The organism is Quadrisphaera setariae (assembly GCF_008041935.1).
In the GTDB taxonomy this organism is placed as follows: Bacteria; Actinomycetota; Actinomycetes; order Actinomycetales; family Quadrisphaeraceae; genus Quadrisphaera; species Quadrisphaera setariae.
Genome location: NZ_VKAC01000001.1, coordinates 455,490 through 570,832 on the forward strand (window position 1 = coordinate 455,490; position 115,343 = coordinate 570,832).

At 76.0% G+C, this 115,343-nt stretch carries 91 protein-coding genes and 1 riboswitch (2 of these 92 cut by a window edge); of the genes, 55 read left to right on the forward strand and 36 right to left on the reverse strand.

Going from position 1 to position 115,343, the window contains the following annotated elements; translation table 11 throughout:
* The 7 genes from FMM08_RS02070 to FMM08_RS02100 form a co-directional block, all read right to left on the reverse strand.
* A protein-coding gene (locus FMM08_RS02070) for a carbohydrate ABC transporter permease (protein WP_147924878.1) crosses the window boundary here: on the reverse strand, positions 1-635 show its 5' portion. Its footprint begins 127 nt before the window's first position; 635 of the gene's 762 nt are visible here — the first part of the coding sequence; its start codon is at positions 633-635; the stop codon falls past the left edge of the window.
* Positions 636-721: 86 nt separating this feature from the next.
* Entirely contained in the window at positions 722-1,738 is a 1,017-nt protein-coding gene (locus tag FMM08_RS02075; RefSeq protein ID WP_147924640.1) for a carbohydrate ABC transporter permease, read from the reverse strand.
* Between the two features lies 1 nt (position 1,739).
* Positions 1,740-3,026, reverse strand: coding sequence for a sugar ABC transporter substrate-binding protein (locus tag FMM08_RS02080; protein ID WP_222710295.1), 1,287 nt, complete (start codon positions 3,024-3,026; stop codon positions 1,740-1,742).
* 92 nt (positions 3,027-3,118) lie between these two features.
* On the reverse strand, positions 3,119-5,113 hold the full coding sequence (locus FMM08_RS02085) for a glycoside hydrolase family 127 protein (RefSeq protein WP_222710296.1): 1,995 nt from the start codon (positions 5,111-5,113) through the stop codon (positions 3,119-3,121).
* 224 nt (positions 5,114-5,337) lie between these two features.
* Positions 5,338-6,378 carry a LacI family DNA-binding transcriptional regulator gene (locus FMM08_RS02090; RefSeq protein ID WP_222710297.1) on the reverse strand — a complete coding sequence of 347 codons (1,041 nt, stop codon included), beginning with the start codon at positions 6,376-6,378 and terminating at the stop codon, positions 5,338-5,340.
* Between the two features lie 82 nt (positions 6,379-6,460).
* Positions 6,461-9,022: a putative bifunctional diguanylate cyclase/phosphodiesterase gene (locus FMM08_RS02095; RefSeq protein ID WP_147924641.1), complete on the reverse strand. Its 2,562-nt coding sequence runs from the start codon at positions 9,020-9,022 to the stop codon at positions 6,461-6,463.
* 96 nt (positions 9,023-9,118) lie between these two features.
* Complete coding sequence (locus tag FMM08_RS02100) at positions 9,119-10,867, reverse strand: S8 family serine peptidase (RefSeq protein ID WP_187279473.1); 1,749 nt, start codon at positions 10,865-10,867, stop codon at positions 9,119-9,121.
* 324 nt (positions 10,868-11,191) lie between these two features.
* Here FMM08_RS02100 and FMM08_RS02105 point away from each other — a divergent pair, with 324 nt between their 5' ends.
* The 7 genes from FMM08_RS02105 to FMM08_RS02135 all read left to right on the forward strand — a co-directional run bounded on the left by FMM08_RS02105 (position 11,192) and on the right by FMM08_RS02135 (position 21,496).
* Positions 11,192-12,313 (forward strand): class II histone deacetylase, encoded by a 1,122-nt coding sequence (locus FMM08_RS02105; protein ID WP_147924643.1) that lies wholly within the window; start codon positions 11,192-11,194, stop codon positions 12,311-12,313.
* Between the two features lie 47 nt (positions 12,314-12,360).
* A complete protein-coding gene (locus FMM08_RS02110) occupies positions 12,361-13,695 on the forward strand; it encodes an APC family permease (protein ID WP_147924882.1) in 1,335 nt (444 codons plus the stop codon).
* A gap of 79 nt (positions 13,696-13,774) precedes the next feature.
* A complete protein-coding gene (locus FMM08_RS02115; RefSeq protein WP_147924644.1) occupies positions 13,775-16,132 on the forward strand; it encodes a putative bifunctional diguanylate cyclase/phosphodiesterase in 2,358 nt (785 codons plus the stop codon).
* A 38-nt stretch (positions 16,133-16,170) separates the two neighbouring features.
* Complete coding sequence (locus FMM08_RS02120) at positions 16,171-17,211, forward strand: GGDEF domain-containing protein (protein ID WP_147924645.1); 1,041 nt, start codon at positions 16,171-16,173, stop codon at positions 17,209-17,211.
* A gap of 56 nt (positions 17,212-17,267) precedes the next feature.
* Positions 17,268-17,957: a TetR/AcrR family transcriptional regulator gene (locus tag FMM08_RS02125; RefSeq protein WP_147924646.1), complete on the forward strand. Its 690-nt coding sequence runs from the start codon at positions 17,268-17,270 to the stop codon at positions 17,955-17,957.
* Between the two features lies 1 nt (position 17,958).
* Complete coding sequence (locus FMM08_RS02130; protein ID WP_147924647.1) at positions 17,959-20,490, forward strand: MMPL family transporter; 2,532 nt, start codon at positions 17,959-17,961, stop codon at positions 20,488-20,490.
* Positions 20,491-20,620: 130 nt separating this feature from the next.
* Positions 20,621-21,496 (forward strand): EAL domain-containing protein, encoded by an 876-nt coding sequence (locus tag FMM08_RS02135; protein ID WP_147924648.1) that lies wholly within the window; start codon positions 20,621-20,623, stop codon positions 21,494-21,496.
* 24 nt (positions 21,497-21,520) lie between these two features.
* Here FMM08_RS02135 and FMM08_RS23530 read toward each other — a convergent pair whose 3' ends face one another.
* Positions 21,521-21,991: a DUF4383 domain-containing protein gene (locus FMM08_RS23530; protein WP_255471950.1), complete on the reverse strand. Its 471-nt coding sequence runs from the start codon at positions 21,989-21,991 to the stop codon at positions 21,521-21,523.
* A gap of 491 nt (positions 21,992-22,482) precedes the next feature.
* Here FMM08_RS23530 and FMM08_RS02145 point away from each other — a divergent pair, with 491 nt between their 5' ends.
* Positions 22,483-22,866 carry a hypothetical protein gene (locus FMM08_RS02145; protein WP_147924649.1) on the forward strand — a complete coding sequence of 128 codons (384 nt, stop codon included), beginning with the start codon at positions 22,483-22,485 and terminating at the stop codon, positions 22,864-22,866.
* Between the two features lie 38 nt (positions 22,867-22,904).
* Here FMM08_RS02145 and FMM08_RS02150 read toward each other — a convergent pair whose 3' ends face one another.
* The gene (locus FMM08_RS02150; RefSeq protein WP_147924650.1) at positions 22,905-25,499 is read right to left on the reverse strand and encodes a cell wall-binding repeat-containing protein; all 2,595 of its coding nucleotides are present in this window, start codon (positions 25,497-25,499) and stop codon (positions 22,905-22,907) included.
* Between the two features lie 292 nt (positions 25,500-25,791).
* Here FMM08_RS02150 and FMM08_RS02155 point away from each other — a divergent pair, with 292 nt between their 5' ends.
* Entirely contained in the window at positions 25,792-26,277 is a 486-nt protein-coding gene (locus FMM08_RS02155; RefSeq protein WP_147924884.1) for a glutathione peroxidase, read from the forward strand.
* Positions 26,278-26,307: 30 nt separating this feature from the next.
* Here FMM08_RS02155 and FMM08_RS02160 read toward each other — a convergent pair whose 3' ends face one another.
* The 4 genes from FMM08_RS02160 to FMM08_RS02175 form a co-directional block, all read right to left on the reverse strand.
* A complete protein-coding gene (locus tag FMM08_RS02160; protein ID WP_222710299.1) occupies positions 26,308-27,687 on the reverse strand; it encodes an ADP-ribosylglycohydrolase family protein in 1,380 nt (459 codons plus the stop codon).
* A 149-nt stretch (positions 27,688-27,836) separates the two neighbouring features.
* On the reverse strand, positions 27,837-28,637 hold the full coding sequence (locus FMM08_RS02165; protein ID WP_222710300.1) for a sulfite exporter TauE/SafE family protein: 801 nt from the start codon (positions 28,635-28,637) through the stop codon (positions 27,837-27,839).
* Between the two features lie 70 nt (positions 28,638-28,707).
* Positions 28,708-31,296, reverse strand: a complete 2,589-nt coding sequence (locus tag FMM08_RS02170; protein ID WP_147924651.1) for a cell wall-binding repeat-containing protein — start codon at positions 31,294-31,296, stop codon at positions 28,708-28,710.
* A 120-nt stretch (positions 31,297-31,416) separates the two neighbouring features.
* Positions 31,417-31,890, reverse strand: coding sequence for a hypothetical protein (locus FMM08_RS02175; RefSeq protein ID WP_147924652.1), 474 nt, complete (start codon positions 31,888-31,890; stop codon positions 31,417-31,419).
* Between the two features lie 158 nt (positions 31,891-32,048).
* Between FMM08_RS02175 and FMM08_RS02180 the strand changes: the two genes are divergently transcribed.
* The 3 genes from FMM08_RS02180 (at position 32,049) to FMM08_RS02190 (ending at position 35,706) form a co-directional block, all read left to right on the forward strand.
* The gene (locus FMM08_RS02180; RefSeq protein WP_147924653.1) at positions 32,049-33,281 is read left to right on the forward strand and encodes a glycosyltransferase; all 1,233 of its coding nucleotides are present in this window, start codon (positions 32,049-32,051) and stop codon (positions 33,279-33,281) included.
* A gap of 2 nt (positions 33,282-33,283) precedes the next feature.
* Positions 33,284-34,342 (forward strand): glycosyltransferase, encoded by a 1,059-nt coding sequence (locus FMM08_RS02185; RefSeq protein ID WP_255471979.1) that lies wholly within the window; start codon positions 33,284-33,286, stop codon positions 34,340-34,342.
* Between the two features lie 68 nt (positions 34,343-34,410).
* Entirely contained in the window at positions 34,411-35,706 is a 1,296-nt protein-coding gene (locus FMM08_RS02190; protein WP_147924655.1) for a lipopolysaccharide biosynthesis protein, read from the forward strand.
* 235 nt (positions 35,707-35,941) lie between these two features.
* Here FMM08_RS02190 and FMM08_RS23265 read toward each other — a convergent pair whose 3' ends face one another.
* Complete coding sequence (locus tag FMM08_RS23265) at positions 35,942-37,249, reverse strand: PRC-barrel domain-containing protein (RefSeq protein WP_222710301.1); 1,308 nt, start codon at positions 37,247-37,249, stop codon at positions 35,942-35,944.
* Between the two features lie 135 nt (positions 37,250-37,384).
* On the opposite strand from FMM08_RS23265, the gene FMM08_RS02200 reads away from it, so the two are divergent.
* From FMM08_RS02200 to FMM08_RS02215, 4 genes are all read left to right on the forward strand, one after another.
* Positions 37,385-38,632, forward strand: a complete 1,248-nt coding sequence (locus FMM08_RS02200; RefSeq protein WP_147924656.1) for a glycoside hydrolase family 3 N-terminal domain-containing protein — start codon at positions 37,385-37,387, stop codon at positions 38,630-38,632.
* A 23-nt stretch (positions 38,633-38,655) separates the two neighbouring features.
* On the forward strand, positions 38,656-40,731 hold the full coding sequence (locus FMM08_RS02205; RefSeq protein ID WP_147924657.1) for a DUF6541 family protein: 2,076 nt from the start codon (positions 38,656-38,658) through the stop codon (positions 40,729-40,731).
* Between the two features lie 45 nt (positions 40,732-40,776).
* On the forward strand, positions 40,777-41,934 hold the full coding sequence (locus FMM08_RS02210) for a hypothetical protein (RefSeq protein ID WP_147924658.1): 1,158 nt from the start codon (positions 40,777-40,779) through the stop codon (positions 41,932-41,934).
* A 66-nt stretch (positions 41,935-42,000) separates the two neighbouring features.
* On the forward strand, positions 42,001-44,196 hold the full coding sequence (locus FMM08_RS02215; RefSeq protein WP_147924659.1) for a DUF6541 family protein: 2,196 nt from the start codon (positions 42,001-42,003) through the stop codon (positions 44,194-44,196).
* A 95-nt stretch (positions 44,197-44,291) separates the two neighbouring features.
* Here FMM08_RS02215 and FMM08_RS02220 read toward each other — a convergent pair whose 3' ends face one another.
* Both FMM08_RS02220 and FMM08_RS02225 read right to left on the reverse strand, forming a co-directional pair.
* On the reverse strand, positions 44,292-45,653 hold the full coding sequence (locus FMM08_RS02220) for a DUF1501 domain-containing protein (RefSeq protein ID WP_255471952.1): 1,362 nt from the start codon (positions 45,651-45,653) through the stop codon (positions 44,292-44,294).
* A complete protein-coding gene (locus tag FMM08_RS02225; RefSeq protein WP_187279475.1) occupies positions 45,653-47,131 on the reverse strand; it encodes a DUF1800 domain-containing protein in 1,479 nt (492 codons plus the stop codon). The genes FMM08_RS02220 and FMM08_RS02225 overlap by 1 nt, the downstream gene beginning before the upstream one ends.
* 155 nt (positions 47,132-47,286) lie before the next feature.
* On the opposite strand from FMM08_RS02225, the gene FMM08_RS02230 reads away from it, so the two are divergent.
* From FMM08_RS02230 to FMM08_RS02270, 10 genes are all read left to right on the forward strand, one after another.
* Positions 47,287-48,345, forward strand: coding sequence for a cell wall-binding repeat-containing protein (locus FMM08_RS02230; RefSeq protein WP_187279476.1), 1,059 nt, complete (start codon positions 47,287-47,289; stop codon positions 48,343-48,345).
* A 168-nt stretch (positions 48,346-48,513) separates the two neighbouring features.
* On the forward strand, positions 48,514-49,686 hold the full coding sequence (locus tag FMM08_RS02235; protein WP_147924662.1) for a serine hydrolase domain-containing protein: 1,173 nt from the start codon (positions 48,514-48,516) through the stop codon (positions 49,684-49,686).
* Positions 49,683-50,051, forward strand: a complete 369-nt coding sequence (locus FMM08_RS02240; protein ID WP_147924663.1) for a hypothetical protein — start codon at positions 49,683-49,685, stop codon at positions 50,049-50,051. Before FMM08_RS02235 ends, FMM08_RS02240 begins: the two co-directional genes overlap by 4 nt.
* Positions 50,052-50,065: 14 nt before the next feature.
* On the forward strand, positions 50,066-50,683 hold the full coding sequence (locus tag FMM08_RS02245) for an ArsR family transcriptional regulator (protein ID WP_147924664.1): 618 nt from the start codon (positions 50,066-50,068) through the stop codon (positions 50,681-50,683).
* A 102-nt stretch (positions 50,684-50,785) separates the two neighbouring features.
* A complete protein-coding gene (locus FMM08_RS22790) occupies positions 50,786-51,763 on the forward strand; it encodes a glycosyltransferase (protein WP_187279477.1) in 978 nt (325 codons plus the stop codon).
* The gene (locus FMM08_RS22795; protein ID WP_187279478.1) at positions 51,760-52,668 is read left to right on the forward strand and encodes a glycosyltransferase; all 909 of its coding nucleotides are present in this window, start codon (positions 51,760-51,762) and stop codon (positions 52,666-52,668) included. The genes FMM08_RS22790 and FMM08_RS22795 overlap by 4 nt, the downstream gene beginning before the upstream one ends.
* A gap of 86 nt (positions 52,669-52,754) precedes the next feature.
* Positions 52,755-53,948 carry a UDP-galactopyranose mutase gene (glf, locus tag FMM08_RS02255; protein ID WP_147924665.1) on the forward strand — a complete coding sequence of 398 codons (1,194 nt, stop codon included), beginning with the start codon at positions 52,755-52,757 and terminating at the stop codon, positions 53,946-53,948.
* The gene (locus FMM08_RS02260; RefSeq protein ID WP_222710302.1) at positions 53,945-56,020 is read left to right on the forward strand and encodes a glycosyltransferase; all 2,076 of its coding nucleotides are present in this window, start codon (positions 53,945-53,947) and stop codon (positions 56,018-56,020) included. Before glf ends, FMM08_RS02260 begins: the two co-directional genes overlap by 4 nt.
* The gene (locus FMM08_RS02265) at positions 56,017-56,892 is read left to right on the forward strand and encodes an ABC transporter permease (protein ID WP_147924666.1); all 876 of its coding nucleotides are present in this window, start codon (positions 56,017-56,019) and stop codon (positions 56,890-56,892) included. The genes FMM08_RS02260 and FMM08_RS02265 overlap by 4 nt, the downstream gene beginning before the upstream one ends.
* Before the next feature lie 25 nt (positions 56,893-56,917).
* Entirely contained in the window at positions 56,918-57,685 is a 768-nt protein-coding gene (locus tag FMM08_RS02270) for an ABC transporter ATP-binding protein (RefSeq protein WP_439653539.1), read from the forward strand.
* Between the two features lie 116 nt (positions 57,686-57,801).
* Here FMM08_RS02270 and FMM08_RS02275 read toward each other — a convergent pair whose 3' ends face one another.
* Complete coding sequence (locus tag FMM08_RS02275) at positions 57,802-61,143, reverse strand: arabinosyltransferase domain-containing protein (protein WP_187279479.1); 3,342 nt, start codon at positions 61,141-61,143, stop codon at positions 57,802-57,804.
* Between the two features lie 145 nt (positions 61,144-61,288).
* Here FMM08_RS02275 and FMM08_RS22800 point away from each other — a divergent pair, with 145 nt between their 5' ends.
* Entirely contained in the window at positions 61,289-62,587 is a 1,299-nt protein-coding gene (locus FMM08_RS22800) for a hypothetical protein (protein WP_187279480.1), read from the forward strand.
* Positions 62,588-62,596: 9 nt separating this feature from the next.
* A complete protein-coding gene (locus FMM08_RS02280) occupies positions 62,597-63,802 on the forward strand; it encodes a glycosyltransferase family 4 protein (RefSeq protein WP_222710303.1) in 1,206 nt (401 codons plus the stop codon).
* A 4-nt stretch (positions 63,803-63,806) separates the two neighbouring features.
* Here FMM08_RS02280 and FMM08_RS02285 read toward each other — a convergent pair whose 3' ends face one another.
* Complete coding sequence (locus tag FMM08_RS02285) at positions 63,807-64,742, reverse strand: decaprenyl-phosphate phosphoribosyltransferase (protein ID WP_147924670.1); 936 nt, start codon at positions 64,740-64,742, stop codon at positions 63,807-63,809.
* A complete protein-coding gene (locus FMM08_RS02290) occupies positions 64,739-65,281 on the reverse strand; it encodes a phosphatase PAP2 family protein (RefSeq protein ID WP_187279481.1) in 543 nt (180 codons plus the stop codon). Before FMM08_RS02290 ends, FMM08_RS02285 begins: the two co-directional genes overlap by 4 nt.
* Before the next feature lie 150 nt (positions 65,282-65,431).
* Here FMM08_RS02290 and FMM08_RS02295 point away from each other — a divergent pair, with 150 nt between their 5' ends.
* Both FMM08_RS02295 and FMM08_RS02300 read left to right on the forward strand, forming a co-directional pair.
* Positions 65,432-67,435 carry a SpoIID/LytB domain-containing protein gene (locus FMM08_RS02295; RefSeq protein ID WP_187279482.1) on the forward strand — a complete coding sequence of 668 codons (2,004 nt, stop codon included), beginning with the start codon at positions 65,432-65,434 and terminating at the stop codon, positions 67,433-67,435.
* A gap of 136 nt (positions 67,436-67,571) precedes the next feature.
* Complete coding sequence (locus FMM08_RS02300; protein WP_147924673.1) at positions 67,572-69,713, forward strand: peptidoglycan recognition protein family protein; 2,142 nt, start codon at positions 67,572-67,574, stop codon at positions 69,711-69,713.
* Positions 69,714-69,784: 71 nt separating this feature from the next.
* Here FMM08_RS02300 and FMM08_RS02305 read toward each other — a convergent pair whose 3' ends face one another.
* Positions 69,785-70,786 (reverse strand): GDP-mannose 4,6-dehydratase, encoded by a 1,002-nt coding sequence (locus tag FMM08_RS02305; protein ID WP_147924674.1) that lies wholly within the window; start codon positions 70,784-70,786, stop codon positions 69,785-69,787.
* Complete coding sequence (locus FMM08_RS02310; protein WP_147924675.1) at positions 70,783-71,772, reverse strand: GDP-mannose 4,6-dehydratase; 990 nt, start codon at positions 71,770-71,772, stop codon at positions 70,783-70,785. The genes FMM08_RS02305 and FMM08_RS02310 overlap by 4 nt, the downstream gene beginning before the upstream one ends.
* A gap of 63 nt (positions 71,773-71,835) precedes the next feature.
* Positions 71,836-71,901: riboswitch (guanidine-III (ykkC-III) riboswitch) on the forward strand.
* Positions 71,902-71,920: 19 nt separating this feature from the next.
* Here FMM08_RS02310 and FMM08_RS02315 point away from each other — a divergent pair.
* Positions 71,921-72,235, forward strand: a complete 315-nt coding sequence (locus FMM08_RS02315; protein ID WP_147924676.1) for a DMT family transporter — start codon at positions 71,921-71,923, stop codon at positions 72,233-72,235.
* Here the strand turns inward: FMM08_RS02315 and FMM08_RS02320 are convergent.
* On the reverse strand, positions 72,219-72,902 hold the full coding sequence (locus FMM08_RS02320) for a TIGR03089 family protein (RefSeq protein WP_147924677.1): 684 nt from the start codon (positions 72,900-72,902) through the stop codon (positions 72,219-72,221). The two genes, FMM08_RS02315 and FMM08_RS02320, sit on opposite strands and share 17 nt — an antisense overlap.
* Before the next feature lie 58 nt (positions 72,903-72,960).
* Here FMM08_RS02320 and FMM08_RS02325 point away from each other — a divergent pair, with 58 nt between their 5' ends.
* The 3 genes from FMM08_RS02325 (at position 72,961) to FMM08_RS02335 (ending at position 76,713) form a co-directional block, all read left to right on the forward strand.
* On the forward strand, positions 72,961-73,986 hold the full coding sequence (locus FMM08_RS02325) for a DNA-3-methyladenine glycosylase family protein (RefSeq protein ID WP_222710304.1): 1,026 nt from the start codon (positions 72,961-72,963) through the stop codon (positions 73,984-73,986).
* 242 nt (positions 73,987-74,228) lie between these two features.
* The gene (locus FMM08_RS02330; RefSeq protein WP_147924678.1) at positions 74,229-74,609 is read left to right on the forward strand and encodes a hypothetical protein; all 381 of its coding nucleotides are present in this window, start codon (positions 74,229-74,231) and stop codon (positions 74,607-74,609) included.
* A 13-nt stretch (positions 74,610-74,622) separates the two neighbouring features.
* Complete coding sequence (locus tag FMM08_RS02335) at positions 74,623-76,713, forward strand: signal peptidase I (protein ID WP_147924679.1); 2,091 nt, start codon at positions 74,623-74,625, stop codon at positions 76,711-76,713.
* Between the two features lie 15 nt (positions 76,714-76,728).
* Here FMM08_RS02335 and FMM08_RS02340 read toward each other — a convergent pair whose 3' ends face one another.
* A complete protein-coding gene (locus FMM08_RS02340; protein WP_147924680.1) occupies positions 76,729-77,658 on the reverse strand; it encodes an SDR family NAD(P)-dependent oxidoreductase in 930 nt (309 codons plus the stop codon).
* Between the two features lie 41 nt (positions 77,659-77,699).
* Here FMM08_RS02340 and cofD point away from each other — a divergent pair, with 41 nt between their 5' ends.
* The 6 genes from cofD to FMM08_RS02380 all read left to right on the forward strand — a co-directional run bounded on the left by cofD (position 77,700) and on the right by FMM08_RS02380 (position 86,522).
* Positions 77,700-78,749 carry a 2-phospho-L-lactate transferase gene (gene cofD, locus FMM08_RS02345; RefSeq protein WP_222710347.1) on the forward strand — a complete coding sequence of 350 codons (1,050 nt, stop codon included), beginning with the start codon at positions 77,700-77,702 and terminating at the stop codon, positions 78,747-78,749.
* The gene (locus FMM08_RS02350; RefSeq protein WP_147924681.1) at positions 78,746-79,159 is read left to right on the forward strand and encodes a Fe-S oxidoreductase; all 414 of its coding nucleotides are present in this window, start codon (positions 78,746-78,748) and stop codon (positions 79,157-79,159) included. The genes cofD and FMM08_RS02350 overlap by 4 nt, the downstream gene beginning before the upstream one ends.
* The gene (gene cofE / locus FMM08_RS02355; RefSeq protein WP_222710305.1) at positions 79,156-80,286 is read left to right on the forward strand and encodes a coenzyme F420-0:L-glutamate ligase; all 1,131 of its coding nucleotides are present in this window, start codon (positions 79,156-79,158) and stop codon (positions 80,284-80,286) included. The genes FMM08_RS02350 and cofE overlap by 4 nt, the downstream gene beginning before the upstream one ends.
* 646 nt (positions 80,287-80,932) lie before the next feature.
* The gene (locus tag FMM08_RS24215) at positions 80,933-81,187 is read left to right on the forward strand and encodes a WhiB family transcriptional regulator (RefSeq protein ID WP_186719591.1); all 255 of its coding nucleotides are present in this window, start codon (positions 80,933-80,935) and stop codon (positions 81,185-81,187) included.
* A gap of 158 nt (positions 81,188-81,345) precedes the next feature.
* Positions 81,346-84,804, forward strand: coding sequence for a glycosyltransferase (locus FMM08_RS02375; protein WP_147924683.1), 3,459 nt, complete (start codon positions 81,346-81,348; stop codon positions 84,802-84,804).
* Positions 84,801-86,522, forward strand: a complete 1,722-nt coding sequence (locus tag FMM08_RS02380; RefSeq protein ID WP_147924684.1) for a DUF5719 family protein — start codon at positions 84,801-84,803, stop codon at positions 86,520-86,522. Before FMM08_RS02375 ends, FMM08_RS02380 begins: the two co-directional genes overlap by 4 nt.
* Here FMM08_RS02380 and FMM08_RS02385 read toward each other — a convergent pair.
* Together FMM08_RS02385 and FMM08_RS02390 are read right to left on the reverse strand one after the other, a co-directional pair.
* Positions 86,509-87,435, reverse strand: a complete 927-nt coding sequence (locus FMM08_RS02385) for a cytochrome c oxidase assembly protein (RefSeq protein ID WP_147924685.1) — start codon at positions 87,433-87,435, stop codon at positions 86,509-86,511. The genes FMM08_RS02380 and FMM08_RS02385 overlap by 14 nt on opposite strands.
* Before the next feature lie 75 nt (positions 87,436-87,510).
* Positions 87,511-87,948, reverse strand: coding sequence for a metallopeptidase family protein (locus FMM08_RS02390; protein WP_255471954.1), 438 nt, complete (start codon positions 87,946-87,948; stop codon positions 87,511-87,513).
* 129 nt (positions 87,949-88,077) lie between these two features.
* On the opposite strand from FMM08_RS02390, the gene FMM08_RS02395 reads away from it, so the two are divergent.
* A complete protein-coding gene (locus FMM08_RS02395; protein ID WP_147924686.1) occupies positions 88,078-88,446 on the forward strand; it encodes a DUF3499 domain-containing protein in 369 nt (122 codons plus the stop codon).
* A gap of 83 nt (positions 88,447-88,529) precedes the next feature.
* Here the strand turns inward: FMM08_RS02395 and FMM08_RS23535 are convergent, their stop codons facing one another.
* Positions 88,530-88,865, reverse strand: coding sequence for a hypothetical protein (locus FMM08_RS23535; RefSeq protein ID WP_255471956.1), 336 nt, complete (start codon positions 88,863-88,865; stop codon positions 88,530-88,532).
* 178 nt (positions 88,866-89,043) lie between these two features.
* Between FMM08_RS23535 and FMM08_RS02400 the strand changes: the two genes are divergently transcribed.
* The 3 genes from FMM08_RS02400 (at position 89,044) to FMM08_RS02410 (ending at position 91,906) form a co-directional block, all read left to right on the forward strand.
* Positions 89,044-90,477 (forward strand): phosphomannomutase/phosphoglucomutase, encoded by a 1,434-nt coding sequence (locus FMM08_RS02400; protein ID WP_255471957.1) that lies wholly within the window; start codon positions 89,044-89,046, stop codon positions 90,475-90,477.
* Positions 90,477-90,692, forward strand: a complete 216-nt coding sequence (locus FMM08_RS02405) for a Trm112 family protein (protein WP_147924688.1) — start codon at positions 90,477-90,479, stop codon at positions 90,690-90,692. The genes FMM08_RS02400 and FMM08_RS02405 overlap by 1 nt, the downstream gene beginning before the upstream one ends.
* 77 nt (positions 90,693-90,769) lie before the next feature.
* Positions 90,770-91,906, forward strand: coding sequence for an SIS domain-containing protein (locus FMM08_RS02410; RefSeq protein WP_147924689.1), 1,137 nt, complete (start codon positions 90,770-90,772; stop codon positions 91,904-91,906).
* Between the two features lie 67 nt (positions 91,907-91,973).
* Here the strand turns inward: FMM08_RS02410 and FMM08_RS02415 are convergent, their stop codons facing one another.
* Positions 91,974-93,563, reverse strand: a complete 1,590-nt coding sequence (locus FMM08_RS02415) for a methyl-accepting chemotaxis protein (RefSeq protein WP_147924690.1) — start codon at positions 93,561-93,563, stop codon at positions 91,974-91,976.
* 311 nt (positions 93,564-93,874) lie between these two features.
* On the opposite strand from FMM08_RS02415, the gene ahcY reads away from it, so the two are divergent.
* Positions 93,875-95,320 (forward strand): adenosylhomocysteinase, encoded by a 1,446-nt coding sequence (ahcY, locus tag FMM08_RS02420; RefSeq protein ID WP_147924691.1) that lies wholly within the window; start codon positions 93,875-93,877, stop codon positions 95,318-95,320.
* 78 nt (positions 95,321-95,398) lie between these two features.
* Here the strand turns inward: ahcY and FMM08_RS02425 are convergent, their stop codons facing one another.
* Positions 95,399-96,229, reverse strand: a complete 831-nt coding sequence (locus FMM08_RS02425) for an RDD family protein (protein ID WP_222710306.1) — start codon at positions 96,227-96,229, stop codon at positions 95,399-95,401.
* 77 nt (positions 96,230-96,306) lie between these two features.
* Here FMM08_RS02425 and FMM08_RS02430 point away from each other — a divergent pair, with 77 nt between their 5' ends.
* Positions 96,307-97,302: a stage II sporulation protein M gene (locus FMM08_RS02430; protein WP_147924692.1), complete on the forward strand. Its 996-nt coding sequence runs from the start codon at positions 96,307-96,309 to the stop codon at positions 97,300-97,302.
* 18 nt (positions 97,303-97,320) lie between these two features.
* Here FMM08_RS02430 and FMM08_RS02435 read toward each other — a convergent pair whose 3' ends face one another.
* From FMM08_RS02435 to FMM08_RS22805, 6 genes are read right to left on the reverse strand one after another with little or no spacing between them, the layout of a single operon-like run.
* Complete coding sequence (locus FMM08_RS02435) at positions 97,321-97,932, reverse strand: TetR/AcrR family transcriptional regulator (RefSeq protein WP_187279483.1); 612 nt, start codon at positions 97,930-97,932, stop codon at positions 97,321-97,323.
* 33 nt (positions 97,933-97,965) lie between these two features.
* Positions 97,966-99,360 carry a DUF58 domain-containing protein gene (locus FMM08_RS02440; protein ID WP_147924694.1) on the reverse strand — a complete coding sequence of 465 codons (1,395 nt, stop codon included), beginning with the start codon at positions 99,358-99,360 and terminating at the stop codon, positions 97,966-97,968.
* A gap of 46 nt (positions 99,361-99,406) precedes the next feature.
* Positions 99,407-100,456, reverse strand: coding sequence for an AAA family ATPase (locus FMM08_RS02445; RefSeq protein WP_147924695.1), 1,050 nt, complete (start codon positions 100,454-100,456; stop codon positions 99,407-99,409).
* Positions 100,453-101,928, reverse strand: a complete 1,476-nt coding sequence (locus FMM08_RS02450) for a DUF4350 domain-containing protein (RefSeq protein WP_147924696.1) — start codon at positions 101,926-101,928, stop codon at positions 100,453-100,455. The genes FMM08_RS02445 and FMM08_RS02450 overlap by 4 nt, the downstream gene beginning before the upstream one ends.
* Positions 101,925-102,590, reverse strand: coding sequence for a DUF4129 domain-containing protein (locus FMM08_RS02455; RefSeq protein WP_187279484.1), 666 nt, complete (start codon positions 102,588-102,590; stop codon positions 101,925-101,927). Before FMM08_RS02455 ends, FMM08_RS02450 begins: the two co-directional genes overlap by 4 nt.
* Entirely contained in the window at positions 102,587-103,699 is a 1,113-nt protein-coding gene (locus FMM08_RS22805) for a glycerophosphoryl diester phosphodiesterase membrane domain-containing protein (protein ID WP_187279485.1), read from the reverse strand. Before FMM08_RS22805 ends, FMM08_RS02455 begins: the two co-directional genes overlap by 4 nt.
* Before the next feature lie 102 nt (positions 103,700-103,801).
* Here FMM08_RS22805 and mtrA point away from each other — a divergent pair, with 102 nt between their 5' ends.
* The 8 genes from mtrA to FMM08_RS02495 all read left to right on the forward strand — a co-directional run bounded on the left by mtrA (position 103,802) and on the right by FMM08_RS02495 (position 112,874).
* Complete coding sequence (mtrA, locus tag FMM08_RS02460) at positions 103,802-104,479, forward strand: MtrAB system response regulator MtrA (protein WP_147924698.1); 678 nt, start codon at positions 103,802-103,804, stop codon at positions 104,477-104,479.
* 32 nt (positions 104,480-104,511) lie between these two features.
* On the forward strand, positions 104,512-106,206 hold the full coding sequence (locus FMM08_RS02465) for an ATP-binding protein (protein ID WP_147924699.1): 1,695 nt from the start codon (positions 104,512-104,514) through the stop codon (positions 106,204-106,206).
* Complete coding sequence (locus FMM08_RS02470; protein WP_147924700.1) at positions 106,199-108,049, forward strand: LpqB family beta-propeller domain-containing protein; 1,851 nt, start codon at positions 106,199-106,201, stop codon at positions 108,047-108,049. The genes FMM08_RS02465 and FMM08_RS02470 overlap by 8 nt, the downstream gene beginning before the upstream one ends.
* Positions 108,050-108,173: 124 nt before the next feature.
* On the forward strand, positions 108,174-109,109 hold the full coding sequence (locus FMM08_RS02475) for a ComF family protein (RefSeq protein ID WP_222710307.1): 936 nt from the start codon (positions 108,174-108,176) through the stop codon (positions 109,107-109,109).
* A gap of 274 nt (positions 109,110-109,383) precedes the next feature.
* On the forward strand, positions 109,384-110,181 hold the full coding sequence (hpf, locus tag FMM08_RS02480; protein ID WP_147924701.1) for a ribosome hibernation-promoting factor, HPF/YfiA family: 798 nt from the start codon (positions 109,384-109,386) through the stop codon (positions 110,179-110,181).
* 237 nt (positions 110,182-110,418) lie between these two features.
* Positions 110,419-111,180 carry a response regulator gene (locus FMM08_RS02485; protein WP_255471958.1) on the forward strand — a complete coding sequence of 254 codons (762 nt, stop codon included), beginning with the start codon at positions 110,419-110,421 and terminating at the stop codon, positions 111,178-111,180.
* 45 nt (positions 111,181-111,225) lie between these two features.
* Complete coding sequence (locus tag FMM08_RS02490) at positions 111,226-112,488, forward strand: winged helix-turn-helix domain-containing protein (RefSeq protein WP_222710309.1); 1,263 nt, start codon at positions 111,226-111,228, stop codon at positions 112,486-112,488.
* Positions 112,489-112,517: 29 nt separating this feature from the next.
* Complete coding sequence (locus tag FMM08_RS02495) at positions 112,518-112,874, forward strand: hypothetical protein (RefSeq protein ID WP_147924702.1); 357 nt, start codon at positions 112,518-112,520, stop codon at positions 112,872-112,874.
* A gap of 54 nt (positions 112,875-112,928) precedes the next feature.
* Here FMM08_RS02495 and FMM08_RS02500 read toward each other — a convergent pair whose 3' ends face one another.
* Both FMM08_RS02500 and FMM08_RS02505 read right to left on the reverse strand, forming a co-directional pair.
* The gene (locus FMM08_RS02500; RefSeq protein ID WP_147924703.1) at positions 112,929-113,327 is read right to left on the reverse strand and encodes a hypothetical protein; all 399 of its coding nucleotides are present in this window, start codon (positions 113,325-113,327) and stop codon (positions 112,929-112,931) included.
* Positions 113,328-113,380: 53 nt separating this feature from the next.
* A complete protein-coding gene (locus FMM08_RS02505; RefSeq protein WP_147924704.1) occupies positions 113,381-114,616 on the reverse strand; it encodes a GNAT family N-acetyltransferase in 1,236 nt (411 codons plus the stop codon).
* A 123-nt stretch (positions 114,617-114,739) separates the two neighbouring features.
* Between FMM08_RS02505 and secA the strand changes: the two genes are divergently transcribed.
* A protein-coding gene (secA, locus tag FMM08_RS02510) for a preprotein translocase subunit SecA (protein WP_147924896.1) crosses the window boundary here: on the forward strand, positions 114,740-115,343 show its start. The gene runs 2,096 nt beyond the window's last position; only the first 604 of its 2,700 coding nucleotides appear in the window; the start codon lies at positions 114,740-114,742; its stop codon lies off the right edge, out of view.

Below are 115,343 nucleotides of genomic sequence, written 5' to 3' on the forward strand. Positions count from 1 at the left end.
TTGCCGATGTAGCGGTAGATGCCCATGGTGATCGGCTGCAGCTTCGAGCCGGACGCGAGCGTCGAGGCGAAGATGAAGTCCGACCACGCCCACAGGAACGCGAACAGCGACACCGTCACGGTGGCGTTGCGGCTGACCGGCAGGACGACGGACACGAAGGTGCGCCAGGTGCTGGCGCCGTCGACGCGGGCGGCAGCCATGAGCTCGTCGGGGATCCCGCTCATGAACGCCGTGTAGATGAGCACGCCGAACGGCACCGCGATGGTCGAGTCGGCCAGCACCAGCCCGGGGATCGTGTTGAGCACGCCCAGCTTGATGAAGGCGGCGTAGAACCCGATCGCCATGATGATGCCGGGGATCATCTGGGCCACGAGCAGCGCGAAGTTCAGCACCCCCCCTCCGCGGGGGCGCAGCTTGGCCAGCGCGTACCCGGCGGGGGCGGCGAGCACCAGCGTCAGCGCCACGGTGGCCACGCCGATGAGCAGGCTGGTGCCGAGGTAGGGCAGCTGGTCGCGCAGCACGGCCCGGTAGCCGTCGAGGGTCCCGTGCAGCGGGAACAGCGCCGGAGGGGTGCGGCGCATGTCCTGGGTGCGGGTGAAGGAGACGTTCACCATCCAGTAGACGGGGAAGAGCATCACCGCGGTGAGGACCAGGCCGAGCGCCGTCTTGGCGCCGCGCCGGGTGGCGGGGGACAGCGTGCTCCCGCGGCTGGTGGTGGTGCTCACGAGTTCTCCTGCCGGTGCTGGGCGCGGATGTAGACCAGGCCGGCCACGAGCGCCATGAGGATGAGCAGGGTGCTGATCGCGGACCCGGTGCCGAAGCGGGGGAGGACGTTGCCGAAGCTCTCCTGGTAGGACCAGGTGGCGAAGGTCTGCGAGGAGTCGCCAGGCCCGCCCCGGGTCATGATCCAGATGATGTCGAAGACCTTGAGCGTGTAGACGAGGCCCAGGAGCAGCGTGATGGCGCTGACCGGGCGCAGCAGCGGGAACGTGATGCGCCAGAACTTCTGCCAGGCGCCGGCGCCGTCCAGCGAGGCGGCCTCGTAGATGTCACCGGGGATCGACTGCAGCCCGCTGTAGACGATGACGAGGTTGAACGGGATGCCGATCCAGATGTTCGCCACGATCACCGAGACCAGCGCCCACTGCGGCGACGTCAGCCAGTTCACCGGGCTGACGCCCACCAGGGAGAGGGCGTAGTTGACGACGCCGGAGTCGCTGTTGAGCATCCACGCCCACGTGGAGGCCGAGACGATGAGCGGCAGCAGCCAGGGCACGAGGAACAGCGCCCTCAGCGTGGTGGAGAGCTTGAAGTTCTGGAAGAAGAACACCGCCAGCGCCATCCCGAGGGCGAACTGCACGCCGATCGAGACGAACGTGAAGACCAGCGTGTGTCCCAGGGCCGGCCAGAAGGTCGGGTCCTGGAAGACCTTGACGTAGTTGGCGAAGTCGTTGAACTGCGCGCCGCCCTGCACGAACGACCTGACGGTGTAGTCCCGCAGGGACAGGTCGAAGTTGCGGTACAGCGGCACCGCGTAGAACGCGACCAGGTAGACCACCACGGGGGCGGCGAACGCCCACGCGGTGAGCTGGCTGACCGACGCGGGCGAACGACGCCTGCCGCCCGCCCGGGGACGGGACCCGCCGGAGCGGGTCCCGTCCTGCGACGCCCGGCCGGACGGCTGAGCGCCGGCCCCCTGGCGGGAGCCCGCGCCCCCGCCCTGCTCGAGCGTCCTCATGTCAGCTGGTCGCCGAGGCTGCGGCGGTCTGCGCGTCCGACATCGCCTGCTGCGGGGTTTTCGAGCCGGACAGCGCGGCCTGCACCGCGTCCCACAGCTGCTCGGAGATCTTGGGGTACTTGGTGCCGAGGTTGTCGCTGGTGCGGCCCTTGGCGCCCTGCACGGCCTCGACCCACGGCTTGAGCTCGGGGTCGGCCGCCTGCTTCTCCTGCACGGCCTGGGTCGCGCCGATGTACGACAGCGTCGTGTCGGTGGCCAGGGCGTTGTCGGGGCTGGTCAGGCAGCTGATGAGCTTGCTGGTGGTGGCGTACCGCGCCGTGTCGGTCTGCACGGGCGCGGCGGCGAACTCGCCACCGGTGGGGGCGGGAGCCACACCGCCGTTCTCGGCGGGGATCGGGATGACGCCCCACTCGAAGCCGGTCTTCTTGGCGTTGCCCAGCTGCCAGGTGCCGTTCTCGGAGAAGGCGTAGTCGCCGGTGGCGAACTCCTGCCAGCTGGTGGTCTGGGTGTTGTTGAGCACCGAGTTGGGGGCGTAGCCCTTGTCCAGCCAGTCCTTCCACAGGCTCAGCGCCGCGACGCCCTGGCTCGAGTCGAGCTTGGTCAGGTCGGCGCCGGAGCCCCAGAACCACGGCAGGAACTGGAAGGAGCCCTCCTCGGTGCCGATGGCGGAGAAGGTGATGCCCTTCTTGCCGGCGGCCTTCACCTTCTCCAGCGCCGCGGTCAGGCTGGCCCAGTCCTTGACGCTGGCCGGGTCGACCCCGGCGGCGTCCAGGACGGCCTTGTTGTAGTAGAGCGACAGCGTGTTCGCCCCGATCGGCACGCCGTACGTCTTGCCGTCCACCTCGCCCGCGGCGATGAGGTTCTTCTCGAAGGCGGAGGTGTCCAGGCCGAGGGTCTGGGTGTCGGTGAGCGCGCCGGCGTCGGCCAGCGTGGAGATGACGGGGTTGTCGATGAGGATGACGTCGGGCGAGGTGCCCTGCTGGGCAGCGAGCAGCGCCTTGTTGGTGAGGTCCGTGGTGTCGTACCCGGTGCGCTTGACGGTGACGCCGTTGTCGGTGCCGCACTTCTGCAGCAGCTTGACCCAGTCCGAGGAGTCGTCGAACTGGGGGTACGGGTCCCAGACGGTGTAGGTGCCGCTCGCGGCGGCTCCGGATCCGGAGGCACCGGCGTCGCTGGTGCCGGTGGAGCCGCCGCCGCAGGCCGACAGGGCCAGGGTGGTCACGGCGGCCAGGGCGACGGCCACGGAGGTCCGGCGCGCCCTGCGGGTGGGGGAGGTCTGCGTCTTCACGGTGTTTCCTCTCTGAAACAAGGTGGTGCGGTGCTGGTCGAGCAGGGCGCTCGCAGCGTTCGTGGGGCCGGGTGGCGCAGCGGCGAGCTGGGTCAGCCGGCGGAGGTGTCGGACAGGGGGAGCCAGACCCGCATCGCTCCCGGTGAGCGGTTGGCCCACCGGTGGTACGGGACGAGCCGCACGACGTGCACGTCGGTGTCGTGGGACCGTGGGGCGCTGCTGTACAGCGCGGTCTCATGGGGGTGCTGGACCTCGACCTCGGCCTCGACCAGCACAGGGGCCAGGGCGGCAGCGGGGCCGGAGGAGCGCGCCGCGCCGATGACCCGCCGCAGGCGCACGTCCTCGAGGACGGTGCCCTCGGGCAGGTCGGCCTGCTCCAAGGCGTAGACCACCGGGCCGCGCGCCAGGGCGACGCAGCCGCGCACGGCGTCCACCCGGGGGTGGGGGGTGAGCTGGCGGACGGTGACCCCGACGTTCAGGACCACCTCGTGCTGCCCCGCCCAGGAGCGCCGCAGCCGCACGTACCCGTCGGCGGCCTCGGCGTCGACGGGGGCGCCGTCCACGCTGACCGACCAGTCCCGCGCCCAGGCGGGCACCCGCAGGGCGAGCTCCCACGCGTCGTCGTCCTCGGTGGTGACCACCACGCGGGTGGTGCCGGCCCAGGGCTGGTCGGACTCGACCTCCAGGTGCGCGTGCGCGCCGCTGGGGAGCGCGGCGTCGACGACGGCGCTGGCGTGGTGCTGCAGCTGGACTCCGGCGGGAGACCGGGTGAGCAGGTAGTCGTGCGCGGACGTCAGCAGCCGGGCGATGTTGGGCGGGCAGCACGCGCAGGTGAACCACGCCAGGCGCTGGGTGGGGGCGTCCTCGTGCTCGCCGCCGTGGCCGGTGCGCAGGTGCAGCGGGTTGGAGTAGAAGAACTCGGTGCCGCTCAGCGACGTGGACGCGGCCAGCGCGTTGTGCAGCACGTGCTCCATCGCGTCGGCGTAGTGCGCTTCGCCGGTGGCCAGCAGCAGGCGCCACGCCAGGTGGAAGGTGGCGATGGCCGCGCACGACTCCGCGTAGGCGCGGTCCGGCGGGAGCTCGTAGGCGTCACCGATGGACTCGTCCCGGTGGCGGGACCCGTGGGCGCCGGTGACGTACGTCTTGGTGGAGTCCAGGTCGTCCCAGACGCGCACGGCGGCGGCGAGCAGCTCGGCGTCCCCGGTCTCGACGGCGACGTCGACGGCGCCGGTCAGCAGGTACAGCTGGCGCACGGCGTGTCCGGTGGCCTCGTGGGCCTCGCGCACCGGCACGGCGTCCTGGAAGTAGGCGGAGCCGAACCTGTCCTCCCCGAGCCAGCCGTGGCCGCGGACCTCGAGCTGGCGCGCAGCGGTGGCCAGGTAGGGGGCGTGCCCGGTGAGGCGGTACAGCTCCACGAGGGCGGTCTCGACCTCGGGGTGGCCCTCGACGTACCCGGGGCGGCCGGTGCCGTCGGGGCCGAAGAGGGCGACGACGAGGTCGGCCAGCGCCCGTGCGGTGTCGAGCGCTCCGGGCAGCGAGCCGGTGCGGGCGGCGGCCACGGCGGCCTGCAGCAGGTGGCCGGCGGTGTAGAGCTCGTGGCCCCACTGCGGGTCGCTCCACCGCTCGACGGCGGGGTCTCCCTGGACGCGGCTGTTGACGTAGCCGTCGGGCTCCTGCACCCGGCGCACCAGGTCGACGAGGGCCTGGGCCCGCGCCAGCAGCGGGTGGTCGGCGGGCAGGCGCGTCGACGCCCAGGCGACCGCCTCGACGGCCTTGTAGACGTCCGTGTCGGTGAAGAACATGCCGGTCAGGGGCGCGTCGCTCTCGCCGACGAGGCGGGCGAGGTTGCTGCGCGCCTCGCCCTGCTCGACCCGGTCGAGCACGTGGGGGAGCGTCGAGGTCAGCGTCAGCTGCTGCCAGTCGTGCAGCCAGCCGGCGGTCAGCTCCGCGGCGTCGTGCGGCAGGGGCTGCAGCTGCGACAGCGCCGCCGGCGTCGGGGCCACCGGGCCCGCGCCACCTGCTCCTGCGGCGCCCGCTCCTGAGGGGGCCTGAGCGGCCGTGGCGGGGCGCTCCACCAGATCCGTCACCGTCGACGTCCTCTCTGCGCCTCCCGCCACCAGGCCGGGAGGTCCGTCTGCCGCCGGAGGTGCCGGCGGCGGTGAGGAAAGGTTTCCTCGCGAACGGAGGTGGCGTCAAGGGTTTCCTCGAACGAGTTGCCCCATCCGCTCATCGCTGCTGCTCAGAGGCGCGGAAAGGTTTCCTCACGCGTGGCGTGCGGGATGCGCCTCGGCGCGGGGGGAGGAGGGTGCCGTCAGGAAGCGGGGTCGGCGGACGGGTCCGTGGACCCGCGCACCACCAGCGTGCACGGGTGGGAGCGCACACCCGCGCCCACGCTCACGCCGCTGTCCACGCCGTCGATGACGGCGAAGAGGTCGCGCACCGCCGAGGCGCCCAGCACGTCGAGCTCCATGTCGACGCTCGTCAGGTGCGGGTCGGTCTCCAGGGCGAACGCGTTCCAGTTGTCGAAGCCGGTGACCGCGACGTCGTCGGGGACGCTGCGCCCGGCCGCCTGCAGCGCCATGACCACGCCGTAGGCGATCTGGTCGGACCCGCACAGCACGGCGTCGACGTCGGGGTGGTCCTCCAGCAGCCGCTCGGCGGCCTGGCGGCCCCACCGCTGCGACCAGGGGCCCTCGAGGACCTCGCCCACCAGCTCCACCCCGAGCGCCGCGCTGCGCTCGCGCGCGCCCGTCGCGCGCTCGGTGACCGCGCGCACCCCGGCGGGCCCGGTGATGTGGGCGATGCGCCGCCGCCCCAGGGAGTGCAGGTGCTCCAGCGCGAGGGCCGAGCCGCCGCGGTCGTCAGGGACGTGGCACACGTCGCGCGGGTCGCCGGTCTCGCCGTGGAGGTAGACGACCGGCAGGGACACGTCGTCGCCCAGCCGCGGCGTGGGGGAGTTGTTGTCTCCCAGCACCAGCAGCCCGTCGACCTTGCGCGCCTGGTAGAGCCGCGCGAGCTGGCGCAGCCGGTCGGGGTCCCCCTGGGCGTCGGCCGTCACCATCGACAGCTCCACGCGGTTCAGGGCCGACTCGGCGCCCAGCATCGCCGGCACCGCCCAGCGGCGGGACAGCGTGTCGACGATGAGCATCGCCACGGTGCCGCTGCGCCCGGAGAGCAGGCTGCGCGCCAGGGGGTTGGGCGTGAAGTCGAGCTCCTTGGCGGCCCGCAGCACCTTCGCGCGCGCCTCGGCCGACACGCGGGGCTGCCCGTTGATGGCCTTCGACGCCGTGGTGAGCGAGACCCCCGCCCGGCGCGCGACCTCCACGAGGGTGGGGGGGCGCTGGCTCGACACGGGCAGATGCTGCCAGGCGCGCCGCCGCCGTGGCGAGGGGCGTCCGGACGCGGCACCGGACGGCGGCTCGGCGGACGGCGGCTCAGCGGGCGGTGGCACCGGGCGCCGCGTGCCAGCGGAAGGTCGAGGCGTCGAGCTGGTCGGCGGGCAGGGGGCGGCTGATGACGTAGCCCTGGATGGTGTCGCAGCCCAGCTCGCGCAGCCGCTCGAGCACGTGCAGGTCCTCCACGCCCTCGGCGACCACCCGCAGGCCCAGCGCGTCCTTGAGCGCCGTGATGCTGCGGATGAGAGCTGCGCTCACGGCCGCGTCCCCGGCGGACGACGACGCCTCCAGGCCGCGCACGAAGCTCTTGTCGATCTTCAGCTCCTGGACCGGCAGGCGCTGCAGGTAGGACAGGCTGGAGTAGCCCGTCCCGAAGTCGTCCAGCGAGATGGTCGTCCCGATCGCCGCCAGCCGCTCCAGCACCTCGATGGTCCGCGCCGGGTCCTCCGCCAGGGAGCTCTCGGTCATCTCGAGCGTCAGGCGCGACGCCGGCACCCCGGCGCGGGCGAGCGCGGCGGCCACCCGCTCCGGCAGCGACGGGTCCTGCACGTTGCGGGCCGAGAGGTTGACCGCCACGGACAGGTCGATGCCCTGGTCCTGCCAGGTGCGGCACTGGTGGAGCGCCTTGCCCAGCAGGTGGTGGGTGAAGGGGTCGATGAGCGCCGTCGACTCGGCCAGGGGCACGAAGAGGTCCGGCGCCAGCCGGCCGAGGCGGGGGTGCTCCCAGCGGACGAGCGACTCCACCGACGTGACCAGGCCGGAGGCCAGGTCGAGCTTGGGCTGGAAGTGCAGGGACAGCTCGTCGCCGTCGAGGGCGCCGCGGAGGTCGGCCAGCAGCTCCACGCGCTCCGCCCGCCCCTCGTCCATCGACGAGGTGTAGACCACCGGGCCGTCGGCGCGCCGCGACGTGCGGGCCGTGTCGGCCCGTCGCAGCGCGTCGCCGAGGTCGTCCCCGGGCTGCGCCAGCGCCACCCCCGTGCTGGCGGCGGTCGAGACCGAGGTGGAGGTCAGCTGCACGGGGGCGTCCAGCGCGCGCTCGACGCTGCCGGCGGCGAGCAGCGCGTCGTCGAGGGCCGACCCGCCCTCGGGCGTCGGAAGGACCACGGCGAACTGCCATCCGCTGAGCCGGCCCACGAGCGCCCCGGGCAGGGCCAGCTCCAGGCGGCGCGCCACCAGCACGAGCAGCTCGTCGCCGGCGCGGTGGCCGAGCACGGCGTTGACCTCGTCCGCGCGGTCCAGGGAGAGCACGAGCACCGCCGGCGGCCGGTCGCTGGCCAGGGCCGCTGCGGCCTGCTCCGACAGGCCCAGCAGGTTGGGCAGCCCCGTGAGGGGGTCGTGGCGCGCGTCGTGCCGGAGCCTGTCCACCAGCCACGCGCTGCGCAGCGCGACCTCCAGGTGGCCCGCGAGGGTCTGCAGGAGGGAGAGGTCGTCCCGGCCGAAGGTGGCCGTGTCGCCGAGCCGGTCCGCCACGACCACGAGCCCGCGCCGTCCCTCGACCTCCACCGGGCAGGCCATGGCCTCGCGCAGGCCGTGGGCCGCCAGCCACTGCTGGTGCAGGCGGTCCCCCGTGCGCGGGCCGACGAGGGTCCCGCCCTGCGCGAGAGCGGCCTCGACCAGCGCGGTGTCGTGCGCGCGGCGTCCGGTGCGCTGGAGCGTCGGCTCGGCGTCGTCCTCCTGCGACTGCGCCAGGGCCGTCCAGCCCCCCTCGCCGTCGCCGTCGTCGGCCGCGGGCACGAGGATCGAGGCGCGCTCGGCGCGCACGTCGGTGCGCAGGCGTCCGAGGAGCACCTCCGCCAGCTCCCCGCCCTGGGCCGCGGTGTGCGCCCCCAGGTCCACGAAGTCCTTGACCACCTGCAGCGACGCGTGGCGGCGCCGGAGCACCAGGTGGACCCTGTAGACGGCAGCCACCAGGACGACGACGGCCGCCAGCAGCGTCCACCCCAGCGCGCCCGAGGCCGCCAGCAGCGCCACGAGGAGGCCGGTGGCCACGTTGATGACCACGAACACGACGGCGGGGACCACCGAGTCGACGACGTCGACGACCTCCAGCGGACCGCTGTTGATGCGGATCACGAGCAGCACCAGGCACGTCATGAGCAGGTCCACCACGGCCATCGCGGCGTAGACGGCGAGCGCCAGGGCCACGTCGAGGTGCTCGCGCGGACCGGTGAGCAGGTGCGCCACCAGCACCACCAGGGAGACGTCGAGCAGGTAGGCGCCGAGGTTGAAGGCGAACTTGACGGGGCTCACGCGCTGCAGGGCGAAGGCGAGGGCCGCAGCTCCCACGCGCACGGCGACCAGCACCTCGGGTGGGCAGAAGAGCAGCCCCAGCAGCAGGGGGACGCCGGTGAGGGAGAAGCTGTAGGCCTGGCGCCGCACCTCGACGTGGGCCTGGGCGAGCTCCGCCACGACCAGCGCGACCGCCAGGACGGCCAGCCCGGCCCACCCGCCCAGCGGCGGCTCCGGCAGCAGGGCGCGGTGCGGCAGGTGCGCGGCGGCTGCGGCGCCCGCCGACGCGATGGCTGCGGTCAGCGCCAGGGTGAGCCCGCCGGGCCCGCAGGCCCAGCTGCGGAGCCTCGCGGCGGCACCGACCAGCGTCACGGCCCACCTCCTGTGGATGCTCGAGTCCCCCTGTCCTTCGGGGGAAGGGCAGGGGGACTTGAGCATCCGGGGGTCAGGCGCCCAGCGCGGCCCGCGTCACGACCAGCGCGCGCTGTCGTAGCTGGAGCTGCTCCACCGCGCCCGGCTCCAGCGGGCGCTGTCCCAGCCGGCGGCCGACCAGCGGGCCCGCTGCCAGGCGGCGTCGCTCCAGCGGGCGCGCTGCCAGGACCCGGAGGAGGCCCAGGTGTCGCCGCTCCAGCGCTCGCCCAGGTACAGCCCGCCGGACCACGTGGCGTCCTGCGCGGCGGCCGCCGACCAGACCCGGCCGTCCCAGGCGCGGCCCTGCACGTCGACCTCGCCGGTGAGGGCGGCTCCCGTCTCGGGGTCCACGAGGTGGGCGGTGCCGCGGGCGGCGTCGAGGCTGCCCAGGCCCGTCGACCGGGGGAACGACTGCCGCGCGGACAGCGCGGCCCGGGCCCGGAGGTCGCCGGCCTTCGCGGCCTTCACGGTCCGCAGCGCGGCGGCCACGTCGACCTGGCCGGCACCGACGCTGCGCCGGTCCGCGCCCCAGACGGGGTCCGCCGTCGAGGTCAGGGCCGCCTTGACGGCGTCGGGCGTCAGGGACGGGTCCGCCTGCAGCAGGAGCGCGGCGGCACCGCTGACCACGGCCGCGGCCTGCGACGTGCCGCTGCCGCGCAGGAGGCGGGCGCTCGCGTCGTTGGCGACGCGCCCCTCGGGGTGCTCGGTGTCGACGAACGAGCCGGGGGCCCGCAGGCCCACCACCGAGGTGCCCGGTGCGGCGATGTCGACGGGCCGCTCGCTGGTGCCCCGGGAGGAGAAGGACGCCGACGACGGCGTGCTCCAGGCGCTCCACGCCTGCGCGGCGCCGTTCGTCACCGACGAGAGCACCGAGGTGCTCGGCGACGTCGCTCCGACGGCGATGACGTAGGGGTCGATGGCGGGGTTGCTCAGGCCGCCCGAGTCGGGCCCCTCGTTGCCGGCGGAGACGACCACCACGACGCCGCGCTGCCAGGCGCGCTCGACGGCGGCGGCGAGCGGGTCGACCTGGTAGCTCTGCAGACCGTCGGTGCCGAAGGAGAGGTTGACGACGCGCACGTCCATGCCGTTGTCGCGGCGGTGCTCCACCACCCAGTCGAGCCCGGCGATGACCTGGCTGACGTCGGTGCTGCCGTCGGTGTTGGCCAGCTTCAGGGCCAGGAGGCCGGCGTCGGGCGCCACGCCCAGCTGGGAGGTGCTGTCCAGGACGGACGGCGCGCCGGTGCGGGTCCGCGACGCGGCGTCGGCCGTCCCGATGATGCTGGCCATGTGCGTGCCGTGGCCGTAGGAGTCCGGTGACAGCGGTGAGGCGCTGTTGGCCTCGATCGACAGGTCCGGTCCCTGCACGAGCTTCCCGGCCAGGCCCTGCACGGGGGCGACGCCGCTGTCGACGACCGCCACGGTCACGCCCTTGCCGGTGAGGGCGGCGCCGCGCGCGTCGGTCTGCTGCCAGACGTCGCGGGCGCCGATGGCGGTGGTGATGGAGTAGAGCGACCCCGGGTCGCGCCGTGCGTCGTACTTCCCGGTGAGCGGGTTGCGCGCGAGGTCGTCGGTCTTGCGGTCGCCCCACAGGGTGCCGAGCACCGAGCTGAGGAGTCCGGGCTGCAGGGTGGTCGGTGCCGCCACCGCTGCGACCCCGGTGCCCGCGTCGCCGGGAGAGGCGGCGAGGGCGGGGGCGGCGGGCACGAGGGTGGCGGCCGCGACGAGCGCCGTGCCGGCGAGGGCGGTGCTCCTGAGGCGCTGGCGGGTGGGACGCCGGTCACGGCGCCGCTGGAGGTCACTGGTCACGCTCCGAGGTTGCGCCTTCACTTGAGGTAGTCGTGAGTGCTGCGGCGTTCTGATCATCCGCCTGGCCCAGCACCGCACCCGGGTGGCCGATCAGTGGTGAGGCGGGACGGCCTCCAGGGGCGGGTGCAGAGCCGCGCCACGGGCGGTGGAGATCGTCCGTGGGAATCGCGCTGGGCGACGGGATCCGCAGCGAGGTCTCATCGCGCGGCGCGGATCCGTGCCCAGGGTCTTGTGGGTGACCCGAAGGCGCCCCTAGGGTCCGGTGCACCCCGCGACGGCGCCGTCACCGCGCGCTGCGGGCGGATCCGTCGACGGGGAGGGCGCATGCGCACCGGGTACGTGTGGGAAGAGCTCTACGGCTGGCACGACACCGGCACCCACGCCGCCTTCGTGGCGCCCGGTGGCCTCGTGCAGCCCCACCGCCACGTGGAGTCGGCCGAGTCCAAGACGCGCTTCGCCGCCCTGGTGGAGGTCAGCGGGCTGGGGGCGAAGCTCGACAGGATCCGCGCGGTGCCGGCCGCTGAGGACGACGTGCTCGCCGTCCACACCGCCGAGCACCTGGAGCGCATCCGCGCCGGCAGCGCCGCCCCGCGCGGCGGCGACGCCGGCGACGGCACCTCCCCGTTCGGCCCCGGGGGCCTGGAGATCGCGCTGCTGGCCGCCGGGGGCGCCGTCCAGGCGGCGTCAGCCGTGGTGACCGGCCGGGTCACCAACGCCTACGCCCTCGTCCGGCCGCCCGGTCACCACGCCCGCCCCGAGACCGGCATGGGCTTCTGCGTGTTCGCCAACGCCGCGATCGCCATCCAGCACGTGCGCCGCCACCACGGGGTGGAGCGCGTGGCGGTGGTCGACTGGGACGTCCACCACGGCAACGGCACCGAGGAGGTGTTCGCCGAGGACCCCGACGTGCTGACGATCTCGGTCCACCAGGACCAGCTCTACCCCAAGGGCACCGGCCGCCTCACCGACCGCGGCCGCGGCGCCGGAGAGGGCTCTGCGATCAACGTCCCGCTGCCCGCGGGCACCGGCAACGACGGCTACCTGCACGCCGTGGAGCAGGTGGTGCTGCCGGCGCTGGAGCGGCACCGGCCCGACCTCGTGGTGGTCGCCTCCGGCTTCGACCCCGCCGCGCTCGACCCGCTCGGCGGCATGGTGGTGACGACCACCGGGTTCCGGCGGATGGCCCGGGCCGTGCTCGACGCCGCCGACCGGCTGTGCGACGGGCGGGTCGTGATGACGCACGAGGGCGGCTACAGCCCCGTCTACGCGCCCCTGTGCGGCGTCGCCGTGCTGGAGGAGATGTCGGGGGAGCGCACCGAGGTCACCGACTTCCTCGCCGAGGAGTACGAGGACCTCCCCGACCAGGCGCTGCGGCCCCACCAGGCCGAGGCCGTGGCGGCCGCGGCGGCCGCCGCCGGGCTCCAGCGGGCAGGGGCGGCGCTGTGAGCACCGTCGACCGCAGCGGGGCGGACCGCCAGGAGAAGCCGCACGGCGTGGTGGTGGACGGCCAGCTGCGCCGGGTGCTCGGCACGCCGTCGCTGGTGCTGTTCGGCCTCGCCTACCTCGTGCCGCTGACCGTCTTCACCACCTACGGGCTCATCACCCAGCAGACCAGCGGACACCTCGCCACCGCCTACCTCGTGACGACGGTGGTCATGGCGTTCACGGCGGTCAGCTACGCCCTGAACGTGCGCGCTCACCCCTCGGCCGGCTCGGCGTACACCTACGTGCAGCGGAGCTTCGGCGCGCACGCCGGCTTCATCACCGGCTGGGCGCTCATGCTCGACTACCTGCTCCTCCCGATGATCAACTACCTGCTCATCGGGATCTACGTCAACGCGCAGTTCCCGTGGGTCCCGGCCTGGCTCGTCGTCGTCCTCGCCATCGCCCTGGTCACCGCGACGACGATCGTCGGCATCACCGTGGTCGACAAGGCCAACCTCGTGCTCGTCGGGGCCCAGCTGGTCTTCGCGGTGGTGTTCGTGGCCCTCGTGGTGGCCCAGCTCACCGGCGCCTCCCAGCGCCCGGGCCTGCTGGAGCCGTTCGTCTCCTCCGACCTCGCCTGGCCGGCGGTCTTCGCCGGCGCGGCCGTGCTGGCGCTGTCCTTCCTCGGCTTCGACGCCATCTCCACGCTCTCGGAGGAGGCGAGGGACGCCCGGCGCTCCGTGCCGCGGGCCATCGTCATCACCACCGCGCTCGGCGGCGTGATCTTCGTGGTGCTCTCCTGGGCCTCGCAGACGGCCCTGCCCGACTGGCAGTCCATCACCGACCCCGACTCCGCCGGCCTGCAGGTCATGACCGAGGCCGGCGGGCAGCTCCTGGCGAACTTCTTCCTCGCCGCCTACATCGCGGGCTGCTTCGCCTCCGCGACGGCCAGCCAGGTGTCCGTGGCGCGCATCCTGTTCGCCATGGGCCGCGACGGCGTGCTGCCGCGCGGCGTCTTCGGCGCCCTGTCCGCCCGCTTCCGCACGCCGGTCGGGGCCACGCTCGTGGTGGCGGCCGTGTCGCTGCTGGCCCTCGTCATCGACCTCGCCACGCTCGCCTCCGTCATCAGCTTCGGCGCGCTGGCGGCGTTCTCGCTGGTCAACCTCACCGTCGTCAAGGGATACGTCATCGACGGCAGGCGTCGTTCACCGCGTGACATCGCGCTGTACGGCGTCGTCCCGGTGATCGGCTTCGTGCTGACGCTGTGGCTGTGGACCAACCTCACCGCCGAGACGTTCGTCGTCGGTGGGGCCTGGGCCCTGGTCGGCGTGGCCTACCTCGCGGTGCTCACCCGCGGGTTCCGCAGGCCGCCCCCGCAGCTGGCCGTCGACCACACCCCCTGAGGGGGCCGATCCGGCGACCCGGGCGTCCCGCTGACCGGGGGGCGTCAAGGCAGGACAGCGCCCCGTCGATGGAGCGCTCATGACCTGGCGCTGGAGCGCGGTGCTCGCGGCAGTGGGCAGCACAGCGGTGCTGCTCACCGCCGCGGGCGGCGGCGTGCCCCCGGCGCTGTACTTCGGGTGCTACCTGCTCGGCATCGCCGCGGTGCTCGCCGGCGCGCTGCGCCACCGCGGCGCAGTGCGCTCGGGGTGGGTGTGCATCGGCCTCGCCCAGGTGCTGTGGCTGCTGGGAGACGTCGTCCACGACGCGGCCTACGGGCTGCAGGCCCTCCCCGCGGGCGCTCTCTCCCCCGGGACCCCGGCGTACGTCGCGGGGTACGTCCTGCTCACCGCCGGGCTCGTGGTGCTGGGGCGCAGCAGCGGCGCGGAGGACTGGCGCGCCGGCGCCCTGGAGGGCGCCATCGTCTCGGTGGCCATGGCCCTGCTGGTCTGGGTGCTGGTGGCGGGTCCCCAGATGGAGACCCCCGGCGGCGGTTGGCAGGCCACCTTCGGCTACTTCGTCGGCGACGTGGTGCTCGTCTCCCAGGCGGTGCACCTGCTGTCCGTCTCCGGCTGGCGCTCACCGAGCCACCTCCTGGGCGCCTCGGCCACCCTGGTGCTGCTCAGCTGCGACGCCCTCTCGGTGCTCGCACCGGGTGACGGGGTGTGGACGACGGTGCTCTCGTTCGGAGCCGTCGCCAGCAACCAGCTGTGGGCCCTGGCCGCGCTGCACCGCAGCAGCAGCGGCCCACCGGCCGGCGCCCCGCGGACCTCGGGCATCTCCGCAGGGCGCCTGGGAGCCCTCACCGGCGCGCTGGTCCTTCCCCCGACCCTGCTCGGCGTCCTCGTCCTCACCGACACCGCGCCCGGGTGGGCCGCCGCCCTCCCCGCGTGGCAGGCCACCTCGATCGTCGCCGCCGGGGTGCTGGTCTCGCTGCTCGTGGGCGCTCGCGTGCTCGAGGCGAGGCGCACGGCGGCGCGCGCCCTGGGCGAGATGGCGGGGCTCAGCCGCTCGCTCGAGCACCAGGCCACCCACGACCCGCTGACGGGTCTGGCCAACAGGGCCAGCAGCGGTACCCGCCTCGCGGAGGCGCTCACGGCCGCGCGCGGCGCGCGGCGGTCGCTGGGACTGCTCTTCGTGGACCTCGACGGGTTCAAGGCCGTCAACGACACCCACGGCCACCGCGCCGGCGACGAGGTGCTTCGCACCGTCGCGGGCAGGCTGCGCTCGTGCGTGCGCTCCGGCGACGTGGTGGGCCGTCTCGGCGGTGACGAGTTCGTCGTCGTGCTCGTGGACGTGGCCGACGAGAGCGAGCTGCTCGCGTGCGCGCAGCGCGTCGTCGACCACCTCGGCGCGCCGCTGAGCGCCGGCGGCCAGCAGGTGGCGCTCGGCGCCAGCGTGGGCGTCGCCTTCACCGCCGACGGCTCCACGGCACCCGAGGTGCTGCTCCACGAGGCCGACACCGCCGCCTACCGCGCCAAGGCGGGCGGACGGGGCTGCGCCGTGCTCTACGACGACGCGCTCCGCCGCGAGGAGCAGGCGCGCACCGAGCTCGAGGACGACCTGCGCCGCGCCATCGCGGCGGACCAGCTCGAGCTGCACTACCAGCCGGTGGTGAACCTCGGCGGCGGGCTCGGGGCCACCGGCGGCGTCGAGGGCTTCGAAGCCCTGGTGCGCTGGGACCGCCCCGGCCACGGACCGGTGCCGCCCTCGGAGTTCGTGCCCGTGGCCGAGGCGTCGGACCTGGTCTGCGAGCTCGGGCGCTGGGTGCTGCGCACCGCCGCGCGCCAGCAGGTGGCCTGGGCGCGGCTGCGCGCCGACGGCACCGCGCCCATCATCGGCGTCAACCTCGCCCCCCGGCACCTGGGCCGCCCCTCCGTGGTCGAGGACGTCGCCTCCGCGCTGCGCGACGCCGGGGCCGACCCCCGTCGCTTCCTCGTGGAGGTCACCGAGACCGACGTGGTGGACACCGCCGCTGCGGTGGAGCACCTGCGTCGGATCCGGGCGCTCGGGGTGGGGATCGCCATCGACGACTTCGGCACGGGCTACGCCTCGATCCAGCACCTGCGCCGCCTGCCCTGCGACCACCTGAAGATCGACAGGAGCCTGGTGGTGTCCACCGAGCCCGGCGCCGCCGAGCTCCTCGCGCTGGCCGTCAGCTCCGGGCACGCCTTCGGCATGCTCGTGCTCGCCGAGGGCGTGGAGACCCCCGAGCACGAGGCCGCCGTCCTCGCCGCCGGAGCCGACCTCGGCCAGGGCTGGCTCTGGAGCCGCGCGCTGCCCGCGTCCCAGCTCGACGAGGTGGTGCTGACGAGGTCGACGCCCCGGCTCCGCGCCTCCTCGCCCGGTCCGGGACCGCTGCTCCCCGTGGGTGCTGCTCGTCCGGAGGGAGCCCGGTGATGCGCCGGGTGGGCCCCTGCGCGGTAGCGCCCCTGGGGGTGCTGGTGGTCATCCCCGCGCTCGTCGTGCTGCAGGTCAGGGGTGCCGCGCACGGCTGGCCCTGGGGCGTGCAGCTGGTGGTGTGGGCCGTCTTCTCCGCGAGCCGCGACGACGCCGTGCAGCGCGTGCTCGGAGGAGGGTCCCTGGAGCGTCGGGTCGTGGCCCGCACGGTGCTCGGCTGCCTGCTCGGCGCGCTGGCGGTGTTCAGCTCCGGCGCCCCCGAGCTGGCCCCGGTGGTCTGCACCCTGGTCACCGCGGTGCACCTGCGGTGGGCGGCCCGCTGGTCCCTGCCCGCGGGCCTCGCCGGCATCTGCCTCTCGGTGCCCGCCGGCGTCGTCCTCGACCACCTGGGCGGGGTCCACCCCATGGCGGGCCCCTACAGCCTCTGGATCTCCGTGGCGCTCATGGGTCTGGGGGCGGCCACGGTGGGCAACCTCGCGCTGCTCTCGGCCCAGCAGGAGGAGGCCCAGCAGCGCGCCGCCCGCGCCCAGCAGCTGCGCGAGGAGCTCCTGCGGCGCGCCGCGGAGCACGACGTGCTGACGGGGCTGCTCTCCCGCTCGGCGGTCACGGCGCGCCTGGCCGCAGGCGCCGCGCGTGCGCGGCCCGGCTGCGCCACGGGGGTGCTCTTCTGCGACCTCGACGGCTTCAAGGCCGTCAACGACGGGCACGGGCACGCCGCCGGTGACGCCCTGCTCGTGGAGGTCGCCGCGCGGCTGGTCGAGGCGGTCGGAGCCAGCGGCGAGGTGGGGCGCGTCGGCGGTGACGAGTTCGTCGTCGTCCTGCAGGGGCTCGAGCGCCCGGCGGAGGCGCACGACGTCGCCGAGCGGGTGCGCTCGGCGGTGGACGCGCCCGTCGCCGTGGGCGACCGGCTCGTGGCCACCGGGGTGAGCGTGGGGGTCGCCGTGACCACTGGGCGCACCAGCGCCGACGACCTCCTCGACGCCGCCGACGCGGCCATGTACGCCGACAAGGCCGAGCGCCGCCGCGCCCGCACCGCAGCGGGTGCAGCGACCTCCGCGGAGGTTCCGACCGGCACGTGATCCGGCTCCACGAGGGAGCACTGCGCGCAACGTTGCACTCAGTGCATGATGGACCCGTGCTCTCGACCGTCCAAGACCGGCGGGCGGCCCTCAAGGGCCGCCACCGCGCCGCCCTCGTCACCGCGGCCCGCGAGCTGCTGGACGAGCGCGGTGGCGCCGGCTTCACCACCGAGGACCTCGCCGCACGCGCCGACGTCTCGCGTCGCACGGTCTTCAACCACTTCTCCCACCTGGAGGACGTGGTGGTCGCGTGCGTGGAGGCCGAGCTCGAGACGGCCATCGCCGCCGTCGAGGAGGACCTCGCCGCCTCCGTGGTGCGCGCCAGCCCCCTCGACGACCTCGAGGCCACCCTCGGCACCTCGGAGGTCGCCACGGTCCTGAGCTGGCTGGGGCGCACCCTGTCGGCACCGGGCCGCGAGACCGCCGCCGAGCGCGTCCGCCAGCGGGCCATGCACCGCTTCGGCGCGGGCGCCGCCGAGCGCCTGGCCGAGCGCTACCCCGGCACCAGCCCGCTGGAGCTGGCCCTCCTCACCACCACCGTCATGAACGGCATGGCCGTGGTGGGGGAGGCCTGGCTCGAGGAGACCGGCGGCACCCTCGACGAGCGCAGCCGGCGCCGGTGGGCCGACCTGCTCGACCTCCTCTTCTCCGCCGTGCGCCACGGCTTCGCCCCGCGCGCCGCTGATCCCTCCCCGGTCTCCTCGACCCCCTCGACTCCTCCGACCTCCCCGACGGAAGGCTCCTGACGTGGCCCGCTGGCTGTCCGCGCTCGGCTCCCTGGTGGCGCGCCGCCCCCGCACGACCATCGGCACCTGGCTGGTGCTCCTGGCCCTGGGGGTGACCGGCTACCTCACCCTCGGCGGCACCCTGTCGTCCACGGTGAGCCTGCCCGGGACGCCGACGGCGAGGGTCGCCGAGCAGCTGCAGCAGGAGTTCCCCGACGCCAGCGGCGGCAGCGGCACGGTGGTGTTCCACGCCGAGGACGGCGCCGCCCTCACCGACGCCCAGCGCTCGGAGATCTCCGCGCTGCTCGCCCGCGTCGCCCAGACCCCCGGGGTCAAGGGCACCGTCGACCCCTTCACCACCACCGCCCAGCGGGACCAGCAGGCGCAGCAGCTGGAGGGCGGCCAGCAGCAGATCGACGCTGCACGCGCCCAGCTCGACGCCGGGCAGGCGCAGCTCACCGCCGGCCGGGCGCAGCTGGAGGCGCTGCCGGCCGCCGCGCAGCAGAGCCCGCGCGTGCAGGCCCAGCTGGCGGCGCTGGAGCAGCAGCAGACCCAGCTCGACGCCGGCAGGGCCCAGCTGGAGGAGCAGGCCCGCCAGGCGGACCTCGGCAGCCGCCTGGTCGCCGTGTCCGAGGGCGTCCGCCAGGTCTCCGCCGACGGCGGCACCGCCCTCGGCGTCGTGCAGTTCGCGCTCCCGCAGGACCAGGTCACGCCCGAGACCAAGGAGGCCGTGGTCAGCCAGCTGCAGAGCGACGAGGGCCGTTCGACCATCCCCGGCGTGCAGGTGGCGCTCAGCCAGGAGCTGGTCCAGGAGGTCCCCGAGGTCTTCGGCCCCGGGGAGGCCGTCGGCCTCGTGATCGCCGCCGTGACGCTGCTCGTGGTGCTCGGCACCGCCATCGCCGCGGCCGTGCCGATCGTCTCGGCCGTCGTGGGGGTGGGCGTCGGCGTCACCGCGGCGCTGTCCCTGTCCGGCGTCGTCGACATGATCTCCGTGACGCCGATCCTCGGGGTCATGCTGGGACTGGCGGTCGGCATCGACTACTCCCTCTTCCTCATCAACCGCCACCGCCGCCAGCTGCTCCACGGGATGCCGCTGCGCGCCTCCATCGCCCTGGCCACCGGCACCGCCGGCAACGCCGTCGTCTTCGCCGGCCTCACCGTGGTCATCGCGCTCGCGGCGCTCAACGTCACCGGCATCGGCTTCCTCGGGCTCATGGGCACCGTCGGCGCCTTCTGCGTGCTCGTGGCCGTGGCCATGGCCGTGACGTTCACGCCCGCCGTGCTCTCCCTCCTGGGCGCCCGGGTGCTGCGGCGCAAGGAGCGGGCGTTCTACGACCGGCACGACGCCGCCGCCGAGCAGCAGCGCCACGACGACGACGCGGCCGAGGCGGCCGCCCAGCGGGCCCTGAGGCCCATGCGCACCGGTCGCGCCGTCGTCACCGTGGTCCTCGGCGTGGCCGTGCTGGGGCTGCTCGCCGTGCCCGCGGCCTCGCTGCGCCTCGGCCTGCCCGACGGCTCCTCGGAGTCCGCCGACTCCACCCAGTACCAGGCGTTCGAGCTCACCGAGCGCGCCTTCGGCGCCGGCGCCAACGGGCCGCTGCTCGTGGTGGCCGACCTGCCCCAGCCCCTGACCGGCACCGACCAGCTCGCCGAGCAGGTCCGCGTGGCCGAGCAGCTCAAGGGGCTGGCCGACGTCGCCGCCGTCGCCCCGATCGGCGCCTCCGCCGACTCGCGGCTCCTGGCGTTCCAGGTGGTGCCGGTGAGCGGACCCACCGCCGAGGCGACCGAGGTGCTCGTCCAGGACATCCGCGCCCTGCCCGAGGGGTACGGGGTCGCCGGGGTGGCCAGCGGCAACATCGACGTCTCGGAGAAGCTCGCCGGCGCGCTCCCGGGCTACCTCGGTCTGGTGGTCGGGCTGTCGCTGCTCATCCTCGTCGTCGTCTTCAGGTCCCTGCTGGTGCCCCTCACGGCGACGCTGGGCTTCGTTCTCTCGCTGTTCGCCACCCTCGGCGCCATCACCGCGGTCTACCAGTGGGGCTGGCTCGCCTCCGTCTTCGGCGTCACCACGCCCGGCCCGGTGCTGAGCTTCCTGCCGACGATCGTCATCGGGATCATGTTCGGGCTGGCGATGGACTACCAGCTCTTCCTCGTGTCCGGCATGCGAGAGGCCTACGCCCACGGCGCTCACGCGCGCACCGCCGTCACGGCGGGCGTGAAGGCGGGGCGCCGCGTGGTGGTCGCCGCGGCGATCATCATGATCTCGGTGTTCGCCGGCTTCATCGGCTCCGACTCGGTGATCATCAGGTCGTTCGGGTTCGGGCTGGCCTTCGGCGTGCTGGCCGACGCCTTCGTGGTGCGGCTGCTCGTCATCCCCGCCGTCATGCACCTCCTCGGCCGCAGCGCCTGGTGGCTGCCGGGGTGGCTGGCCCGGGTGCTGCCCGACGTGGACGTGGAGGGTGCCTCCCTCGAGCGCTCCCACGCGGGGGCAGGCGCGGGGGCCGGCGCAGGCGCGACCGTCGCCGGGGGCGCTGCGGAGGCTGCTCCGACCAGGTGAGCCGGCGGCACCCGCCGCGGACCGCCCGAGGGGGCTGCCCTCAAGGTCGCCGCGGCGACCGCCGAAGCACCGGGGAGACGCTGGCCCCCCCCCGGGGGAGGCCGCCGCACCACCCCCGGAGGAGGCAGCCGTGCCCCAGCTCCCCGCCCACCGCGCCGCCCTGCGCGAGCCGGCTGGCTGGGACGTGGCTGACCTGCGAGAGCTGGTCGCCGGCGGGCGGTCCGCAGGACAGCTCCTGGTCCGCTACCAACCCGTGGTCAGCACCGCCACGTCCGAGCCCCTCGCGGTGGAGGCGCTGGTCCGCTGGCAGCGCCCCGACGGCTCGCTGGTGCCGCCCGACCTCTTCATCGGCGCCGCCGAGGCCGCCGGGCTGGGGGCCGCGCTGGACGAGGTCGTCCTCCACGAGGCGCTGCACCAGGTGCTGCGCTGGGACGCCGCCGGCATCCGCGTGCACCGCGTGGGCGTGAACCTGGGCCGCAGCAGCATCGAGCGCACGGACCTCGTGGACGCGGTGGCCCGCGCCTGCGCGTGCGCCGGCACCGGACCCGACCGGCTGGCGCTGGAGGTGCTCGAGCACGAGCGGCTCCACCTCGACGACGGCGTGCTCGACCGGCTGCAGGCGCTCGTCGACGCCGGCACCACCCTCGCCGTGGACGACTTCGGCTGCGGCTACGGCGACGTGGGCCGCCTCGCCCAGCTGCCGGTGGGCCTGGTCAAGCTGGACCGCTCGCTGCTGCCCGGCAGCGGCACCCCGCTGGCGCGCACCGCCCCCGACCCCGAACGGCTCCTCGCCGCCTCGGTCGCCCTGGCCCGAGCGGTCGGCGCCGAGGTGACCGCCGAGGGCGTCGAGACCCCCGAGCAGCGCGACGCCTGCGCCCGGGCGGGCGTCGGGCACCTGCAGGGCTGGCTCTTCGCGCCCGCGCTGGAGCCCGACGCCGTGGTCGCGCTGTGGCGCGCCCACGCGGCGCAGCTGCCCGAGCAGCGGCTGGCCGCGTCGTCGTCCTGAACCTCCCCGACCCCCGCGGGTGGGTCAGGAGGCGGCGCGCACGTCGCGCGGAGGGCGGCGCTTCCCCACGACCAGGCCCAGCCCGACCATGCCGACCGCGAGCACCAGGTGGAGCCGGTTGTCGGCGCTGTTCAGCGGCACGAGGTTGGCTGCGCTGTCCTGGTCGACCAGCAGGCCGTAGACCCACAGCACGGCGTACACGAGGCCACCGCCCACGAGGTAGACCCGGGCGGCCGGTCGCGTGCGGGACATGGCCAGCCCCACCACGCCGTACAGCAGGTGCACGACGTTGTGGAGCACCGAGACCTGGAACACCCCCAGGAGCATCGCTCCGGAGTGGTGGCCGGCCGCGGCCATCGCGTCGTACTGCGTGGTGACCCCCGGCACGAAGCCGAGCACCCCCACGAGGAGGAAGACGACGCCGACGACGCGCGTGGTGCTGCGCAGCTCGTGGTGGCCGCCGGTGGCGGAGACGTCGGTGCGGGGTGCGGACACGGGGGACCTCCCGGGGCGCTGGAGCGCTCGGGAGCTGAACGCCGGACCGCCGCGGAGGGCGGCCCGCGTCCACCGTGGCACGCCGTCAGCGGCGGCGCAGCACCAGGCGCAGGAGGGTCCCGCCCACCGAGACCGCCGCCGCGGCGACGGCGAGGGGGCTGCTGGGGGTGGTGCTGGGGGTGGCGGCGCTCTGCGACACGGGGTGCTCCTCGTCGAGCAGGGGGGACGGACGCGCACGACGCTAGGGCCGGGAGCGTCCCGGTCGCGGGGGATCCACTGGACCGGAGCGGGCGACGACGGCGCGGCGCGACGACACGCGCGGCCGCTCCCACCAGCCGCGACGGCGGTCAGCCGGCGAACCGGACGAACCGGGCAGAGCGCGTCCGTGCGGTGCCAGCGGCCCTGCTCCGGCCGGGTGACCGCGGACGCTCCGGCGGGCGTCATCCGCCCGCGGGCTGTACCGGACGCCCGGCGCCACCGATGCAGAGGGGGTGAACCGGCGCAACGACGCACTGAAGGGCGTGGAGCAGCAGCTCCTCGCCCTGGTGACCGTGCCCGGCCGGTCCGTCGACCCGTCGTCGCTGGCAGGCCCCCGGCACCTCTTCCGCGCCGTCGCGTACATCCAGCGCGACGGCGACCCCCAGCCCCAGGTGGGCATCGACTCCGACGGCGACCTCCAGTGCCGCTGGGCGGCCGACGGCCTCGAGCTGGTCGTCACCGTCGAGGAGCGCGGCGCCGGCTACGTGTGGGCGCTCGACGCCGCGGGCTCCGAGCTGCTGTACGCCGAGTGGAAGCCCAGCGACCAGCCCCACGAGCTGTGGGGGACCGCGGCGCAGCTGCTCAGGTCCCCGCGGGAGATGGCCGACGCCTGCTGAGGCGCGGCCCCCGCCGCCGTCGTCGTCCTCATCCGCTGTCAGCGGGTGGCGCCGCTGGTGAAGTCGTTGGCGGTGCCGGTGGAGACCACCGACGAGCCGCCGAAGACCAGTGCCGACGTGGGCCGGCCCTTCTTGGCCAGCGCGGTCAGCGCCGACGACGTGGACGGCGACAGCGCGCCCGACGGCGTCAGCAGCAGCGGACCGTCGAGGTTGCCCATCGCCGCCGCACCGGCCAGCGCGTCGGGCCAGTTGTCGCCGGTGGCCAGCCCCACCGACCGCACCGGCGCCGACCCCGTCGGAGCGGTGAAGAGCTCGGCCACGCGGCGGGCGGTGTCGTACCTGTCGGTGCCGATGACGGCCCGGTCGGCTCCGTGGCCGCTGGTGGCCTTCGCCGCCGGCCCGCCGACCGCCACGAGGAGCTCGCTGTTCGGGTCGTAGGTCTGCAGGTACTTCAGCGTCGCGTCGGGCATCTTCGACCCGTCCGTGAGCAGCACCACGCCGCCCGTGCGGGCCGCCAGGGCAGCCACGGCCAGGCCGTCGGGGTAGTTGGTGCCGCTGGCCACGTAGATGGGGGCGCTCGCCCCGCCGTCGTCCGCCGCCGTCTGCGCCGCGATCTTCACCGCGGTGTCGAACCTGTCGGTGCCGGAGATGCGCGTGACCGTGTACTTGGCGTTGACCGCCTTCACCGCGGTCTCGACGGCTGCTGAGACCGCCGACGTGCCGCCGAGCAGGTACACCGTGCCGACGGCCGTCTGCGACGGAGCGCTGCCGGCGCTCGCGGCGGGGGTGGAGCCGGCGGCCGCTGCGGCCGGTACGGCCAGCACCCGCGCCACCTCGGAGGCGACCTCGGTGTTCAGCGCCAGGGGGTCGGTGAGCAGCAGCGGACCGCCGACGGCCGACGCCAGGCGGGCCCCGGCCAGGGAGTCGGCGTAGTTGGTGGAGGAGGCGATGACCACCGCGCGGCTGCTGCCGGTGCCGGGGAAGAGCTTCTGGGACACCGACACCGCGGTCTGCACGCGGGTGCCGCCCTCGTAGCGGGTCAGCCCTGCCGCGGGCTGCACGAAACCGCCGAACGGCGTCACCGCCGTCGACGCCGCCGACGCAGCACCGGCGCCGAAGGCGTTGGTCGCCGCGACGGTGAACGTGTACGCGGTGCCGGAGGTCAGGCCCGAGACGACGGTGCTCGTGGCACCGGCTGCCGCGGTGACCGGTGTCCCGGCAGTGGTGCCGACGTAGGGAGTGATCGTGTAGCCGGTGACGGCCTCGCCCGCGACCGAGCTGGCCGTCGGAGCCGTCCACGTGACAGTCGCGCTGCCCTGTCCGGGGGTCGCCTTGGGGGCAGCCGCCGGCGCCGCCGGCACGGCCCCGACGTTCAGCGTGATGGTCTTGTCGTAGTAGGCCCCGGAGCTGCCACTCGCCCTCACGACGACCGTGTAGGAGCCTGCGGTCGGCGCCGGCCAGGTGAGCGTCCCTGTCGTCGCGTTGCTGAAGCCCAGCCCGCTCGCCGCAGGGGTGGCGCTGAGGAGCTGCCATCCCGTGGGTGAGCCAGTGGCCGTCAGTGTGCGGCTCAGCGCGGTGCCGGAGGGCGCGGTGAGCGTGGACGGCGACGTGATGACCGGTGCGCCAGCGCTAGCCGCAGGGGCGATCTTCCACACCTTGGACGAGCTGCCGTTCGCGTCCGCCACCCACACCGTGCCGTCAGCGCCGAAGGTCACCGCGTCGGCGGACATCATTCCCGTGGCGATGGAGGTGGCGCTGCCTCCCGAGGCAGCATCCAGGGCCACGACGCCCGTCCCGCTGGTGACGGCAACGGTGCCCGAGGAGACGTCCAGGGAGGTCGCGCCGGCGACGGACCCGAGTACCGACAGGGTGGTCCCCGTCGAGTCGATCTTGTCGATCCGGCCGCTGTTGCCGGACTCGGCCACGTAGACCACGCCCGACGCGTCGACCGCCACGTCCTCGGGGGTGGACAGGGAGACGTTCCCCGGCTGGGTCGGGGGAGTGGTGCCGCCGCTGCTGCTGCCGTTACCGGCGATGATCGACAGGGTGGTGCCTGTGACCTTGAGCACCTGGTTGTTTCCAGTGTCGGCGATGTAGAGATTGCCGCTGCCGTCGACGTCGATGCCGCGCGGTCCGCGCAGACCGGCCCCGCCGGCTCCCGAGGTGCTCACGGTCCCTGGCACGGGCACGCCCGGTGCTCCGCTGGTGTTGCCCACGACGACCGTGAGCGCTGGCGTCGTGGTGCCGCTCACCGGCATGGTGAAAGAGGCGATCTGGTTCTTGCTGCTGTCTGCGACGTACATGGTCGTTCCGTTGACTGCGATGTCGGAGGGTGACGTCGTCAAGCTCGACAGATCGGCCACGGCGGTGACCGCTCCGCTCGCGTCCAGGGCGATCACCTTCTTGGCCGTACCGTCCAGCACGTACGTGGTGCTCCCCGCCACGGCGATGCCGTCGGCGTCTCCGAGGGTGCCGCCTGCGATCGCCAGCGAGGCGGGCGCGCCGAAGGCGGTCACCGCGGCCAGCGCTGGTGCGGAGCTCGTCAGTGCGAGCGCGGACACGATCGCGGCAGCGGTGACTGCGACGCCGAGCGGGGCTCGGTGGCGGGCGGGGCGCGGCAGTCGGCAGTCCACCAGTCGATGGTCGTGGGCCGGGCGTCGCTCTCGCGGGACCGACACGCGCGCGACCGTCGTCGTCCTGAGGGACCGATCATCGGTGGGGTCCGCGCGGAGGCGCCCGCGCCTGCTCAGAACGGCGGTGTGCTGGCCGCCGTGACGCCCCTGTTCTGCACAGGTGCGGTGGAGATGTGGCGCGCAGGCGCGTGATCGTCGCGCTGGTGGGGGCGGGGGTGCGGCGGGGGAGGGAGCGGGTGACGATCGGCGGTGAGCACCTCGACGCCGTGAGACCTGGGAGACGACCGTGCAGCTGGACCTCGACGACGTGCCCGTCACCACGCTCCAGGGCGAGCCGACCACCTTCGGGGAGCTGCGCGGCGGCGGCGCCGCGCTGGTGGTGAACGTCGCCTCGCGGTGCGGGCTGTCGCCGCAGTACGAGCAGCTGGAGGCGCTGCAGCGCACCTACGCCGACCGAGGCTTCACCGTGGTCGGCTTCCCCAGCAACCAGTTCCTGCAGGAGCTCGGCTCGGAGGAGAAGATCGCCGAGTACTGCTCGGCCACGTGGGGCGTCACCTTCCCCATGTCGGAGAAGATCAAGGTCAACGGCCGCAGCGCGCACCCGCTGTACCAGCGCCTGACCACCGTGCCGGGAGCCGACGGGAAGGCCGGGCGGGTCTCGTGGAACTTCGAGAAGTTCGTCGTGGCGGCCGACGGGGCGGTCACGCGGTTCAGCCCGCGCACCCGCCCCGACGACCCCGCGGTGGTCGCAGCGATCGAGGCGGCGCTCCCCGGGTGAGGGAGACCCCGCTCGTCCCGAGCGCGCTGGTCAGGGGAGGGCGAGCGCCAGGCGGGAGGTGCGCCCGGCCAGGTCGCTGATCCGCGACCCGTCGAAGCCGAACAGCGCCGACCTCACGGTGTCGTGCAGGGGGTCGACGAGGTGACCGGGCAGCCCGGCGGTCCCGGCGATGACCCCGGCCACGGACCCGGCGGTCGCGCCGTTGGAGTCGGTGTCCCACCCGCCCATGACCGTGTACCCGATGCTCGCGGCGACGTCGCCGTCGCCGTGGAGCAGCCCGAGGGCCACCAGCCCGGCGTTGTTGACGGTGTGGATCCACGACAGCCCGGCGGTGAGCCGCTGGACGGCGGCGAGCCCGGCGTCCCACGACTCACCGGCGGCGTGGGAGCCCAGCACCAGGCGGAGCACCTCGGCCAGGCGCGAGCGCGGCGGCACGTGCTCCAGCGAGGCCTCCAGCGCCTCCCGCGCGTCCGCGGCGGTGAAGGCGCACGCCACGAGCGCCGCTGCCCACGCCTCGCCGTACGCGCCGTTGCCCGTGTGCGACAGCGCCGCGTCCTGCAGGGCCAGCGCAGCGGCCGCGCGCGGGCGCCCGGGGTGCGTCCAGCCGAACGCGTCGGCGCGGATCTGAGCGCCGATCCACTCCCGGTACGGGTTGCGCCGGGTGGCCGCCCGGCTGACCGGAACACCCTCCACGAGGTTGCGGTAGGCGGCGCGCTCGGCCGTGTAGACCTGGTGGAAGGGCAGCAGGTCCAGCCAGGCCCGCGCCACGTGCACCGTCCGCAGGCCCGGACCGTGCTGCTCCAGCAGGTGCAGGCCGAGGAGGGAGTAGTCGACGTCGTCGTCGCGAGCTGGACCGTCGACGCGACCCAGGGTCGTCTGCCGCCAGCAGTCCTCCCGCAGCCGCGCCCACTCCGGCAGCGGGTCGAGCACCGGGACGTACGTGGTGAGCGGCCACGCCCCGGCGTCGCGGAGGTAGCGGCGCAGCAGGTCGGAGGTCCACACGTCGCCGTCCTCGACCGGCTTGCCGACCACGCAGCCGGCCACCCTGCCCAGCCACCCGGCGTGGACCTTGTCCACGACGACGGCGTCGGCCAGCGCCGGCCGCCGCTCGGCGGTCTGACGTGCGGCGGGCAGGGCGGCGAGCACGTCCGGGATCCCCTCGGGCTCCTCGTAGGGCCAGCCGGGGGAGCGGGGGACGTCGGCGAGCTCGTCGACGAGAGCCCACCAGCGCGCGCTGTCGAGCGGGTCGGTCGCCTCGGCGCTGCGGACCGCTGCGGTGACGGCCCCGGGGTCGTGGCCGGACTCGAGCAGCTGCGCGACCTCGGCGCGGAAGACGACGCGCGGGTCGGTGGGGTCGAACGCCCTGTCGAGGTCGTGGGTGATGGAGTCGCCGCTGTCGGAGGGGGCCACGGGACCAACGCTGCCACGGCAGGGTGTGACGGCCGACGTGCAGAAGTCGACCAGAGGGCCGCCTGGAGGTGGCGCGGCGGACTTCTGCACGTCCGGCGTCACGAGGCCCGGGGTGGCGGACGTCCATGATCACGGACGGGGGCGGGTGGTCAGAGGAGGAGCAGGGCCACGGCCGACGCCGCCGTCAGCACGAGCGTGAGGTTGGTGAACAGCTGCTGCGGCACGCGGCGCAGCACCTTCACCCCGATGAACGCGCCGAGGAGCAGCGCAGGGACCAGCACCAGGTCGAGCAGCAGCGACTGGGGGTTGATGAAGCCCAGCTGCACGCTGAACGGCACCTTGGTCACGTTGACGATGGCGTACAGCCATGCGGCCGTGCCCACGAAGGCCATCTTGCTGACCCGCATCACCAGCAGGTACATCGACGAGATCGGCCCCGCGGCGTTGGCGACCATGGTGGCGAAGCCAGCGCCACCACCGGCCAGCGCCGCCGTCGCGCGCCGGCGCACCGGCCCCCACGTCTCCGGTCCGCTGGGTGCCGTGACGACCCCGGGTCCCTCGGTCGGGGCGGCCGGCCGCAGCAGCGAGCGCAGCTGCATCGCCGCCAGCACGAGCAGAAGCACGCCGAGGAAGCGGCGCAGGACGACGTCGTCCACGGAGTCGAGGAAGACGACGCCGAGGAGCAGCCCGCCGATGAGGTACGGCAGGAGCCTGACCAGCAGCTTCCAGTCCGCGTGGCGGCGGTAGAGCGACACTGCGATGACGTCGCCGACGATGAGCAGCGGCACGATCGCACCGGTGGAGGCGCGGGTCGGCAGGACCAGCGCGAAGATGACCGCCACCAGGGTGCCGAGGCCGGAGAACGCCGTCTTGGAGAAGCCGATGGTCAGCCCGCCGAGGGCGAGCAGGGCCCAGTCGAACGCCGTGAGCATCGAGAGGTCGATGCTCACGGGGTGCTCACCGCTCGACCCTAAGGGCTGGTCGGTCCCCCGGGCTCGGCAGCAGGGCCGGCGGACGGGGTCAGCAGCGGTTCAGCGCCGCAGCGGCGTCGGAGACCGAGCGCGTGCCGCCCAGCACCGTGCTCGTGGTGGCGCCGAGCTTCTTCACCTCGTCCACCACCGGCCCCGGCGCGCACGTGGGCTGCACCAGCAGCAGCGGCGCGCGCAGCGACACGGCCAGGGGACCGCCGGTGAGGGCGTCGGGGAAGTCCGCGCCGGTGGCGAGCACCACGCTGCCGGCGCCCTGCGCGGCCGCGGTGTCGGCGACGAGGGCGGAGGTCTCGTAGCGGTCAGCTCCCGCCAGCCGCTTCACGGCGGCACCGGGCGCGGCGGAGGTGACCTGGCTGACCACCGCGTCGGAGATGCCGCCGCCCAGCACGTACACGCGGTTCGGCCTCAGCGCGGTCAGCGCGCTCAGCGTAGGGCCCGACAGCGCCCCCGGGTCGGTGAGCAGCAGCGAGCCGCCCAGCTGGCCCGCGGCCGCGGCTCCGGAGAGGGCGTCGGGGAAGTCCCGGCCCGTGGCCAGGAAGACCGGGCCGCCGCCGCTGCCGGAGTCCCTGGCGACGGCGGTGGCGAGCGCTGCTGACGTGCCGTAGCGGTCGTCGCCCTGCACCCTGTCGACGGTGCCCGCGTAGGCGCGCAGCTGGCCGAGCACGCCGTCGTCCACGGCCTTCGCCCCGCCCACCACGGTGATCCGCGAGGCCGACAGGCGGCGCAGCTCGGCGGCCACGGCGTCGGGCAGCGCACCGCTGGCGGGGACGAGGACGACGGGGGTCGGAGAGCCGGCGCGACCGGCCGCCGCACCCGCGGCGAGCGCGTCGGGGAAGGTGGACCCGGAGGCGACGAACACGCGCTGCCCGCTGGCCGGTGCCTTGACCAGCGCACCGGAGACGGCGGCGGCGGTGCCGTACCTGTCGTCGCCCTGCAGGCGGGCGGTCACCGAGGTGGCCGGCGCCTGCCAGTGCTCCTGGCCGGCGGCCGCCACCGACACCTGCGCGGTCACCGAGCCGTCGGCGTTGCTGGTGGTGCGCACCGCCACGCCACCGGCGGCGCTGGTGAAGGTGCTGCCGGGGGCCACCGCCACGTTGGAGTCCGTGCCGGTGGTCGGCGTGGGGTCGAGCAGGAGGCTGCCGCCGTCGTCGTTGGCCTTGAGCACCCGCAGGCCGTAGGTGACGCGCGTCGAGCCGCCCCAGCCGAACGTGTCGCGACCGCTGTTCGCGCGGACCTCGAGGTCGTAGACGTCACCGCTGCGCGGGTCGGTGACGAGCACCGAGCGCAGCCCGGACAGCGACGACAGCGGCTGCACGGTCCAGCTGGTGGTGCCGGTGGAGGTGACGGTGGCCCGCCCGCCGGAGCCCAGCAGGCCCATGCGCGCCAGCTCGAAGGCGGAGGCGCTGCCGGTCGCCTGGACCGGGGTGCCGTCCGAGCGCGCCGCCGCGCTGGACATGACGTCGGTGCGGTCGCCGTACTCCTGCACGCTGCAGGAGCGGTAGCTGGCGGACGTGCCGACGGCCTCGTCCACCGCCGAGCCGCACTGCAGGCGGTTCGCGTGCAGCAGCGACATGTTGTGCCCGAGCTCGTGGGCGATGGCCGGCCAGCTGGCGTCGGTGACGTAGGTGACCCCGCCAGCGCCCGGCGAGGCGCCCACCGAGCCCAGCCCGTAGGAGCAGCCCGAGGCGTACGCCTGCGGCGGCAGCAGCAGGAGCAGGTGCTTGCCGGCGCCCTGGGTGAAACCGGCGCGCTGGGCGGCCTCGCTCCACAGGGCGTTGGGGTCGGAGCAGCCCATCGAGCTGGAGTAGCGCGTGACGGCCCCGTCGCGGCGGAAGCCGACGGCCCCCCCGGTCTGCTCGCCCCAGTAGTCGCTCGCGGACGACAGCAGCGAGTCGACCGTCGAGTCGCTGTAGTACGAGTCCGAGCCGCCCAGCATCGAGACGGCCACCACCGTCACAGGCTGCGACGAGGTCACGCCGGTGGCGGCGGGCTTCGTGGCCGTCACCACCTGGGCGGCCACGGGCGTCGCGGCCGCCGCCGCGGCCACGGCGCTGGCGCCGGCCAGCGGCGAGGAGGAGGCGGCGGAGGTGTCGGCGGCGGCGTCCAGCGTCCGCTCGCTGATGGCGGTGGTGGCGGAGGCGCGGCCGTCGGGCACCGCGTCGAGGCGCTCGCCGCCCTCGACCGCCTGCACGACGGGCTCGGGCACCTGCACGCGGACCGTCACCGCGCTCCCGGGGGCCACGTCGGCGACGGCGCTGGCCCGCAGCGGCACCCACACGCCCCCCACCTGCAGGTACGGCGCCACGGGGTCGAGCCGGCGGTCGGGGCCGCTGGCCGGCCCCATCGCCCCGCCGAGGGAGGCGGCGGCCTGGCGGCGGGCCGTCTCCAGGGAGCCCGCGCTGACGTGGTCCACGTCCGCGAGGACGCGGAGGGTGCCGCTGAGCAGGGCGGTCGGTGCGTCGTCGTCGACGGTCTCCGCAGCCGGCGGGGCCGCGGGGCCGGCGGCTGCGGTCACGCCCAGGTCGTCGGCCCAGGCCGGCAGCACGAGGGCGCCGGCGCCCAGCAGGCCTGCGGCGGCCGCGGTGGCCGTCGTGGCCAGAGCGGGCAGGGCGCGGCGCATCAGGACCTCCGGGAGGGGTGGACCTTCACCGTAGGTAGCGGCACCCGGGGATCGGGGGAGAACACGCCCAACCGCGAGAGGTTCAGCGACCTCTCAGGGAGGGCGTTCGCGTGCGGTGGGTCAGCTGCTGATGACGTGGCAGGACGTGGCGCGCGCCGTCTTCTCGCCGTTCACGTACAGCTTCACGCAGGCGCGACCGGGCTCGACGTCCACCGGCATGTCGGGGTTGCTCAGGCGGATGCCCAGCGTGCGGCAGCCCGACAGCGTCTGGGACACCGGGTCGGTGGACCGGCCCGCGGTGTCGGTGAAGACGAAGCTGACCCTGACGTCGCAGAAGAGCCCGTCCCGCATGGCCGCCCAGCCGGCGCAGTCGACCGAGGCGGTCTGGGCCGTGATGTTGGTGCCCTCACCGATGACGCTGTGCACCAGCGCGCAGCCGTAGGGCACCGACTTGGCGGCCCCGGCGGACGTCGTGTAGCTGAACGGCTGGATCGGTGACGCGCCGTAGGCCGAGGCCTGAGCAGCGCCAGCGCTGGCGACGCCCATGACCCCCGCTGCGGCGAGCGTCATGACAGCGCGGGTGGCGCGGCGCATGGGTGGCCTCTCGTCTGGACGGTTGAGCCTTTGATAGTCGAGGTCAGCCGCTCCCGGCAAGTAGGCGGCCGCGTGGCGGTGCGGAACCGCCGCTGAGTTCACACGCCGTCACACGCCGTGGTCATCATGGCTCGGACGGAGGTGCGTACGGTGCTCCCGTGCGCACGGTCGTGGTCACCCGCGCCTACGCCCCCGAGCCGGCAGCGGCCGCCTGGCGCCAGGCAGCCCTCGCCCGCGCGCTCGCGGGCGCCGGACACGCGGTGGAGGTCCTCACCTCCCGGCCCCCCGCGGGGACCGCCCCGGCCGCCGCGCCTCCCGGCGACGACGACGCCGGACCCTCCCCGCGCGTGCGCCGCTGGCCCGTGCTGCGCGACGCCAGCGGCAACGTCCGCGGGTACGTCCAGTACGCCAGCTTCGACCTGCCCGCCGGCCTCCGGCTGGCCGCTCGCGTGCTCGGGCCCCGTGCGGGCCGGCCCGACGTCGTCGTCGTCGAGCCCCCGCCCACCACGGGCCTCGTGGTGCGCCTGGTCTGCGGCCTGCGGCGCGTGCCCTACGCCTACTACGCCGCCGACCTGCTCTCCCTGGCCGCCGCCGAGGCCGGCCTCCCTGGCCCGGCGCTGCGGCTGCTCACGGCGCTGGAGGCGTGGGTGCTCCGCGGCGCCGCGCGCGTCATGACCGTGGACGAGGGCTACGCGGCGCGCGTGCGCGCGCTCGGCGTGCCCGCCGAGCGGGTGGTGGTGGTCGGCACCGGGGTCGACACCGACCAGCTGCGCCCGCCGGACCCCTCCCCGGGCGCCGTGGACGACGACGGCGCCGACGACCAGCCACCCGCGTTCGTCTACGCCGGCACGATGTCGGAGGTGCAGGGCGCTGGCGTGCTCGTGGACGCCCTGGCCCGCGTGCTGCCCGAGCACCCGGGCGCCCGCGCCGTGTTCTACGGCGGCGGCGTGCAGGCCGGCGAGCTCGCCGAGCGCGCCGCTCGCCTGGCGCCGGGGCTCATCGCCTTCCCCGGGCTGGTGGCCCCCTCGGTGATCGCCCGCGCCACCGCCACCGCCCGCGCCGGCCTGGCCAGCCAGCGGCCCGACACCGCCTACGCCTTCGCGTTCCTCGTCAAGCCCCTCGCGGCCACCGCGTGCGGGGCGCCCGTCGTCTACGCCGGTGCCGGACCGTTCGCGCAGCTCGTGGGGGAGCACCGGCTGGGGTGGGCGGTCCCGTGGGACGTCGACGCGGTGGCCGCCGCCCTGCGCGAGGCCCTCGAGCGACCCGCGCCGACCGGGCAGGAACGGGCCCGGCTGGTGGCGTGGACCCGCGAGCACCACTCGCTGCGCTCCGTGGCGCGCCGCGCTGCCGCCGTCGTCGAGGCCGCCGTCTCCCCACCCTCCCGTTCGTGATCATGGGGGATCGTCCACCCGCCGCGGTCTTCGTGCTCTCCCAGGCCACGCCGCTGCGCGGCATGGAGCGCGCGGCGGCCGACACCGTCGCCGCGCTGCAGGCCGACGGGCTCGACGTGGCCCTGCACGCCCTCGTGGAGCACCCGCGCCCCGGGCGGGCCGGGCGCCTGCTCGACCTGGCGGCGTCCTTCGCCGCCGCGCGCCGGCTCGTGCGCCGGTCGGGACCGCCGCTGGTGCTCGTGGGCATCTGGGTGGGACTGCGGGTGCTGCCGTTCCGGCGGCCCTCGGACCGCGACGTCATCGCCTGGGAGCACTCCCTCACGCGCGAGCGACGTGCGGCGCTGCGCTCCTTCGACGCGGTGGCCCGCCTGGTGCTCCCGCTGTACGCGCGCCGGGCGCGAGGCGTGGTGGCGGTCAGCGCAGCGGTCGCCGGGGCGCTGGCGGAGCAGCCGGGTGTGGCCGAGCGGGTCGTCGTCGTCCCCAACCCGGTGGTGGAGCGGCCGCCGGCGGCCGCGGGACCGCGGGAGCCGCAGCCCGGCCCCGACCGGGCAGCCGGCCCCCGCCTGCTCTGCGTCGGCGGGCTGGAGCCGCTGAAGAACCCCGAGCTGGCGCTGGAGGCGCTGGCGCTGCTGCCCGCCGCCCACCTCGACGTGGCCGGCGGGGGAGCGCGCCTGCCCGTCCTGCGGCAGCTCGCCGAGCGGCTCGGCGTGGCGGACCGGGTCACCTGGCACGGCCACACCGACCGGGTGCCCTCGCTCCTCGAGGCCTGTGACGCCCTCGTGCACACGTCCCGGTCCGAGACGTTCGGGTACGCGCTGCTCGAAGCCGCCGCCGCGCACCGGCCGGTGGTCGCGGTGGCCACCGAGCAGGCCCGCCACCTCGTGCCCACCCTCGTCCCGGGGACCACGACGACGGCGGACGCGGCGGCGCTGGCCGCAGCCGTGCGCGCCGTGCTCTCGAGCCCGCCGACGGCGGCCGAGCTCGCGGCCGCGGACGCCGCGCGAGCCGCCGCCTTCGGCCGGGAAGCCCTCCTGGCCGGCTGGCGCGCGGTGCTCAGCTGACCCGTCATCCATGATCACGAGGGGAAAGCAGGCCCGCAGGACGGCGTGCGCCCGTAGCGTCGAGACCCGTGGCAGCAGCTGACGTCCAGTCGCCGGGCGCGGTCGTCGACGGCAGCACCTCCGGGCTGCGGCGCAGCAGCGCCAGCATGCTGCTCGGCCACGGCGGGCGCGCCGCCTTCGCCGGCCTGACCTTCCTGCTCGTGGCCCGCGAGCTGGGCCCTGAGGGGTTCGGTGCGGTCGGCGCCGTCATGGCCGCCGCAGCGCTGGCCCTGCCGTTCGCCTCCCTCGGAGCGGTCCACCTCCTGGTGCGCTCCGCGGTGCGCTCACCGGAGCGGCTGCCCGGTGGGTTCGCCGCCGCCGCGAGCGTCACCGCGGGCGGCGGGCTCGTCGCGACGGCGCTCGCGGCGGCGGTGTGCCTGCTCGTCGTGCCGTCGGTGCCGCTGCCCGCCGTGCTCGCGCTGCTCGTGGCCGACCTCGTGGGCTCCGCGCTGCTCGAGCTGGCCGCGGGCGTGCAGGTCGCCCGGCACCGGGCGATGGGCGCGGCGCAGGCCCAGCTGGCCTTCCACGGGCTGCGGTTCGCCGCGGCGGTCGCGCTGGCGCTCACACCGGCCGGGCTGACGGTCGGCGGCTGGGCAGCCGCGTACGCGGCGACCTCCCTGGCGGGCGGCGTCGCGGCCGTCGTCGTCGTGCGGCGCCAGCTGGGCAGCGGCGGTCTCGGGCTGGCCGCCGAGGTCCGCGGGCTCCTGGCCCAGTGGCGCGACGGGTTCCACTTCTCCGTGGGGCTCGGCGCGCAGGCGCTCTACAACGACCTCGACAAGCTCATGCTCACCCGGCTCGGCTCCGAGGCCGCCAACGGCGCGTACACGGTGGCGTACCGGCTGGTCGACATGGCGCTCGTCCCGCTGAGGGCGGTGCTCGCGGCGGCCTACCCCCGCTTCTTCGCCGCCGGCGCCGCCGGCGGGACGGCCGGGCTGCGCGCCGCCGTCGGGCTGGCGCGCAGCATCGCGCCGACGACGGTCGGCTGGTGCGCCGTGGCGTCGGTGGCGCTGCTGGCGGGCGCCGACCTCGTGCCGCTGCTGCTGGGGGAGGACTACGAGCCGGCCGTCGGCGCCCTGCGGTGGCTGGCCCTCCTGCCGCTGCTGAAGGTGGCGCACTACCTCGCCGCCGACGCGCTCACCGGCGCTGGCCAGCAGCGCGTCCGCAGCGCCTGGCAGCTGGGCGTGGCGGTGGGCAACGGGCTGCTCAACCTGTGGCTGATCCCGGCGTTCGGGCTGGCCGGGGCCGTGGCGGCGAGCCTCGTCTGCGACGGCGTGCTGGCGCTGGCCCTCTGGGCCGTCGTGTGGGGGCGGCTGCGCCGCGCCTGACCCGCCCGGCGGCCCGCCGAGCATGCAGAAGTGCGAGCGGCGAGGCTCACAGCGCCGTTCGGCCGACTTCTGCATGCTCGACGGGACGCAGCGTGTGACGCCGGACGTGCAGAACCCCGCCCGGAGCGGCCGCGGAGCCATCAGGGCGGGGTTCTGCACGTCGGGCGTCACGCGATCAGGGCCGCCGCAGAGGGGGACGGCGGCCCAGACCGCGCCAGCCGGTCACACGGTCAGGTCAGCGGGAGGTGCCGCCGTCCTTCTGCGCCGCGAGGCGCTCGGCCTCCTCGGCCGGCACCTCGATGACGTCCTCCTTCTTCACCAGCACCCACTGGGTCAGGCGGGGCTTGCGCTCCGTGCTGGTCGACGACGACGAGCGGCCCGCCGCGTAGCCACCGGCTGCGCCAGCCGCAGCGCCCGCGCCCGCGGCCAGCGGGGTGGAGCCCAGGCCCGAGGAGGAGCGGTCGTCGCGACGGCCGATGTCCTCGCCGTCGGCGAAGCGGTCGTCCCGCGCTGCCGCGGTGTCCGTCCCGGTGCGTCCGTCGTGGCGCGCGTCGGTGCGGTAGCCGTCACGGACGTCGTCGCGGCGGTCGTCACCGTCGAGCTTGTCCTTGATCTTGTCGACGACGCCGCGGTCGTCGTCACGGCGTTCGTCGTCACGGCGTTCGTCGCGGAACCCGTCGCGCCGGTCGTCGGTGGAGTCGCCGGGACGGTCGTCGCGGTAGCTGTCGCGGCGGTCGTCGCGGTGCGTGGCGGCAGCGGCGGCCAGGCCACCGACGCCCGCACCAGCGGCACCAGCGGCGGCAGCGGTACCCGCGCCGTGGCCGCGGTCGTCGTCGCGCCGGTCGTCGCGGAACCCGTCGCGGCGGTCGTCGCTGTAGCCGGCCGGGCGGTCCTCGCGGCGGACGTCGTCCCTGATGCCGTCGCGCCGGTCGTCGCGGTAGCCGTCGCGGCGGTCGTCGTCACCGTCGAGCTTGTCCTTGATCTTGTCGACGAAGCCCCGGTCGTCGCGTCGGTCGTCCGCGTAGCCGGCGGCCCGCTCGTCGCGGTGGTCGTCGCGGTGGGCCGCGGCTGCGCCCAGACCCGCCCCTGCCGCCCCGGCACCGGCGGCAGCCGTGCCAGCGCCCACGCCGTGACCAGCCCGGTCATCGCGACCGTCACGGTCGACGCTGCGGTCGCGGTCGTCGAAGCGGTCGTCGCGGGCGTCGGTCGCTGCGGACCCCTGGGGTCCGGCGTTCCCCACGCCGTAGTACTCGAAGAGCCGGTCCTCCTCGGAGATGTCCAGGTGGCCCTCGTCGTCGACGCGCGGGGCGTCCTTGACCTTCGCCTTGTCGTAGGGGACGCGCAGGTCGTCCCCGTCGAAGTCGGCCTGCGCCAGCGGCACGAAGCTCTCCGACGTGCCGAACAGGCCCGTCTGCACGGTGACCCACTCCGGCCGACCTGTCTGGTCGTCGCGGTACACGGCACCGGCCTTGCCGATCTTCTCCCCGTCAGCCCCGTACACGGCGGCTCCGGGGATCCGCTCCACCTCAGCGTCGGTGATCATGGCCGCTCCTCGCGATCGTCGGATGGTGCGCTGCTCTGCGCACCGCCGTCCTGCTACCCCGCCGCTCGCCCCTCACACGTGGTGCAGGCCCATCGGCGGCGTGGCGCTCGCGTGTCGCCGGGTAGCGTCGAGGTGATGGCACCAGCGCAGCTCGCCCACCCGCCCCGCGCCGCCCGCGCGCTGGTGCCGCTGGTCGCGCTGCTGGCCTGCCTGGTGGCGCTCACCGGCTGCTCCGCCCCGGCGTCTCCGGCCGGTCCCGGCACCGGTGGGAGCGAGGCCTCCGGCGCGAGCGGGACGGCGGCCCCCAGCCCGTCGCCGTCGTCGTCCCCCGTCGACCCCCACGTCGCCGCCGCGCAGCGGGCCCTGGCACCGCTGGACCTGCGGGCGCGGGCCGCGCAGCTGCTCGTGGTGGGCGTGCCCGCCGCCGACCTCGCCGCCGGAGGCGCCCTGCTCGCCCAGGCCCCCTACGGCGGCGTGTTCATCAGCGGGCGCTCGACGGCGTCCGCTGCCGGCGTCGGCGCGGTCACCGGGCCGTGGGCCGACCGCGCCCGCCAGGCCGGCCAGCCCGTGCCGTGGGTGGCCGCCGACCAGGAGGGCGGCGCGGTCCAGACCTTCTCCGGCCCCGGCTTCGAGGACCTGCCCACCGCGCGCCAGCAGGGCCGCGAGGCGCCGGCCGCTGTGCAGGAGAGGGCCCGCGGGGTGGGGGTGTCGCTGCGCGCCGCCGGCATCACCCTCGACCTGGCGCCCGTGGCCGACGTCGTCCCGGCCGGCACCGCACGCGGCAACGCGCCCATCGGCAAGTACGGGCGCGAGTACGGCGCCACCGCCGAAGAGGTGGTCGAGGACGCCGGCGCCGTCGTCGCCGGGCTCGGCGAGGCCGGGGTGGTCGCCACCGTCAAGCACTTCCCGGGCCTGGGCCGGGTGACCGGCAACACCGACCTGGTCTCGGACGTCCGCGACGCGAAGACCACCGCCTCCGACCCCGACGTCGCCCTGTTCGGGCAGCTGGCGGCGCTGCCGCAGCGGCCGTTCGTCATGACGTCCTCGGCGGTGTACGAGCAGATCGACCCGGGCGCACCGGCCGCGTTCTCGTCCGCGGTGGTGACCGGGCTCCTGCGCGAGCAGCTGGGCGTGGACGGCGTGGTCATCTCCGACGACCTCGGACGCGCGAAGGCCGTCGCCTCGGTGCCACCCGCCGACAGGGCGACCCGGTTCATCGACGCCGGCGGCACCCTCGTGCTGACCGTGGACCCGGAGCTGGCGCCGACCATGCTCGACGCCCTCGTGGCGAAGGCGCAGGCGGAGCCGGCGTTCGCCGCTGAGGTCGACGCCGCCGCGCTCGTGGCGCTCGAGGCGAAGTCCCGGGCGGGACTGCTGCCCTGACCGGACCGCCGGCGCTGCTCGCGGTGCTGCCGGTGGCGGCCGCGCTGCTGTGGGTGCCCGGGGCGCTGCTCGGGCGGGCGCTGGGCCTGGGGCCGCGCTGGGCGCTGGCCGCGGCGCCGGCCCTCACCTGGGGGCTGGTGGCGCTCGGGGCGGTGGCCGTGCCGCGCGCCGGGCTGCGCTGGACGACGACGACGGCGACCGGCGTGCTGGTGCTCGCGCTGCTCGCCGCCCTGGCGCTGGGGCTGCTGCCCCGGCGGCCCCGGCGGCGGGGCTCGCCCGCTCCGGCCGGACCTGACGGTGCCCGGGCCTCCCTCGCGGGGCCGGCGCTCGGCGTGGCGGTGGCGGCGCTGCTGGTGGTGGCGGTCGCCTGGCGGGCCGGGCACCGCCTCGGGTCCGTGGCGCAGACCTGGGACGCCGCCTACCACGCCAACCTCACCACCCTCATCGCCGGCTCCGGCGACAGCGACCCCGTCAGCGCCCCCAGCGCCCTGGCCTCGGCCGGGTGGCGCGACGTCTCCACCTACTACCCCGATGCCCTCCACGCCCTCGCCGCCCTCGTCGTCCGCAGCACCGGGGCGGGCTCCGCGGTGGTCCTCGACGTGCTCGCCGCGCTCGTGGTGGGCGGGGTCCTGCCGGTCGCCGTCGCCGCCCTGGCCGGGTCGGTCGCGCCGTCGCGACGCGGCGCGGCCGCCGCGGTGGGCGCCGTCGTCGCCGTCCTCCCCGTCGCCGCGCCCTGGGACCAGTGGTGGCGCGGGGTGTGGAGCTACGGCGCGGCCCTGGCCACCGCCCTCCTCGTCGCAGCCCTCGCGGTGCGGGCCCTGGAGGGGTGGCTGGTGCCCCGGCGGCCGGTCTCGGCGGCCGCGGCGGTGCTGCTCGGGGCGGTGGGCGTCGCTGGCCTGCAGCCGGCCGGTGTGGTGCTGGCGGGGGTGCTGGTGCTCGGGTGGGCGCTGTCGCGCCTCACGGTGGCAGCCCTCGCGACGCCGCCCGCTGAGCCGGCAGACGCAGCACGGGCGGGCGCGCTGCGGGTCCGCGGCGGCCTGGCGGCCGCGGTGGTGGGCACGCTCCTGCTGCCGCCCCTGGTGCTGGCGCTGGCGCGCTGGTCTCCGGCGCTCGGCAGCCTGGCCGGCTACGACTACACCACCCGACCGTCCACCTGGACCGGTGTCGGCCAGGCGCTGACCTCGGTGCTGGGCGGCGTGCGGCGCATCAGCGGCGGCTACGGCTTCGGGCTGCCGCCGCAGGGCGGGCAGTGGCTGCTGGCCGCGGTGGTGCTGGCGGCGGTGGTGCTGCTGGCCACCTCGCGCGCCACGGCGTGGCTCGCTGCGGCGTGGGCGCTGGCCGTGGTGGCGGCCGTGGCGACGGTGGTCCCGCTCGGCCCGGTGCTCGCCCAGGTGGTCGGCCCTGCGGGTGGCGCGGCGGCCGACCTGCTGCGCTCGGTGACCCTCTTCTTCTACAACGCGCCGTTCCGCCTCATGGCCGTGGTCGCCGCGGTCGGGTCGGTGGTGGTGGGCGTGGCGGCCGCCCGCGCGGCCGACCTCCTCGACCGGCACGTCCCGCGCCCGCGCCGCTCGGTGGTGCGGGCCGCGGCCGCCGGGGCAGCGGTGCTGCTGGCGGGCTCCGCCGCGCTCAGCACCCTCGAGGTCGCCGCGCCCCGCCTGGCCGCCGGCTACGCGCCCCGCGTCACCGCGGCCGACCAGCGCGCCGTCATGGACCGGCTGGCCCAGGTGGTGCGCGAGCAGCCGCTGCCCGCCGGCGCGACCGTCGCCAACGACCCCGTGGACGGCTCCGCCTGGCTGTACTCCCTCCACGACCTCCCGGTGCTCTTCCGCCACTACGCCCCGGGACCGCTCACGCCCGACGCGCAGCTGCTGCTGTCCAGGCTCGACGACGTCGACACCGACCCGGGCGTCCAGCAGGCGCTGCGCGACCTGCGCGTCTGCTACGTCTACTCCGGCGGCCGCCCGGTGTACGCCTCGATGCGCCTGGCCCCCGGGTTCACCGACCTCGACCTGGCCGCGTCGCTGGAGCCGGTGGCGCGTTCGGGCAGCGCTTCGGCGTACCGGGTGCTCGTGCCCGGTACGCCCTGCGCCCCGGCCTGAAGGAGCGGCGGCCCCTGTTCACCCGCGGGCCCTACAGTCCGGGCCATGGCCCCCGGGCAGCGCGGCGACGCAGCCGGCGACGCCGACCAGCTCGACCTCGACGAGCCCGTCGACGACCTCGACGACGTCGACGACCTCGACGACCTCGACGACGACGAGCCGCCCGCGCGGTCCCTGCGCGGTGCTCCCGGCTCGACGGCGTCGCGCTGGTCGCGGTGGCCCGAGGTGGTGCCGGGATGGGCCCGCGGACCCGCCGCCGTCGTCGTCCTCGTGCTCGCGGCGGGGCTCGGCGGCGCGGCCGTGGGCAGCTCCCACCGCGACGCCCTCGACGCCCGGTCGGCGCTGCAGCGCGCGCTGACCGTGGGGTACGCCTTCGTGGCCGCGAGCGACGATCGTGACGGCAGCCTCTCCGCTCAGGTGCGCGTGGTGCTGGTCAACCACAGCGACACCGCGCTGGACGTGCGGCTGCAGGGCCTGTCCACCCCGCACCAGGGCACCACCGAGCCACCCGACGAGGTGCAGGTCGACCCGGGGGAGCAGGCCGTGGCGCCGGTCGCGGTGCGGGTCGACTGCGCGGCGGTGCGCGGTGACGCTCGCATGCTCGCCGCCGCGGAGGAGGGGGACGTCGTCCTCGACCCCGACACCGGCGACGAGGTGGAGGGGGCGTCGGCGCAGCCAGCGGCGTCGTCCGGGGGACCCTCGGGGACGGCGAGCACCCCGACCGTGGTGCTCGCCTCGGTGCGCCCGGTCGGTGGCGGGTCGGCTCTGGACGTGCAGCTCCCGGTGGTCGGGTCCATCGCCGACTCCATCGACAGGAGGCTCGGCCAGGCGTGCGGTGCCTCCGGCCCGCCGGAGCTCCAGACCGGCTGGCTGTGGCAGGACGACGGCGCGCTGCGCGTCAGCGTCACCGCGCCCGCCGGCGCCGAGCCCGTGCGCCTGCAGCTCGAGAGCACCAACGGCCTGGGCGCCACCTCCGACCCGCCGCTCCCGCGCGACCTGCGCCCGGGCGAGACCGCCGTCATCGACATCGAGGTCCACCCCCGCTGCTCCGTGGTGGGAGACGGCGCGCTGAGCCGGCTCGACCTGCAGGCGGTGGACGGCAGCGGCGCCACCGACTCCCTCGGCCAGGGGTTCGACGCCACCACGCCGGCGGCCGGCACCCCGCAGTGGCTGGCCCGCCAGGTGGCGCTCGCCTGCGGCTGAGACCCTCGCGGGACGGGCCTGCGCGTTCGCCCGCGCCGGAGGGGCGCTCCTGGTTACCGTCGGCGGGTGGTCGGCTGGTCGGGTGCGGTCGCGCCCGCAGCAGTCGCCGCCGCCGTCCTCGTGGTGCCGGGCTTGCTGGTGGGGCGCGCTGCCGGCCTGCGCGGGCTCGTGTGGAGCGGGGTCGCCCCGGCGCTGTCCACCGGCGTGGTGGCGCTGGCCGCCGTCGGCGCCGCCGTCTCCGGGGTCCGCTGGGGCCTGCTGCCGCTCGCGCTGGCCACCGCGCTCACCGTCGTCATCGCCCTCCCGGTGGGGCTGCTGACGGGCGGCTTCGGCAGCGGGCGCGGCAGCCGGGCCGGCGACGGCTCGCGGCTGCGGGGGCTCGGCCACCGCGACGCCGCCGTCGCGCTCGGCGCCGCGGGTGGCCTCCTCGGCGGTGGGCTGCTCGCCGGACGGCGCCTCACCTCCGCGCTGTGGGACCCGACCGCCGTCTCGCAGAGCTACGACGCGGTGTTCCACCTCAACGCGGTCCGCTGGGTGCTCGACACCGGCGACGGATCCTCCCTGCACCTGGGCCGCCTCGACCACCCCGGCGCGGCCACCGCGTTCTACCCGGCCGCCTGGCACGACGTCGTCTCGCTGGCGGCGATGACCACCGGCGGCGCCGTCGACGTCTCCACCAACGCCACCGCCCTCGCCGTGGCCCTGGTGGTGTGGCCGCTGGGCGCGGTGGGCCTGGTCCGCGCCGTGCTGGGCCGCCGCCCCGTGGCCCTGGCCGCCGCCGGCGCGCTCACCGCGGCGTTCACCGCGATGCCCGTCGCCCCGCTGGAGTGGGGGGTCCTCTACCCGACCTTCCTCACCACGAGCCTGCTGCCCGCCCCGCTGGCGCTCCTCGTGCTGGCCGCCGACAGGTCCCGCACCCTGCGTGCGCGCCTCGGGGCGCTCGCGGTCGCCGCGGGGACGCTGCCGGGGCTGGCGCTCGCCCAGCCCAGCGGCGGGTTCGCCCTGGTGGCGCTGGCGCTGCCGCTCGGGCTGGTGGTGCTGGGCAGGACCACGACGGCGTGGTGGCGCGCCGGGCACCGCGTCCCCGCGCTGGCGCTGCCGGTGCTGTCGGTGCTGGTCGTGGCGCTCGGCTGGCGCGTGGTGGACACGTCGGCGTCCGTGGTGAGCGCCCGCGCCACGGTGTGGGACCCCGAGTCGTCCCTGCGACAGGCCGTCGAGCAGGCCGTGCTCTACAGCCACCTCAGCATCCCCGAGCCCGTGCGCTGGGAGGTCACCCGACCGCCGCTGTGGCTCGCCGCCGCCCTCGTGCTGCTCGGGCTGGCGCTCGCCGTCCGTCGCCGGCAGCTGCGGTGGGTCGCGGGGGCGCACCTGGTGGCCTCGGTGCTGTACGTGTGCGCGTGGGCGGTGCAGACACCGCTGACCCGGCGGCTCACCGGGTACTGGTTCAACGACGCCTACCGGATCGCGCCGCTGACGGTCATCACGGGGATCGTGCTGGCCAGCGCGGCGGTGTCGCTCGCCCCGGCTGCCGTGCGGCGGCTCGTGCGGCGGCTGCGGCTCCTCGCCGCCGGAACGCGCCCCCCGGTGCGCACCCCAGGACGGCGGGCCCTGTCGGGGCGGCGGCGCGCGGCACCCGCGGTGCGCCTGGTACCTGCTGAGCGGTGGACGGCGCTGGCCACGACGAGCGCCGCCGTGGCCGTGCTCGTGGTGCTCGCGGGAGCGCGCGGGCCGGGCTACGCCGTGACCTACGGCTCGCTGCACGCCAACTCCGTGGCCACCAGCGACACCGAGTACTCCGACGTGCTCGACGCACCGGAGCGGGCCCTGCTGGACCGGGTGGCCTCGGAGGTGCCGGCGGGCGTCATGGTGGCGGGCAACCCGTGGAACGGGTCGGGGCTCGTCTACGCCGTCGCCGACCGGCTGACCCCCTTCCCGCACATGACCTCGACGTTCGACGCCGACCGCCAGGTGGTGGCGGCGCACCTGCGCGACGCGATGACCGACCCCGCCGTCTGCCCCGCCGTGCAGCGGCTGCACCTGGGGTACGTGCTCGACTTCGGCACCTACTACCTCTGGGGCGGGGACCCCGCGGACCGGGACAAGAGGTACCCCGGCCTGCTCGACCTCGCGACCGCCCCCGGCTTCGCGGCCGTCGACTCGCAGGACGGCCCCGATCCCTCCAAGGGCCCGGTCGCCACGCTGTACCGGATCGACGCCTGCGGGGCCATCACACCCGGAGCGTTCCCTTCGTCGTCGTCCTGACCCCGCCCTCTCCTCGCACTTGCCGCGGAAAGTGCGCTAAGGACCCCCTCCTTGTCGCACTTGCCGCGGAAAGTGCGACAAGGAGGAGAGGGGCGTCAGCGGGAGCGGACCAGGCCCAGCGCCCCGGCCGAGGAGAAGCCCGGGAACACCTCCGACAGCGACCCGGCGCCGCAGCGCTTCTGCAGCACCTCGCCGATGACGTCGCGGTAGTCGGTCACGCTGGCCACCGCCCCGTTGTCCAGCGCGGACGCGCCGAGCCCGGGGTACTTGCCGTGCACCTTCCCGCCGGCCACGCCGCCGCCCAGGGCGAGCATGAGGTTGCCGTGCCCGTGGTCGAGGCCGCCGGAGCCGTTCTCGTCGGCCCGGCGCCCGAACTCGCTGATGGTCAGCACCGTCACGCCGGACATGAGCGCGCCGAGGTCGGCGTCGAACGCCGCCAGCGCCGTCGCCAGCTCGGTGAGCTTGTCCTTCATCCAGCCGCCGCCCGCGGCGCCGAGGCCGGAGTGCATGTCCCAGTCGCCGTGGTCGACGGCTGCCGCCTGCACGCCCACGCCGGCCTTCACCATCCGGGCGAGGTCGCGCAGGGACTTCCCCAGGTCGGTGTCCGGGTAGCCGCTGCCCGCGGGCGTGGAGCCGAGGGTGCTGGAGATGGTGGCCGCGGCGGCCAGCGCCGCCCGCCCGGTCTCGGCGACGGTCGGCGGTCCCTCGGCGTGCAGCGCCGCGTACGCCTTGGTCCAGCGGGCCTTCTCCACGGCGCTGTCGCCGGGGCCGGCCAGCGCGAAGCCCTCCAGCCGCTTGAGCGTCAGCTCCGGAGCGGGCCCGGCGAGCATCTGCGGGGTCTGCGAGCCCGTCATCGACACGGCCTGGAAGGTCCCCGCGGCCCCGCCGTTGACCGAGCGCGTCCCGAGGGTCCGGTCCAGCCAGCCCGTGCGCAGGGACGTCCCCGGCGCGGCCTTCTCCATGTCCTCCATGGCGGCGAAGTGGCTGCGGCTCGCACCGGGCAGCCCCACGCCGTGCACCGCTCCGAGCCGTCCCGCCTTCCACAGCGGCATCAGCGGTGCCATCGCCGGGTGCAGCCCGAACGTGCCGTCCAGCCCCAGCAGCGACGACTGCGGCACCGCGATCGTCGGCCGCAGGCGGTAGTAGTCGGGGTCTCCACCGGGGACCACGGCGCTCAGCCCGTCCATGCCGCCGCGCAGGCTGAGCACCACGAGCACGTCGCCGGTGTAGCCGGGCGCGGCGAACGCCACCTGCGTGTGCACCTGCTCGGTGGCCACGAGCGTCATCGCGCCCACGCCGAGGGCCTTGAGCAGCGAGCGGCGCGAGAAGCTCCCGGCGCCGCCGCGCCCGTCAGGGCAGCCGCACCCGGCGGTCGTCGTCGCCGAGGTCGCCGACGTCGAGGAGGACGGCGAGGGCGCAGCGGGCTGCGTGCGGGGGAGCGGAACGGGTCGGGCCATCAGCGCTCCATGTGTCCGGGCGAGTTGAGGATGGTGGTCACCACGCTGTTCAGCCGCCAGCCGACCCACTGGTCGGTGCTCTTCAGCGCGTCGCCCGCGCCGTGCTCGGTGAAGGCCAGCAGCGCGGCGCGCTCGGTGGCGGTGGCCGGGCGGCCGAGCAGGCGCAGCACGAGGGCGTCGACCAGCGCGCCGAACGTCGTCGGCAGCGGGGAGGGCAGGAGGCTCTTGTCGGGCAGGCGGGCCAGCTTGTTGGGCCACCACCCGTTGACCACCTTGGTGCTCTCGTTCCAGCGGCTCAGGGTGCCGCCGGCCGAGCGCCACGCGGCCGCGACGTCCGGGTAGCCGTTGGGCGGGGCCCACGCCAGCGGCGCCTGGCCGAGCTCGCGGGTCTGCCAGTACAGGTCGTCGATGCCGCCGCGCCCGGCGTCGCCGGGGGTGGAGCCGGTCATGCGCACGGTGGCGATGAACCCCTCCAGCGGCCGCCGGGTCTTCTGGCCGGCCGAGGCCCAGAACTCGTCGGAGGTGAACAGCGCCTTGAGCACCGGAACCACCTGCGTGCCCGCTGCGGTGTAGACGCCCGCGAGCCGGCTGACCAGGGACGCCGGGGGGTCGTCGCTGACGAAGCGGACGGCCAGCTTGCGCGCGACCGCCGTCGCCGTGGCGCTGTGCCGCGCGAGGTGGCGCAGCAGGGAGGTGGCCACCGCCTCGCCGTCGGCGGCGCTGTGCGCGGGGGTCGACCAGCCCAGCACGGACGCGGCCGAGGTGTCGTGGCGGCTGGGGTCGTAGGCGTAGGTGCCGTCCTTGCCGACGGTCAGGCCCGTGAGGACGCGGGCTGCGGCGCGCACGCCGGCCTCGCCGTACCCGGCGCCGACCCCGACGGTGTGCAGCTCCATGACCTCGCGCGCGTAGTTCTCGTTCGGCGCCTTCTTGGTGGAGGAGGTGTTGTCGAGGTAGCGCAGCATCGCGGGGTGCTTGGCCGAGGCGACGAGCATCTCCTCGAACGAGCCCAGGGCGTGGCGCCGGATGACGGCGGCGTCGTAGTCGTGCCGGGAGTCCCACACGTCGGAGCTGGGGTTCGTGACGTTGAGGTGGTTGGACCAGAAGTCGCAGACCACCTCGAAGAGCTGGCGCCGGCTCCACGCGTACCGCGCGGTGGTGAGCCAGCCGAGCTCGGACATGGTGTCCCAGCTGCCGTTCTTGTCCTGCGCCCGCACCTCGGCGATCGAGCGCCGCACCTTGGTGAACCGGGCGGTGTACCCGTCGCAGGCGGAGTCGTCGACGCGGGACGGGTCGAGCTGGGCGTCGAACCACGCCTGCGGGTCCCGCCGCACCTCCTCGAGCAGGCCGGGGGACTCGCCCCAGGTGAGGCGCCGCACGAGGTGGCGCACGCCGGCGGCGTCCAGCGGCACGGGGAGGCCGCCGGGCGCGTACAGGCGCACGCGGTCGTGGAGGGCGTCGAGCTGGGGGCTGAGCGCCACGGGGGTCCTCCGCACTCCGGGCTCGGGCTGGCCGGGCAGCTGGTCGCGAGGTGGTCTTCGCGTGTCTGGCCCCGACGCTAGGTGATGACGTGTGACGATCTGTGCACATCCGGACGATCCGCTCGGCGCGTCGCCCATTCGCGAGGAGGACGGCCGTGGCGAACAGGACCGGCGGCGAGGACCGCTACGCGACCGCCGCGCTCGTGGCCGCCCAGGTGGTCGCCGCGCTGCGCGAGGGCGGGGCCGCCCCCGGCGGGGTGCTGCTCGCCAGCGGCGAGGACGCCCCCGGCGGCATCGACGCGCTCTCGGCGTCCTTCCTGGCCGGACACCTGTCGGCGCCCCTCCTGCTCACCGCCCGCGGTGGCCTGCCGGCCCCGACCGCTGCCGCGCTGCGCGACCTGCTGCCCTCCCTGCCCCGCGACTCCGGGGGCAGGCCGACCGTGCACGTCATGGGCGGCACCGCCGTCATCACCGCTGACGTGGTGCGGGCCGTGGAGGCGCTCGGCGCCGCGGTGGTGCGGGTGGCCGGCGACGACAGGTACGGCACCGCGGCCGCGGCCGCCGCCATCGGCGCCCCCTCGGCCCGCACGTACGCGCTGGTGGGTCGCTCGTCCGGGACCGCCGCCGAGCGCACGGCCATCATCGCCAGCGGCACCAACCCCGCCGACGCCCTCTCCGCCGGACCGCTCGCGTGCGCGGCCCGCGTGCCGCTGCTGCTGACCGGCCGCGACGCGCTGCCGGACGCCACGCGCACCGCGCTGACGACCATGAAGGTGCGCCAGGTGGTCACCCTCGGCGGCCCGGCGGCCATCGGGACGGCGGTCCTCGACGCCCTCCACGCCATGGGCCTGGCGGTGCTGCCCGTGCGCGGCGCCGACAGGTACGACACCTCCGCGGTGCTCCTGGCGCTCGCCTGCGCCCCGCAGCTGGGCAGCGGCGCGAAGGACGGCGACGTCGGCGGCTTCGGGACCGGCTTCGACACCGCCGCGTCCGGCTACCTGGCCAACGGCGCCCGCTTCCCCGACGCCCTGGCCTGCGGCCCCCTGGCCGGGCTGGCGCGCCGCCCGCTGTTCGTCACCGGGCCCGACGCGCTCGCGGACGCGACGCGCTCGGTGCTGCCGGGCACGGGCGTCCGCTCGCTGGTGGGCGTGGGCCGCTCCGGCGCCCTGCCCGACGCGGTGCTCGACGCCGCCGTCGGCGCCCTGGCCCGCTGACACCGAGCCGCGCCGGCCCCGGGGGCGTGACGCCCGACGTGCAGAACCCCGCCGGAGGGACCTCGGGGACGGCTCCCCGCGACTTCTGCACGTCTGACGTCACGCGCCGGAGCGATCCATCGTCACTACGACATTGCGTATCTACGTAGTCCGACATAGCGTCGTCGCATGCGCAGCTCACCGAGACTCCGCACCCCAGCCCCGTCCGTCCTGGCCGCGCTCGTCGCCCTGGTGGTCGGCGCCGTCGCTGCCGCGCTGGTGGGCCCGCGCCCGCTGGACCTGGGTGACGCCCGCACGGGCGACCCCGCCCTGGCCGAGCGCGTCACCGCCGCCCTCGGCACCACCGCGGGCCACCGCGGCCTGGCGGTCGCCTGGGTCGAGGACGGCCGCGTCACCACGGCCGGGCTCGGCACCGCCGCGCGCGGCGGCGCCCCGGTCACCGGTGGCACGCCGTTCGAGACCGGGTCGGTGGCCAAGGTGCTCACAGGGATGCTGCTGGCCGACGCCGCCGGGCGCGGCGAGGTCCGCCTCGACCAGCCCGTGGGCGAGCTGGTCCCCGGCACCGCCCTCGCCGACGGGCGCGCGACCCTGGCCGAGCTGGCCACCCACCGCTCCGGCCTGCCCCGGCTCGACCCCGCCCCGGCAGCCGTGCTGCGCGCCACGACCGCCTCCCTGACCGCGGGCGACCCCTACGACGGCAGCGCGGCCGAGGTGCTCGACGCCGCGGGCCGCGCCGGTGCTCCCGGCGGCGCCGAGCCCGCCTACTCCAACCTCGGCGTCGCGGCCCTCGGCGACGCGCTCGCCGCCCGCGCGGGCACCAGCTACGCCGACCTCCTCGCCGACCGCCTCACCGGTCCGCTGGGCATGACCTCGACCACCGTCGCCACCACGGCGCAGGAGGTGCCCGCCGGTGCCGCCCAGCCGGTGTCCGCCAACGGGCGCGAGCACGCCTTCTGGACCGCCGAGGGCTACGCCCCCGCGGGCGTCGGCACCTTCTCCACCGCCGCCGACCTGGGCGCCCTCGCCGCCGCCGCGCTCGAGGGGCGCGCGCCCGGCCAGACCGCGCTCGACCCCGTCGCCCCCGCCGGCGGCGACGCGCCCGCAGGCCAGCAGGACGGGCTCGGCTGGGTGGTCGACCCGGCCGACCCCGCCACGGGTCGTCCAGCGATCACCTGGCACAACGGCGGCACCGGCGGGACCCGCACCTACGTCGGGCTCGACAGGGCGGGCGGGCGCGCCGTCGTCGTCCTGGCCACCGGGGCCGACGGCGTGGAGGCGCTCGGGCGGGCCCTGCTCACCGACGGCAGCGGCACTGACGGCGCGCCAGGGCGGGACCGGTGACCGGGGCGCTGCTCGGCTGGGGTGTGCTCGCCCTCGCCGCCCTGTACGCCGCGGGGCTCGTGCGCGCCGCGCACCGCGCGACCTCCGGAGCCCCGGGCGCCGACCGCGCCGGCCTGCTGCGCCGCGCCGTGGCCGCCACCACGGGCCTCGTCGCCGCTCGGGCGCTCGCCCCCGGTGAGGACGTCGTGACGCTCGTGTGGGGGCTGCTCGTCGCCGCCTGGGCCTGGGCCCTGCTGGTGGGCGCCGCGTCCGTGCACCACCTGCCCTGGCGCGCCGCCGGCGGCCCGGGACCGCGCCGCACCGTCACCGACCTCGCGGCCGAGGCCGCGCTGCTGGTGGTCGCCGTCGCGGTGCTCGTGCCGTGAGGGAGGGTGGCGCCGTGCGCCACCCCGGTCCCCGCCACGAGCAGGACGACGACGAGGACGACCGCTGGCGCGCCCTCGAGCGCCGCGTCGCCGCCCTCGAGGCCGCTGCCGGGGCCGAGCGGGCCGGGTCCGCGGCCGAGCTCCCGTCGTCCCCGTCGCCCGCGGCTGGGTCCGTGCCCCCGGCGCGCGCCGGGGGCGGGGCCTCGTTCTGGGCCCTGGAGGAGGTGCGCCGCCAGGTCGCCGGGCACGGCCTGGACGGGGGAGCGGTGCTGTTCACCGGCACCGCCACCCTTCCCGGCGGCACGGCCGAGTGGCAGGAGACCCGCGTGGTCGACGACCTCCTCGACGACGGCTCCCTCGACGCCCTCGAGGCCCCGGCGTCCGCGCTGGCCGCCCTCGGCAGCCCGGTCCGCCTGCTCCTGCTGGTGCGCGTGCTGCGCAGCCCCACCGGCACGGCCAGCGCCGCCGAGCTCACCGCCGACGAGGCGCTCGGGACGAGCGGGCAGGTGTACCACCACGTGCGGCAGCTGGTGGCCGCCGGCTGGCTGCGCACCGCCGCGCGCGGTCGCTACGCCGTCCCCGCGGAGCGCGTGGTGCCGCTGCTGGTGGCGCTGGCGCTCGCCGGCCGCTGACCGGCCGCTGACCGGCCGCTGACCGCCGTCCTGGGTGCGCCGGGCGGACGGGAGATCGAGTGCTCCGCGCCAGCGCGCGGGCCGCCGTCTACGGTGGGACCCGTGTCCGCACAGCTCCGCGTCGTCGCCGTCGTGGTCGCGCACGACAGGCGCGAGCTGCTCCTGGCCTGCCTGAGGGCGCTGGCGGAGCAGAAGCGCCCCGTCGACCTCGTCGTCGTCGTCGACAACGCCTCCCACGACGGGTCCGCCGACGCCGCCGTCACCCTCGCGCACGAGCTCGACCTCCCCGTCGACGTGATCCGCCTGGTCCGCAACACCGGCGGCGCGGGCGGCTTCGCCGCCGGCCTCGCACGCGCCGTGGCCGGGCACGCCGCCGACCGGGTCTGGCTCATGGACGACGACACCATCCCCACACCCACGGCGCTGGGTGAGCTGCTCGCCGTGGACGAGCGCTACCAGTGGCTCGGCGGCGCACGCCCCGCCGTCACCGCCAGCCGCGTGGTGTGGACCGACGGGCGCGACCACCCCATGAACACCCCGCGCCGCCGCCCGCTCGCCCGCACCGCGGACCAGCGCCTCGCGGCGCGGGCCGGTGCGGTGCCGGTGCGCTCGTCGTCGTTCGTGTCGATGCTCGTCGACGCCTCCGCGGTGCGTCGCCACGGCCTGCCCGTGGCCGACTACTTCCTCTGGAACGACGACTTCGAGTACTCCACCCGACTGCTGCGCCACGGCGTGGGGCTGTACGTGCCGACGTCCGTGGTGGAGCACCGCACGAAGACGTTCGGCGCCACCGACGCCGACCCCGGCGAGCGCTTCCGGTGGGAGGTGCGCAACAAGCTCTGGATGTTCACCCGCTCCGGCAGCCTCGCGTGGTGGGAGAAGCTCCTCTACGGCGGCTCCAGCGCGCGCCGCTGGGTGCGGACCTTCCGGCGCTCCCAGGCTCCCGAGGTGCTGTGGGCGGCGGCCCGCGCCGGCGTCCGCGAGGCGCTGCGGCCGCCGCGGACCACCGCGCAGGTGCTCGCCGGGCTCGGTCCGGTGAGCGAGCAGGCCGCCGGCCTGGAGGCCGGGACCTGGCGATGAGCCCACCGCTCGCAGGAGCGGGTGAGCCCTTCTCCCTGCTCCTGCCGGTCTACCGCCGCGACAGCCCTGCGTTCCTGCGCCGCGCGTTCGCGTCGGCCACGCGGGAGCAGACCCGGCCGCCGGCCGAGGTCGTGCTCGTGCGCGACGGCCCCGTGCCGGACGCGCTGGCCGTCGTGCTCGACCAGCTGGAGGCCAGCTCGGCGGTCCCAGTGGTGCGCGTCGACCTGCCCGTCAACCGCGGCCTCGCCGCGGCGCTGGAGGCCGGCCTGGCCCGCTGCTCCCACGAGCTGGTGGCCCGCATGGACGCCGACGACGTCTCCCTGCCCCACCGCTTCGCCGTGCAGCTGCCGCTGCTCGACGGGGAGGTCGACACCTGCGACGTGGTCGGCTCGGCGCTGGAGGAGTTCTCCGGCGGCCCGTCGGACCAGGACGACGACGAGCACGCGGCGTCCGGAGCGGGGGAGACCACGCTCGCGGTGCGCACGCCCCCCGCCGGGCACGACGCCATCGCCGTCCGCGCGCGCTTCCACAGCCCGTTCAACCACCCCACGGTGGTGTACCGGCGCTCCGCGGTGGCGCGCGCCGGCGGGTACCGGGACCTGCCGCTGCTGGAGGACTACTGGCTGTTCACCCGGATGATCGCCACCGGCTCCAGGGCCGCGAACGTGCAGGTGCCGCTGGTGCGCTACCGCGTCGGGGCGGGGGCCTACGCACGCCGCGGCGGGCTGCGGCTGCTGCGCAGCGAGCTGCAGCTGCAGCGCCACCTCGTGGCGGAGGGCTTCACCACGCCCGCGCAGTTCGCGCGCAACGTCCTGGTGCGCGGCGGGTACCGGGCCGTGCCGCAGGGGCTGCGCCGCCTGGCGTACCGCGCGGTGTTCACGCGGCGCCCGCCGTCGTCGTCCTGAGCGGTCACCGGGACGAGCCTGGCCAAACGGGCGAGCGCCGCAGGATGCGCCGTTAGGGTGAGCCGGTCTACCGAGGTGGGAGTGTCGTGAACGCAGATCTGGTGGTCGTGGGCTCCGGCTTCTACGGCCTGACCGTGGCCCAGCGGTGCGCCGAGGAGCTCGGCCTGGAGGTGCTGGTCGTCGACCGGCGCTCGCACATCGGCGGCAACGCCTACAGCGAGTTCGAGCCGGAGACCGGCGTGGAGGTGCACCGCTACGGCGCGCACCTGTTCCACACGAGCAACGAGCGGGTGTGGCAGCACGTCAACCGGTTCACGAGCTTCACCAGCTACGTGCACAAGGTCTACTCGACCTACAAGGGCGAGGTGTACCCGCTGCCGATCAACCTCGGCACCATCAACCAGTTCTTCCGCGCCGCGCACGGCCCCGACGCCGCCCGCGCGCTCGTGGCCGAGCTGGCCGGTGAGATCGAGACCTCCGAGGCGTCCAACCTCGAGGAGAAGGCGATCTCCCTCATCGGGCGCCCGCTGTACGAGGCGTTCATCAAGGACTACACCGCCAAGCAGTGGCAGACCGACCCGCGCGACTTGCCCGCCGAGGTGATCTCCCGCCTCCCCGTGCGCTACACGTACGACAACCGCTACTTCAACGACACGCACGAGGGCCTGCCCACCAAGGGCTACACGGCGTGGCTGGAGAACCTGGCGGACCACCCGAAGATCACGGTGCAGCTCGACACCGACTTCCTCGACCTGTCGCAGCCGCTCAACAAGCGCGACGTCGTGGGCCAGGTGCCGGTCATCTACACCGGCCCGGTGGACGAGTACTTCGACAACGTCGAGGGGGCGCTCAGCTGGCGCACGCTCGACTTCGAGCAGGAGGTCCTGCCCACGCGCGACTTCCAGGGCTGCCCGGTCATGAACTACGCCGGCGACGAGGTCCCCTACACGCGCATCCACGAGTTCCGGCACTTCCACCCGGAGCGCGAGGCCCAGCACTCCCAGGACAAGACCGTCATCATGCGGGAGTTCTCGCGCTTCGCCGAGAAGGGCGACGAGCCGTACTACCCGGTGAACACCGCGGAGGACCGCGCCCGCCTGCTGGCCTACCGCGACCTCGCCAAGGGCGAGACGGGCACGATCTTCGGCGGCCGTCTGGGCACCTACAAGTACCTGGACATGCACATGGCCATCGGTGCCGCGCTCAGCACCTTCGACAACAAGCTCGTCCCGCACTTCAGCAAGGGCGAGCCGCTGGTCTCCGGTGGGGTGGACGCGTGAGCGCCGCCACCACCTCCGCGATGACGACGGGCGCCGCTGCCGCGCGGGGCGCCGCCGAGCGCGTCCTGCAGCGCGTGGTGCTGCCGCTCGACGGCGACCAGGACGTGCTGCCGCTCTACGTGGACGGCCAGCTCATGGCCGCGCCGAAGGGTGACGCCGCCCCGAACCCGAACGCCGTGCAGGCCACCGTGGCCGCTCCGGGCACCGCACCCACCACCGACCAGGTGCTGGGCCGCACGCGCTTCAGCGTGCCGGTGGGGGAGCGGGCCTCCTTCGCCACGTACTTCAACGCCTTCCCCGCCAGCTACTGGCGGCGCTTCAGCGTGGTCTCGGCGGTGCGCCTGTCGGTCAGCACCACCGGCTCGGGCACCGTGGTGGTGTACCGCTCCAACGCCAAGGGCAACGTGCAGCGCGTGTCGTCCGTCGTGGTGGAGGCCGCCGGCGGGCCGACGACGACCACGTTCGACCTGCCGCTGAAGCCGTTCACCGACGGCGGCTGGTACTGGTTCGACCTGCACGCCGGCTCCGACGACCTCGTGCTCGAGGAGGCGGCGTGGACCACGTCGCCCACGGCGCCGCTGACCCCCGAGCAGGCCGCGAAGAAGGGCAGCGTGGTGGTCACCATCACCACGCTCAACCGTCCCGACTACTGCTCGCGCCTGCTGCGCACCCTCGGCGAGGCCGTGCAGCCCGGCGGCGGGCTCGACGGGATCGTGGCCGAGGTCGTCTGCACCGACCAGGGCACCCAGCTGGTCTCCGACGACGTCGAGGCCTTCCCCGACGCGCAGCGCCTCCTGGGCGACAGGCTCACCGTCATCCGCCAGGCCAACCTCGGCGGCTCCGGCGGCTTCTCCCGCGGCATGTACGAGGGGCTGCAGCGCGGCCACGACTACGTGCTCCTGCTCGACGACGACGTCATGGTGGAGCCCGAGGGCATCGCCCGCGGCGCCGCCTTCGCCGACCTCGCCAAGACGCCCACGATCGTGGGCGGCCACATGTTCTCGATGTACCAGCGCACGCTGCTCAACGCGTGGGCCGAGGGCGTGCAGCGGTGGAAGTTCTGGTGGGGCCCCTCGGGCGCCTCCGAGCCCAACCACGACCTCGGCATGCAGAACCTCCGGTCCACGCCGTGGCTGCACCGCCGCTTCGACGTCGACTACAACGGCTGGTGGATGTGCCTCATCCCCACCTCCGTCATCCGCCAGCTGGGCCTGTCCCTGCCGATCTTCATCAAGTGGGACGACGCCGAGTACGGCCTGCGCGCGCAGGACGCCGGCATCCCCACCGCCTCCTTCCCGGGCATGGCCGTGTGGCACATCCCGTGGACCGACAAGGACGACGGCATCGACTGGCAGGCGTACTACCACGCGCGCAACCGCGTGGTCGCCGCGCTGCTGCACTCCCCGTACCCGCGCGGCGGCAACGTGGTGCGCGAGCTGCTCACCACCCAGCTCAAGCACCTGCTGTCGATGCAGTACTCCGCCGTCGAGCTGCGGCTCATGGCCCTGGAGGACGTCTTCGCCGGGCCGGCGGCCATGCACGGCGAGCTGCCCACCAAGCTGCCGCAGATCCGGGCGCTGCGCTCCGGCTACTCCGACGCCGTCTACAAGGCCGACGCCGCCGACTTCCCCGCGCGCAAGCGCAAGAAGCCGCCGCGCAAGGGCCGCGAGGCCGAGGTCCCGAAGGGACGGCTCGCGGTGCTCAAGACCGCGGCGCTCGGCATCGTCAAGCAGGGCCGCTCCGTCGACGCCCTGGCCCAGAGCAACCCCCAGGCCGCCGTCGCCCACCAGGACGCGCGCTGGTGGATGCTCAGCCAGTACGACTCGGCGCTCGTCTCCGCCGCCGACGGCACCGGCATGGCCTGGTACCGCCGCGACCGGGGTCGGTTCCTCGACCTCGTGCGCCGCAGCACGGCCCTGCACGAGCGGCTCGCCCGCGAGTGGCCCGAGCTGGCCGCCCAGTACCGCGCCGCGATGCCCGACCTGGTCTCCCCGGAGAGCTGGGAGAGGACCTTCCACGGCACGCCGGTCGCGGGTCAGGCGACACCGGTCACCGACCCCGCGAAGCGGTGAGCGCGCCGGCCCCGCTCGTCGACCAGCCCTGGACCGAACCGGGGAGGGGCGCCGGGCTGCTCGACGTCGTCCGGCGGCGGTACCTGCTGAAGCTGCTCGTCCGCAAGGAGCTGCGGGTCCGCTACCGCGGGTCGGTGCTCGGGCTGGCGTGGAGCTACGTCAAGCCGGGCGTGCAGTACGTCGTGTACTTCCTCGCGCTGGGGATCTTCCTGAACCTGCGCGGGTCCATCGAGGACTACCCGGTCTACCTGTTCTCGGGCCTGGTGGTGGTGAACTTCTTCACGGAGGCCTTCGGCAACGCCACCCGGGCGGTGGTGTGGAACGCCCCGCTGGTGAAGAAGATCTTCCTGCCGCGCGAGCTGTTCCCCGTGGCCAGCGTCTGGGTGGCCGGCGTGCACTTCGTGCCGCAGCTGGTGGTGCTGCTCGTGGGCGCTGTCATCTCCGGGTGGCGCCCGGAGGTGGGCCCCCTCGTCGGTGCCGTCCTCGCCACGCTGATCATCGCTGCGCTCGCCACCGGGCTGGGCCTGCTCTTCGGCTCGCTCAACGTGGTCTTCCGCGACATGGAGAACTTCGTCGACCTGTTCAACATGGTCGTCGTCTGGCTCTCGCCGGTGCTCTACCAGTTCAGCCAGGTCTCGAGGGCCGTCCCCGAGTGGGTGGCGACGCTGTACCAGCTCAACCCCATCACCGTGGCGGTGGAGCTGTACCACTACGCGTTCTGGTGGCCGGGCACGGAGAACACCCCCACGTCGGCGCTGCCCCCGGACCTCCTGGTCAACTCGCTGGTGGCCGTCGTCGTCGCCGCCGTCGTCCTCGTGGCCGGCCAGCTGGTCTTCCGGCGGGTCGAGGGCCGCTTCGCCATCGACCTGTGAGACACGAGACCCCCGTGAGGGCACGATGACCTCGATGAGCACCACCAGCAGCGCTCCGCGCGCCGCGGGGCCGAACGCCCGCATCGTCGTCGACGACGTCCGCATGCAGTTCGTGCTGCGGCACAACCGCTCCCTCAAGGAGCTGGCGATGGCGATGGTCCGCGGCAAGGACCTCGGCAACACGTTCATGGCGCTGGACGGCGTCTCGCTCCAGGTCGACTCCGGCGAGACCGTCGCGCTGCTGGGCCACAACGGCTCCGGCAAGTCGACGCTGCTCAAGCTCATCTCCGGCGTCATGCACCCGACGTCGGGCTCCGTGCGGCTGCGCGGGCGGATCGCCGGCCTCATCGAGGTGGGTGCCGGGTTCCACCCCGACCTCACCGGCCGCGAGAACGTCTACCTCAACGGCGCGATCCTCGGCATGGACGAGGCCTCCATCCGCGCCCGGTTCGACGAGATCGTCGCGTTCAGCGAGATCGAGAGGTTCATCGACACCGAGGTCAAGCACTACTCCTCGGGCATGTTCCTGCGCCTGGCGTTCTCCGTGGCGGTGCACACCGATCCGGAGATCTTCCTCATCGACGAGATCCTGTCGGTCGGTGACGAGCCGTTCCAGCGCAAGTGCCTGGACCGCATCCGCGAGCTCAAGGACGAGGGCCGCACGCTCGTCGTCGTCTCCCACGACCTCAACATGGTCTCCGAGCTGTGCTCGCGCGGCATCGTGCTGCAGCGCGGCAACCAGGTCTTCGACGGCAGCGCCGCCGACGCGGTCGCGCACCTGCGCTCCCTCTGACCCACCCCCTCCTCCCGCCGCCGTCCTTTCCGCACTTTCCGCGGCAAGTGCGGAAAGGACAGGGGCGGGTAGCGCACTTTCCGCGGCAAGTGCGAGAACGACGACGAGCGGGAGCGTCAGCCCAGGGACGGGACCGAGGGGCCCTCCCAGCCCGGGGCGGTCTCCGGTTCGAGGGTCATGTCGTAAGCGTCAGCTGCGTACGGGTACACCAGCTGCGCCACCTGGCCCCAGCGCGGCACCGCCTGCCGCAGCTCCGGGTACGCGAACTCGCTGACCGGCTCGAACAGCGTCGCCGCGTCCGGCAGGGGCGCGGCGATGCCGCCGCGCCCGTACTGCCAGATGGAGTCGTTGGTGCCCTCCAGCGGGTCACCACCCCACAGCACCGTGTACGTGGGGCGCTCCACGACGCCGTCGCTGATGGCCGGCTGCTGCTGGCAGCCGAAGAGGTACGTGAACTGCCAGGACGTGATTACCACCGCGTCGCGGGGGATCCAGTCCTCCAGCAGCACCGCGGGCTGCGCGACCGGCGCCGAGACGGCGAGCCAGCCGCCCGTGCCGCCCGACGCGTCACGGGCCACGAGGCGCACCAGGTCGGCCCCGTCGCGCGGGTCCTGACCGGGGCGCAGCAGGAGCACCGAGCGCCACTCGGGGGAGTCGATGCTGTCGTCGACCTCGCGGGTGCGCACCACCTCCACCGAGCCGTCGGCGGCGCGGCGCCCGTACTCCACCTCGAGGGAGTTGCCGAGGTCGAGGCGGCCCGCCACGACCGTGGTGACGTACTCGTCGCTCCGCGTCGATCCGTCCCGGAGCTGGTACCAGCCGGTGGTGAGCGAGCCGGTGTTGTCGTCACCGGCGCCGGTGAGGCTGCCCCACACCTGCGGGAAGGCGCCCTGGCCCGGCGTCCCCGGCAGCGGGTCGCCGTTCCACCAGCCGCCCTGGGACGCGAAGCCCTCCACCTGCCCGCGGCCCTCGGCGCCCGGGAGCGCCTCCAGGGCCCGAGACCGGGCCGGGTCGGCCACCTGGATGGCCGACGCCGCGTCGCAGCGCGTGCCGAACGGGTCCTTCACGCGCGCCTGGGCCGCGGACCAGGTGTTCCAGGTGCCGTAGACGGAGGCCGCGAAGGTGCCGCCGAGCACGGCGGTGGTCAGCCCGAGGGCGACGACGGCGGTGGTCGCGGCCCCCACCACCAGGGCGTCCGGCCGGCTGTCGTCCCCACCGGAGCGGCTGCGACGCCTCAGCACGGCGCGCGCGACCAGCACCGCCACCACCGCCACCAGCACCCACAGCGCCGGCGAGGAGAGCGGCCCCCGCCCCACCAGCTCGTCGCCCTGGAACGGCATGCCGAGCTGCCAGCTGTACGGCCACAGGTTGGGGCCGCGGAAGGACAGCGCGGCGACGGCGACGACGCCCGCGACGAGCCCGAGGCGCGGCGCCAGGGCCGTGCGGGGCCACAGCCGTGCGGCGGCGGCCGGTCCCACGAGGACGAGCACCACCACGAGCAGGGGGAGCAGGCCGGACAGGCTCCCGAAGTGGTGGGTCCACTTGCTGGGCGTGATCCACAGCGCGAGGTAGGCGAGCAGGCCCGTCAGGCCCAGGGCCGCCATCTCCGCGGGGAGGACGGCGGTGGGGGCACCCGCACCGGTGGTGGGGGCGCCGCGCCGCCGCGCCGCCGCGACGAGCAGGAGGGAGACCAGCACCGCCAGCAGCCCCACCAGCACGGTGGTGCGCTTGGCGTAGGCGCCCATGGGGATGCCCGGGTTGAGCAGGAAGCTGTACCGGACGTACTCGTCGGTCCAGCGCAGCGGCTCCTCGATCGACGTGAAGATCTTGCGACCCTCGCGGTAGTCGAAGAGCGTGCCGTCGGCGAAGCCCCCCGCGCTCGCCATCGCCCCCGGCGCGATGACGGCCAGCGCGCGGACCGCCGTCGCCGTCCTCTCGCCCCAGGTCCGCGTGCCGGTGCTGACCAGCGTCCACAGCCGCGGCAGGTACGCCACCAGGGGCGCCACGGCCACGAGGCCCGTGGGGTGCGCCGCGCAGGAGAACGCCGCCAGCACCACGGCCAGCGCCAGCGGCAGCAGCCGACGGGTCCGCAGCGCCGTGAGAACCCCCACGAGGGTCCACGCCGACAGGGCCGCGACCACGCCCTCCGGGCGCACGCCCATGACGTAGGGCGAGCAGGCGGCCGCGTACACGAGGGCGAGCAGCCACACCGACCGGTGCCGCGAGCCCGCGCGCCCGTCCGCCGCCGCCGCGCCGCCGCGGCGCCAGGCGGGCACCAGCGGCAGCACGAGGTCGAGCGCCCGGCGCAGCGCGAACCAGGTGGCCACGCAGAAGAGGAACCCGGGGACGCGCAGGAACAGCGCCCCGTCCCCCAGCTGCTCCCACCACGACAGCGCGTACCAGGGCCAGGTCAGCGGCACGAACGACTGGTCGTACAGCTGGTAGTACTGCCCCACGAAGCCGCTGTGCGGCACGTTGCGGGCCATCGCGGCGTAGTAGCCGTCGTCGTCGGTCATCGGCGCGAGGGCCGTCCACACCGCCAGGCCCACCACGACGACGACGTGCGCGGTCACCGGTCGCAGCGTCGAGCGCCAGCGGGGCAGGGCGGCCGCCTGCAGCGCCGCCGCAGCGCCGGGGGAGGCGGCTGGACCGGTGGCCGGGCCGGCGCGGACGGGGTGCGCGCGGCGGTCGAGCAGCCACACCCCGAGCAGGAGCAGCAGGCCGCTGGCCACGAGCGTCCACACCAGCGCGAGCTTGAGCGGCGTGGGGGAGCTGGCGAACTCGTCGTCCACGGCCACCCGCACCTGCAGCTGCTGCCCCGTGCCGGCGGTGGCCCCGGTGACGCTGGTCACCAGCGAGTCGAGCCGCGGCTGGCCGCGGACCGGCTCCCCGACCTGCTGGCCGTCCAGGGTGGCCGTGGTGGTGTCGTCGCGCAGCTCGGTCACCAGCTCGCAGTCACCGGTGGCGGGGACGGCGACGTCGGCGGCCTGCTCCCCCTTGACCGTGAGCACCGCCCGCCCGTCGCGCACCTGCCACAGCAGCGCCTCCTGCCGGGCCAGGGCCACGTCGGGGCGCTGCGTGGAGAACAGCACGCCGTCGGCGCTGGAGCCCGCGGCGCGCACGGCGGCGCAGTTCGCGGTGAGGCGCAGGGCCGACGGCGTCTGCGCCGCCAGCACCAGGCTGCTGCTCACCGGGGCGGAGGGGTCCTGCGGCCAGGAGACCACGGGCCGCTCGTGCCGCACGGGCGCCAGCGGCAGGGCCGCGGCGCACACCAGCGCGAGCAGGCCCAGCACCGACAGGAGCGGCAGCAGCAGGTCGAGGCGGCGTCCGGCCGGCGCGGGCGGAGGCGCCGCGGAGGCCCCGGAGCCGGACGGCGCGGCGGGCGGCTGGTCGGGCGGTGGTCCACCAGCGGACCCCGGTGCCTCCGGACGCTCGGGACCCCCCACTGCCTGTGCCACGCTCCCACCGGTCTCCGGCGCCGCACGGGCGCTCGGTGCTCTGCTCTCCCGCGCCACCGTAACGGGAGTTCCCGGGCGTGCGGTCCAGGCGAGGTCCGGGCGCGGCCCGGTGCGGGGAGGGCCGCGGCCCGTAGTGTGGCCGCTCGTGCGCGGCGGCTTCCTCGGCGTGGCGGTGGCCACCGGCGCCGCCGCCGTCTTCACCCTCCTGCTGAACGCCGCCGTCTTCCGCGGGTCGACCACCCCGGACCAGGCTGCCGCCTTCAACCTCTTCTGGTACGGCGCGCTCATCGTCAGCTTCGGCGTCTTCCTGCCGCTGGAGCAGGTGGTCTCGCGGGCGGCCACCGAGGGCCGGCTGCGAGGGGCCGCCGTGGTGCGGCCCGCGCTCGTGCTCGTCGTCGTCGCCGTCGCCGGGGTGCTGCTCGCCTCCCCGCTCCTGGGCCGGGACGCCGCCACCCGCGCCTGGGTGGTCACGGCCCTCGTGGCGCTGGCCGCCGTCAGCGCGCTGCAGTACGCGGCCCGGGGCCTGGCCCTGGGCCGGAGCCGGTTGGGCGCCTACGCCGGGGCCCTGGCCGCCGACGCCGGGCTGCGCGGCCTCGCCGCCCTGGCCACCACCGTGGTGGTGTTCCGCCCGCCGGGCTGGCTCTTCGCGGTCTTCGTGGTCTCCAGCGCGCTGGTGGCCCACGCCGCCCTCCTGCTGGTGGTCCGGCGCGGCGGCAGGCGTGCCGGCCCGGCGGAGGAGCTGCACGACTTCGGCGACCTGGGCCTGGCCCGCGAGCACCGCGGCCCCGGCGCCGCGCCCTCCTCGCGGACCATGACGCGGGCGGTGCTGACGCTGCTCGGCGCCAGCGTGGCCGGGCAGCTCCTGCTCAACGCCGGACCGATCGCGGTCGGCCTCGAGGGCAGCGAGGCCGTGCTCGCGGCGTACGGCGCGGCGTTCACGCTGGCCAGGGCCCCGCTCTTCGTCGTCGTCCCCGCCCAGGCGGTGCTCGTGCCCCCGCTCACGCGGATGGTGGCCGAGGGGCGCCTCCACGAGCTGCGGGTGCGGATGGCGCAGTTCTCCGCAGCCGTCGTGGTGGTGGCCGCGGTGGGCGCGGTGGCGGGTGCGCTGCTGTCGGGACTGGCCATGGAGCTCTTCACCAAGGGCAAGTACGAGGTGCCCGCCGGGCTCATGGCGCTCATGGTGGGCGGCTGCCTCGTCCACGCCGGCCTCGTCGTGGGGACGCAGGCGCTGGTGGCCATCGGCAAGGAGCGCGCCGTGCTCACCTGCTGGGTGGCGGGCCTGGTCGTGGCGGCGGCGTGGATCGCGGTGGTCCAGCTCGGTCTGGGCGTCGGCGCCTCCTGGGGCGTGGCCGGCGGGTTCACCGCGGGGTCGGCAGCGGCCTGGCTGCTCTCGGTGCTCGTCCTGGTGCAGAGCCCGCAGGGCGCCACCAGCGGCAGCCGCTAGCGTTCACCAGTGCCTCGTTCGCCCCGCCTCCCACTGCTCCTGCCGCCCGCAGCCGCCGGACGCCGTGGTCAGAGGCCGCCGGACGTCGTCATGGGGCTCACCTACTACACGCCGTACGTCTCCGGCCTGACCAACGCCGCCCGCGACGTCGCCGAGGGCCTCGTGCGCCGCGGCCGCTCCGTGACGGTGGTGACCACCCGCCACGACGACGCGCTCCCGGTCGAGGAGTGGGTCAACGGCGTCCGGGTGCTGCGCGCGCCGGTCGTCGCCCGCCTCGGCAAGGGCACCATCGCCCCCGCGCTGCCGGTGTGGCTGGCCGCCGCGTCCAAGGGTGCCGGGGTGGTCAACCTCCACCTGCCGCTGCTCGAGGCCGGCGTGCTCGCCGCCGCCGCCCGCGGGGCGGGCGCGCCCGTGGTCCTGACCTACCAGTGCGACGTCGACCTGCCGCCCGGCGTCGCCGGTGAGGTGCAGAAGGTCGTCGTCGACGCCTCCTCGCGGGTGGCGATGCGCCTCGCCACCACGGTGTGCACCACCTCCCTCGACTACGCCGAGCACAGCCGCCTGTTCGCGTCCATGCGCGGCAAGGTGGAGGGCATCCCCGCCGCCTGCCACGACCGGTCCGGCGGCGCCCCCCGCTTCCGCGACGGGACCGGCTTCCACGTGGGCTTCCTCGGCCGGATCGTGGAGGAGAAGGGCGTGCCGTGGCTCGTGGAGGGCTTCCGGGCCCTGGACGACGACGACGCCCGCCTCATCATCGCCGGCGACTTCGCCAAGATCGCCGGCGGCAGCGTCATCGACGCCGTCCGCGACGCCATCGGCGGCGACGACAGGATCCGCGTGCTCGGGTTCGTCCCCGACGACGCCCTGCCCGACCTGTACGCCTCGATCGACGCGTTCGCGCTGCCGTCGGTCAACGCCTTCGAGGCGTTCGGCATCGTGCAGGTGGAGGCGATGATGCTGGGCGTCCCGGCGCTGGCCTCCGACCTCCCGGGCGTGCGCGTGCCGGTGCAGCGGGTGGGGGAGGGCGTCATCGTGGCCCCGAAGGACGCCGCCGCCATCACGCGCGGCCTGGAGCAGCTGCGCGACCAGCACGTCGCGGGGACCATCGACAGGCCCGCCCTGGCGGAGCGCGCGCGCCAGCACTACGGCGTGGAGCTCACCGTCGACTCCTACGAGCGCGTCTTCGACGCCGCCCGGGACGCCGCCCGGCGCTGACGGGTCACGCCAGGGGGAGGTACACGCCCAGGGCGAAGCTCGCGACCCACGCCAGCGCCACGACCTGGAGCACCCGGTCGCGCAGGGCGATGTCCTCCGGGGCGCCCGCGCGGCCGCCGTCCACGTCGACCGCGTACCGCAGCACCGCCAGCACGAACGGCACGATGGAGATGGCCGACCACGTCGAGCCGCCGGCCGAGACCGTGGCGGAGTCCCCCTCGCGGATCTCGAACGCCCACAGCGCGTAGGCGGTGACCATGACGCTGGCCGCCAGGCTCCACACGAACCGCAGGTAGCTCTGGGAGTACCGCAGCAGCGACGCCCGCGTGGTGCCGCCGGCGGCCTCGGCGAGCTTCATCTCGCTGTACCGCTTGCCGGCCACCATGAACAGCGAGCCGAACGCCGTGACGAGCAGGAACCACTGCGACAGGGGGATGCCGCTGGCCACGCCGCCGGCGATGGCGCGCAGCAGGAACCCCGAGGCGACGATGGCGATGTCGAGGACGGGCTCGTGCTTGAGGCGCACGCAGTACCCGACCTGCACCACGAGGTACACGGTCATGAGCACGGTGAGCTGCCAGGAGGCCGCCCAGGCCACCGCCAGGGAGGCCACCGCCAGCAGCACGGCCGTCGCGCCGGCGGCCGGCACAGGCACCACTCCGGCTGCGATGGGGCGGTTCCGCTTGGTGGGGTGGGCGCGGTCGGCCTCGACGTCGAGGGTGTCGTTGAGCAGGTACACGGCCGAGGCGGCCAGGCAGAAGCTCACGAACGCCAGCGCCGTGGTGACCACGACGTCGACGTGGAAGAGAAGCCCTGCCGACAGCGGCGCCGCCCCCACCAGGACGTTCTTGACCCACTGGCGCGGGCGCATGGTGCGCAGCACGCCGAGCGCGGCCCCGGTCGGGGTGCGGCGCACGGGCGTGTCGACCCCGGAGCTCACCGCTGGCCGCCCTTCGCCGCGACCAGGCGGTCGGTGATGACACCCGTCAGCGCGCCGACCAGCACGTCGGTGGGGAAGTGCAGGCCCAGCAGCACCCGCGACACCCCCTGCGCGGGGACGAGGACGGGGGCCAGCGGCAGGCGCAGCAGCCGGCCGTAGGCCAGCGCCGCCGCCGTCGTCGAGGCCGCGTGGGAGGACGGGAAGCTCAGGCGCGAGGGCGAGGTGGAGCGCACCTGGACCGCGGCGTCGCCCGAGGAGCCGTCGGTGCCGGGGCGCAGGCGCCGCACCACCCGCTTGAGGACGACGGTGGCCGCGTGCGCGCCGAGCACGGACACCAGCGCGCACGACCACTGCGGGCGGCGGGGCGCGTCCAGCAGCCATCCGGCGGCGCCGATGACCAGCCACCCGGCCGCGTGGTCGCCGAACCGCCCCAGCTGCGTGGCGGCCGCGACGACGCCCGGCTGCTCCGTCCGGCGCTGCAGGGCCACGAGCAGGGAGGTCTCTGCGCCTCTCAGTGAAAGGCCATCGCGGGACGTCACGTCCTGGGACAGTACCCGTTGAGTCGAGCCCGGTCCCCCGACCGGCCGGTGGCCCGACCCGCCCGGTTCGTCCGGTCGTGTGGCCTCCGTGACGCCTGGCTGCTCGGCCGGGCGGTCAAGGCTGCCCCCGGACCTGCCGAGGTGATACGTGTGCACCACCACGACCGCGACGCCCAGCCCGCTGCCCGCCACGCCCGCCGCTCCGCCGAGCGCAAGGCTGACGGGGCTGCGCGCCACCGGCGCGGGCGGTGGTGGCACAAGCCGGCCGCGCTGCTGGCCGTGGTGGCCGCCGGCGCCGGCGGGGTGCAGCTCTCCCAGGGGGACGACGCGCGCGCCGACACGAGCCAGCTGACGCTCACCGGGCACGGCTTCGGCCACGGGCGCGGCCTGAGCCAGTGGGGCTCCTACGGCTACGCCGTGGACAAGGGCTGGTCCTCCGCGCGGATCCTCGACAGGTACTACGGCGGCACCACCGCCGGCTCCATCCGCAACGACGAGGTCTCCGTCCGCCTCCTGGCCCTGGACGGCGCCTCCACCATCACCCTCGCCTCCGGCGGCGACTACAACGTCGAGGGCACCTCCGTCCCCGCGGGCACTGCCGCGCGCTTCACCCGCACCGGCGGCACCTGGGCGCTCACCACGGTGCCCGGCGGCTGCGCCGCGGCCGCCAGCCCGAGCGCGACGCCCGCGACCGGGCCGGTGGACGTCGGCCCCAGCCCGGCCGTCTGGCTGACGAACGACCCCGGCGACGACCGCTCCAAGATGTTCACCGTCTGCAACAGCGGCTCCACCTACCGCGGCAGCTTCCGGCCCGTCGTCGACAGCACCGGGACCTCCCGCCTGGTCAACTTCGTGGCCATCGAGCAGTACCTGCGCGGCGTGGTCCCCGCGGAGTCACCCGCGGCCTGGGGCGACGCTGCCGGCGGCGCCGGCATGGCGGCGCTGGAGGCGCAGGCGGTGGCGGCCCGCTCCTACGCGCGCTCCGAGGGCCGCTACAGCTACGCCCAGACCTGCGACACCACCGCCTGCCAGGTGTACGGCGGCGCGGGCCGCGAGGACCGCCGCACCGACACCGCCATCCGCGGCACCGCCGGGGTGGTCCGCCTGGACTCCCGCGGCGCCGTGGTCCGCACCGAGTTCAGCGCCTCCACCGGCGGCTGGACCGCTGGCGGTGCCTTCCCCGCCGTGGAGGACGAGGGCGACACCCGCTCGCCGTACCACGACTGGAAGGTCACGGTCGACGGTCCGAGCATCAGCCGCGCGTGGCCGCAGATCGGCGCCTTCTCCAGCATGCAGGTGACCGCCCGCAACGGCCTCGGCGCCGACGGCGGCCGCGCCACCAAGGTGGTCGTCACCGGCAGCGCGGGCTCGGTGACCACCACCGGGAGCGACGTGCGCAGCCGCCTGGGCCTGCGCTCGGACTGGTTCTCCGTGGTGAGCCCGTCCGCGCAGACGTGGATGCTGCGCGGCACCCCCGACGGCGGCGACCCCGCCCTCACCTCGCGCTTCGGCGGCCCCAAGGACACCACCCTGGCCTGCGACTTCGACGGCTCCGGCCGTGACGGGCTGACCACGTACCGCAATGGGGTGTGGACCAAGCGCGACGACGCCTCGACGCCCGACCCGAACGCCGTGGCCTCCCCTGACGCGACGATCTCCTACGGCGCCTCCTGGATGCTGCCGGTCTGCGGCGACTGGGACGGTGACGGCAAGGACGGCGTCGGCGTGTACGACACCCGCACCGGCACCTGGTACCTGCGGAACTCCTTCTCCGGGGGGAACCCCGACACCAAGTTCCAGTACGGCTGGTCCGCGGCGCTGCCCGTGGTCGGCGACTGGGACGGCGACGGCAAGGACTCCATCGGCGTCTACTACGCCGGCACCTGGATGGTCCGCAACACCGCCACCCCCGGTCGTCCCGACACCACGGTCCAGTACGGGTGGAAGGGCGCCACGCCGGTGACCGGTGACTGGGCCGGGAGCGGCTTGTCTGGTATCGGCGTGTTCTCCGGCGGTCGGTGGATGCTTCGTGACACCGTGTCACCGGGTGACCCGCAGCGGCTCTTCGACTACGGGGTGCCCGGAGACGCCCCCGTGGCCGGCCGCTGGACGGACGGCCGCGACGGCGCCGGCATCACCCGCCCGACAGCGTGAGGCCCGCCGCCCCGGCTCGCCGCGCGCTGAGCCACCCGACCGACCACGTCGTCGACCACCCCGCACGAACCGCCCACCGAGACGACCCGGCCCCCGCCCGCCCGCGGGTGGCGGCCGAGCGCGAGGAGCAGCAGCCGTGACACCACGCCCGCACGCCACCAGCCGGACCAGCAGGACGGCCGGGTGGTGGGGCGGCCGCTGGGCGCTGCGCTGCGGCGCCCTGGCCGTGCTCGCCTCCGGAGCCGGCGTCGTGCCCGTCGTCAGCGCCGGTGCGGCCCCGAAGCCCGTCACCCCCACCTCCCAGGTGCTCGAGGTGCCGGTCGTGGCCGTGGACGGCACGCCGACGGCCCCGCCGTCGTCGTCCTCGAAGCCCTCCGCGAGCTCGTCGGCGACGCCGTCGGCCACCCCGCCGGGGGGCGGCTCCAAGGACGGCCTCGCCGCCGACGGCCGCCAGGCCGTGCCGTCGGCGCCCGGTGGGGAGCCAGCCGAGGAGCTGGCCACCGGACCGGTCCGCACCAAGGACTTCAACCTGGTCTCCGTCATGTGGGACGGCGACCCCGAGGCCGACGTCGACGTGCAGGTGCGCGTGCGCACCGACGACGGCTGGTCGGGCTGGCAGGCCCTGGAGGTGGAGGACTCCTCGCCCGACCCGGGCACCAAGGAGGCCGCCCAGGCCGCCGACAAGGGCAGCACCAGCCCGCTGTGGGTCTCCGGCGGCGCCGACGCCGTGGACGTGCGCGTCACCGTGCCGTCCGACGCGAAGACCCCCGACGGGGAGCCGGCCGTGTCCGACGTGCGCACCAGCCTCGTGGACCCCAAGGCGTCCGTGGGCACCCAGCCCGCCGCCGCCACACCGGCCGCGTCCGCTCAGGCCGCCTCGGCCATGCCGGGCGTCATCACCCGCGCCCAGTGGGGCGCCGACGAGTCGCTGCGCCTGGCGAAGTGCTCCGCGCCCACGTACACCGGCACCCCCAAGGTGGCCTTCGTCCACCACACGGCCGGGTCGAACACGTACACCGCCGCGGAGTCCGCGGCCATCGTGCGCGGCATCTACTACCAGCACACGGTGGTCCAGGGCTGGTGCGACATCGGCTACAACTTCCTCGTCGACAAGTACGGCCAGGTCTTCGAGGGCCGCTACGGCGGCATGGACAAGGCCGTCCTCGGCGCCCACGCCGGAGGCTTCAACGGCAACAGCTTCGGCGTCTCGGTGCTCGGCAACTACGAGACCGCCGCGCCCACCCCGGCGATCCTCGACGCGCTCGCCCGGGTCATCGCGTGGAAGTTCTCGCTCAGCCAGACCGACCCGACCGGCAAGGCCGTGCTCTACAGCGCCGGCATCGGCGGCACCAACATCCGCTACCCCGCGGGCACCCCGGTGACGCTCAACGCCATCTCCGGGCACCGCGACGTGGGCGCCACCGCCTGCCCCGGCGCCAACCTCTACTCCCAGCTCCCGGCGCTGCGCACGAAGGTCGCGCAGCTCATGAGCGAGAAGGAGTGGGACCTGCGCACCACCGCCACGCCCGGCGCCCCGGACGGCACCGCCTACTTCGGCGAGCAGAAGGGCACGGCCCTGTCGTGCGACTGGGACGGCGACGGCACCGACGGCCTCGCCGTCTACAACGCCGGGCGCTGGTCGATCAAGCAGACCCCGGGCAACGACGACGCCGACCTGACCTTCAGCTACGGCTCGGCGAGCATGCTCCCCGTCTGCGGCGACTGGACCGGGAAGGGCACCGACGGCATCGGCGTCTACGACCCGACCACCTACACCTGGTGGCTGCGCGACACCGCCACACCCGGCCCGCCGGACCACAAGTTCGTCTACGGCTTCAAGGGCACCCGCCCGGTGGTCGGCGACTGGGACGGTGCTGGTCGTTCCGGCATCGGCGTCTACGACGGCTACAGCTGGTGGTTGCGCGGCACCGCGACGCCCGGACGCGCCGGCGCGGTGTTCGGCTACGGCTGGCCCCAGGCGACCCCCGTGGTCGGCGACTGGGACGGCGACGGCCGCGACTCGATCGGCGTGTACGCCGCGGGGACGTGGTGGCTGCGGAACTCCATCACCCCCGGCCAGCCCGACTCCCTGTTCGGCTACGGCGCCGCCACCGACAGGCCCGTCGTGGGTCGGTGGGACGTCAGCGGCCTGACGGCGTCCGCCGCCACGGGCGGCGGCTCCGGCGGCGGCAGCGAGGGCGCCGGCGACGGCGACGCCGCCACGGGGGTCAGCCCCGGGCGCGGCGACGGCGTGGGCGTCTGGCGCACCTGGCCGTAGCCCCCTGAGGCCGAGAGGGCCCGTCCCCGCGCAGCGCGGGGGCGGGCCCTCTCGTCGTCGTCCCCGAGGGGTCAGGCGTCGAGGAGCGCCAGGTCCGCGTCGACCATGGCGCCGACGACGTCGGCGAACGGCACCGTCGGGGCCCATCCCAGCGCCTCGCGGGCGAGGGTCGGGTCGCCCACCAGGTCCGCGGCGTCGTTGGGGCGCACGAACGCCGGGTCGGTGCGCACCAGGTGCAGCCACTCGGCCACCCCGGCCCGCGCGAACGCGGCCGCCACGAACTCCTCCACGGAGTGCGACGTGCCCGTGGCCACCACGAGGTCGAGCGGCTCGGTGTGCCGCAGCGCCGCCACCATCGCGCGCACCGTGTCGGGGGCCCAGCCCCAGTCGCGGCGGGCGGCGGTGTTGCCGAGCACCAGCTCGTCGGCGCGGCCGCGGGCGATCGCCGCCACCGTCGACGTGATCTTGCGGGTCACGAAGCGCGCGGGGCGCCGCGGCGACTCGTGCGGGTAGAGCACGGCGTTCACCGCGAAGGCGCCGCCCGCCCGGTGCGCCTGCACGAGGTGGTGGGCGTAGGCCTTGGCGGCGCCGTAGGGGTTGGTCGGCACCACCGGCGTCGACTCGTCCTGCGGGGTCACCCCCGAACCCGCGTAGACCTCGGCGCTGGACGCCTGGAGCACGCGGACCTGGCCTCCGCTGGAGCTCGTGGTCTGCTCCGCCGCGTGCAGGAGCGCCGCCGGGAGCACGGCGTTGAGGAGGGCCGTCTCCACCGGCTCCTCCCACGAGCGCGCCACCGAGCTCTCCGCCGCGAGGTTGTAGACCTCGTCGGGGCGCACGTCACGCACCAGCGCGTCGGCCGCGCCCGGGTCGAGCAGGTCGATCGTGTGGACGACGAGGCGGTCGCCGAGCGCCTCCAGGTGGGGCGGCAGCGGACCGCTGCCGCGCCGCACCCCGTGGACGAGCGTGCCTTCGGCGGCGAGCAGCTCGGCGAGGTAGCCGCCGTCCTGCCCGGTGAGCCCGGTGACCAGCGCGACCCGGCGCGCGGCAGCCGGAGGGGCCGTCTGCTCGCTCACTTGCCGGCGAGCGCCTTCTGCTCGGCGAGGTCGGAGTCGACCATCATCTGCACCAGCTCGGTGAAGCCGACCTTCAGCTCCCAGCCGAGCTGGGTCTTGGCCTTGGTCGGGTCGCCGATGAGCAGGTCGACCTCGGCCGGGCGCATGAAGGCCGGGTCCTGGCGGACGTAGCCGGACCAGTCGCTGATGCCGACGTGGGCGAAGGCGACGTCGAGCAGCTCGCTGATGGCGTGGGTCTCCCCGGTGGCCACGACGTAGTCGTCGGCGGTGTCCTGCTGCAGCATCCGCCACATCGCCTCGACGTAGTCCCCGGCGAAGCCCCAGTCGCGGCGGGCGTCGAGGTTGCCCAGCACGAGTTCATCCTGCAGGCCCAGGCTGATGCGGGCGACGGCCTGGGTGACCTTGCGGGTGACGAACTCCGGGCCGCGCCGGGGGCTCTCGTGGTTGAACAGGATCCCCGAGGAGGCGTGCATGCCGTAGGACTCGCGGTAGTTGATGGTCATGTAGTGGCCGAAGACCTTGGCCACGCCGTAGGGGGAGCGGGGCCACAGCAGGGTGTCCTCCTTCTGGGGCACGGCCTGGACCTTGCCGTACATCTCCGAGGAGGAGGCCTGGTAGAAGCGGACCTTGGTCATGTCGTCGCCGGAGTAGAGGCGGACGGCTTCCAGGGCGTTGAGCACCCCCTTGCCGGTGACCTCGGCGGTGAGGTCGGCGTTCTCCCAGGAGTAGGCCACGAAGGAGATGGCACCGAGGTTGTAGAACTCGTCGGGCCGGGCGATGTTGAGGGCCCTGATCAGGGAGGACAGGTCCATGAGGTCGCCGGTGAGGACCTTGACGCCGGGGACCTCGCGGGCCAGCAGCGGCAGCTTGGGGTTGTTCTGCCCGCGGACCAGGCCGTACACCTCATAGCCCTTGGACAGCAGCAGCTCGGACAGGTACAGACCGTCCTGGCCGGTGACTCCGGTGATCAGCGCGCGCTTGGCCATGCGCCGACCCTAGGGGACGGTCCTCGACGTCGTCCTCGGAGTGCTCGGCTGTGCCACCCTGGGACCGGGCCCCTGACCGGGCCCCCGGACGAGGGTGCCGTACCCGGACAGCGACAAGACGGCCGTGCTGTCGACTGGGAGGTCACCCGTGTCCTGGCTCGTGCTCGTCCTGTCCGGTGTGCTGGAGGCCGTCTGGGCCACCGCCCTGGGCCGGTCGGAGGGCTTCACCCGGCCCGGCCCGACCGTCGTCTTCGCCGTCGTGATCCTCGCGAGCATGGCCGGCCTGGCCTACGCGATGCGCGAGCTGCCCGTCGGCACGTCCTACGCGGTGTGGGTGGGCATCGGCGCGACGCTCACGGTCGCGTACGCGATGGCCACCGGCACCGAGCCGGTCTCCGTGCTCAAGGTGGTGTTCCTGGCGATGATCGTCGGCGGCGTGGTGGGCCTCAAGCTCGTCCACTGACCGCGGTGGCGCCCTCCTGGGCGGCCACGCGGTCAGCGTCGGGGGCGCCGGGGCCCAGCAGCACCGCGCTGCCGCCGCCGGCGAGCGCCGACAGCACCGCGTCGAGCGCGGCAGCGTCGCCCAGCTCGCGCACGTCGACGAGCACGCGGGCGCCCGGCGCGGCCGGGTCCGCCACCTCCAGGCCCGGGGCGTCCAGCACGAAGGGCAGGGCGTCACCGAACCCGGCCACCACCGCGGCCGAGTCCAGCGCCCCCGCCGGCACGGACGAGGCGCGCAGCGCCAGCGCCCCCAGCGCCTGCACCACCACCTGCTCCGCACCCTCGCTGGCGGCCGGGTCGGCTCCGTCGGCGACCACCGCGACGCGCGCGTCGTCGTCCTGCTCCACCGGCTCCGCGCCGACCGCGCCCAGCGCGAGCCGCCAGGCCACCGTCCGCCAGTGCGCGGGCAGCGCCAGGAGCACGGGGTCGCCGACCTCGACGTCCAGCTCCTCCACGAGCAGGTTGGCGGTCTTGGCCACCCAGTTCTCCAGCACGCGCGCCGACAGCTCCACGCGCTCGCCGTCAGCGCCGTACCAGGTGACGCGGGGGCGGCCCGAGTCCTGGGAGCGCAGGCCGGCCAGGAGGCGGGCGACGTCGACGCGGGTGGTGCTGTCGGCGGGGGAGCTCACGACGACGACGGTAGGCGCAGGGTTCCGCGGCGCCTCGCGCAGGCCGCAGGATGGACGCGTGGACCGGGCGGGGGGAGCGGGGGCTGCTCCGGCGGCGCAGCGCACGCTCGTGCTGCGGCAGCCGCTCGACCTGTCCGCCACGCTCGGGCCGCTGCGCCGCGGCGGCGGGGACCCCGCGGTGCGCCGCGTGGGCGTCGGGCCGTGGGCCACGTGGTGGTGGGCCACGCGGACCCCTGCGGGCACTGCGCTGATGAGCCTGCAGCACCTGCCCAGTGGCGGTCCGCACGGAGCGGTGCGGGCCGCGGCGTGGGGCGCGGGCGCCGACTGCGCGGTGGCGGGCGTGCCCGAGCTGCTCGGGGAGGACCAGGACGGCAGCGCGTTCGTCCCCCGCGCCGAGCACGCCGCGCTGGTCTCCGCGTGGCGCCGCCACCGGGGCGTGCGCGTGCCGCGCACCCGCGCCGTCTTCGAGGCGCTGGCCGGCGCCGCCATCGAGCAGGTGGTGACCGGCGTGGAGGCGCACCGCGCGTGGCGCGACCTGCTGCGCCGCTTCGGGGAGGTGGCGCCCGGAGGCCTCCACGACGCCGGGCCGGTCGGGCCGTCGGCGCCCGGAGGCCCCGCCGAGGGCATGCGCGTGCCCCCGACAGCACGGGAGTGGGCCGCGATCCCCAGCTGGGAGTGGCTGCGCGCGGGCGTGGAGGAGCGCCGCCGCCGCGTGGTGGTCGGCGCCTCGCGGTGCGCGCCCGCGCTGGAGCGCACCGTGCTCCTGCCGCCCGAGCGCGTCGAGCCGGCCCTGCGGACGCTGCCGGGGGTGGGCGTGTGGACGGCGGCCGAGGTGCGCCACCGCGCCCACGGAGACCCCGACGCCTTCTCCTTCGCCGACTACCACGTGGCCAAGAACGTCTCCTACGCCCTGACCGGCCAGGTGCTGGACGACGCCGGCTGCGCCGAGGTCATCGAGTGCTACCGCGGGCACCGCTACCGGGTGCAGCGGCTGCTGGAGCTCGACGGCATCGCCAGGCCCCGCCGTGCGGCGCGGATGACGCTGCCCACCCACGTGCCGGTGGCCACCGGCATGAGGTCGTGAACCACCCCTGACCCACGCCCGCTGGGTCGTCGAACCGCGCTGACCTGCGGATCTGGCGGAGCTGGCGGTGCTGGGCTCTGCCGTCCGGGCGATCGCCGTCCCGAATCCCTGTGGCGAACGGGGGACGAGATCACATCGCCCGTCAAGCGGACGACGCCCTCCGTCGATGCGTTCTTCGTAGACCACCCGTCGAAGGCATCACGGAGGAAGCCATGCGCAGGAAAACCGCCATCGTCCTAGGCGTGTCGGGCGCTGCCCTGGCGCTGACCGCCAGCAGCGCGTTCACGGCGGGAGGACTCACCTTCGCGACCGGTGCGACGGGGTTCATCGGCGGCAGCCAGCAGGTGACCATCTCCGGCACCGAGGTCAGCTCCATCGAGTACACGAAGAACACCGCTGGTGACGAGCTGACCGCTGCCAAGTTCGTCTTCTCCGACACCAACGCCGTGGGCAAGACCCCGACCATCACCCTCAACGACGGCTCCAGCTCGGGCGTGACGGACTGGACGTGCACGGCGGTGGCCACGGCGAGCACGGTCACCTCCTCGACCTGCTCCAAGGGCACCAGCGGCACCGCCGTCACCCTGGCGTCGCTCGTCTCCATCAAGCTGACCGTCGCCTGATCCCCTTGGTCCTGTGACCGCACGGCAGCGCCTCGCCGCCGCCGCGACCGCCCTCGCGGTGGTCGTGGCGGCGGCGGTCGTGCTGCCCGTGCTCCTGGGGCAGATGAAGCTCGTGGTCACCCACGGCGTCAGCATGCAGCCCCTCTACCACCAGGGAGACCTGGTGGCCGTGTGGCGGGAGGACCACTACCGGGTCGGCGACATCATCGCCTTCGACCACGACGGCACCGACGCCAGCAAGACCCGCGTGCTCCACCGCGTCATCTCCGCCGGCGACGGGGGGTTCGTCACCCAGGGCGACAACAACCCGAACCCGGACCCGGGCGTCACCCATCCCGACCGGGTCCTCGGCCGCGCCGTCCTCCACCTGGCCGGCGCGGGCGTCTGGGTGCAGCGCGCGGGAAGCCCCTGGGGCATCGCCCTCCTCGTCGGGGTGCCCCTCCTGCTGTCCCTCGGCGGCGGGGCTGCTGCCAGCGTCGGTCGTGGCGCCAGCCGAGCCCGCGGCGCCAGGGCGCGGCGCGCCGGGCAGCCCCTGGCGCCCGCGGCCCGTTCCCAGCTCCGCGTCGGCGCGCACACCAACCCTCCCGGCTCCGACCGCTGGGGCTCCCGGGCGGGACCCCCGACCCGGTCGAGCACCGCCGTCCCCACCCCGGGCGCGAACCCCATCGCCCTCGGGGTCGTCCTGGTGCTCGGGGCCGCCGGTCTCGGGCTCGGGGTCAGCGGCTGGACGACGCCGCCCGACACCACCACCACCCAGCCCGCAGCGGACCTCGTGCGCACGGCGACGTTCTCCTACGCCGCGGACGTGCGCCGCTCACCCGTCTACGACGGCTCCGTCGTCACCTCCCCCACCCCGGTCTTCCGCGCGGTGGCCACCGGCGTCCACGCCGACCTCGTCTACCGCGGCGCCGACGGCGAAGCGGGCAGCATCGACCTCACCGCCCTCCTGTCCAGCCCGGGAGGGTGGACGACGACGGTGCCCGTCGCCACCGGTCTCCGCTACAGCGGCGGGTCGGCGGACCTGCAGGAGCTGCTCGACCTCGACGCGTTCCTCGCGCGCTCCGCGGCCGCCGCCGCCATCACCAAGCTCGACCCCCAGCCGCTGGCGGTGACGCTGACGGCCACGATCACCCCAGCCGACGCTGACCACGCCTCAGACCCGACGGCCGGTGGCCCGCTCGTCGCCACCATGCCGCTGACCGTGAGCGACGCCCAGGTCGGCCTCTCCAGCGCGGACGCCGAGCTTGTGGCCACCGCCAAGGTGCCGCAGACGCGGACCGTCACCTCACCCGGTGCCGTCTCCGTGGTGGGGATGGAGCTGCCCGTGCAGCCGGTGCGCGTCGCCGCCGTCGTCCTGCTCGTCCTCGCGGCTCTCGGTGGCCTCGTGCTGGCGCTCGTCACTGCGCTCGCCCGTTCCCGCGCCGCACACGCCGACGCGCGCAGCACCGAGACCGAGCGCGTGGCCGCGTGCCTCGCCGACCTGCTCGTGCCCGTCGTCGAGATCCCCGGCGCGGACGCCGCCGTCGAGGTCATCTCGCCCGAGGCGCTGGAGCGCCTCGCCCGCGCCCACGAGCTCCCGGTGCTGCACCGCCGCGACCACGGGGCGGCGGTCTTCGCCGTCGTCGTGGAGGGCACCACCTACACCTGGTCGGAGCACGACGGCGAGGTCGTCTCGGACGAGGGGTTCCTCCTCGACCACGTGCTCCACCACGCGGACGGGGCGGGACCGATGCCCTGGGACGAGCCGTGCGGAGCGTCGCCGTCGTCGTCGCCCTTCGCGGCGACGACCCGGCCGGACGCTCCCGAGCACTGGAGCACTCCCGACCCCCAGGCCGCTCCGGCCCCCCTGTCACCGCGCCGCGCGGCGCGCGCGGCGCTGGCGGCCCAGCGCGAACCCGACCCCGACGAGCCGACCTTCGCGGAGCTCCTCCAGCCCGACGCCTTCAGCCGCCTCGTGGACCCCGATCCGTTCGCCCGCCTCGGGCCAGCGGCGCGAGGACCGGCGCGGCGCGCGCGCTCCGGTGACGGAGCTGGTCAGAGGACAGGTCAGCTCGGCTCGACCCGGCGGGAGCTCCCGCCGGGTCCTTCGCACGCCCGGCGCTGACCGCGAGGAGCCGCCTCAGAGGCGCAGGCGGCGCAGCAGCCGCGGCGGCGCCCACCGCAGCACCTCGGTCACGGCCTGCGCTCCCGGCGGCGCCCACACGACGTCGCGCTCGTCCTCCAGGCCCTGCGCGGTGAGGTCGGCGACGGCCTCCTTGGTGGTCGCCAGCCAGGCGGACCGTCCCGCCGTCATCCGCGTCCGCACGAAGCCCGGGCGCACCACCACCACGCGCACGCCGTCACCGCGGACGGCCTCCCGCAGCCCTGAGGCGAAGGCGTCGAGCCCGGCCTTGCTGGCCCCGTAGGCGAAGTCGGTGGAGCGCGCCCGCACCGCCGCGGCGCTGGAGAGCACCACGAGCGTGCCGCCGCGCTGGGTCTTCAACCGCTGCGCCGCCTCGGCGGCCAGCGCCACCGGCGCCGCCGTGTTGACCTGCACGAGGTCGGCCGCAGCGGTCGGGTCCTGCCAGGAGCGCTTGCCGTCAGGCAGCACCCCCACCGCCAGGACGACGACGTCGACGGGACCGACCGGCACGCCGCCGGCCACTCCGCGGGACCCGAACGCCTCCGCGAGCGCGGGTGACCACGTGGACGGTGCGCGGGCGTCCAGCGGCACGGCCCGCGCCGCGTGCCCCTCGGCGACCAGGGCCGTCACCGCCTCGGACAGCCGCGGGCCGGGACGTCCGGCGAGCACCACGTCCAGCGCGCGGTCGCGCCCGAGGCGGCGCACCAGGGCGAGGCCGATGTCGGAGGTGCCGCCGAGCAGCACCACGCGCTTCGGCTCGTGCGGCGGGCGGACCGGCAGCGCGGGCGGGGCGGCGGGGCCGGCCGCCGGGTCGCCGTCGCGTCCGGCCAGTCGGCTGGCGATCTGGTCCGAGAGGCGGTCTGCGAGGTCACCGAGCGGCAGCTGGGGGAGGCGCACCCCGACCATGCTGGCCGAGGGGCCGCTCATCGGCCAGAGCGGGCCAGACCGGCTCTGGAGCCGGTGTGAAGATGGACGACGTGCACATCTCGGCCATCGCCGGGGGCGTGGGCGGTGCGCGCTTCCTGCGCGGGCTGCTCGCCCACCTCGCGGCCTCGCCCGACCCCGACCGCCGCAGCGCCCGCGTGACCGCCGTCGTCAACACCGGCGACGACACCACGATGCACGGCCTGCGCATCACGCCCGACCTCGACACGGTCATGTACACCCTCGGCGGCGCCGTCCACGAGGAGCAGGGCTGGGGCCGGCGCGACGAGAGCCGCGTCGTCTCGTCAGAGCTCGCCGCCTACGGCACGGGCCCGGACTGGTTCACGCTCGGAGACCGCGACCTCGGCACGCACGTCTTCCGCACCCAGCTGCTGCGCGAGGGACTGCCCCTGTCGGCGGTGGTGGAGCGCCTGTGCCAGCGGTGGCTGCCCGGCGGGGTGCCCGCCGGTGGGCTGCCCGGTGGGCCGACCGTGCGGCTGCTCCCCATGAGCGACGACGACGTCGAGACGCACGTCCACCTGACCGACGGCCGGACCGTGCACTTCCAGGAGTGGTGGGTGCGGCTGCGGGCCTCGGTGCCCGCCACGGGCTTCTCGCAGGTGGGCGTCGACGCCGCGTCGCCCGCGCCGGGCGTGCTGGAGGCGCTGCGCGACGCCGACGCGGTGCTCCTGCCGCCGTCCAACCCCGTGGTGAGCATCGGCACGGTGCTCGGGGTGCCCGGCGTGAGGGAGGCGCTGCGCGACGGGGGAGCACCCGTCGTCGGCGTCTCGCCGATCCTCGGCGGGAAGGCGGTGCGGGGCATGGCCGACGCGTGCCTGAGCGCGATCGGCGCGGAGACGTCCGCCCTGGGCGTGGCCGGCCTGCACGCCGACCTGCTCGACACCTGGCTCGTGGACGACGACGCCGACGGCGCTCTGCACGGCACCAGCGTCCCGGGAGCCGCGCCCGGCAGGGGGCGGGTGCTCGCCCGGCCGCTGCTCATGAGCTCGCCGCAGGCCGCCGCCGACCTCGCCGGAGCCGCCCTCGACGCCGCCCTGGCCACCGGTCGCCGCCCGAGGCGGAGCGCCGCATGACCCCCCCGACCATGATCACGGTGGTGGGGCGGGTGGTGGCCGAAGGCGTGGGGCTGCTCGCCGCGGCGCTCGCCCGCGCTGACGGCGCCAGCTGCCGCACGGTCGAGGTGCCGGGCGTGCCCGGCGCCCGCGACGGCGAGCTGGTGAGGGTGCGGGTGTGCTCCGGCGCCCGCGGCCGCACCTACGCCCGCGGCGGCACCACGTACGGCACCACCTACGTCACGGGCCCCCACCCCCGCACGTGCGCCGACGACCGGCTGCGCCACGAGGCCGTCCACGTGCTGCAGTGGCAGCGCTGGGGACTGCTCCTGCCGCTGCTGTACGGCCTGGCCGAGCTGCGCGCCGGCGGCGACCCCGCCCGCAACCGCTTCGAGGCCGCAGCCGGTCTGCGCGACGGAGGCTACGCATGAGCACGCCCCACCCCGGCCCGCCGTCCAGCGCGAGCACCCCGCCGCTGCCGCCCGGCGAGGTGGTGGCGCTGTCCGTTCCCGGGCTGCCCGAGGTCGGCCCGAGCGACGACCTCGCCGGCCTGCTCGCCCGCGCCTGCGCCGCAGCGGGGATCGCGCTGGGGGCCGAGGACGTCGTCGTCGTCGCCAGCAAGGTGGTCGCCAAGGCGGAGGGGCGGAGCATCCCGGCGGCGATGCGAGAGCGCGCCCTCGACCGGGAGTCCGTGCGGCTCGTGGCGGAGCGGGGCCTGCCGGACGGGCGCACCACGCGGGTGGTGCAGTCGCGGTCCGGGCCGGTGATGGCGGCCGCGGGCATCGACGCCTCCGACGTCGCCGAGGGCACGGTGCTGCTGCTCCCCGCCGACCCCGACGCCTCCGCGCGCGCCCTGAGGACCCGCCTGCGGGCGCTGCTCGAGCCCGCCCTCGGCGGGAGAGCCCCGGCCGTGGTGGTCAGCGACACCAGCGGGCGGCCGTGGCGCGACGGCGTCACCGACTTCGCCCTCGGCGCCGCGGGCCTGGAGGTCCTCGACGACGCCCGGGGGCGCCTCGACAGGTCCGGCCGCGTCATGGAGGTCACCGTGCGCGGCGTGGCCGACGAGGTCGCCGCGCTCGCGGACCTCGTCAAGGGCAAGGCCGCCGGCACGCCCGTGGCCGTGGTGCGCGGGCTGGGGGCGCACGTCGCCGACGACGACGGCGACGGCGCCGCCCGGCTCGTCCGCACAGGACCTGCCGACTGGTTCGCCTTCGGGCACGTCGAGGCGGTGCGCGCTGCGCTCGGGCTCGCCGAGCGCGAGGTGGCGCCCCCGCCCATCGCCCCCGGCGGTCCGGTGCGCGAGCGGGTGGCGCGGGCCGTGGACGTGGCGGCCGCCGGGCGCGGCCTCGGTGAGGCCGCCGTCTCGGCGGACGGCGACGTGCTCGCGGTCAGCGGGCCCGCCTACGACGTCGGCGCAGCGGTGGAGCGCCTGCGCGCGGCCCTGTGGGCCGAGCGCCTGGAGGCGGACGTGGCTCCTGGTGCGGTGCGGTCGGTCGACGGCGTGGAGGTCGTCGACGTCGCGGTGGCCGTCCAGCTGCGGGCGCGCGAGCGCTCCTGAGCGACCAGGCGGTGGTCGCGCTGGGTGACGGGGTGTCGGTGGTCGGTGCCACCCTCTGCTGGACGTGGCGCCGTGGCGGGTGTGACAGGTGGTACGCCTGTGACCAATGGGGCATCGGTGCTGGTCAGGAGCGCGCGATCGTCCCCCCGTGGCGCCACTGGTCCGATCCGTCCGGTCCGTCCCGGGCGCCGATCGGGCCCGGATCGGGCCCGGAGTGTCCAGCGGTGTCCGTTCTGCCCCGCGGCGCGCAGGGCGCGACACGCCAGGGCTGACAAACACGTGACGCGGCTTCCTGCGTTTCGCCTGCACGCGGAGTAGTCGCACGTATGTAATTCAGTCACCGCCTCACCCGGTGGGAGCTCCTCCGCGGGGCTCGCTGAGACTGATCCAAGGAGTCGAGATGAGCGAGAGCACCACCGTCTCCCTCGGCCTTCCGCGACCGCGGACGGCCCTCCCCACCGAGACGGGCTCACTGCCCGTCGTCGCTGCTGCGAGTGCCGGCGTCATCGCGCCGCGCAGCTCGTTCGAGGCGCTCACCGGCCCCTCGCTGGAGGAGCTCGACACCGAGCTCGAGGCCGTGCTGGACGACCTGTCCGACGTCGACGACGACGCCGAGGACGAGGAGCTCACCGACGGCGACCCGGCCCTGGAGCTGCTGCTCGGCGAGGGCGACGCCGACGACGCCGTCGACTGGCAGGAGCGCGCCCTGTGCGCGCAGACCGACCCCGAGAGCTTCTTCCCCGAGAAGGGCGGCTCGACCCGTGAGGCCAAGCGCGTCTGCATGAGCTGCGAGGTGCGCGTCCCGTGCCTCGAGTACGCGCTGGCCAACGACGAGCGCTTCGGCATCTGGGGCGGGCTCTCCGAGCGCGAGCGGCGCCGCGTCAAGCGCCGCGCGGTCTGAGCCCCAGCCCCTCCTCGGCGCCCCTGTCGCCGCAGCCCCGGCACGCCCGCCGGGGTGCGGCGGAGCGCGGCGCCACCGCCACCGCCAGCGGTGAGCGGCTCGTCAGCCGCGAGCGCGGCGCCGGGGAGCTCCCGGCGCACACCGGGCGCCTGCGGCAGGTGCCGCGCGAGCGCGGTGACGGCGCGCTGGTGGCCCACGTCGACGTCGTGGTGCTCGCCTGCGACGGCGAGCGCTGGCTGCCGGACGCGCTGTCGGCGCTCGACGCGCAGACCCGCACCCCCGACCGCGTCGTCCTCCTGGACGCCGCGTCCACCGACGGCAGCGCCGCGCTGCTGGGGGCGCACGCGCGCCGGTCGCGCGCCCTCGGCGGACCACCGGTCGTGGGTGTGCTGCCGCTGCGCCGCCGCGCCGGCCTGATGGACGCCGCGCGCGCCGCGCTCGCCGCCACCGACGCCGACGCCCTCGTCGCCGGCCCGGCGACCAGCGCCTCCGGTCCGTCGTCCGGCGCCCCGGCGCCGCGCCAGCACACGAGCGCGCCCGCACCGCTGCGCTGGGTGTGGCTGCTCCACGACGACTGCGCCCCCGCCCCCGACGCGCTCGAGCAGCTGCTCGCCGCGGTGGAGGTGGCGCCCTCGGTCGGCGTCGCCGGCTGCAAGGTCGTCGACTGGCACGACGAGGGCCTGCTCCACCAGGTGGGCTTCAGCACGTCCGCCATGGGCCGGCGCCTGACCGGTGTGGAGCACGGCGACCGCGACCAGGGCCAGCGCGACCACCGCGACGACGTCCTCGCCGTGTCCAGCGCCGGCGTGCTGGTGCGCCGCGACCTGCTCGAGCGCCTCGGGGGAGACCCCGGCCTGCCCGTGCTCGGCGAGGACCTCGACCTGTGCCGCCGCGCGCGGCTCGCGGGTTCGCGCGTGGTCGTCGTCCCCAGCGCCGTGGTGCGCCACGTCGACGCGACGCGCTCGGGAGCCCGCTCCACCCGCGCCGCGCAGTCCGTCCGCTGGACCGAGCGCCGCCACGAGGCCCACGCCCGCCTCGTGGCCGCCGCGCCCCTCGCGCTGCCGCTGGTGGCGCTGGCCGTGCTGCTGGGCGGGCTCGCGCGCCTGCTCGTGCGGGTGGCGGCCAAGCAGCCCAGCAGCGCCGGCGGCGAGCTCACGGCCGTGCTCGCGGCGCTGGGACGTCCCGACCGGGTGCTCGCCGCCCGCCGCGCGGCCGCCCTCACCGCGGTGCGCCCCCGCAGCTCGCTCAAGCCCCTCCTCGTGCCGCGCCGGGAGGTGGTGCGCTGGCACCGCGACCGCTGGGCCCGCACGGGCATCGCCCCGGCCACCGGCGTGCTGCCCGTGGTCGCCGCGCGGGCGCTGGCCGCCGCCACCACACCGCCGTCCGGCGTGCCGGTGGTCCGGCTGCCGTCGGTTCCCGTCCCGCGGGAGGCGTCCGACGCCCCCCTGCTCGCCGGGGACGACGCCGAGCCGGCGCGCCGCGGCCTCGGCGTGCTCGTCCCGCTGCTGGTGGCGCTGCTCGTGGCAGGTGCGGTGGTCCTGCACCCCCTGCTGGGGGCCCTCGCACCCGGCGCGCAGGTCACCGGCGGCGCCCTGGCCGCCGCGCCCGGCCTGGGCGACCTGTGGGCCGCCGCCCGCTCCGACTGGCAGCCCCTCGGCCTCGGCACCCCGGCCCCCGCCGACCCGTGGCTGTCCGCGCTGGCGGTGCTGAGCCTGCCGGTGGGCGGGTCGCCGCACCTGGCGGTGGTGGCCCTGCTGCTCCTGGCCCTGCCGCTGGCCGCCCTCAGCGGGTGGGTCGCCGCGGGCACCGCCACGCGCTCCGGCCTGCTGCGCGCCGCCGCGGCGCTGACCTGGGCGTGCGCCGCGCCGCTGCTGGCGGCCTCCACCACCGGCCGCCTCGGCGCGCTCGTCGCCCACCTCGCACTGCCCTGGGTGGCGGTGGGCCTGGCCCGCACCGCCACGGCCGCGGCGCGCCGTCCCGCCGTGGCCGCCGGCGCCCTCGCCGGGATGGCGGGCGCCCTCGCCGTGGCAGGGGCGCCGCTGCTCCTGCTCCCGCTGCTCCTGGTAGTCTCGGTGGTGGCCGTCACCGCCCGCCGCTGGCCGGGCGCGGTGCTGTGGGCGGTCCTCGCGCCGCTGGCCGTGACCGGTCCGCTGCTCGCTCCCGCGCTCGCCGACCCCCGCGCTCTGCTCCTCGGCCCCGGGCTGCCGCTGGCGGTGACCGCCGTGCCGTCGTGGCAGCTGCTCCTGGCCGATCCCGGTGCCGTCCTCGGCGTCCGCGCCGGGGCCGCGCTGCCGGCCACTGCGCTGCCCGTGCTCCCCGGCGCCGTGGCGCTGGTGCTGGCCCTGGTCGGGGCGGCTGCCCGGGGACCCCGGGCGCGCGTCGCCCGCGCCGGGTGGTGGACCGCCGGAGCGGGTCTGCTCGCCGGGGTGGCCGCCGCGGCGGCCGGCGGGTGGTCCGGCCCCGCCGCGAGCCTGGTGCTGCTCGGCCTGGGCGCCGCCGCCCTCGCGCGCGCGCCGCGCGTGCTGCGGGCCACGGCCCCCGACCTGCCCCTCGACCCCCTCGACCCCCTCGACCCCCTCGACGAGGACGGGGACGACCCCTCCGACCACGACGGGCGCCCCCACCGGACCAGCCGCGGCGCTGGCCGCGGGGTGCGCTGGGCGACCCTGGCCGGCGTCACCGCCCTCCTGGGCCCGGCGCTGCTGCTGGCCGGGTGGGCGCTGCAGCAGACCGGTGCGGACGGGCGCGCGGCCGCACCGCAGCCGGGCGTGGCCGTCAGCCGCGCCACCGACCAGGTGCCGGCCGTCGCCCTGGACGCCGCCCGCTCGCCCGACGCCGTGAGCACCCTGCACCTGCGCTTCGGCGGCGAGGGCGCCGACAGCACCGTCACCGCGCTGCTGCGCCGCGGCCCGCTGACGCTGGCCAGCACCTCGGTGGTCGCCCAGCTCGCGGCCGAGGGCAGCCCCGTGGCCGGTGCCAGCACCGCGACGTCGGGTGCTGCTGCCGACACCGCCCTGCGCTCGGCCACCGCCCTGCTCGTGGCCGGCACCACCGACCCGCGGACCGCGCTCGCCCAGCTGGGCGTCGGGTACGTCCTCCTCGAGCCCACGGCCGCGGCCGTGCCCGAGCGCGCCACCGCCCGCTTCGACGCGGTGGCGGGCCTGTCGCGGGCGGGCAGCACCGGCGCCGGCGTCCTCTACCGCGTGCTCCCGGCGAGCGGCGCCGGTGACACCGCCGCGGACCGCCCCTCCCGCGCCCGCCTGGTGGCCTCCGACGGCACCGTGCTGGCGGCGCTGCCCTCCGACGGCCAGGACGTCGACGCCCGCGTGCCCGCGATCGGCACCGCCTCCGGGGGAGGGGCTGCGGAGGACCGCACCGTCGTCGTCGCCGAGCGCTCCGACCCGGGCTGGACCGCCCGCCTGGACGGCCGCCGGCTGCCCGTGGTGACCGTGGACGGGTGGGCCCTCGGTGTGGAGGTCCCCGCCTCCGGCGGCCACCTCGTCATCACCCGCTCCGCCCCCGCGACCCTCGTCTGGGACTGGCTGCAGGGCGCGGTGCTGCTGCTCACCGCCATGGTCGCGGTGCCCGTTCCGGTGCGCGGACGGAGGCGGTCGTGAGCCGCGCCGGGCGCGCCGCGGCGGCCCTCAGCGCCCTCGGTGCCGCGGCCCTGGTGGCCGGCGGCCTGGCGCTGGGCGCCGTCGCGGCCCCCGTCGGCGGAGCCGCAGGCGCCCCGGGCGCCGCCCCCACCGGTCGGGGGGGCGCCGTGGGCGTCCCCGTGCCCGCCTCCGGCGCCCAGCTGGTGTGCCCGGGCGCACCCGTGCCCGTCACGGGCGGCGAGGCCGGTGCCCGCCGCGGGACACCTCCCGCGGTCACGAGCGGCGCGGTGGGGCTGGTGGTCGCGAGCGGCGCACCGGTGCTCAGCGGCCAGCCGCTGGTGCAGCGTCCGACCACCGACGCCGACCCGGCCCCCAGCGCGAGCCCCGGCTCGAGCGAAGGGGCTCCGCCCGCAGCTGCCGCGACGACCCTCGGCGACCTCCAGCGGGTCGACGCCGACGCCGCCGCCGCGTCCGCCGGCAGCGCCGCGGCGCTGTCCTCCGGCCCCGTCGACGGGCGCGCCCCGCTGCTCGCCGGTGCCGCGACGTCGGTGGCGGCCACCGGCGACCTGCGCGGGCTGTCCACACCGGCGTGCACGGCGCCGCAGGAGCAGTCGTGGCTCGTCGGCGGCGGCACGGGGGCCGGCAGGTCCACCCGGCTCGTGCTCGCCGACGTCGCCCAGACCCCCACCACCGTCGACGTCACCGTGCTCACCGCGCAGGGCGCCCAGCAGCCGCCCTCCCTGCAGGGGCTGTCCCTAGGCCCCGGCGAGCAGCGGTCGGTGCTGCTGGAGGGCGCCCTCGAGGGCACCGCCGACACCTCGGGGGGCGGCGCGAGCGGTGCCGGGTCCCCGCTGGCGGTGCAGGTGCGCTCCTCCGCCGGGCCGGTGGCCGCGTGGCTGGTCGAGCAGGTCCTCCACGGCCTCGTGCCCGGCGGCACCGAGGTGGTCGGCCCCGCGGCGGCTCCCGCCACCTCCCTCGTGGTGCCCGGCGTCGCGGCCACCGGCACCCAGCCGGCCGTGCTGCGGCTGGCGAACCCGGGCACCGACCCGGTGGTCGCGCGGTTCGCCGTGGTCGGCGCCTCGGGGTCCAGCGTGCCCGCGGGCACCGCACCCGCCACCGCCGTGCCGCCGCAGTCGGTGGTCGACGTGCCGCTGCCGGGCCTCCCGGCCGGCGGCGTGGCGCTGTCGGTGGAGGCCGACGGCCCCGTGCTCGCCGGCGTCCGCACGGACACCGCCCCCTCCGCCGACGGCACCCAGCCCGGCGACCTCGCCTGGACCGCGGCGGCCCCGCCGCTGACCGGGGCCACCCTCGTGGCGCTCCCGCCCGCCGCGAAGCAGGGCCGCCAGGGCGCGGGTGGGTCGGGGACCACCCCCGACGTGCGGCTGGTGCTCAGCTCGCGCGGACCCTCGCAGGTCGACGTCGCCGTCGTCGGCGCCGACGGCCGCACCAGCCCGGCGCGGCGCGTGGAGCTGCCCGCCTCCACGACCACCGCCGCCGACGTCGACGACCTCGCCCGCGCCGCCGGCGCCACCGGCACCCCGGTCGCGCTGCTCCTCACCCCCGTCGCGCCCTCCACCGGTCCCGGGAAGGACGACGACGGCGCCGGTCAGGTGGTCGCTGCGCTCACCGCGCGCGTCGCGGCACCCGCCGGTGGTGGGGGAGACCTCGTCTCGGCCGCCCCCGTGGGCGGTGGCGCTGCCGCGCCGTCGTCGGTCTCGGTGGTGCTCACCGGTCCGTGACCGCGGGACCCCCGCGTTCCAGGGCGTCCAGCAGGGCGTCCTCGCGGGCGGCCTGCGCCGCGTCGGCGCGGGCCCAGCGGCGGCACGCGAGGAGCAGCAGCGGCACGGCCACCACCTCCGCCACCACCACCGACAGGGTCCCGCCGAGCAGCTGGTCCTGCGGGGCGGTCATGGACCCGGGGAGGCGGTGCGCGACGTACCAGCCGCCCGCCACCGCGGCGCCGCTCACGCCCACCACCAGGCCGGGCACCGCGTCGACCACCCCGTCGACGAAGGCGAGCAGCACCCGCAGCCCCGCCGCGCCCGAGGTGCCGCCGGTGCCCGGGCCGTCGTCGGCGGCGAAGACGGGCAGGGCGAACAGCGTCCCCACCGCCACCAGCGCCAGGCCCGTTCCGGACCTGACCGGTCCGGAGCGGAGCGTGGCGGCCCACCACGGGCTGAGGAACAGCGCCAGCTGCAGCGCCACCCCCGCCAGCGCGCCGACCACCGGCAGCGCCAGCACCCGCCGGGTCAGCCGACGGCCCGCGTCGTCGTCCTGGCGGGGCGGTAGCACGCCGGCCAGGCGCAGCAGCCGCAGCGGGTCGCCCACGGCGATCCCCGCGGGGACGACGACGAGCAGCAGCGCGCTGGCCAGCGCCCCGGGCCAGAAGGCCACCTCGCGGTAGACGGCCAGGAACGAGCAGCTGGCCAGGAGCAGCACCCCCGGGCCCAGCACGGCGCCCACCGCTGTGCGCCACCACGGCCACCGGTGGCCCCTGCTGCGCGCTCGTCGCACCAGCCACAGCTGGCCGGCCACCAGGAGCACCGCCACCGCGACCGCGGCGGGGTCGACCGTCCACGTGCCCAGCGCCGCGGACGGGGTCAGAGGGCCCGGCACCGTCGCTGCGGCGCCCACCACCACCTGCTCCACCACGGGCGCGGAGGCTAGGGCCGGCGCCTGGGCGACGCCTGTGACCGCGCCCCTGCCAGCGGCTGCGCGCGGGGGAGGTCAGTCGTCGTCGGCCCGGTAGCGGGGGTCCACCTGCTCGGGGGTCATGCCCGTGGCCGCGGCGACCTGCTCGACCACCACCTCGTGCACGAGGGAGGCGAGGTCCGCCTCGTCGGTGCTGCGGGTCTCCAGCGGGCGGCGGTACAGCACGATCCGCGCGCGCTGCGTCCGCGTGGCGGGGAAGAAGCGGCCGAGGGCCACCTCGGGCCGCTCCCACGCGGCGGAGTCGCCCGGGGGGACGTCCTCCACCGCGAACTCCACCGCGGCCATCGGCTCGGCCCAGCGGCGCTCGAGGCGCTCGACGGCGTCCAGGACGAGGTCGTCGAAGCGCTCGGCGCGGGTGCGCGTGCCGGGCAGCTCCGGCGGCATGAGCGGACCTCGCAGCCCGCGGCCGTGGCGGTCGCGGCGGCGACGGCGGACTCCGTGGGCGCTGGGCACCACCCGACCCTAGACGCCGGCGGGTGGCAGGACCCGCGGCCCACGACGCGCCCGGGATCGTGGCGACGCGAACACGGCGAGTCGTGGCGAATACCCGACCGGAGCAGCGGGCAGGAGTACCGTCAGGTCATGGCGTCGCGACGGTGCAGCAGGACAGGGTGCGGGTCTCCCGCGATCGCCACGCTGACGTACGTGTACGCCGACTCCACGGCCGTGCTGGGGCCGCTCGCGCTGGCCGCGGAGCCCCACTGCTACGACCTGTGCTCGGCCCACGCCGAGCGGCTCACCGCGCCGCGCGGGTGGGAGGTGGTCCGGCTGCAGCCGGAGGCCTACGAGCACCGGCAGAGCCACGACGACCTGCTGGCCCTCGCCGACGCCGTCCGCGAGGCGGCGCGCCCGGCTCCCGAGCCGGTGCAGGTGCGCGAGCCGGTGTCCGTGGGTCCCGCCGCGGGCAGCGGCCCGGGTCGGCGCGGGCACCTGCGGGTGCTGCGCGACTGACGCCCCCCCCAGACACGGCGGAGCCCCGTCGAGCGCACCGCTCGACGGGGCTCCGCCGTGTCTGGGGTCTGACGCCGGCCGGGTCAGCCCCGGCTGCGCTCCAGCACCTCGCTGATGCTCAGGGTCGAGTCCTGCGCGTCCCACTGCCGGTGCTCGCAGCCGCGGCAGGAGCTGAAGCGGACGGCGGTGCCGTCGGTCAGCACCAGCGACAGGACGGTCAGCTGCTCGGCGCCGCACGCCGGGCACGCCGGTCGCGCGGACGCGACCTGCAGGAGCGACCCCAGCGGCTGGGGCGCCGCGGCCTGGCGGCGCCGACGGCGGGGAGCACCCGCCGGGCTGGCCGCACCCCCGCCCGGGGCGGTGCTCACAGGGGTGGGGGGCAGGGTGGTGGTGGAGCTGGTGCTGGTGGGCTGGACCACGGTCCTCCTCGGCGGGGAAAGGCCAGGGTGCGCCGCTCGTGAGCGGCTGGGCGCGCTGGTGGGGGCGCTGCGGCACTCATCCCATCGGCGCAGCGCACTGCTCCCTGAGGGGTTCCTGGGCGCCCCTCCGGGCGGTTGGGCCTTCCTCGCGGCCTCGGCGTGGCTACGCTTCCCGCTCGTGCCGACCCAGCGGATCGACCTGGCCACCATCGTCAAGGCGTACGACGTCCGGGGCCTCGCCCCCGAGCAGCTCGACGAGACGGCGGCCCACGCCCTCGGAGCCGCCGCCGCCGACGTCCTCGGCGTCGCCGGCCGCACCGGCCAGCCCGGAGGCACCCTCGTCATCGGGCACGACATGCGTCCCACCAGCCCGGTGCTGGTCGACGCCTTCGCGCGCGGCGTCAACGACCGCGGCGGCGACGTGCTGGTCATCGGGCTGTGCTCCACCGACGGCCTCTACTTCGCCTCCGGGCACCTCGGCGCGCCGGGCGCCATGTTCACGGCCAGCCACAACCCGGCCGCCTACAACGGCATCAAGATGTGCTTCGCCGGCGCCAAGCCCGTCGGCACCGGCACCGGCCTCGACGACGTGCGCACCCTCGCGCAGCAGTACCTCGACTCCGGCGAGCTGCCGCCCGCCGCCGCGGCCGGCACCCGCAGCGACCGCGCGATGCTCGCCGAGTACGCCGCGCACCTGCGCTCCCTCGTGGACCTGTCCGGCTCGCGCCGCCTGAAGGTGGTCGTCGACGCCGGCAACGGCATGGCCGGGCTCACCGCCCCCGCCGTCCTGGGCGCGGAGGCGGGCCTGCCGGAGCTGCCCCTCGACGTCGTGCCGATGTACTTCGAGCTGGACGGCACGTTCCCCAACCACGAGGCGAACCCGCTGGAGCCCGCCAACCTCGTCGACCTGCAGAAGGCCGTCGTGGAGCACGGCGCGGACATCGGCCTGGCCTTCGACGGCGACGCCGACCGCGTCTTCGTCGTCGACGAGCGCGGCGAGCCGGTGAGCCCGTCGGCGGTGACCGCGATGGTGGCGCTGCGCGAGCTCGCCAAGACCCCCGGCGCCACGGTGCTGCACAACCTCATCTGCTCGCGCGCCGTGCCGGAGCAGATCGCCGCCGCCGGGGGCGTGCCCGTGCGCACCCGCGTCGGCCACTCCTTCATCAAGGCCGAGATGGCCCGCACCGGCGCCGTCTTCGGCGGCGAGCACTCCGCGCACTTCTACTTCCAGGACTTCTGGGGCGCCGACACCGGCATGCTCGCCGCGATGCACGTGCTCGCCGCGCTGGGGGAGCAGCCCGGCGCGCTCTCGGCGCTCGTGGCCGACTACGACCCGTACACCGCCAGCGGTGAGATCAACTCGACCGTCACCGACGTCGCGGGGACCACGGCCGCGGTGCGCGCCACCTGGGAGGCCCGCGGCGGCGTCGTCGACACCATGGACGGCCTCACCGTCTCCTCGCCCGAGGGCGAGAGCCCGATGTGGTGGTTCAACCTGCGCCCCTCCAACACCGAGCCGCTGCTGCGCCTCAACGCCGAGGGGGCGGACACTGCCACCATGGAGCGCGTGCGCGACGAGGTGCTGTCCCAGGTCCGCGGCGGGACCGCCTGATGGCGGGCGCCCCCGCCGGCAGCGGTGAGCCGTGGCGCGAGGAGTGGGTCCGCTCCCTCCTGCGCTGCCCGGTCGACCACGCCGAGCTGCGCGACGTCGCGCTCGCCGACGAGGTCGCGGGACTGGCCTGCACCGACGCCGGCCACCGCGTGGCCTACCCCGTCATCGACGGGGTCCCGGTGCTCCTCGTCGACGACGCCGTCCCCCTGGGCTGACGCCGCCGACGGGCCTCGTCGGCAGTCCCGCCCCGCGGCGGTGGCGGGACGTCGGATGATGGGGGCGTGATGCCGCGATGATCGACGAAGCCCTCCTCGACGACCCCGCCGGCCTCGAGGCCGGTGACCCGCTCGGCGTGCTGCGCGCGCTCGCCGGGGCAGGCGCCCAGGTCCGCCGCGCCACCGACCACGCCCTCGAGAGCGGCATCGCCCGGCTCGACCCCTCCGACCGGCCGCGCGCCGTGCTCGTGGCCGCCCGCGGCGGCTCGGAGGTGGTGGCCGACGCCGTCACCGCGCTCGCCGGCGCCGCCTCCCCGGTGCCCGTCATCGCGCGCACCGGAGACGTCCTTCCCGGGTGGGTGGGGCCGCTCGACATGGTGGTGTCGGTCTCGCTGTCCGGGTCCCACAGCCCGGCCATCCCCGTGGTGGCCGAGGCGGGACGGCGCGGCGCGCGCGTGCTCACCGTCTCCCGCGAGGGCTCCGCGCTGGCCCGCGTCAGCCAGCAGGTGCGCGGCCTGCACGTCGAGACCCCGTCACCGGGCCGCGACGCCGTGGCGGTGCCCACCACCCGCACCGCCCTGTGGTCGCTGCTGACGCCCGTGCTGCTGGCCTTCGACAGGCTCGGCCTGCTCAGCGCCGGCCCGTCGGAGCTGGCGGCGCTGGCCGACGCCCTCGACGAGGAGGCCCGCGAGGACCGCCCCTCCTCGGAGACCTTCGTCAACCCCGCGAAGGCCCTCGCGGTGGAGCTGGACGGGTCGGTGCCCGTGGTGCTGGGCGACGGTCCCGTCTCCGCGGTGGCCGCGCGCCGCGCCGCCACGGTGCTGGCCCGCTCCGCGCGCGTGCCGGCGCTGGCCGGCACCCTCCCGGACGACGCCGGCGACGTCGTGGCGACCTTCGGCGGTCCCTTCGCCAGCGACGGCGGAGACGTCTCCAGCGTCTTCAGGGACCCCTTCCTCGACGGGCCCGGCGGTCCGAAGCTGCGGCTCATGCTGCTGCGCGAGCTGGAGGCGCCCGCCAGCTCCGCCGTCGTCGACATCGCCGAGCGCGCCGGGGTGCGCGTCTCGCAGGTGTCCGTGAAGGGTGAGAGCCCGCTGGAGCGGCTGGGGCTGCTCATCGCCCGCACCGACTTCGCCGCCACCTACCTGGCGCTCGGCTCCGGGACCGACCCGGGCTCGAGCCCGCACGTGGCGGACCTGCGCGACGCCCTCCGCTGACAGCGCCGCCCCGCTCACCGAGTGCGGTGGGCGGGGCGGCAGGGCTGAGCAGGGGTGTCAGCAGGTCTCAGTAGCGGAAGAGCGCCACCTGGGCGCGCAGCGCCGTCGCCATCTCCGCCAGACCCGCCACGGACGCGTTCGCCGCCGCCACCGACGTGCTGGTGGTGCCCGCGGCCGTGGTGACGCCGCCGATGGTCGACGCGATCTGCTGCGCCCCGTCGGCGGCCTCGCCCACCGAGCGGGACATCTCCTGCGTCGTGGCCGACTGCTCCTCCACCGCCGAGGCGATGGTGGTCTGGAAGGTGGAGATCTGCGAGATCACGTCGGTGATCTGCGCGATGGCGGTGGCGGCGCCGGCAGAGTCCTGCTGGATGGTCTCCACGCGGTGGGCGATGTCCTCGGTGGCGCGCGCCGTCTCGCGGGCCAGCTCCTTGACCTCCCCGGCGACCACGGCGAAGCCCTTGCCGAGCTCTCCGGCGCGCGCTGCCTCGATGGTGGCGTTGAGGGCGAGGAGGTTGGTCTGCTCGGCGATGGAGGTGATGACCTTGACGACGTCGCCGATCTCGCGGCTGGAGACCGCCAGCTGGGTGACGGTGCCCGAGGCGGCCTCCGCCGCGGTGACCGCGTCGCTGGCCACCCGGGTCGCCTCGGAGGTGGACCTGGCGATCTCGCGGATCGCGGAGCCCATCTCGTCGGCGCCCGCGGCGACGGTCTGCACGCTGGCGGAGACCTCGTGAGCGGTGCTCGCGACCTGGTCGGACTGCGCGCTGGTCTGCTCGGCGGCCGCGGTGATGCGGGACGTGGTCGACGCCAGGTCGGCGGAGGCGGCGGCCACCCGGTCCGCGGACCCGACCACGGAGGCCATCACGCCGCGCAGCGACCCCATGGCGCTCGCGAGGGAGGTCGCCACCTCACCGAGCTCGTCGCGGTCGTGCACCTGAGGCACCACCGTGAGGTCACCGCTGGCCAGCGCCTCCGTGGCGGTGCGCACCGAGGCCAGCGCCCGCACCGTGCGGCGCACGACGAGCAGCGCCACGGCCCCGGCCACGAGGACACCGGCCACCAGCGCCGCCCACAGCGCCCGCTCCGCCGCGACCGCCGTGGCCTCGCCGCTCGCCGCGATGGCGCCGGCGGTCTCGCGGTTGTGGTCGGCCTCGGCCTGGATGTCGTCCATGACCGCGTCGACACCCGCCTGAAGCGGTCCGGTGATGACCGCCGACGCGGCGCCGGGCTGCCCGCTGTCGGCGGCGGGGACCAGCTGCTCGGTGGCGACCGCGTAGTAGGTGCCCAGGTCCTTCGAGAGCTCCTCGTAGGCCGCGGGGCTCGACGCCACGGTGGCGTAGTCCTCCAGCTGCGCGTCGATCTTCTGCTTGCGCTCGGCGAGCTCGGTCACCACGTCCGCGCGAGCTGCCGCGTCGAGGGAGTCGTAGGAGGCGTACCTGGCCCGGTCGCCCTGGTAGGAGCGCTGCAGGTCGTTGAGCTTGCTCATCGGCACGACGGTCTCGGCGTAGAGGTGCTGCTCGCCCTCCGCCAGCGCGTGGAGCCTGTCGACGGCGAGGACGGTCAGACCGGTGCTCACCACGCCCAGCAGGGCCAGGGAGGTGCCGATCTTGACGCTGAGGGACCTGTCGGTGAAGAAGCGGAGTGCGGGGGCCATGAGTGCTCCTGGTGTGCGACGTCGCTGGTGCACGGTGCCGGGCGACCGCGCGAGGTTCGGCGCGCTTCTCGGCCTTCTCCTCAGGGATCGGCCGCTGCCGCCGCACCTTGAGCGGCTGGGGCGCCCTCACGGGAGGGACGGCCCCGCCTCGGCTGCGCGCTGATGCGTCCGGGTGGGCGCGGCTACCATGGGTGTGCTCGGCGTCGGTGCTGACCGAGGCCCAGAGGGGCCGCGCCGGCAAGGTCATCGTCGGCTGCTGCCCCCTCGCGCGGCAGCACCCGACCGTCGCCACACCCTCTGGAGGCCCACCCATGGCAGTGCAGCACCGCGTCCGCGACCTCTCCCTGGCCCCCGCCGGACGCCACCAGATCCGCCTGGCCGAGCACGAGATGCCCGGTCTCATGGCCCTGCGCGAGCGCTACACCGCGTCGCAGCCGCTGGCCGGCGCCCGCATCGCGGGCTCCATCCACATGACCGTGCAGACCGCCGTGCTCATCGAGACCCTCGTCGCGCTCGGCGCCGAGGTCCGCTGGGCCAGCTGCAACATCTTCTCCACGGACGACGCCGCCGCGGCCGCCGTCGTCGTCGGCCCCTCGGAGCAGGGCGGGACCCCGGAGGACCCCCGGGGCGTGCCGGTCTTCGCCTGGAAGGGCGAGACCCTCGAGGAGTACTGGGAGTGCACCGACCAGATCTTCCGCTGGGACGGGGTGGACGGCCCCAACATGATCCTCGACGACGGCGGTGACGCCACCCTGCTCGTGCACAAGGGCGTCGAGTTCGAGGCCGCCGGCGCGGTGCCGTCAGCGGGCGAGGACGACTCCGAGGAGTACCGCGTCATCCTCGAGACCCTGCGCCGCTCGGTGGCCGAGGACGGCCAGCGCTTCACGCGCATGGCCCCCGGCATCAAGGGCGTCACCGAGGAGACCACCACCGGCGTGCACCGCCTGTACGAGATGCAGCGCGCCGGCACGCTGCTCTTCCCGGCGATGAACGTCAACGACGCCGTCACCAAGAGCAAGTTCGACAACACCTACGGCTGCCGCCACTCGCTCGTCGACGGCCTCAACCGCGCCACCGACGTGCTCATCGGCGGCAAGACCGCCGTCGTGTGCGGCTACGGGGACGTCGGCAAGGGCTCCGCTGAGTCGCTGCGCGGCCAGGGCGCCCGGGTGCTCGTCACCGAGGTCGACCCGATCTGCGCCCTCCAGGCCGCCATGGACGGCTACCAGGTGGTCCGCCTGGAGGACGTCCTCGACCAGGCGCACATCGTCATCACCACCACCGGCTGCAAGGACGTCATCACCGCGGAGCACCTGCAGGGGCTGCGCGACAAGGCGATCGTCGGCAACATCGGCCACTTCGACAACGAGATCGACATGGCCGGCCTGGCCCGCGTCCCCGGTGTGCAGCGCACCGAGATCAAGCCGCAGGTCCACGAGTGGACCTTCCCCGACGGCCACTCGATCATCATCCTGTCCGAGGGGCGCCTGCTGAACCTCGGCAACGCGACCGGGCACCCGTCGTTCGTGATGTCCAACTCGTTCTCGGACCAGACGATCGCCCAGATCGAGCTGTTCACGAAGCCCGACGAGTACCCGACCGGCGTGCACCTGCTGCCCAAGCACCTGGACGAGGAGGTCGCGCGCCTGCACCTCGACGCCCTCGGGGCCAAGCTCACCGAGCTGACCAAGTCGCAGGCGGAGTACCTCGGCGTGGACGTGGCCGGCCCCTACAAGCCGGACCACTACAAGTACTGAGCCGCTGACGCGCTCCCGGCGGGCCGCTCCCTCACCTCAAGGGGGCGGCCCGCCGTCGTCGTCCCGCTCGCCGGCCCCTCAGAGGCCGGTGAGCCGGCGCGCCTGGTCGTGGAGGGCGTCGCGACGGGCGCGCTCCCGCTGCGCCCGGGCGGTGTCGCGGTCGCGCCGCTCCGCCAGGACGGCGGCCAGCAGCCGCTCCGGCCGGGTCCCCGCAGGGGGCGGGGGAGCCACCAGCGCCGACACCTCAGCGGCCAGGTCACCCAGCACCCGCTCCCGCGAGGCCGGGTGCAGCTGGTCGGCGCGGGCCAGGGCCGTGCGCGCGGCCACCGCGAGCCGACCGGGCAGCATGCCGACGTCGGCGCTGCGCGCCCAGTCCGCCAGCTCGGGGGCCTGGGGCAGCGGCTGCGGACGAGGCCGCGGCACCCGGTCGCGCACCACGACCGTGCCCGCCAGCTGGTCGCCCACCCGCTTGCCGCGGCTGGAGACCAGCGACGCGATGGCCGCCACGGAGCCTCCCGCGACCCACAGCTCACCCACGCCGGCCAGCGCGCGCACCAGCGCCTGGCGGGCGCGGACGGGGCCGCCGTCGTCACGGACCACCCGCAGCCCGGCGGCGGCCTTCCCGGGGGAGCGGCCCCGGCTCAGCGTCTCCCAGGCCACCGGCAGCACCACCAGCGCGAGCACCGACAGCGCCAGGGCGGTGGCGGCCAGGGTCGCCTCGTCGGCGCCGTCGGTGGCCACCGCCAGCACGAAGAAGCCGGCGAGGAGCAGACCCAGCTGGACGACGACGTCGAGGGCGAGCGCCAGCACCCGCGACAGCAGGCCCGCCGTGCGGACCTCCAGCTCCACCGCCTCGCCCGTGACGAGCGCAGGGGGCAGGGCGAGCGCGTCGTCGGGGTGGTCCACCACCGCTGCCTCCTCCACGCCGCTCGACCGCTGGCGGCTGCGTGCAGTCTGGCGCCTGCCCGGCACGGCACACTGGGCGGGTGGACGCCGAGGCCTTCGCGGCCGTGCACTCCGACGAGTGGGACGAGCTGGAGCAGCTGCTCCGCCGCCGCCAGCTCAGCGGCGCCCAGGCCGACCGGCTGGTGCTGCTGTACCAGCGCGCCGCCACCCACCTGTCGCAGGTGCGCTCCTCCGGGGGCGACCCCGCCGTGGCCGCCCACCTCTCGCGCCTCGTGGCGCGGGCGCGCACGCGCATCGCCGGCGCCCGCGAGCCCGCGTGGCGGGACCTCGTCCGCTTCGTCACCACCTCGTTCCCCGCGGCGCTGTGGCGGGTGCGCTGGTGGACGGCGGGTGCAGCGGCCTTCACCCTGGTCGTCGCCGCCGCCACGGCCGTGTGGATCGTCCGCGACCCCGCCGTCCTGGCGTCGCTGGGCACGCCCGAGGAGCTGCGCCAGTACGTCGAGTCCGACTTCGCCGGGTACTACTCCGCAGACCCGGCCGCGGCCTTCTCGGCCCGCGTCTGGACCAACAACGCCTGGATCGCCGCCCAGTGCGTCATCTTCGGCATCAGCGGCTTCTGGGTGCCGTGGGCGCTGTTCCAGAACGGGCTCAACGTCGGCGTCGCCGCCGGGCTGATGATCAGCTACGGGCAGGGCCCGCTCTTCTTCGGGCTCATCCTCCCGCACGGGCTCCTCGAGCTGACCAGCGTCTTCGTGGCCGCCGGCGCCGGGCTCAAGCTGTTCTGGGCCCTCGTGGACCCGGGCCCGCGTCCCCGCACCCGTGCCCTCGCCGAGGAGGGCCGGGGGCTGGTCACGGTGGCCCTGGGGCTCGTGGTGGTGCTGGCCCTGTCAGGGGTCGTGGAGGGCTTCGTCACACCGAGCGGCCTGCCCACGTGGGCCCGCATCGGCATCGGCGCCCTGGCGCTGGGCTCCTTCCTCGCCTACGGCGGCGTGCTCGGCCGGCGGGCCACCCGTCGCGGTGAGACCGGTGACGTGCGCGAGGAGCAGCGCGAGGCCGTCCAGCCCGTCGCGGGCTGACAGCACCCCGACGCGCGCTCAGGCGCTCCCGAACGGCACGTCGAGCACCTCGATCGCGGAGAAGCAGTCCGCCAGGTGACCGGGCAGCGAGCCGCCGTCCAGGGCCCAGTGCTCCGAGGCGGTGAGGACCGCCGCCATCACGGCCCCCGCCTGCGCCTCGGCGGCAGCGGTGCCCGGGCCGCTGGACCGCCCGGCGATGACCTCGGCCAGGCGCAGCTGCCCCTCGCGACCCGCCGCCAGCCAGCGGCGCGTCAGGGGCGGCTGGTCGAGGCACACGACGATCATCCGGCGCAGGTCCAGAGCAGGGGCCTCGACCGTCGCGAAGACCTCCTGCACCCCCTCGTGCACCGCCCACAGCAACGACGCCCCGCGGCGGCGGGACACCGCGTCGGCGAGGTCGCCCGCGGCGGTCACGAGGTGGCAGGTGGCGGCGTCCTCCGCGGTGTCGCAGTAGCGGCGCAGCGCGCTGGTGGAGATCCCCGCCGCCGCGGCGACCTGCTCGAACGACACCGCCTCGCAGCCGTGCTCCTCGAACAGGTCCGCAGCAGCGCGCTGGACGGCCAGCCTCGTGGCTCTCCGGTGCCGCTCCACGAGGGCCACGATCTCACCCGGGCAGGACGGGCCCGCCACCGGTGTGATCTTCGGCTCGAGGTGGTCAGCAGCTCACAGGCGTCCGGCGGCCTTGAGCGACAGGTAGGCGTCGGCCAGCCGCGACGGGAGGAGGTCCGGGTCCGCGTCCACCACCACCGCACCGGTGCGCCGCACCAAGGCCGTCAGCGCCGCCCGCTCCAGACGGGTCCGCTCGGCAGCCGCTGCCGTGTACGCGTCAGCGGCGTCCGGCGCCCGTCGTCGTCCTGGTCCCCCGGGGCGCTGGCGGCCGGCGGCGCCCCCCTCACCGCGCTCGGAGGCCATCGCGTCCAGCGCGGGGTCGGCCACGGAGGCCACCACCACCGCGTGCAGCGCGGTGAGGCTGGACAGCACGGGCAGCAGTCCCGCCTCCGCCGCCGGCTCCAGCGGCGTGAGGAGCACCAGCAGGCCCCGGTGCGGCATGCGGCGACGCACCTGCGCGACCAGCGCCGGCCAGTCGGCCTCCACGAGCGCCGGCTCCAGCGGTGCCATCGCCTGCACGAGGGCGGGCATCAGCGCGGGCGGGCGCTGCGAGGTCACCGCCGCCCGGACGGTGCGGTCCGCGGCGAGCAGGTCCACCCGGTCCCCGGCGGTGGCGGCCACCGCCGCGAGCAGCAGCGCGGCGTCCATGGCGGCGTCCAGGCGGGGGGCGTCCCCGATGCGCGCCGCGGACGTGCGGGAGGTGTCGAGCACCACCAGCACCCGCCGGTCGCGCTCGGGACGCCAGGTGCGCACCACCAGCGAGCCGCGCCGGGCGGTGGCGCGCCAGTCGACCGAGCGCGCGTCGTCACCGTCCACCCACTCGCGCAGGCTGTCGAACTCGGTGCCCTGCCCGCGCACCTGCACGCTGGCCGAGCCGTCGAGGGTGCGCAGCCGCTCCAGCGCCGCCGGCAGGTGCCGGCGCGAGGAGAACGGCGGGAGCACGCGCACCCGGCCCGGGACGGGCAGCGTCCGCTGCCGCGCCGCCACGCCCAGCGGACCCCGCGACCTCACCACCACGGCCGCCACCTCGCGGTCGCCGCGGCGCACCGGCTCCAGCTCGGTGACCAGGCGGCGCCGCTCCCCGGGCGGCGCGTCGAACCGGTGACGACCCGCCGCGGGGACGACGACGCCCGCCGAAGGCCCCCACGCGTCGCGCAGCGCCCCGCGCACGCGCCGGGCGCCGGTGTTCTCCACCACCAGCGGCACCGCGGTCCGCTCGCCCAGGCGGACGGGCCCGGTCTCCTCGCGCCGCACCGACAGCGACCGCGGCGACCCCGCCAGGAGCAGGTCGAGCGCCGTGAGCCCCACCACGACGACGGCCCAGCCGAGCACGCCGGCCCAGGGCAGCCAGCCGCTGCCCCCGCCACCGGCATGGACCAGCGCGGGAACGAGCGCCGCCGGCAGCGCCCCGACCGCCACCAGCAGCACCCACCGGCCGGTCAGCACCACGGCGAGACCCCCACCGCGCTGGTCACCTGAGTGGTCACCGGGATGGTCAACGGGGGACCGGCACGCCGGCCAGCACGCTCTCGAGCACCGCGTCGACGCTGGCGCCGTCGAGCTCCGCCTCCGGGCGCAGCTGCACGCGGTGGCGCAGCACGGGCAGGCTGAACGCCTTGACGTCGTCGGGCACCACGTAGTCGCGCCCGGTCAGCCACGCCCACGCCCGCGCGGCCGCCAGCAGCGCCGTCGCTCCGCGGGGGGAGGCGCCCAGCCGCAGCGACGGTGCGGTCCGGGTGGCGCGGGCCACGTCGACGACGTACTCGACCACCTCGGGCGCCACGTGCACGCGGGCGACCGCCGCGCGCGCGGCGGCCAGGTCCTCAGGGCCGGCGACGGCCCGGACGCCCGCGGCTGACAGGTCCCGCGGGTCGAAGCCGGCGGCGTGGCGCGCCAGCACCTCCACCTCCGCGTCGCGCGGGGGCAGCGGCACCACCAGCTTGAGCAGGAACCTGTCGAGCTGCGCCTCCGGCAGCGGGTAGGTGCCCTCCTGCTCCACGGGGTTCTGCGTGGCGGCCACCATGAACGGCTCCGGCAGGCGGTGCGCCGCGCCGTCCACCGTGACCTGCCGCTCCTCCATGGCCTCCAGCAGCGACGCCTGCGTCTTGGGAGGGGTGCGGTTGATCTCGTCGGCGAGCAGCAGCTGCGTGAACACCGGACCCGGGCGGAAGACGAACCCCCCGGTGTGCGACTCGTAGACGAGCGACCCCGTCACGTCGCCGGGCATGAGGTCGGGGGTGAACTGGACCCGCTTGCTGCCCATCGACAGCGACGCCGAGAGCGCCCTCACCAGCAGCGTCTTCGCGGTGCCCGGCACGCCCTCCAGCAGCACGTGGCCGCCGCAGAGCAGGGCGACGACGACGCCGGTCACCACGCCCTCCTGGCCCACCACGGCCTTGCCCACCTCGGCGCGGACGGCTGCCAGCGCCGCCCGGGCGCGCTGGTCCGCCGCCTGCGCGCCCGGGGCCTGCGGCGCGGGCTGCTGGGTCGGCTCGGTCGCAGGGACCGCGGGGTCGCCCGACGGCTCGACGGGGGAGTCGGTCACGGGAGGTCCTCCGGGGTCTTCGACGGCTGGGGGGTCTGGGGGGTCTGGTCGGCCTGGGTCGCCTGGGCGGGGCGCGCCGGCCGGGGGGTCCGCGCGCTGGCTGCCGGGGCGAGCGCCGCCTCGAGGTCGTCGACGTCGCGCAGCAGCGCGGCGAGCTGGGCGTCGTCGGCGGGCGGCGGGCCGGCCAGGAGCCGCTCCACCGCCGGTGCGGTCCACCGGCCGGCCGCAGCGCTCGAGCCCGTGGTGCGCAGGTCGTGGGCGGTGCCGACCGCGAGCACGTCCGCCGCGGTCCCCGCGGGGAGCCCCAGGCGCTGCTGCAGCCGCCAGCGCAGCCCCGCCCGCAGGGCGCTCCCGGCGCCCGCCGGGTCTCGCGAGGCGCGGTACAGGGCGGCGCGGCCGCGGGCGGTCTCCACCGACCTCACCACCACGGGCAGCGGTTCGAGCACGAGCGCCCCGAAGCGCCGGGCCCGCCACACCACCGCGGCCACCGCCGCGAGCACCAGCTGCACCACCAGGGGCAGCACCCACCCCGGCACCAGCTGGGCCGGGGAGGGCGGCGCGTCCGGCGCGGCGTCGAGGAAGGAGGCCACCAGCCACACCACCCGCGGCTGCGACCCCGCGGCCCGCAGCCCGAGGGCGGCGTCGCCGGCGTCGTCCAGCAGCTCGTTCGACACCAGCGCCGGCTGGGTGAGCACCCGCACCGGGGAGCCGCCGGCGGTCGCGCCGACGCCGTAGAGGCCGTCGAAGCAGGTCTGCGCCCCTGGACCGCCGGAGCCGCTGCCAGAGCCGCTGACCGCCTCGAGCCGCTCGCGGCGGGCGTCGTAGGCGTCGGCGCGGGCGGTGTCGGCCTCGCTGGCCACGGTGCCCGCGGCCGAGGCGTCGCCGTCGCCGCAGCGCGCGGGGACCGGGTCGTCGTCGGGCGGGGCGTCCTGCGACCCCGCCGGTGCCGCGAGCGCCTCGCTCCGCACTCCCGTCCAGGTCGTCTGGGTGGTCTGCGTGGTCTGGGTGCTGCCGGCGGCGTCCCCGACCAGGCGCAGCCCCGAGCCGGTGGCCTCCAGCGCCGAGGGCGACGCCCCCAGGAGCAGCACCGCGCGGGAGCGCCCCACCAGGTCCGTGAGCTTGGCGGGGTCCAGCACCTGGGGGTCGGTGACCACCAGCGTGGCTCCTCCGTCGTCGTCCCCCAGGGCCTGCGAGGCCGCGGCGGCGGTGCCGACGCGCTGCACCGGCACCCCGCCCTGCTCCAGGAGCGCGGCCAGCGCCCGCGCTCCGCCGGGCGCGGGGTTGTCGGGGTCGAGGTCGCGTCCGCTCGAGCGGGTGCTGAGGACGCCGCCGAGCACCGGCAGGCCCACGAGCAGGACGACGAGCAGCGCCACGAGCAGTCGTCGGCGGCCCGGGCCGGACGCGCGGCCGGACGCGCGGGCGGTGGTCGTCACAGCCCCGGGCGCAGCCGCCGCCGGCTGCGTCGTCGTCACAGGCCAGCGCCCTGGGCGGTCGGCCGGGTGACCGTCGGCGCGGGGCGCGCCGGGCGCGTGGTGGTGGCGGTGCGGTCCAGGGACGCGACGGAGCCGGCGTCCTCGCGGGTGGCGCGCCGGCCGCCGTAGAGGACGCCGTCGAAGAGGTCCGCCACGGCGCGCAGCCGCGGCGCGAGGTCGGGCAGGGCGCGTCCGGCCTCGCGGGCGGCCTCGGCGGCGGTGAGCCCGGGGGCGGCGCCCACGAGGTCGCGCTCCTGGAGGCCGCGCACCAGCGCCCGGAAGCCCACCACCACGGCGTCGTCCCAGCGCTCCTCGCGAGCGGCCCGCGCGGCCTCGCGCCGCAGCGCCTCGGCGTCCACCGGTCCGGTCAGCCCCGCCTCCTGCGCGGCGGGGGCCCGGCGGGCGGCGGCGCCGGTGCGGCGCACGAGCAGGGCGACCACCACGACCACGGCCAGCACGAGCAGCACGACCACCACCACCTGCAGCACCCCGCCGCCGGAGGGCCCCTGGATCCGGGAGAGGGCGTCGAGCACGGCGTCCCACGCGCGCTGGAGCAGGCCGGGCTCGGCGTCCCGGTAGACCTGCTTCGCCAGCTCGCGCTCCGCCGCGCGGCGCGCCTCGTCAGCGCCCGGCGCCAGCGGGGCGCCGGCGAGCAGCGTCACTGGGCCGCGGAGCGGGCGAGCTCCACGTCGAGGCCCTCCTGGCGCATGCGCTGGTCGACGTAGAGCAGCGCCGTCACCGCCGACTGCAGCGGGTACACGACGGTGGAGACCAGCGCGGTCCCGATGCCGGTGATGCCCAGCGTCACGGGCAGGTAGAGCGGGCTGCCGATGCCGACGGCCATGCCCGCCAGCCCCCCGACGATCGAGAAGGGGGCACCGACGACGCCCGAGACCACGGCGATGCACACCGCCGTCAGCAGCCAGATGCCCAGCAGCCTCCAGAAGCCGCGGCGCGACAGCGCCCACGCTCGCTTGACCGCCCCGCCGACGCCCTGCCCCTCGAGGATGAGGGCCGCCGGCGCCAGCAGCAGCCGGGTGGCGAGCCAGAGGCCGAGGGCCACCGCCACCAGGCCGCCGAGCAGCAGGAGCGCGACACCGCCGGCCACCGAGCCACCGCTGCCGCCGACGGCTCCACCCACCGTCAGGACGAGCCCGGGCACCAGCAGGGCCGCCACGGCGATCCCGGGGACCACCGAGATGAGCACCGACAGGCCGACCAGCGCCCAGAGCCGCTCGCGCACCCGGCGCCACAGCTCCGCTCCCGGGGTGCGGCGCCCCAGCACCGCGGTGCTGACGGAGACCGTGACCACGCCCGTGAGCACCGCCGTGGCCACCAGGCTCAGCACGGTGGTGAGCACGTAGCCGCCGACGAGCCCCGGGGCGTCCGCGCCGAAGGCGCTGAGGACCTGCTCGGGCGACGCCGTCGGGTCCTGCTCGAGGGAGAGCACCCGCCCCTGGAGGATCCCCGAGAGCACCATCGAGGCCGCCGTGATGATGACGACGACGACGGCCGAGAAGCCCAGCAGAGGCTTCGGGTTGGAGCGCACCGCGCGGAAGGCGCCGTCCCACAGCTCCCCGAGGGACAGCGGCCGCAGCGGGATGATGCCCGGCCGGGGCGCGGCCGGCGCCCAGGAGCCGCCCGGGGCCCCCGCCGGCTGCCCCCAGCCACCGGGGCTGGGTGGCTGCGGTGCCTTCTGAGGTGCTCCCTGGGGCGGGACGGGCTGCTGCCCTCCGGTGCCGGGCGCGGTCCAGCTCGGCGGCTCGCTCATGCCTCCCATCGTGGCACCCCCCGGCCGTCCACCGGGCGCAGCGCTCACCCGAGCGCTGCGGTGCTCGGGGAACTCCCAGCGCCGGTCAGGCAGACTGTGGGGGTGAAGGGACGGGTCCTCGTCGTCGATGACGACACCGCGCTCGCCGAGATGATCGGCATCGTGCTCGGCGCGGAGGGGCTCGAGGTCTCCTTCTGCGCCACCGGCAGCGGCGCCGTCACGGCGTTCCGCGAGGCCCGGCCCGACCTCGTGCTGCTGGACCTCATGCTGCCGGGCATCGACGGCATCGAGGTCTGCCGCCGCATCCGCGCCGAGTCCGGCGTCCCCATCGTCATGCTCACCGCCCGCACGGACAGCATCGACGTGGTGGCGGGGCTGGAGTCCGGCGCCGACGACTACGTGCCCAAGCCGTTCAAGCCCAAGGAGCTCGTGGCGCGCGTGCGCGCCCGCCTGCGCCGCAACGACACCCCCGAGCAGGAGGTGCTGCGGATCGGGCCGGTGACCATCGACGTCGCCGGTCACGCCGTTCACCGGGGTGACGAGCCCGTCAACCTCACCCCGCTGGAGTTCGACCTGCTGCTGGCGCTCGCGCGCCGCCCCTGGCAGGTCTTCAGCCGCGAGGTGCTCCTCGAGCAGGTGTGGGGCTACCGCCACGCCGCCGACACCCGCCTGGTCAACGTCCACGTGCAACGGCTGCGCTCCAAGGTCGAGACCGACCCCGAGCACCCCGAGGTGGTGCTGACGGTGCGCGGCGTCGGCTACAAGGCCGGCCCGCCCTGACCGGAGCCGGTCACCAGCCGGGCGCCCTGCCGGTGCTGCGCCCCACCCCCGAGGCGCCCGGGCGGTGGCGCGCGCGGTGGCAGGCGCTGCTGTCGGGACCCGGCCCGCGGAGGCGCTGGCGGCGCTCCCTGCAGCTGCGCGTCGTCGCCACCACCACCCTGCTGACCCTCCTGGCGGTGGCGCTCGCGGGCGCCTACCTCGCGGGGCGCATCAGCGACCAGCTCTTCGACAGCCGCCGCGACCAGGCCCTCACGGAGGCGCTGCGCGGCGCGCAGGACGCGCAGACGCGGTTCGACCAGTTCACCGCCCAGAACTCCTACGAGGTCCAGCTGCAGACGCAGACCCTGCTGGGACAGCTGGAGGGGGTCGGCCTCGACCGCGACCGCACGGTGCTGCTCCTGCAGCCCCCGGGCGGCCGGCCGCAGACGTCCATCGGCACCGCGCTCTTCAGCGCCTCCAACGGCCCCCTCACCGTGCCCGAGGAGCTGCGCGCCGCGGTGCGCAAGGGGGGCAAGACCCAGCAGTACCAGTCCATCAGCGTGGACGTCGGGGGTCGGGAGCGCCCGTGGCTGGCCGTCGGGTCGATGGTCACGGTGCCGATCGCCGGCGACTACGAGCTGTACTTCCTCTTCGACCTCTCGCGGGAGCAGGCCACCCTCGACGCCGTGCAGCGCACGCTGCTGGTGGGGGCCTCCGTGCTGGTGCTGCTCGTGGGGGTGGTCACCGCCGTCGTCGTCCACCAGGTGGTCGAGCCGGTCCGCGCGGCCGCGGCCGTCGCGTCGCGGATGGGCGACGGGCACCTGGGCGACCGGATGGAGGTCAAGGGCGAGGACGACCTCGCCCGCCTCGCGGCGTCGTTCAACACGATGGCGGCGAGCCTGGAGCAGCAGATCACCGAGCTGGAGCAGCTGGGCACGCTGCAGCAGCGCTTCGTCTCCGACGTCTCCCACGAGCTGCGCACCCCGCTGACCACCATCCGCATGGCCGGGGAGGTGCTCCACGACGCCCGCGAGGACTTCCCGCCCGCGGTGGCCCGCTCCGCGGAGCTGCTGTACACCCAGCTGGACAGGTTCGAGGACCTGCTGGCCGACCTGCTGGAGATCAGCAGGTACGACGCCGGCGCCGCCAACCTCGACCTCGAGCGCGTGGACGTCGGAGCGCTGGCGCACCGGGCGGTGGAAGGGGCGCTGCCGCTGGCCGAGCGCACCGGCAGCGCGCTGCGGGTGACGGTCCACCCGGTCCCGCGCGGTCTCGGCGCGGACCCTCGGGACGACGGCGGTACGGACGCCGGCGCGCCGGGGACCTGCACCGCCGAGGTGGACCGCCGCCGGGTCGAGCGGGTGCTGCGCAACCTCGTGGTCAACGCCGTCGAGCACGGCGAGGGCCGGCCGGTGGAGGTCGACGTCGCCGCGGACGACGTCGCCGTCGCGGTGCGGGTCCGCGACCACGGCGTCGGCCTGACACCCACCGACGCCGCACGCGTCTTCGACAGGTTCTGGCGCGCCGACCCGGCCCGCGCGCGCACCACGGGGGGCACCGGCCTCGGGCTGGCGATCTCCAAGGAGGACGCCCTCCTGCACCGCGGGCGCCTGGAGGTCACCGGCCGGCCCGGGGAGGGCGCGACGTTCCTCCTGACGCTGCCGCGCACCCGCGAGGCGCAGCTGGGCGCCGGGTCGCCGCTGCCGCTGCGCCCGATGCTGCAGATCACGGCGGCGCCCCGTGCGTGACCCGGGGCGCCGTGCGGTCCTGCTCGCCCTGACGGGCGCGCTGGGGGCCGCCGCCGCGGGGTGCGCGCGGATCCCGGTGACGGGACCGGTCCGCCAGGGCCGGGTGGTCCAGGCGGACCCCGAGCCCGGCTACCGCGTCGACCCGGTGGGTCCGGTGCCGGGAGCCACCCCCGAGGAGGTCGTGCGGGGGTTCCTCCTGGCCGGGGTCGGTGTGGACGAGGAGTTCCAGGCGGCGCGCGCCTTCCTCAGCTCCACGCGCCGCGCCAGCTGGAGGCCCACGGCGCTCACCGTCGTGCTGCCGGTGGGGACCCTCACGGTCGTGCAGCAGCAGCAGCCTGCGTCGGCGGCGTCGCCGTCGGTGTCGGCGTCGGAGGGGCAGCAGCAGCCGGAGGCCGCCGGGCAGGTGGCGGTGGTGGCCGTCGGGGCACCGGAGCTGGCCCAGGTCGACCCGACAGGCCTCTACCGGCCCTCACCGGTGGGCCAGCGGCGCGATTTCCTCGTGACGCTGAGGCCGGAGGAGGGGCAGTGGCGCATCGACGACGCCCCCGACCTGCTGGTGCTGGACGAGGCCCGCTTCCAGCAGACCTTCACCCAGCGACCGGTGATGTTCGTCGCGCGCCCCGACGGCGACGCCCTCGTCCCCGACCCGCGCTGGCTGCTGGACCGCCCGGCCACGGCCACCACCCTCGTGGAGCAGGTGCTGGCCGGACCACCGGCGCAGCTGGCGGCGGCCACCAGCAGCGGCGCCCCCAGCGGCACCGACCTCCCGTCGAACAGCGTCAGCATCGCGCTGGGGATCGCCGCGGTGGACCTGCCCGGTGAGCTCCAGCGGCAGCGCGCCGCCCAGCTGCGCCAGCTGCAGCAGCAGGTCAGCGCCACCCTCCTCGCCTCGGGCCTGGGGATCACCCAGGTGGTGACGAGCCTGGACGGCGGCGAGCTGACCCCCATGGCCCCGCTGCCCCTGCCGGTGCCCCCCGACGAGGACTCGCCCCTGGTCCTGTCGCAGGACCGGGTCTGCCGGCTCGTCGGCTCCCAGCTGGTCCCGCTCGAGGGGGTGCCCGCCGTGCCCGGGGCGTCCTCGCCCGCGGTCCGGGGCGACGACCTCGTGGTCCTCGTCGCCGGCCGCACGGCGCTGCAGCGGCTGAGCGCCGCAGCCCTCGACGGGGCCGCCCAGGCGCTGCCCGCCGCGGTGCCACTGGGCGCGGGCCTGACACCCCCGTCGATCGACACCGCCGGCTGGACGTGGACCACGCCCGCCGCCTGCACCGGCGTCGTGCTCGCGGTGTCCGGGGAGGACGCCGTGGCGCAGGTGACCGCCCCGTGGCTCGCCGGGCGCACGGTGCTGGGGGTGCGCGCGGCGGAGGACACCGCTCGGCTGCTCGTCACGTCCACCGGGGCGCCGGGTCAGCCCGATGCCGTCCGGGTGGACGTGGTGGGCGTGGAGAGGTCCGCCAGCGGTGCGCCGGTGTCGCTGACCGCCTCGCAGGACCCGCCGACCCCCTGGCTGTCCGCGGTCGCGGGGGCCGTGTGGGTGGGTCCGACCACCGTGGCCGTCCTCGGGGCGGTCGCACCCGGAAGCGCCCAGGCCGAGTCGGCGGCGGGCCAGGCCGGGGGCGACGCGGCGCCGCTCGGCGCACCGGCCGTGTGGCTGGTCGACGGGGGGCGCGTGACCTACCTGGGCGGGCCTCCCCGCGAGGCGGGCGCTGTGACCATCGCCGGCGGCGCCGGGAGGCAGTCGCTGATCGTCGGGGGCGGTGACGGGCGCATCTGGCCGCGCGAGGGCTCGCGGTGGCTGCCGGTGGCGTCGCTGCCCCCCGCCTTCGACCCGGTCTACCCCGGCTGACCCCCGCGGGCCTGTCCACAGGTCCGTCCACAGGCGTGCACAGCCAGGGCCGGCCTCCGCCCCGCTGTCCACAGGGACGACGACGGGAGCGGTGACCGGCGGGCGGGCGCGCCAGGCTCGAGGGGTGGCGCAGCGCGCGGGGGAGCCCGCACCCCCGGTCATCGCGACCCTGCCGACCTCGACCCCGCCGACCTCCCCCGTGCCGTCCGGAGGCACCCCCGCTCGGGTCCACCTCCTGCGGCCGCCGGGCCGGGACCGGCGCGCACCGGGTCCGCTGCGGGCTCTGGCCGGAGTCGTCTGGCCGGCGGTGTGCGCCGGCTGCGGGGCACCGGACGAGCCGCTGTGCCGGGCGTGCGCCACGGCGGTCCGCGGGAGCGGCCTGCCGGCGGCGCTGGCCGGGACCACGGTCCGCGGAGCACCGCCGACCTGGGCCGCCACCGCCTACGAGGGGGTGGTGCGCCGCGCGGTGGTGGCGTGGAAGGACCGCGACCGGGCCGACCTCGACCGCTGGCTGGCGCAGGGCCTGGCGGCCTCGGTGCTCGCCGCGCTGCAGCAGACCGAGCTGCTCGCCGGGCACCTCGCCGGGCACGCGGGCGGTCCCGGTGGTCGTCCGACGCCCGTGCTCCTCGTCCCGGTCCCCTCGCGCCGGCGGGCCGTGGCGCAGCGCGGGCGCGACGTCGTCGCCGACCTCGCCCGGTCAGCGGCGCGCACCCTCCGCCGCCAGGGCCTGCCCGTGGTGGTGGCGCCGGTGCTGCGACTTGCGAGGCGGCTGCGCGACCAGGCAGGGCTGGACGCCGCCGGCCGCGCCGGCAACCTCGAGCGGGCGCTCGTCGTGGCGCCACCCGGCCGCTGGTCCGTCGCCGCGCCTCCCCGCACCGGGGACCCGGGCGGGGAGGGGCCGGCGGGTCCCGCTTTCGTCGTCGTCGACGACGTGGTCACCACCGGGGCGACCCTCGCCGAGGCGGCCCGGGCCCTGCGCTCCGCGGGCCGTCCTCCCCTCGCGGCGGCCGTGCTGGCGGCGGCCCAGCGGCGTGGCGACGGCGAGCCGGGTGACGGCTGACACCCGGGACTGGTCAGGTCTGGAGGGTCCGACTAACGTCGGTCCATGGCAGCCCCGTCGCCCTCCACCCCGTCGTGGAGCCGAGCGCTGGGCGCCTCCGTCGCGAGCGCGAGGGGGTGGTCGCCGTCCTCCTGAGCGCCGTGCCGAGCACCTGATGCTCGTGGCTCTTGCACAGCGCGCCCCACGGTCCCGCCGGCTGACGCGGCTCACCCCTGGAGCCAGCGCCCGGTCCGGACCGCCATCCGTCCCCCTGCAGCATCGGAGGAGAGACATCGTGGAGATCGTGGTCACCGCTCGGCACACCGAGGTGCCCGGACGGTTCCGCCGTCACCTGGACGAGAAGCTCGCCAAGGTCGAGCAGCTCGCGCCCAAGGTGCAGCGCATCGAGGTCGCCGTCAGTCACGAGGCCAACAAGCGGCAGTCCGAGCGCTGTGAGCGCATCGAGCTGACGCTGCGCGGCGCAGGACCGGTGGTGCGCGCCGAGGCGTGCGCCGGCGACGCCTACGCCGCCCTCGACATGGCCACCACGAAGCTCATGGAACGCCTGCGACGAGCGAGCGACCGCAAGAAGGTCCACAAGGGCGGGCACGCCGGCCACCACGCGCGGGGGAGCGCGGAGCCGGTGGAGGGGGTCGCGGGCGCTCCTGCGCCGGCCGCTCCCCCCGTCGAGGACGACGCCGACGAGCTGGCGGCCGCTGGCGAGCACGTGCACAGCGCCCCGGCGCCGGCGGTGGGGGACGGCGAGTGGGTGCTGGGGGAGTCACCCGTCGTCATCCGCGACAAGGTCCACCCGGCCACGCCCATGACGCTCGAGGCCGCGCTGGAGCAGATGGAGCTCGTCGGGCACGACTTCTACCTGTTCGTCGACGCCGAGAGCGGGCGTCCGAGCGTCGTCTACCGCCGCCGCGGCTGGAGCTACGGCGTGCTGAGGCTGGCCGGCGAGGGGGAGACCGCTGACGACGGGACGACCTCCGCCGAGTCCGCGGCGCTGGGAGCCGCCGCGCAGAACGGTGCGGGCAGCGCTTCCGCAGACCGCCGCGAGCCCGTGGCCGCCGGAGCGAGCGCCGGGTGAGCCCGGTCGGGGCGGGCGCCCGCTGAGGCGCCCGCCCCGGCCTCGGCCCGGCGCCGCAGCCGTCCGGTACGCCCGTTCCGGACGGATTTCCGCCAGTTCGGCCCCGGATGTCGGCGAGTCGCCCGGGTCTGGAGGCTACGGCTGGCACGATGCTGTGGTCCGTGCGACGCGCGAGGAGCGCGCGATCTGGGACCAGTCGCCGGCGAGCCCGACGGCTGGGCACCGACGGCAGCGGGCGTGAGCGGGGGACGACGGGTGACGGGGTCTGGCAAGAGCGCCGAGGTCGCAGGCGGCGCGACGGGGGACGCGATCGACGTGCGGTCCACCTACGTGCTCGGCGACACCATCCGCGTGCTCATGGCCGACGACCACGCGCTGTACCGGCGCGGCCTGGAGATGGTCCTCGACACCGAGGACGACATCGACATCGTCGGCGAGGCCGGTGACGGGCTCGAGGCGATCACCAAGGCGCGAGCGCTCCTGCCGGACATCGTGCTGATGGACCTGCGCATGCCGCGCCGCTCCGGCACGGAGGCGTGCTCCGCCATCAAGGCCGTCGCACCCTCCACGAAGATCATCATGCTGACGATGAGCGACGAGGAGGCCGACCTCTTCGAGGCGGTCCGCGCGGGCGCCAACGGCTACCTCCTCAAGGACGTGCCCGGCGAGGACATCGCCGACGGGCTGCGCGCCGTGATGGGCGGCCAGTCGCTGATCAGCCCGTCCATGGCGGGGGCGCTGCTGTCGGAGTTCGCTGCGCTCTCGCGCGCCAGCGAGGCCCGTCCGTCGATGCCGGTGCCGCGCCTCACCGACCGGGAGGTGCAGGTGCTGGGGCTCGTGGCCCGGGGCATGGGCAACCGGGACATCGCCGCTGAGCTCTTCATCAGCGAGAACACCGTGAAGAACCACGTCCGCAACATCCTCGAGAAGCTGCAGCTGCACTCGCGGATGGAGGCGGTCATGTACGCCGTCAAGGAAGGCATGATCGAGTTCAGCTGACACCGGTCGCGTGGCCTGTCGGTGGCCGCTGGCAGGGTGACCGGTGTGACGGCGCGCAGGGCTGCTGACCTCCTCCCGGCTCCCGCGGAGCGGTGGACGGCCGCTCAGGCCCGACGCACCGCCATCGCTTCGCAGGGGCTGGCCGCGCCCCGGCCCGCGGGGCCGCCGACGGCACGCCACCTGCAGCGCGTCGTCGACGCCGTGGGCCTCCTGCAGATCGACAGCATCCAGGTGCTGGCCCGCAGCCACACCCTGCCGCTGTTCAGCCGGCTCGGCCCGTACGACCTCGACCTGCTGCGCCGCGCGGCGGAGGAGCGACCGCGCCGGCTCGTCGAGTACTGGGCGCACGAGGCCAGCTACGTGCCGCTGGCCACCCACCACCTGCTGCGGTGGCGGATGGCGCGGGCGGCCTCCGACGCCTGGGGCAGCGTGCGGAGCGTCGTCACCGAGCACCCCGGTGTCGTCGACGCGGTGCGCGCGGAGGTGGCCGCCGGCGGCCCGATGACGGCCCGCGAGCTCGAGGCGGCCCTCGCCCACGACGCACCGCGTGCCCGCGACCACTGGGGCTGGAACTGGAGCGCCGTCAAGCGCGCCTGCGAGCACCTCTTCTTCACGGGCGAGCTGACGGCTGCCGGGCGCACGGCGTCCTTCGAGCGCCGCTACGACCTCACCGAGCGCGTCCTGCCGCCCGAGGTCGCCGCCGCCCCGGACCCGGACGAGGGCGAGGCCGTCCGCGGGCTCGTCGAGGTGTCAGCGCGGGCGCTGGGGGTGGCCGACGAGCCCGCCCTGCGCGACTACTTCCGCCTCAAGCCCGGGGCGAGCCGCCGTGCTGTGGCCGAGCTGGTGGAGGCCGGGACCCTCGTTCCGGTCGAGGTGGCCGGCTGGACGAGACCCGCGTACCGGTGGGTCGGTGCCCCGCGCCCGCGGCGCGTGGCGGCGCGGGCGCTGCTCTCGCCGTTCGACTCCCTGGTCTTCTTCCGCCCGCGCACCGAGGAGGTCTTCGGGGTGCGGGTGAGGCTGGAGGTCTACACGCCTGCCGAGCAGCGCGTGCACGGCTACTACGTGCTGCCCTTCCTCCTCGGTGACGCGGTGGTCGGCCGGGTCGACCTCAAGGCCGACCGCGCCCGCGGCGTGCTCGTGGTGCTCGCCTCCCACCGAGAGCCGTGGGCGCCGCCCGAGACCCCGGCCGAGCTGGCCGCGGAGCTGGCCTCGATGGCCAGCTGGCTCGGCCTCGGCGACGTGGAGGTGCAGCCGCGCGGAGACCTCGCCGCCGACCTCCGCGAGGCGGTCCGCTCTCACGTTCCGTGAGGCTGCGATCACGCTTCTGACGTGCGGCGATGGGGTCCACCGGGCTGTCGGTGGTGACCTCTGGCGTCTGGGACATGACCTCCAGCGCGCCCCCGGTGCGGGCGGTCGGTGATGACGCTGACCCGCCCACCCAGCGCGCCGAGGCCTACGCCGAGGAGGGCGCCTGGGGACCTGCCACCCCCACCCGGCTGCGCGGAGGGCTCATCGAGACCGACGACCTGGGGTGCACCTGCCAGCGCTGGCACACCGCCAAGACCCACGGGGACTGGGACCTGCACCAGCCCACCCCGGGCAGCTTCACCTGGCCCTCCCCGAGCGGGCGGGTCTACCACCGCAGGTCCACCCCGCTCCTGCCCGACCTCGCCGACCTCCTCCACCGCGACTGAGACTGCGGCTGGGCACCGCACCGGGCGCCTCGAGCGGCGGAGCAGACGGTGGTCTCAGGGCAGGTAGGCGTCCCTGACCACGACCTGGCTGGGCCTGGCCGACTCGTGGTCCAGCCCCGCACCCTCGAGGGCCTCGCGCACCACGGCGAGCGCCTCCTCCTCAGCGTCCTCCTCCGTGCTCGCCTCCAGCAGGAGGACCACCTCGAGGGCGCCGCTGTCCTCCGCGGCGACCACGGCGGCGTCCCGCGAGGCGCTGTCCGTCATCGCCGGCAGCCGCGACCACGGCAGCTTGGCGGCGACGGCATCAGCCACCGCGTCGAGGCCTCCCGTGGCACCGTCGGCCGGCGCCTGCAGGTCCACCACCACGTGCACCCGTCGCAGTGACGGGTCGCCGGGGGCGGCGGTGGGAGCGGGGCCGCTCGTCGGGGCGGTCGTGCTGTTCACGTCGGTCATCGGGCCAGTGTGGAACCCGGACGTCCGCCGCACCTCCGGAGCCGGCAGCGTCCTCATGCCTGCACCCGGAGCACGTGCTGCTCCTCTCCCGCGAGGAGGTCGTAGCGGACGAAGTCGTCCACAGTCCCGTCCCGCAGCCGCTCCGCAGCCCGGTCGACCCCCACCTCGCGGAAGCCGGCCCTGACCGCCACCCGCCGGCTGGCGGCGTTGCGGCTGGCGACGCGCATGACCACGCGCTCGAGCCCCAACCCTCCGCACTCGACCGGCGCCAGGGCGTACTGCACCACCAGGCGCACCGCGGCGGTGGTGATGCCCCGTCCTCGGGCGCCCGGATGGCACCAGTAGCCGACCTCTCCGGTGCGCACGCCGTCTCCGAGGGTGAAGAGCCCGACCTCCGCGACGAGCGGTTCCGCGACCGGCTGGCCGTCATCGTCGTCGCCCCCGTCCCGGTCGTCTGCTGGGAGCGGGGGACCGGCGGCGGCTGCCGACCCCTCCCGGTCCGCACGGACGGCCCAGAACACCCCGGCGCCGCGGGCCTGCTCCTCCTCGCGGCCCGCGATCCAGCTGGCGGCGTCGAGCACCGTGTACGGGGCGGGCAGCGACGGCAGCCACGCCTGGGTGGACGCCGCCGAGCACGCCTCCGCCACCCGCTGCACGTCCCCGGCGACGTGCGGGCCCAGCCGGACGCCTCCACCCGCGAGCTCCACCGGTGAGAGCCAGCGCTCGGCGCGCTGCAGGGAGGAGTCCCAGCGCCAGGTGCCCACCCACGCGTCACGCAGGTCCCCGCGCACGGGCAGCAGGCAGCGCACCGTGCCGTCGACCCCGCTGCCGCAGGCCCAGGCCAGGCGCCTCGCCGGCCACGCACCGGCCTCCACGCACCAGCGCACGGCCTGCAGGCCCAGCTCCACGAACGCCCAGGTCAGCACCAGCCGGACCGCGCCGGCCGTGGTGCCGCGGCCGCGCGCCGCCGGCGGAGCGGCGCAGGTGAGCCAGCCGCCGCCCTCGCCGTCCTCGGCGAGGAGCACGAGGCCCGCGAACTCACCGGCGACCTCCACCACGAGGCGGTGGGACGGGCCGGAGGGGCGGATCCCAGGGACCCCCAGGGCGGCCGACGCACTCGGCGCGCCCCCCGCCGCGCCCAGGTCGGGCAGCCAGCGGGCCACGTCGCGGTCGTCCAGGAGGGCCGCGACGGCGGCGGCGTCCGCGGGGCAGGCGCGGCGCACGAGCACCCCGCGCTCCCGCAGCCGAGGCCCCGCAGGCTCCGGCTCCTCAGGATCGTCGCGGACCATCGCGGCACAGTGTGCCCTGGGCGCCTCCTGGGCAAGTGGGCCTGCGCGCAGCGGCCCGCGCCTACGATGGCAAGACCCTTTCGGGTGCTGTGCGAGTGGAGAAGAAGGAAGCGGGGAGTGACCGTGCCTGGTCTGCTGGAGAAGGTGCTGCGCGCCGGCGAGGGTCGGACGCTGCGCCGCCTGCAGGGGCTCGTGAAGCAGGTGAACGCCCTCGAGGACGACTTCACCCCCCTGTCCGACGCCGAGCTGGCCGAGGAGACCGACAGGTTCCGCGCCCGCTACAAGGACGGCGAGACCCTCGACGACCTGCTCCCCGAGGCGTTCGCGGTGGTCCGCGAGGGCGCCCGCCGCGTGCTGGGCCAGCGCCCGTACGACGTGCAGCTCATGGGCGGCGCGGCCCTCCACCAGGGGAACATCGCCGAGATGAAGACCGGTGAGGGCAAGACCCTCACCGGTGTCTTCGCCGCCTACCTCAACGCGATCCCCGGCAGAGGCACGCACGTCATCACCGTCAACGACTTCCTCGCCAGCTACCAGAGCGACCTCATGGGCCGCGTCTACCGCCACCTGGGCCTGACCAGCGGCTGCGTGCTGGACGGCATGGCCCCGGCGGAGCGCCGCCAGCAGTACGGCGCCGACATCACCTACGGCACCAACACCCAGTTCGGGTTCGACTACCTGCGCGACAACATGGCGTGGAACGCCGGCGACCTCGTGCAGCGCGGCC

Bases quoted from the DNA above. Each gene is read 5' to 3' on its own strand.
- FMM08_RS02235 (WP_147924662.1), top strand. From the start codon at position 48,514: ATGCGCAGCTCACCGAGACTCCGCACCCCAGCCCCGTCCGTCCTGGCC.
- cofD (WP_222710347.1), top strand. From the start codon at position 77,700: ATGGACGACGTGCACATCTCGGCCATCGCCGGGGGCGTGGGCGGTGCG.
- FMM08_RS02105 (WP_147924643.1), top strand. From the start codon at position 11,192: ATGCGCACCGGGTACGTGTGGGAAGAGCTCTACGGCTGGCACGACACC.
- FMM08_RS02495 (WP_147924702.1), top strand. From the start codon at position 112,518: ATGGGGTCCACCGGGCTGTCGGTGGTGACCTCTGGCGTCTGGGACATG.
- FMM08_RS02115 (WP_147924644.1), top strand. From the start codon at position 13,775: ATGACCTGGCGCTGGAGCGCGGTGCTCGCGGCAGTGGGCAGCACAGCG.
- FMM08_RS02170 (WP_147924651.1), bottom strand. From the start codon at position 31,296: ATGCGCCGCGCCCTGCCCGCTCTGGCCACGACGGCCACCGCGGCCGCC.
- FMM08_RS02505 (WP_147924704.1), bottom strand. From the start codon at position 114,616: ATGGTCCGCGACGATCCTGAGGAGCCGGAGCCTGCGGGGCCTCGGCTG.
- FMM08_RS02340 (WP_147924680.1), bottom strand. From the start codon at position 77,658: ATGAGCGGCCCCTCGGCCAGCATGGTCGGGGTGCGCCTCCCCCAGCTG.
- FMM08_RS02185 (WP_255471979.1), top strand. From the start codon at position 33,284: ATGGGGGATCGTCCACCCGCCGCGGTCTTCGTGCTCTCCCAGGCCACG.
- FMM08_RS02500 (WP_147924703.1), bottom strand. From the start codon at position 113,327: ATGACCGACGTGAACAGCACGACCGCCCCGACGAGCGGCCCCGCTCCC.
- FMM08_RS02410 (WP_147924689.1), top strand. From the start codon at position 90,770: ATGATCGACGAAGCCCTCCTCGACGACCCCGCCGGCCTCGAGGCCGGT.
- cofE (WP_222710305.1), top strand. From the start codon at position 79,156: ATGAGCACGCCCCACCCCGGCCCGCCGTCCAGCGCGAGCACCCCGCCG.
- FMM08_RS02210 (WP_147924658.1), top strand. From the start codon at position 40,777: ATGGCCCCCGGGCAGCGCGGCGACGCAGCCGGCGACGCCGACCAGCTC.
- FMM08_RS02405 (WP_147924688.1), top strand. From the start codon at position 90,477: ATGGCGGGCGCCCCCGCCGGCAGCGGTGAGCCGTGGCGCGAGGAGTGG.
- FMM08_RS02220 (WP_255471952.1), bottom strand. From the start codon at position 45,653: ATGGCCCGACCCGTTCCGCTCCCCCGCACGCAGCCCGCTGCGCCCTCG.
- FMM08_RS02310 (WP_147924675.1), bottom strand. From the start codon at position 71,772: ATGGCCAAGCGCGCGCTGATCACCGGAGTCACCGGCCAGGACGGTCTG.
- FMM08_RS02075 (WP_147924640.1), bottom strand. From the start codon at position 1,738: ATGAGGACGCTCGAGCAGGGCGGGGGCGCGGGCTCCCGCCAGGGGGCC.
- FMM08_RS02415 (WP_147924690.1), bottom strand. From the start codon at position 93,563: ATGGCCCCCGCACTCCGCTTCTTCACCGACAGGTCCCTCAGCGTCAAG.
- FMM08_RS02175 (WP_147924652.1), bottom strand. From the start codon at position 31,890: ATGCGCCGCGCCACCCGCGCTGTCATGACGCTCGCCGCAGCGGGGGTC.
- FMM08_RS02270 (WP_439653539.1), top strand. From the start codon at position 56,918: ATGACCTCGATGAGCACCACCAGCAGCGCTCCGCGCGCCGCGGGGCCG.
- FMM08_RS23265 (WP_222710301.1), bottom strand. From the start codon at position 37,249: ATGATCACCGACGCTGAGGTGGAGCGGATCCCCGGAGCCGCCGTGTAC.
- FMM08_RS02350 (WP_147924681.1), top strand. From the start codon at position 78,746: ATGACCCCCCCGACCATGATCACGGTGGTGGGGCGGGTGGTGGCCGAA.
- ahcY (WP_147924691.1), top strand. From the start codon at position 93,875: ATGGCAGTGCAGCACCGCGTCCGCGACCTCTCCCTGGCCCCCGCCGGA.
- FMM08_RS22805 (WP_187279485.1), bottom strand. From the start codon at position 103,699: ATGAGCGAGCCGCCGAGCTGGACCGCGCCCGGCACCGGAGGGCAGCAG.
- FMM08_RS02395 (WP_147924686.1), top strand. From the start codon at position 88,078: ATGGCGTCGCGACGGTGCAGCAGGACAGGGTGCGGGTCTCCCGCGATC.
- FMM08_RS02200 (WP_147924656.1), top strand. From the start codon at position 37,385: ATGGCACCAGCGCAGCTCGCCCACCCGCCCCGCGCCGCCCGCGCGCTG.
- FMM08_RS22795 (WP_187279478.1), top strand. From the start codon at position 51,760: ATGAGCCCACCGCTCGCAGGAGCGGGTGAGCCCTTCTCCCTGCTCCTG.